This window comes from Streptomyces sp. NPDC044002, assembly GCF_056434525.1.
The window spans coordinates 1-112,239 of the sequence record NZ_JBWKEZ010000019.1 but is presented as its reverse complement, the minus strand read 5'-3'; the positions used below and the strand labels follow the sequence as shown (position 1 = coordinate 112,239).

107 protein-coding genes, 5 tRNA genes and 1 pseudogene (1 of these 113 only partly in view) are annotated in these 112,239 nt (G+C 72.0%); 35 read left to right on the top strand and 78 right to left on the bottom strand.

Annotated elements, in window-relative coordinates; genetic code table 11:
- Both gabT and AC07A6_RS17120 read left to right on the top strand, forming a co-directional pair.
- Positions 1–283, top strand: partial view of a 4-aminobutyrate--2-oxoglutarate transaminase gene (gene gabT / locus AC07A6_RS17125; RefSeq protein ID WP_362457755.1) — the 3' portion only. It extends 1,052 nt beyond the left edge of the window; only the last 283 of its 1,335 coding nucleotides appear in the window; its start codon lies off the left edge, out of view; it ends in the stop codon at positions 281–283.
- 407 nt (positions 284–690) lie between these two features.
- The gene (locus AC07A6_RS17120; protein WP_478777610.1) at positions 691–1,203 is read left to right on the top strand and encodes a phosphatase PAP2 family protein; all 513 of its coding nucleotides are present in this window, start codon (positions 691–693) and stop codon (positions 1,201–1,203) included.
- Here the strand turns inward: AC07A6_RS17120 and AC07A6_RS17115 are convergent.
- From AC07A6_RS17115 to AC07A6_RS17080, 8 genes are all read right to left on the bottom strand, one after another.
- On the bottom strand, positions 1,191–2,993 hold the full coding sequence (locus tag AC07A6_RS17115) for a chitinase (RefSeq protein WP_478777609.1): 1,803 nt from the start codon (positions 2,991–2,993) through the stop codon (positions 1,191–1,193). The two genes, AC07A6_RS17120 and AC07A6_RS17115, sit on opposite strands and share 13 nt — an antisense overlap.
- A 75-nt stretch (positions 2,994–3,068) precedes the next feature.
- A complete protein-coding gene (locus tag AC07A6_RS17110; RefSeq protein WP_478777608.1) occupies positions 3,069–3,545 on the bottom strand; it encodes a hypothetical protein in 477 nt (158 codons plus the stop codon).
- Between the two features lie 188 nt (positions 3,546–3,733).
- Positions 3,734–5,152, bottom strand: coding sequence for an NAD(P)/FAD-dependent oxidoreductase (locus AC07A6_RS17105; RefSeq protein WP_362457746.1), 1,419 nt, complete (start codon positions 5,150–5,152; stop codon positions 3,734–3,736).
- Between the two features lie 22 nt (positions 5,153–5,174).
- The gene (locus AC07A6_RS17100; RefSeq protein ID WP_478777607.1) at positions 5,175–5,969 is read right to left on the bottom strand and encodes an ABC transporter permease; all 795 of its coding nucleotides are present in this window, start codon (positions 5,967–5,969) and stop codon (positions 5,175–5,177) included.
- Positions 5,969–6,898 carry an ABC transporter permease gene (locus tag AC07A6_RS17095; protein ID WP_362457740.1) on the bottom strand — a complete coding sequence of 310 codons (930 nt, stop codon included), beginning with the start codon at positions 6,896–6,898 and terminating at the stop codon, positions 5,969–5,971. The genes AC07A6_RS17100 and AC07A6_RS17095 overlap by 1 nt, the downstream gene beginning before the upstream one ends.
- The gene (locus AC07A6_RS17090) at positions 6,895–8,043 is read right to left on the bottom strand and encodes an ABC transporter ATP-binding protein (RefSeq protein WP_362457737.1); all 1,149 of its coding nucleotides are present in this window, start codon (positions 8,041–8,043) and stop codon (positions 6,895–6,897) included. Before AC07A6_RS17090 ends, AC07A6_RS17095 begins: the two co-directional genes overlap by 4 nt.
- Before the next feature lie 81 nt (positions 8,044–8,124).
- Positions 8,125–9,372 (bottom strand): polyamine ABC transporter substrate-binding protein, encoded by a 1,248-nt coding sequence (locus tag AC07A6_RS17085; protein ID WP_362457734.1) that lies wholly within the window; start codon positions 9,370–9,372, stop codon positions 8,125–8,127.
- A gap of 45 nt (positions 9,373–9,417) precedes the next feature.
- Positions 9,418–10,932 (bottom strand): gamma-aminobutyraldehyde dehydrogenase, encoded by a 1,515-nt coding sequence (locus AC07A6_RS17080; protein ID WP_478777606.1) that lies wholly within the window; start codon positions 10,930–10,932, stop codon positions 9,418–9,420.
- Positions 10,933–11,112: 180 nt separating this feature from the next.
- On the opposite strand from AC07A6_RS17080, the gene AC07A6_RS17075 reads away from it, so the two are divergent.
- Together AC07A6_RS17075 and AC07A6_RS17070 are read left to right on the top strand one after the other, a co-directional pair.
- Positions 11,113–11,667, top strand: a complete 555-nt coding sequence (locus AC07A6_RS17075) for an NADAR family protein (RefSeq protein WP_386272615.1) — start codon at positions 11,113–11,115, stop codon at positions 11,665–11,667.
- On the top strand, positions 11,664–12,077 hold the full coding sequence (locus AC07A6_RS17070) for an NUDIX domain-containing protein (RefSeq protein WP_478777605.1): 414 nt from the start codon (positions 11,664–11,666) through the stop codon (positions 12,075–12,077). The genes AC07A6_RS17075 and AC07A6_RS17070 overlap by 4 nt, the downstream gene beginning before the upstream one ends.
- A gap of 44 nt (positions 12,078–12,121) precedes the next feature.
- On the opposite strand, the gene AC07A6_RS17065 is transcribed toward AC07A6_RS17070, so the two are convergent.
- Positions 12,122–12,850 (bottom strand): DUF4190 domain-containing protein, encoded by a 729-nt coding sequence (locus AC07A6_RS17065; RefSeq protein WP_478777604.1) that lies wholly within the window; start codon positions 12,848–12,850, stop codon positions 12,122–12,124.
- A 108-nt stretch (positions 12,851–12,958) separates the two neighbouring features.
- Between AC07A6_RS17065 and AC07A6_RS17060 the strand changes: the two genes are divergently transcribed.
- From AC07A6_RS17060 to AC07A6_RS17040, 5 genes are all read left to right on the top strand, one after another.
- Positions 12,959–13,984: an adenosine deaminase gene (locus tag AC07A6_RS17060; protein ID WP_478777603.1), complete on the top strand. Its 1,026-nt coding sequence runs from the start codon at positions 12,959–12,961 to the stop codon at positions 13,982–13,984.
- A gap of 28 nt (positions 13,985–14,012) precedes the next feature.
- A complete protein-coding gene (locus AC07A6_RS17055) occupies positions 14,013–14,711 on the top strand; it encodes a glycerophosphodiester phosphodiesterase (RefSeq protein WP_386272617.1) in 699 nt (232 codons plus the stop codon).
- Positions 14,708–15,892, top strand: a complete 1,185-nt coding sequence (locus tag AC07A6_RS17050) for a sensor histidine kinase (protein WP_478777602.1) — start codon at positions 14,708–14,710, stop codon at positions 15,890–15,892. The genes AC07A6_RS17055 and AC07A6_RS17050 overlap by 4 nt, the downstream gene beginning before the upstream one ends.
- Entirely contained in the window at positions 15,889–16,590 is a 702-nt protein-coding gene (locus AC07A6_RS17045; protein ID WP_362457710.1) for a response regulator transcription factor, read from the top strand. The genes AC07A6_RS17050 and AC07A6_RS17045 overlap by 4 nt, the downstream gene beginning before the upstream one ends.
- Before the next feature lie 148 nt (positions 16,591–16,738).
- On the top strand, positions 16,739–17,938 hold the full coding sequence (locus AC07A6_RS17040; protein ID WP_478777601.1) for a serine hydrolase domain-containing protein: 1,200 nt from the start codon (positions 16,739–16,741) through the stop codon (positions 17,936–17,938).
- Here the strand turns inward: AC07A6_RS17040 and AC07A6_RS17035 are convergent.
- The 3 genes from AC07A6_RS17035 to AC07A6_RS17025 all read right to left on the bottom strand — a co-directional run bounded on the left by AC07A6_RS17035 (position 17,905) and on the right by AC07A6_RS17025 (position 21,219).
- Positions 17,905–18,414: a hypothetical protein gene (locus AC07A6_RS17035; RefSeq protein WP_478777600.1), complete on the bottom strand. Its 510-nt coding sequence runs from the start codon at positions 18,412–18,414 to the stop codon at positions 17,905–17,907. The genes AC07A6_RS17040 and AC07A6_RS17035 overlap by 34 nt on opposite strands.
- A gap of 77 nt (positions 18,415–18,491) precedes the next feature.
- Positions 18,492–19,667, bottom strand: a complete 1,176-nt coding sequence (locus AC07A6_RS17030; RefSeq protein ID WP_478777599.1) for a polyamine ABC transporter substrate-binding protein — start codon at positions 19,665–19,667, stop codon at positions 18,492–18,494.
- A gap of 112 nt (positions 19,668–19,779) precedes the next feature.
- On the bottom strand, positions 19,780–21,219 hold the full coding sequence (locus AC07A6_RS17025) for a gamma-aminobutyraldehyde dehydrogenase (RefSeq protein ID WP_007266860.1): 1,440 nt from the start codon (positions 21,217–21,219) through the stop codon (positions 19,780–19,782).
- A gap of 170 nt (positions 21,220–21,389) precedes the next feature.
- Here AC07A6_RS17025 and AC07A6_RS17020 point away from each other — a divergent pair, with 170 nt between their 5' ends.
- The 10 genes from AC07A6_RS17020 (at position 21,390) to AC07A6_RS16975 (ending at position 31,111) form a co-directional block, all read left to right on the top strand.
- Positions 21,390–21,893, top strand: a complete 504-nt coding sequence (locus AC07A6_RS17020) for an Lrp/AsnC family transcriptional regulator (protein WP_007266859.1) — start codon at positions 21,390–21,392, stop codon at positions 21,891–21,893.
- Positions 21,894–21,896: 3 nt separating this feature from the next.
- Positions 21,897–23,258, top strand: coding sequence for an aspartate aminotransferase family protein (locus tag AC07A6_RS17015; RefSeq protein WP_362457697.1), 1,362 nt, complete (start codon positions 21,897–21,899; stop codon positions 23,256–23,258).
- A gap of 173 nt (positions 23,259–23,431) precedes the next feature.
- Positions 23,432–24,199, top strand: a complete 768-nt coding sequence (locus tag AC07A6_RS17010; protein ID WP_478777598.1) for an ABC transporter ATP-binding protein — start codon at positions 23,432–23,434, stop codon at positions 24,197–24,199.
- Positions 24,181–25,263: a hypothetical protein gene (locus tag AC07A6_RS17005; protein ID WP_478777597.1), complete on the top strand. Its 1,083-nt coding sequence runs from the start codon at positions 24,181–24,183 to the stop codon at positions 25,261–25,263. The genes AC07A6_RS17010 and AC07A6_RS17005 overlap by 19 nt, the downstream gene beginning before the upstream one ends.
- A 26-nt stretch (positions 25,264–25,289) precedes the next feature.
- Positions 25,290–26,381, top strand: a complete 1,092-nt coding sequence (locus AC07A6_RS17000) for an LOG family protein (RefSeq protein ID WP_478777596.1) — start codon at positions 25,290–25,292, stop codon at positions 26,379–26,381.
- A gap of 117 nt (positions 26,382–26,498) precedes the next feature.
- Positions 26,499–27,404, top strand: a complete 906-nt coding sequence (locus AC07A6_RS16995; protein WP_362457683.1) for a DMT family protein — start codon at positions 26,499–26,501, stop codon at positions 27,402–27,404.
- A gap of 95 nt (positions 27,405–27,499) precedes the next feature.
- Positions 27,500–28,117: a hypothetical protein gene (locus tag AC07A6_RS16990; protein ID WP_362457677.1), complete on the top strand. Its 618-nt coding sequence runs from the start codon at positions 27,500–27,502 to the stop codon at positions 28,115–28,117.
- Positions 28,118–28,230: 113 nt separating this feature from the next.
- Positions 28,231–28,461, top strand: a complete 231-nt coding sequence (locus tag AC07A6_RS16985) for a ferredoxin (protein ID WP_362457675.1) — start codon at positions 28,231–28,233, stop codon at positions 28,459–28,461.
- Positions 28,451–29,845 carry an NAD(P)/FAD-dependent oxidoreductase gene (locus AC07A6_RS16980; protein ID WP_478777595.1) on the top strand — a complete coding sequence of 465 codons (1,395 nt, stop codon included), beginning with the start codon at positions 28,451–28,453 and terminating at the stop codon, positions 29,843–29,845. Before AC07A6_RS16985 ends, AC07A6_RS16980 begins: the two co-directional genes overlap by 11 nt.
- Before the next feature lie 15 nt (positions 29,846–29,860).
- Positions 29,861–31,111, top strand: a complete 1,251-nt coding sequence (locus tag AC07A6_RS16975) for a cytochrome P450 (protein WP_386272627.1) — start codon at positions 29,861–29,863, stop codon at positions 31,109–31,111.
- On the opposite strand, the gene AC07A6_RS16970 is transcribed toward AC07A6_RS16975, so the two are convergent.
- The 9 genes from AC07A6_RS16970 to rpsB form a co-directional block, all read right to left on the bottom strand.
- A complete protein-coding gene (locus AC07A6_RS16970) occupies positions 31,108–32,142 on the bottom strand; it encodes an ABC transporter ATP-binding protein (RefSeq protein WP_478777594.1) in 1,035 nt (344 codons plus the stop codon). The genes AC07A6_RS16975 and AC07A6_RS16970 overlap by 4 nt on opposite strands.
- Positions 32,142–33,758: an ABC transporter permease gene (locus AC07A6_RS16965; protein WP_478777593.1), complete on the bottom strand. Its 1,617-nt coding sequence runs from the start codon at positions 33,756–33,758 to the stop codon at positions 32,142–32,144. The genes AC07A6_RS16970 and AC07A6_RS16965 overlap by 1 nt, the downstream gene beginning before the upstream one ends.
- A gap of 50 nt (positions 33,759–33,808) precedes the next feature.
- A complete protein-coding gene (locus AC07A6_RS16960) occupies positions 33,809–34,909 on the bottom strand; it encodes a thiamine ABC transporter substrate-binding protein (RefSeq protein ID WP_362457660.1) in 1,101 nt (366 codons plus the stop codon).
- A 253-nt stretch (positions 34,910–35,162) separates the two neighbouring features.
- Positions 35,163–36,278, bottom strand: a complete 1,116-nt coding sequence (gene rlmN, locus AC07A6_RS16955) for a dual-specificity RNA methyltransferase RlmN (protein ID WP_362457657.1) — start codon at positions 36,276–36,278, stop codon at positions 35,163–35,165.
- Positions 36,279–36,413: 135 nt separating this feature from the next.
- Positions 36,414–37,490, bottom strand: a complete 1,077-nt coding sequence (locus tag AC07A6_RS16950; RefSeq protein WP_478777592.1) for a phosphatidate cytidylyltransferase — start codon at positions 37,488–37,490, stop codon at positions 36,414–36,416.
- Complete coding sequence (gene frr, locus AC07A6_RS16945; protein WP_125599131.1) at positions 37,490–38,047, bottom strand: ribosome recycling factor; 558 nt, start codon at positions 38,045–38,047, stop codon at positions 37,490–37,492. Before frr ends, AC07A6_RS16950 begins: the two co-directional genes overlap by 1 nt.
- A 94-nt stretch (positions 38,048–38,141) precedes the next feature.
- On the bottom strand, positions 38,142–38,921 hold the full coding sequence (pyrH, locus tag AC07A6_RS16940) for a UMP kinase (RefSeq protein WP_007266845.1): 780 nt from the start codon (positions 38,919–38,921) through the stop codon (positions 38,142–38,144).
- 162 nt (positions 38,922–39,083) lie between these two features.
- Positions 39,084–39,920 carry a translation elongation factor Ts gene (gene tsf / locus AC07A6_RS16935; protein ID WP_362457651.1) on the bottom strand — a complete coding sequence of 279 codons (837 nt, stop codon included), beginning with the start codon at positions 39,918–39,920 and terminating at the stop codon, positions 39,084–39,086.
- 134 nt (positions 39,921–40,054) lie between these two features.
- Positions 40,055–40,912, bottom strand: a complete 858-nt coding sequence (gene rpsB, locus AC07A6_RS16930; RefSeq protein WP_386274768.1) for a 30S ribosomal protein S2 — start codon at positions 40,910–40,912, stop codon at positions 40,055–40,057.
- Between the two features lie 250 nt (positions 40,913–41,162).
- On the opposite strand from rpsB, the gene AC07A6_RS16925 reads away from it, so the two are divergent.
- Positions 41,163–41,756, top strand: coding sequence for a M23 family metallopeptidase (locus AC07A6_RS16925; RefSeq protein ID WP_478777591.1), 594 nt, complete (start codon positions 41,163–41,165; stop codon positions 41,754–41,756).
- Here the strand turns inward: AC07A6_RS16925 and AC07A6_RS16920 are convergent.
- The 18 genes from AC07A6_RS16920 to proS form a co-directional block, all read right to left on the bottom strand.
- The gene (locus AC07A6_RS16920; protein WP_362457935.1) at positions 41,746–42,303 is read right to left on the bottom strand and encodes a TetR/AcrR family transcriptional regulator; all 558 of its coding nucleotides are present in this window, start codon (positions 42,301–42,303) and stop codon (positions 41,746–41,748) included. The genes AC07A6_RS16925 and AC07A6_RS16920 overlap by 11 nt on opposite strands.
- An 82-nt stretch (positions 42,304–42,385) precedes the next feature.
- Complete coding sequence (gene whiG / locus AC07A6_RS16915) at positions 42,386–43,222, bottom strand: RNA polymerase sigma factor WhiG (protein WP_125594831.1); 837 nt, start codon at positions 43,220–43,222, stop codon at positions 42,386–42,388.
- Positions 43,223–43,431: 209 nt separating this feature from the next.
- Positions 43,432–44,613 carry a DNA-processing protein DprA gene (gene dprA / locus AC07A6_RS16910; protein WP_478777590.1) on the bottom strand — a complete coding sequence of 394 codons (1,182 nt, stop codon included), beginning with the start codon at positions 44,611–44,613 and terminating at the stop codon, positions 43,432–43,434.
- Positions 44,610–46,232, bottom strand: coding sequence for a YifB family Mg chelatase-like AAA ATPase (locus tag AC07A6_RS16905; protein WP_478777589.1), 1,623 nt, complete (start codon positions 46,230–46,232; stop codon positions 44,610–44,612). Before AC07A6_RS16905 ends, dprA begins: the two co-directional genes overlap by 4 nt.
- Positions 46,232–46,603: a YraN family protein gene (locus AC07A6_RS16900; protein ID WP_362457638.1), complete on the bottom strand. Its 372-nt coding sequence runs from the start codon at positions 46,601–46,603 to the stop codon at positions 46,232–46,234. The genes AC07A6_RS16905 and AC07A6_RS16900 overlap by 1 nt, the downstream gene beginning before the upstream one ends.
- Positions 46,604–46,719: 116 nt before the next feature.
- Positions 46,720–47,040: a DUF2469 domain-containing protein gene (locus AC07A6_RS16895; protein ID WP_007266836.1), complete on the bottom strand. Its 321-nt coding sequence runs from the start codon at positions 47,038–47,040 to the stop codon at positions 46,720–46,722.
- Positions 47,041–47,095: 55 nt separating this feature from the next.
- On the bottom strand, positions 47,096–47,596 hold the full coding sequence (locus tag AC07A6_RS16890; RefSeq protein ID WP_362457634.1) for an NUDIX hydrolase: 501 nt from the start codon (positions 47,594–47,596) through the stop codon (positions 47,096–47,098).
- Positions 47,586–48,356 (bottom strand): signal peptidase I, encoded by a 771-nt coding sequence (gene lepB / locus AC07A6_RS16885; protein ID WP_478777588.1) that lies wholly within the window; start codon positions 48,354–48,356, stop codon positions 47,586–47,588. The genes AC07A6_RS16890 and lepB (AC07A6_RS16885) overlap by 11 nt, the downstream gene beginning before the upstream one ends.
- A gap of 44 nt (positions 48,357–48,400) precedes the next feature.
- Positions 48,401–49,303, bottom strand: coding sequence for a signal peptidase I (gene lepB, locus AC07A6_RS16880; protein ID WP_386274763.1), 903 nt, complete (start codon positions 49,301–49,303; stop codon positions 48,401–48,403).
- A 114-nt stretch (positions 49,304–49,417) separates the two neighbouring features.
- A complete protein-coding gene (gene lepB / locus AC07A6_RS16875) occupies positions 49,418–50,413 on the bottom strand; it encodes a signal peptidase I (RefSeq protein ID WP_478777587.1) in 996 nt (331 codons plus the stop codon).
- On the bottom strand, positions 50,406–51,131 hold the full coding sequence (lepB, locus tag AC07A6_RS16870; RefSeq protein ID WP_362457624.1) for a signal peptidase I: 726 nt from the start codon (positions 51,129–51,131) through the stop codon (positions 50,406–50,408). Before lepB (AC07A6_RS16870) ends, lepB (AC07A6_RS16875) begins: the two co-directional genes overlap by 8 nt.
- A 44-nt stretch (positions 51,132–51,175) precedes the next feature.
- Positions 51,176–51,526 (bottom strand): 50S ribosomal protein L19, encoded by a 351-nt coding sequence (gene rplS / locus AC07A6_RS16865; protein WP_007266830.1) that lies wholly within the window; start codon positions 51,524–51,526, stop codon positions 51,176–51,178.
- A 133-nt stretch (positions 51,527–51,659) separates the two neighbouring features.
- Positions 51,660–52,481, bottom strand: a complete 822-nt coding sequence (gene trmD, locus AC07A6_RS16860; RefSeq protein ID WP_362457621.1) for a tRNA (guanosine(37)-N1)-methyltransferase TrmD — start codon at positions 52,479–52,481, stop codon at positions 51,660–51,662.
- Complete coding sequence (rimM, locus tag AC07A6_RS16855; RefSeq protein WP_478777586.1) at positions 52,481–53,074, bottom strand: ribosome maturation factor RimM; 594 nt, start codon at positions 53,072–53,074, stop codon at positions 52,481–52,483. The genes trmD and rimM overlap by 1 nt, the downstream gene beginning before the upstream one ends.
- A 77-nt stretch (positions 53,075–53,151) precedes the next feature.
- The gene (locus AC07A6_RS16850; protein WP_007266827.1) at positions 53,152–53,391 is read right to left on the bottom strand and encodes an RNA-binding protein; all 240 of its coding nucleotides are present in this window, start codon (positions 53,389–53,391) and stop codon (positions 53,152–53,154) included.
- Positions 53,392–53,393: 2 nt separating this feature from the next.
- The gene (rpsP, locus tag AC07A6_RS16845; protein ID WP_125817063.1) at positions 53,394–53,831 is read right to left on the bottom strand and encodes a 30S ribosomal protein S16; all 438 of its coding nucleotides are present in this window, start codon (positions 53,829–53,831) and stop codon (positions 53,394–53,396) included.
- Positions 53,832–54,127: 296 nt separating this feature from the next.
- Positions 54,128–54,724: a hypothetical protein gene (locus tag AC07A6_RS16840; RefSeq protein ID WP_125594841.1), complete on the bottom strand. Its 597-nt coding sequence runs from the start codon at positions 54,722–54,724 to the stop codon at positions 54,128–54,130.
- 202 nt (positions 54,725–54,926) lie between these two features.
- Positions 54,927–56,339 (bottom strand): proline--tRNA ligase, encoded by a 1,413-nt coding sequence (gene proS / locus AC07A6_RS16835; protein ID WP_478777585.1) that lies wholly within the window; start codon positions 56,337–56,339, stop codon positions 54,927–54,929.
- 131 nt (positions 56,340–56,470) lie between these two features.
- Here proS and AC07A6_RS16830 point away from each other — a divergent pair, with 131 nt between their 5' ends.
- Positions 56,471–57,151, top strand: a complete 681-nt coding sequence (locus AC07A6_RS16830) for a methyltransferase type 11 (RefSeq protein WP_362457611.1) — start codon at positions 56,471–56,473, stop codon at positions 57,149–57,151.
- A 9-nt stretch (positions 57,152–57,160) separates the two neighbouring features.
- Here the strand turns inward: AC07A6_RS16830 and ftsH are convergent, their stop codons facing one another.
- The 6 genes from ftsH to nsdA all read right to left on the bottom strand — a co-directional run bounded on the left by ftsH (position 57,161) and on the right by nsdA (position 67,016).
- A complete protein-coding gene (gene ftsH / locus AC07A6_RS16825; protein ID WP_478777584.1) occupies positions 57,161–59,083 on the bottom strand; it encodes an ATP-dependent zinc metalloprotease FtsH in 1,923 nt (640 codons plus the stop codon).
- A gap of 178 nt (positions 59,084–59,261) precedes the next feature.
- Entirely contained in the window at positions 59,262–60,836 is a 1,575-nt protein-coding gene (ffh, locus tag AC07A6_RS16820; protein ID WP_362457605.1) for a signal recognition particle protein, read from the bottom strand.
- 297 nt (positions 60,837–61,133) lie between these two features.
- Complete coding sequence (locus AC07A6_RS16815) at positions 61,134–63,566, bottom strand: [protein-PII] uridylyltransferase (RefSeq protein WP_478777583.1); 2,433 nt, start codon at positions 63,564–63,566, stop codon at positions 61,134–61,136.
- Positions 63,567–63,583: 17 nt separating this feature from the next.
- Entirely contained in the window at positions 63,584–63,922 is a 339-nt protein-coding gene (locus AC07A6_RS16810) for a P-II family nitrogen regulator (RefSeq protein WP_361610247.1), read from the bottom strand.
- A complete protein-coding gene (locus AC07A6_RS16805; RefSeq protein ID WP_362457599.1) occupies positions 63,919–65,259 on the bottom strand; it encodes an ammonium transporter in 1,341 nt (446 codons plus the stop codon). Before AC07A6_RS16805 ends, AC07A6_RS16810 begins: the two co-directional genes overlap by 4 nt.
- A gap of 263 nt (positions 65,260–65,522) precedes the next feature.
- Positions 65,523–67,016 carry a transcriptional repressor NsdA gene (gene nsdA, locus AC07A6_RS16800; protein ID WP_385768799.1) on the bottom strand — a complete coding sequence of 498 codons (1,494 nt, stop codon included), beginning with the start codon at positions 67,014–67,016 and terminating at the stop codon, positions 65,523–65,525.
- A 407-nt stretch (positions 67,017–67,423) separates the two neighbouring features.
- Here nsdA and AC07A6_RS16795 point away from each other — a divergent pair, with 407 nt between their 5' ends.
- Positions 67,424–68,092 (top strand): bifunctional DNA primase/polymerase, encoded by a 669-nt coding sequence (locus tag AC07A6_RS16795; RefSeq protein WP_125817072.1) that lies wholly within the window; start codon positions 67,424–67,426, stop codon positions 68,090–68,092.
- Positions 68,093–68,188: 96 nt separating this feature from the next.
- On the opposite strand, the gene ftsY is transcribed toward AC07A6_RS16795, so the two are convergent.
- Positions 68,189–69,409: a signal recognition particle-docking protein FtsY gene (gene ftsY / locus AC07A6_RS16790; RefSeq protein ID WP_362457592.1), complete on the bottom strand. Its 1,221-nt coding sequence runs from the start codon at positions 69,407–69,409 to the stop codon at positions 68,189–68,191.
- Positions 69,410–69,552: 143 nt separating this feature from the next.
- Here ftsY and AC07A6_RS16785 point away from each other — a divergent pair, with 143 nt between their 5' ends.
- Both AC07A6_RS16785 and AC07A6_RS16780 read left to right on the top strand, forming a co-directional pair.
- Entirely contained in the window at positions 69,553–71,064 is a 1,512-nt protein-coding gene (locus AC07A6_RS16785) for a cytosine permease (protein ID WP_386274389.1), read from the top strand.
- Positions 71,065–71,127: 63 nt separating this feature from the next.
- Positions 71,128–72,114 (top strand): LLM class flavin-dependent oxidoreductase, encoded by a 987-nt coding sequence (locus tag AC07A6_RS16780; RefSeq protein ID WP_478777582.1) that lies wholly within the window; start codon positions 71,128–71,130, stop codon positions 72,112–72,114.
- 44 nt (positions 72,115–72,158) lie between these two features.
- On the opposite strand, the gene AC07A6_RS16775 is transcribed toward AC07A6_RS16780, so the two are convergent.
- The 4 genes from AC07A6_RS16775 to AC07A6_RS16760 all read right to left on the bottom strand — a co-directional run bounded on the left by AC07A6_RS16775 (position 72,159) and on the right by AC07A6_RS16760 (position 78,612).
- On the bottom strand, positions 72,159–73,592 hold the full coding sequence (locus tag AC07A6_RS16775) for a sugar porter family MFS transporter (protein WP_385768807.1): 1,434 nt from the start codon (positions 73,590–73,592) through the stop codon (positions 72,159–72,161).
- Positions 73,593–73,774: 182 nt separating this feature from the next.
- Positions 73,775–77,584, bottom strand: a complete 3,810-nt coding sequence (locus AC07A6_RS16770; protein ID WP_478777581.1) for an AAA family ATPase — start codon at positions 77,582–77,584, stop codon at positions 73,775–73,777.
- A 181-nt stretch (positions 77,585–77,765) separates the two neighbouring features.
- Positions 77,766–77,981, bottom strand: a complete 216-nt coding sequence (locus AC07A6_RS16765) for a hypothetical protein (protein WP_362457577.1) — start codon at positions 77,979–77,981, stop codon at positions 77,766–77,768.
- 349 nt (positions 77,982–78,330) lie between these two features.
- On the bottom strand, positions 78,331–78,612 hold the full coding sequence (locus tag AC07A6_RS16760; RefSeq protein WP_007266807.1) for an acylphosphatase: 282 nt from the start codon (positions 78,610–78,612) through the stop codon (positions 78,331–78,333).
- Between the two features lie 132 nt (positions 78,613–78,744).
- On the opposite strand from AC07A6_RS16760, the gene AC07A6_RS16755 reads away from it, so the two are divergent.
- Complete coding sequence (locus AC07A6_RS16755) at positions 78,745–79,605, top strand: CAP domain-containing protein (RefSeq protein WP_362457575.1); 861 nt, start codon at positions 78,745–78,747, stop codon at positions 79,603–79,605.
- 96 nt (positions 79,606–79,701) lie between these two features.
- Here AC07A6_RS16755 and AC07A6_RS16750 read toward each other — a convergent pair whose 3' ends face one another.
- On the bottom strand, positions 79,702–80,313 hold the full coding sequence (locus AC07A6_RS16750) for a flavodoxin family protein (protein ID WP_362457572.1): 612 nt from the start codon (positions 80,311–80,313) through the stop codon (positions 79,702–79,704).
- 129 nt (positions 80,314–80,442) lie between these two features.
- Here AC07A6_RS16750 and AC07A6_RS16745 point away from each other — a divergent pair, with 129 nt between their 5' ends.
- Positions 80,443–80,847, top strand: a complete 405-nt coding sequence (locus AC07A6_RS16745; protein ID WP_362457569.1) for a winged helix-turn-helix transcriptional regulator — start codon at positions 80,443–80,445, stop codon at positions 80,845–80,847.
- On the opposite strand, the gene mutM is transcribed toward AC07A6_RS16745, so the two are convergent.
- The 9 genes from mutM to AC07A6_RS16700 all read right to left on the bottom strand — a co-directional run bounded on the left by mutM (position 80,820) and on the right by AC07A6_RS16700 (position 90,825).
- Positions 80,820–81,689, bottom strand: coding sequence for a bifunctional DNA-formamidopyrimidine glycosylase/DNA-(apurinic or apyrimidinic site) lyase (gene mutM / locus AC07A6_RS16740; RefSeq protein ID WP_478777580.1), 870 nt, complete (start codon positions 81,687–81,689; stop codon positions 80,820–80,822). The genes AC07A6_RS16745 and mutM overlap by 28 nt on opposite strands.
- An 84-nt stretch (positions 81,690–81,773) precedes the next feature.
- Positions 81,774–82,595 carry a ribonuclease III gene (gene rnc, locus AC07A6_RS16735; RefSeq protein WP_385767459.1) on the bottom strand — a complete coding sequence of 274 codons (822 nt, stop codon included), beginning with the start codon at positions 82,593–82,595 and terminating at the stop codon, positions 81,774–81,776.
- 19 nt (positions 82,596–82,614) lie between these two features.
- Positions 82,615–82,788 carry a 50S ribosomal protein L32 gene (gene rpmF, locus AC07A6_RS16730; protein WP_003965982.1) on the bottom strand — a complete coding sequence of 58 codons (174 nt, stop codon included), beginning with the start codon at positions 82,786–82,788 and terminating at the stop codon, positions 82,615–82,617.
- 2 nt (positions 82,789–82,790) lie between these two features.
- Positions 82,791–83,438, bottom strand: coding sequence for a YceD family protein (locus AC07A6_RS16725; protein ID WP_260618439.1), 648 nt, complete (start codon positions 83,436–83,438; stop codon positions 82,791–82,793).
- A 129-nt stretch (positions 83,439–83,567) separates the two neighbouring features.
- On the bottom strand, positions 83,568–84,599 hold the full coding sequence (locus AC07A6_RS16720) for a cell division initiation protein (RefSeq protein ID WP_478777579.1): 1,032 nt from the start codon (positions 84,597–84,599) through the stop codon (positions 83,568–83,570).
- A 105-nt stretch (positions 84,600–84,704) separates the two neighbouring features.
- Positions 84,705–85,184 (bottom strand): pantetheine-phosphate adenylyltransferase, encoded by a 480-nt coding sequence (gene coaD, locus AC07A6_RS16715; RefSeq protein WP_478777613.1) that lies wholly within the window; start codon positions 85,182–85,184, stop codon positions 84,705–84,707.
- Positions 85,185–85,198: 14 nt separating this feature from the next.
- Positions 85,199–85,777 (bottom strand): 16S rRNA (guanine(966)-N(2))-methyltransferase RsmD, encoded by a 579-nt coding sequence (gene rsmD, locus AC07A6_RS16710; RefSeq protein WP_362457559.1) that lies wholly within the window; start codon positions 85,775–85,777, stop codon positions 85,199–85,201.
- A 73-nt stretch (positions 85,778–85,850) separates the two neighbouring features.
- On the bottom strand, positions 85,851–89,075 hold the full coding sequence (locus AC07A6_RS16705; RefSeq protein WP_478777578.1) for a helicase-related protein: 3,225 nt from the start codon (positions 89,073–89,075) through the stop codon (positions 85,851–85,853).
- A gap of 70 nt (positions 89,076–89,145) precedes the next feature.
- The gene (locus AC07A6_RS16700) at positions 89,146–90,825 is read right to left on the bottom strand and encodes a DAK2 domain-containing protein (protein ID WP_478777577.1); all 1,680 of its coding nucleotides are present in this window, start codon (positions 90,823–90,825) and stop codon (positions 89,146–89,148) included.
- A 241-nt stretch (positions 90,826–91,066) separates the two neighbouring features.
- Here AC07A6_RS16700 and rpmB point away from each other — a divergent pair, with 241 nt between their 5' ends.
- A complete protein-coding gene (gene rpmB, locus AC07A6_RS16695; protein WP_007266795.1) occupies positions 91,067–91,252 on the top strand; it encodes a 50S ribosomal protein L28 in 186 nt (61 codons plus the stop codon).
- Between the two features lie 133 nt (positions 91,253–91,385).
- Here the strand turns inward: rpmB and thiD are convergent, their stop codons facing one another.
- The gene (thiD, locus tag AC07A6_RS16690; protein ID WP_362457552.1) at positions 91,386–92,195 is read right to left on the bottom strand and encodes a bifunctional hydroxymethylpyrimidine kinase/phosphomethylpyrimidine kinase; all 810 of its coding nucleotides are present in this window, start codon (positions 92,193–92,195) and stop codon (positions 91,386–91,388) included.
- Positions 92,192–93,172 (bottom strand): thiamine-phosphate kinase, encoded by a 981-nt coding sequence (locus tag AC07A6_RS16685; protein WP_042801879.1) that lies wholly within the window; start codon positions 93,170–93,172, stop codon positions 92,192–92,194. Before AC07A6_RS16685 ends, thiD begins: the two co-directional genes overlap by 4 nt.
- A 245-nt stretch (positions 93,173–93,417) precedes the next feature.
- Here AC07A6_RS16685 and AC07A6_RS16680 point away from each other — a divergent pair, with 245 nt between their 5' ends.
- Positions 93,418–93,651: an Lrp/AsnC ligand binding domain-containing protein gene (locus AC07A6_RS16680; protein ID WP_007266792.1), complete on the top strand. Its 234-nt coding sequence runs from the start codon at positions 93,418–93,420 to the stop codon at positions 93,649–93,651.
- A 23-nt stretch (positions 93,652–93,674) separates the two neighbouring features.
- Positions 93,675–94,166, top strand: a complete 492-nt coding sequence (locus tag AC07A6_RS16675; protein ID WP_362457548.1) for a DUF3515 family protein — start codon at positions 93,675–93,677, stop codon at positions 94,164–94,166.
- 129 nt (positions 94,167–94,295) lie between these two features.
- On the opposite strand, the gene AC07A6_RS16670 is transcribed toward AC07A6_RS16675, so the two are convergent.
- The 3 genes from AC07A6_RS16670 to AC07A6_RS16660 are packed head-to-tail and all read right to left on the bottom strand — an operon-like array spanning position 94,296 to position 97,252.
- On the bottom strand, positions 94,296–95,453 hold the full coding sequence (locus AC07A6_RS16670; protein ID WP_362457545.1) for a D-alanine--D-alanine ligase family protein: 1,158 nt from the start codon (positions 95,451–95,453) through the stop codon (positions 94,296–94,298).
- Between the two features lie 39 nt (positions 95,454–95,492).
- Positions 95,493–96,503, bottom strand: coding sequence for an NAD(P)H-dependent glycerol-3-phosphate dehydrogenase (locus AC07A6_RS16665; RefSeq protein WP_362457542.1), 1,011 nt, complete (start codon positions 96,501–96,503; stop codon positions 95,493–95,495).
- On the bottom strand, positions 96,500–97,252 hold the full coding sequence (locus AC07A6_RS16660) for a lysophospholipid acyltransferase family protein (protein WP_007266788.1): 753 nt from the start codon (positions 97,250–97,252) through the stop codon (positions 96,500–96,502). The genes AC07A6_RS16665 and AC07A6_RS16660 overlap by 4 nt, the downstream gene beginning before the upstream one ends.
- A 165-nt stretch (positions 97,253–97,417) precedes the next feature.
- Between AC07A6_RS16660 and cofC the strand changes: the two are divergent.
- Positions 97,418–98,090: pseudogene (cofC, locus tag AC07A6_RS16655) on the top strand (2-phospho-L-lactate guanylyltransferase); the annotation flags it as partial.
- A 311-nt stretch (positions 98,091–98,401) separates the two neighbouring features.
- Here cofC and AC07A6_RS16650 read toward each other — a convergent pair.
- From AC07A6_RS16650 to leuC, 4 genes are all read right to left on the bottom strand, one after another.
- Entirely contained in the window at positions 98,402–99,088 is a 687-nt protein-coding gene (locus tag AC07A6_RS16650; protein ID WP_362457538.1) for an HU family DNA-binding protein, read from the bottom strand.
- Between the two features lie 144 nt (positions 99,089–99,232).
- Complete coding sequence (locus tag AC07A6_RS16645) at positions 99,233–99,460, bottom strand: SCO5555 family protein (protein WP_478777576.1); 228 nt, start codon at positions 99,458–99,460, stop codon at positions 99,233–99,235.
- A 137-nt stretch (positions 99,461–99,597) separates the two neighbouring features.
- A complete protein-coding gene (gene leuD / locus AC07A6_RS16640; RefSeq protein ID WP_362457534.1) occupies positions 99,598–100,191 on the bottom strand; it encodes a 3-isopropylmalate dehydratase small subunit in 594 nt (197 codons plus the stop codon).
- A gap of 3 nt (positions 100,192–100,194) precedes the next feature.
- On the bottom strand, positions 100,195–101,619 hold the full coding sequence (gene leuC / locus AC07A6_RS16635) for a 3-isopropylmalate dehydratase large subunit (RefSeq protein ID WP_362457531.1): 1,425 nt from the start codon (positions 101,617–101,619) through the stop codon (positions 100,195–100,197).
- 186 nt (positions 101,620–101,805) lie between these two features.
- Between leuC and ndgR the strand changes: the two genes are divergently transcribed.
- Complete coding sequence (ndgR, locus tag AC07A6_RS16630) at positions 101,806–102,522, top strand: IclR family transcriptional regulator NdgR (RefSeq protein ID WP_007266782.1); 717 nt, start codon at positions 101,806–101,808, stop codon at positions 102,520–102,522.
- Positions 102,523–102,692: 170 nt separating this feature from the next.
- Here ndgR and AC07A6_RS16625 read toward each other — a convergent pair.
- The 9 genes from AC07A6_RS16625 to AC07A6_RS16585 form a co-directional block, all read right to left on the bottom strand.
- A tRNA-Glu gene (locus AC07A6_RS16625) sits at positions 102,693–102,765 on the bottom strand.
- Positions 102,766–102,786: 21 nt separating this feature from the next.
- A tRNA-Gln gene (locus tag AC07A6_RS16620) sits at positions 102,787–102,858 on the bottom strand.
- A gap of 22 nt (positions 102,859–102,880) precedes the next feature.
- Positions 102,881–102,956: transfer RNA gene (locus tag AC07A6_RS16615), tRNA-Glu, on the bottom strand.
- Positions 102,957–103,017: 61 nt separating this feature from the next.
- Positions 103,018–103,090: transfer RNA gene (locus tag AC07A6_RS16610), tRNA-Glu, on the bottom strand.
- A gap of 27 nt (positions 103,091–103,117) precedes the next feature.
- Positions 103,118–103,189 (bottom strand) — tRNA-Gln (locus AC07A6_RS16605).
- 89 nt (positions 103,190–103,278) lie between these two features.
- Positions 103,279–104,007 carry an HAD family hydrolase gene (locus AC07A6_RS16600; RefSeq protein WP_362457528.1) on the bottom strand — a complete coding sequence of 243 codons (729 nt, stop codon included), beginning with the start codon at positions 104,005–104,007 and terminating at the stop codon, positions 103,279–103,281.
- A 159-nt stretch (positions 104,008–104,166) separates the two neighbouring features.
- On the bottom strand, positions 104,167–105,642 hold the full coding sequence (gene gltX / locus AC07A6_RS16595; RefSeq protein WP_478777575.1) for a glutamate--tRNA ligase: 1,476 nt from the start codon (positions 105,640–105,642) through the stop codon (positions 104,167–104,169).
- Positions 105,635–106,423, bottom strand: a complete 789-nt coding sequence (locus AC07A6_RS16590; RefSeq protein ID WP_362457522.1) for a fumarylacetoacetate hydrolase family protein — start codon at positions 106,421–106,423, stop codon at positions 105,635–105,637. The genes gltX and AC07A6_RS16590 overlap by 8 nt, the downstream gene beginning before the upstream one ends.
- 111 nt (positions 106,424–106,534) lie before the next feature.
- Positions 106,535–106,720, bottom strand: coding sequence for a hypothetical protein (locus tag AC07A6_RS16585; RefSeq protein WP_362457519.1), 186 nt, complete (start codon positions 106,718–106,720; stop codon positions 106,535–106,537).
- Positions 106,721–107,304: 584 nt separating this feature from the next.
- On the opposite strand from AC07A6_RS16585, the gene AC07A6_RS16580 reads away from it, so the two are divergent.
- From AC07A6_RS16580 to AC07A6_RS16565, 4 genes are all read left to right on the top strand, one after another.
- Positions 107,305–111,003 carry a sensor histidine kinase gene (locus AC07A6_RS16580; RefSeq protein ID WP_478777574.1) on the top strand — a complete coding sequence of 1,233 codons (3,699 nt, stop codon included), beginning with the start codon at positions 107,305–107,307 and terminating at the stop codon, positions 111,001–111,003.
- Positions 111,004–111,012: 9 nt separating this feature from the next.
- Entirely contained in the window at positions 111,013–111,426 is a 414-nt protein-coding gene (locus tag AC07A6_RS16575; protein ID WP_007266776.1) for a roadblock/LC7 domain-containing protein, read from the top strand.
- A gap of 148 nt (positions 111,427–111,574) precedes the next feature.
- Positions 111,575–111,967 carry a DUF742 domain-containing protein gene (locus AC07A6_RS16570; RefSeq protein ID WP_266573763.1) on the top strand — a complete coding sequence of 131 codons (393 nt, stop codon included), beginning with the start codon at positions 111,575–111,577 and terminating at the stop codon, positions 111,965–111,967.
- Positions 111,948–112,239, top strand: a 292-nt coding sequence (locus AC07A6_RS16565; RefSeq protein ID WP_478777573.1) for a GTP-binding protein, incomplete at its 3' end; no start/stop codon positions are given. The genes AC07A6_RS16570 and AC07A6_RS16565, both read left to right, overlap by 20 nt.

The window sequence follows — 112,239 nt, the reverse complement described above, 5'->3', positions numbered from 1 at the left end:
GAAGTCGCGCCTGTCCGCGATGCAGGAGAAGTACGAGATCATCGGCGACATCCGCGGCCGCGGCGCCATGATCGCCATCGAGCTGGTCAAGGACCCGGAGTCGAAGACCCCGAACCCGGAGGCGGCCGGCGCCCTGGCCAAGGCCTGCCACGCCGAGGGCGTCATCGTCCTCACCTGCGGCACCTACGGCAACGTGCTCCGTTTCCTCCCGCCGATCGTCATCGGCGAGGACCTGCTGAACGAGGGCCTGGACGTCATCGAGGCCGCGTTCGCGGCCATCTGACCGAACGTTCAGTTCGAAGGACTGGAACGCTTGCTCGCGGCGCCCGCCCTCTACCACCGGTAACGGTCGGGCGCTGTGAAGAAGCTGTGGGGGGCCGATGGCGGGAGCGCGTTCCCGCTGTCGGTCCCCCTTTCGCTGGCGTACGGTTTCTGCAGATGAGTGAGACAGACCGTTCCCGGGCCACCGGGAGCGACACCGGTACCGGGCTTCCCCAGCGCCGTACTGGTCATGCGTTCGCGCACACTCCTCTCAGATCGGACGGCCGTCCGCCCCAAACCCCCCGGGGCGCACGGCAACCCGATCCGGGCGGCCGCCCCGGAACCATCCCCCCTGTTCCGGGGCGGCCGGCCATCCTCCCGACGGCCCTGTGCCTCGGCCTCTTCGCCCTGATCACCTGGCAGGTCCTGGTGTCGGGGCCGCTCCTGGTCCCGGACCACGCCCTCAGCCGCGCCCTGGTGCGCACCGTGCCCGACGCCGTCACCGAGCGCCTCGCGGACCTGGGCAACGTCCCGGTCGCCGTGCCCGTCCTCGCGCTGGCCATGGCGTACGCCGCCTGGCGCGGGCGGCGGCTCGCGGCGCTCGCGGCCGGCCTGGCGATGGCCCTGGTGCCGGCGCTGATCGTGCCCCTCAAGGCGTGGACCGCCCGCCCCGGCCCGCTGGAGCCCTGGGCGGCCGGCTACTTCCCCTCGGGCCACACGGCTACGGCCCTGACGGCGTACGTGGGCGCGGCCCTGCTGCTCTCCCCGTACACCCGGCGCCGCTGGCCGATGGCCGCCGCCCTGGTGCTGTCGGCGGCGACGGCCACGGGCCTGGTGCTGCGCGGCTTCCACTGGCCGCTCGACGTGCTGGCCAGCGTCCTGCTGTGCGTACCGCTGCTGCTGGGGGTGCGCCGGGTGGCCGGCGGCCGTCAGCGGCCGTAGTAGGCGTCGAAGTTCCGGCTGAACTCCCAGCCGCCGAAGCGGTCCCAGTTGACGGACCAGGTCATCAGGCCGCGCAGGGCGGGCCAGCTGCCGTGGGTCTGGTAGGTGCCGCAGTTCTGCTTCTTCGTCAGGCAGTCCAGGGCCTTGTTCACCTCGGCCGGCGGGGTGTGCCCGTTGCCCGCGTTGGTGGTGGCCGGGAGGCCGATGGCGACCTGGTCGGGGCGCAGCGCGGGGAAGAAGCGGGTGGCGTCGCCGGCGACGGGGAAGCCGGTGAGCAGCATGTCGGTCATGGCGATGTGGAAGTCGGCGCCGCCCATGGAGTGGTACTGGCCGTCGAGGCCCATGACCGGTCCGGAGTTGTAGTCCTGGACGTGGAGCAGGGTCAGGTCGTCGCGCAGGGCGTGGATGACGGGGAGGTAGGCGCCCGCGCGCGGGTCCTGGCCGCCCCAGGGACCTGGTCCGTAGAACTGGTGGCCCAGCTGGACGAAGAAGGTCTCGGGGGCCATGGTCAGCACGAATCCGGGGCCGTACCTGGCCTTGAGGGTCCTGATCGCGGAGATCAGGTTGGTGATCACCGGGGTGGTGGGGGTGCGGAAGTCGGTGTCCGCGGCGGCGAGGGAGAGGGAGTGGCCCTCGAAGTCGATGTCGAGGCCGTCGAGGCCGTACTCGTCGATGATCTTCGCGACGGAGGTGACGAAGGCGTCGCGGGCGGCGGTGGTGGCGAGCTGGACCTGGCCGTTCTGGCCGCCTATGGAGATCAGCACCTTCTTGCCGGCCGCCTGCCTGGCCTTGATGGCGGCCTTGAACTCGGCGGGGGTCTCGGCGCCCGGGCATTCGGTGACCGGGCAGAGCCGGAAGCGGATGTCGCCGGAGGTCACCGAGGTCGGTTCGCCGAAGGCGAGGTTGACGACGTCCCAGGAGGCGGGGACGTCGGCCATCCGGAGGTGGCCTGAGCCGTTGGCGAAGCTCGCATGGAGGTAGCCGACGAGGGCGTGGGCGGGCAGCCCGCCGCCGGGGTTCCCGCCGCCGGAGGTGGTGGTGGCGGGGACGGTGGCGCTCCTGGGCGACTCGCCCGCGGCGTTGGTCGCGCTGACCTGGAAGCCGTACGTGGTCGAGGGCGCGAGGCCGGTCACGGTGGCCGAGGTGCCGGTGACCGCGAGGGCGGGGGCGCCTTCGCGGTGGACGCGGTAGCCGGTGGCGCCTGCGGAGGCGGTCCAGGTGAGGGTGACGCTGTTCGCGGTGGCCTGGCCGGCGGTCAGGCCGGCGGGGGTCGCGGGCGGCTGGGTCTGGCCGCCGCCGGGGACGGGCCCGACGAGGGTGAGGTCGTCGGTGAGGTGGGCGCTCTGGCCGTACCAGCCGTGGGTCCAGACGGTGACGGAGGTGGTGGCGGGGCCGGTGCGGAAGGCCGTGGTGAGCTGCTTCCAGGCACCCGGGGCCTGGGTCCAGGTGGAGACGTCGGTGGTGCCGGTGCCGGTCGCGCCGAGGTAGACGTACGCGCCCTGCATCCAGGCGGAGAGGGTGTACGCCGAGTCGGGCTTGACGGTGACGGTCTGGGAGCAGCGGGCGTTGTCCTGGCCGGCGGGGGTGGCCTTGAGGGCGGACGTTCCGCTGTGGACGGGGGTGCTGACGGTGCTTCCGCTGCCGCCGGTGCAGGTCCAGCCGTCGAGGCCGGATTCGAAGCCGCCGTTGCGGACGAGGTCGGCGTCCGCGGCGGAGGCGGGCGGTCCCGCGGTGAGGAGGGCGGCCGCCGCGAGGGCGGCGGCCGTGAGGAGGGACAGGGCTCTGCGCACGACTGCCTCCGGAACATGGGGGGATGGAGGATCCGGGCACGACGGCGACCAAGATGGTCCAGACCAATCCCCTTGTCAAGGCTTCGCGCGGGCTCCCCGCCCCTCCCCCGTCAGGGCCCTCGCCGCCGCCTCGTGGAGTGCGAGCTCCAGCAGCGCCGGGTCGGTGAGGGTGCCCCGGCCGTCCGGGAGTTCGAGCCAGCGCGGGCCGTCCGCGGCCCTGCCGGGGTGCGGGACCGCGATCCAGCTCCCGCGCCCTGCTCCCCGTACGCCCGTGCCGATCCAGCGGGAGGCCGTGCCCGGGGGCACGAAGAAGCCCACCCGGGCGTCGCCGGAGTCCGCCAGCACCGGGCCGGGCGGGGCGGGCAGCAGCCGCAGTACGCCGTGGGCGGCCCGTCCCAGCTCCCCGGGCACGACGAGCACGTCCCAGTGCCGGCCGGCGGGCAGCAGGGCGACCCCGAGGGGGCTGCGCTCCCACTCCCACCGGCAGGCGTCCGGATCCGGCGCCGCCGTGACCAGCCATTCCACTGCGGTCCTCGCTCCCGGGAGCGTCATCGCCCGGCCTCCGTTCGTCTCGTCGCGGTGAGGGGTCCTCACCGGGAGAGAGCGGGGCCGGGCGGGGCTATGACGCGGGTTGCGCTGCTCCATGGGGGTGAACCGGGTCACGGGGCGAACCGCGGGCGCACGCCGGGGCGTACGGACTTACGGACTTACGGGCTTACGGGCTTACGGGCTTACGGGCGTCAGCTGTCGAAGCCGAGCCCGAGGCGGTCCAGCGTCTTGAGCCACAGGTTGCGGTGGCCGCCCCGGGCGTCGGCGCGGGCCAGCGACCACTTGGTCAGGGCGATCCCGGTCCAGGCGAACGGCTCGGGCGGGAACGGCATGGGCTTGGACTTCACCATCTCCAGCCGGGTGCGCTCGGTGGACAGGCCGTCGAGCAGGTCCAGCATCACCTCGGCGCCGAAGCGGGTGGCGCCCACGCCGAGCCCGGTGTACCCGGCGGCGTAGGCCACCCTGCCCCGGTGCGCGGTGCCGAAGAAGGCGGAGAACCGGGAGCAGGTGTCGATGGCCCCGCCCCAGGCGTGGCTGAAGCGCACCCCTTCCAGCTGCGGGAAGGCGGTGAAGAAGTGCTCGGCGAGCTTGAGGTAGGTCTCGGGGCGGTGGTCGTACTCCGAGTCGAGCTTGCCCCGGTAGGGGTAGATCGCGTCGTAGCCGCCCCACAGGATCCGGTTGTCCTTGGTGATCCGGAAGTAGTGGAACTGGTTGGCGCTGTCGCCGAGCCCCTGGCGGTTCTTCCAGCCGATCGAGGCGAGCTGCTCCTCGTCCAGCGGCTCCGTCATCAGCGCGTAGTCGTAGACGGGGACGGTGAAGGGCCGGATCCGGCGGACCAGCGACGGGAAGATGTTGGTGCCCAGGGCGACCCGGCGGGCGAGGATCGTCCCGTAGGGGGTCTCCACGGTCATCCCGGCGCCGGTCTGCGCCATCTTCAGGCCGCGCGTGTTCTCGTAGATCCGCACGCCCTGCTCCAGGCAGGCCCGCTTGAGGCCCCAGGCCAGCTTTGCGGGGTTGAGCATGGCGACGCCGTCGCGGTCCCACAGGCCCGCGAGGAAGGTCGGCGAGTTGACCTCCGCCCGCAGGGCCTCGCCCTCCAGCCACTCGGAGCCGTCGCCGAGGCCGAGCCCCACGGCCTCCTCGTGCAGTTCCCTCAGCTCCTCGACCTGGTGCGGTTCGGTGGCCACGTCGATCTCGCCGGTGCGTTCGAAGTCGCAGTCGATGCCGTAGCGGGCGACGGCCTCCTCGATGGCGTCGAGGTTGCGTGCGCCCAGCTCCTCCAGCTTGGCCAGCTCGCCCGGCCAGCGGGCGATGCCGTTGGCCAGGCCGTGCGTGAGGGAGGCCGCGCAGAATCCTCCGTTGCGGCCGGAGGCGGCCCAGCCCGCCTCCTTGCTCTCGATCAGTACGACGTCCCGGCCGGGGTCGCGCTCCTTGGCGATCAGCGCGGTCCACAGGCCGCTGTAGCCGCCGCCGACGACCAGCAGGTCGCAGCGCTCGTCGGAGGTGAGGGCCGGCTGTGGCGCCGGGCGGCCGGGGTCGTCCAGCCAGTACGAGACCGGCTTGGCCTCGGAAAGGGATTTCGCAACACTACGCATGGCGACTGGGGCCATGGCTTCCAACTCCCTACGGGGTCTACTTCGGTTGTGCCTTCTTGCGGCGGTTGCCGGCCCACTGGCCGGCGAGGACCACCAGCACCGCGATGACGAACATCGCCGTGCCGATGACGTTGATCTGGACGGGCGTACCGCGCTGGGCCGATCCCCACACGAACATGGGGAAGGTGACGGTGTTGCCCGAGTTGAAGTTGGTGATGATGAAGTCGTCGAAGGAGAGCGCGAAGGACAGCAGCGCGCCCGCCGCGATGCCGGGGGCCGCGATCGGCAGGGTGACCCTGAGGAAGGTCTGCACCGGTCCGGCGTAGAGGTCGCGGGCGGCCTCCTCCAGGCGCGGGTCCATGGACAGGACGCGTGCCTTGACGGCGGCGACGACGAAGCTGAGGCAGAACATCACGTGGGCGATGAGGATCGTCCAGAAGCCCAGCTGGATGCCCATGTTGAGGAAGAGGGCGAGCAGCGAGGCCGCCATCACGATCTCGGGCATGGCCATGGGCAGGAAGATCAGCGAGTTCACCGCGCCGCGCGCCCGGAACCGGTACCGGACCAGCGCGAAGGCTATGGCGGTGCCGAGGACCGTGGCGCCGATGGTGGCCCACAGGGCGATCTGGAGGGACAGGGCGAGGGAGCCGCACAGGTCGGCGACCCCGCAGGGATCCTTCCAGGCGTCGAGGGAGAACTCCTGCCAGGCGTAGTTGAACTTCCCGGTGGGGTTGTTGAAGGAGAACACCGTCACGACGACGTTCGGCAGGATCATGTACGCGAGCGTGGCGAGGCCCGCGATGACCACGAGATTGCGGCGGAGCCAACGCATCAGACCAGGTCCTCCGTCCCCGCTCGGCGGATGTAGATGGTGACCATGATCAGCACGATGGCCATGAGGATGAAGGACAGCGCGGCCGCCGTCGGGTAGTCGAGGATCCGCAGGTACTGCGACTGGATGACGTTGCCGATCATCCGGGTGTCCGTGGAGCCGAGCAGTTCGGCGTTGACGTAGTCGCCGCTCGCCGGGATGAAGGTGAGCAGGGTCCCGGAGACCACGCCCGGCATCGAGAGCGGGAAGGTCACCTTGCGGAACACGGTGGCGGGGGTGGCGTAGAGGTCGCCGGCGGCCTCGTGGAGGCGGGTGTCGATGCGCTCCAGCGAGGTGTAGAGCGGCAGGATCATGAAGGGGAGGAAGTTGTACGTCAGGCCGCAGACCACCGCGAGCGGTGTGGCCAGCACGCGGTCCCCCTCGGTCATGCCGAGCCAGCTGGTGACGTCGAGGAAGCCGACGGCGTTGAGGGCGCCGACCACCGGGCCGCCGTCGGCCAGGATCGTCTTCCAGGCCAGCGTGCGGATGAGGAAGCTGGTGAAGAAGGGGGCGATGACGAGGACCAGCAGGAGGTTGCGCCAGCGGCCCGCCTTGAAGGCGATCAGGTAGGCCAGCGGGTAGCCGAGCAGCAGGCACAGGGCGGTCGCGGTGCCCGCGTACAGCAGGGAGCGCAGGAACTGCGGGAAGTACTCGGTCAGGGCGTCCCAGTAGGTCTGGAAGTGCCAGGTGACCTCGAAGCCCTCTTCGAGCGAGCCGGTCTGCACCGAGGTGGAGGCCTGGTAGATCATCGGCAGCACGAAGAAGACGAGCAGCCAGACGATGCCGGGGAGCAGCAGCCAGTAGGGGACGAGGCGCTTCTTCAGGGACGCCTTGTGCACCGGGGGCTCGGCGGGGGCCGGGGCCTCGGGGGGCGCGGCGGTGGCGGTCACGCGCTCTCCTCGACGGTCTCGACGCCCGCGTCGATGTCCTGGTCCGCGTCGAGGCCGAAGGTGTGCTCCGGGTTCCAGTGCAGGACCACGTCGGCGCCCGGGACGAGGCGGGCGTCGCGCTCGATGTTCTGGACGTACACCTCCAGCTCCGGGCAGACCCGGCTGTCGATGACGAACTGGGTGGAGACGCCGATGAAGGAGGAGTCGGCGATCTTGCCGGCGATCTTGTTACGGCCGGCCGCGATGGTGTGCTCGTCGGCCGCCGGGACCAGGGAGATCTTCTCCGGGCGGACGCCGACGAGGAGCTTTCCGCCCGCGCGGGGCGTGGTCGAACATCGGGCGGCGGGCAGCCGCAGGGCGGTGCCGGAGGCGGAGACGGTCACGTCGGAGCCGGTGGACTCGACGGAGGCCTCGATGAGGTTCGAGGTGCCGAGGAAGTTGGCGACGAAGGTGGTGCGCGGGTTCTCGTACAGCTCGGCGGGGGCGCCCAGCTGCTCGACTCGGCCGCCGTTCATCACCGCGACCGTGTCGGCCATGGTCATGGCCTCCTCCTGGTCGTGGGTGACGTGGACGAAGGTGATGCCCACCTCGGTCTGGATCCGCTTGAGCTCCAGCTGCATCTGGCGGCGCAGCTTGAGGTCGAGGGCGCCGAGCGGCTCGTCGAGCAGCAGTACCTGGGGGTGGTTGATGAGGGCGCGGGCGACGGCCACGCGCTGCTGCTGGCCGCCGGAGAGCTGGTGGGGCTTCTTGCGGGCGTGCTCGCCGAGCTGCACCAGGTCGATCATCTCGTCGACCTGCTTCTTGACGGACTTGATGCCGCGGCGGCGCAGGCCGAAGGCGATGTTCTCGAAGATGTCCATGTGCGGGAACAGCGCGTAGCTCTGGAAGACGGTGTTCACCGGGCGCTTGTACGGCGGGAGGTGGGTGACCTCGCGGTCGCCGAGGCTGACCGTGCCGGTGGAGGGCTCCTCCAGGCCGGCGATCATGCGCAGGGTGGTGGTCTTCCCGCAGCCCGAGGCGCCGAGCAGGGCGAAGAAGGAGCCCTGGGGGATGGTGAGGTCCAGCGGGTGCACCGCGGTGAAGGAGCCGTAGTGCTTGCTGATCCCGGCGAGGCGGACGTCGCCGCTCGCGGTCTTGTCGGTCATGGGCCTGGGCCTTCGGTGGTGTGTCGTGGGAAGGGGACGGGGCGCGGAAGTGCCGGCGGGGCCGCCGGCGGGTGGGTCCGGTCAGGCGCCGATGAGCTTGGCGAACTTCTCCTCGTACTCCGTCTCTTCCTCGCTGGTGAGGGAGCGGAAGGCGTGGGCCTTGGCGGCCATCTCCTTGTCCGGGACGATCAGCGGGTTGTCCGCGAGCGCCGGGTCGATCTTGGCGAGTTCTTCCTTGACGCCTTCGACGGGGCAGACGTAGCTGATGAACGCGGCGAGCTGGGCCGCGACCTCGGGCTCGTAGTAGTAGTCGATGAGCTTCTCGGCGTTGGCCTTGTGCCGGGCCTTGACGGGGACGAGCAGGTTGTCGCTGGAGGTGATGTATCCGGCGGCCGGGATCGCGTACTTGATGTCCGGGTTGCCGGCCTGGAGCTGGATGACGTCGCCCGCCCAGGCGATGCAGGCCGCCAGGTCGCCCTTGTCGAGGTCGGCGGTGTAGTCGTTGCCGGTGAAGCGCCGGATCTGCTTGGTGTCCACGCCCTTCTGGAGCCGGCCGATCGCCGCGTCGTAGTCCGCCGTGGTGAAGTTCGCCGGGTCCTTGCCCTGGTCGAGGAGGGTCATGCCGACGGAGTCGCGCATCTCGGTGAGGAAGCCGACGCGGCCCTTGAGGGAGGGGTCGTCGAGGAGCTGCGTGACGGAGTCGACCTTCTTGCCGCCGGTGGCCTTGGAGTTGTAGGCGATGACGGTGTCGATGCCGGTCCACGGGTAGCTGTGGGCGCGGCCCGGGTCCCAGTCGGGGTTGCGGAACTGCGGGATCAGGTTGGTGTAGGCGTGCGGGAGGTGGGAGGGGTCGAGCTTCTGCGCCCAGCCGAGGCGGATGATGCGGGCGGCGAGCCAGTCGGTGACCACGATCAGGTCGCGGCCGGTGTCCTGGCCGGCGGCGAGCTGCGGGCGGATCTTGCCGAAGAACTCGACGTTGTCGTTGATGTCCTCGGTGTACTTGACCTGGATCCCGGTCCGCTTGGTGAACTCCTCCAGCGTGGGACGGGTCTTCTCGTCGTCGCTGGTGTCCATGTACTCGGTCCAGTTGGAGAAGTTGATCTCCTTCTCCCGGTCCGAGTGGTCGTCGGAGGCCACGGCCGCGCCCTCGCGCTTGGCGGGCGGGATGCCGCAGGCGGTGAGGGCGGAGAGGCCGCCCAGGGTGAGCGCCCCGACTCCGGAGGCGCGCAGCAGCGAGCGGCGGGTGAGGGCGCCGCGCCCGCTGGTGAGGCTGCGCCGCATCGCTGCGGTCTGCGCCGCCGAGAGGCGGTCGGGCTCGAACTGCTCCATGCGCGTTGCCCTTTCGGGAGGATGGCCGCTGGTCACGGCGTACTTCTATCGGTCCCCGAAGATCGTGCGGTGCCAGTCCTTCGCGGCCACCGCAGTATTGTCGAACATCACGTGCTTGACCTGCGTGTACTCCTCGAACGAGTAGGCGCTCATGTCCTTTCCGAAGCCGCTCGCCTTGTATCCGCCGTGCGGCATCTCGCTGATGATCGGAATGTGGTCGTTGACCCAGACGCAGCCCGCCTTGAGTTCGCGGGTGGCGCGGTTCGCCCGGTAGAGGTCGCGGGTCCAGGCGGAGGCCGCGAGCCCGTACGGGGTGTCGTTGGCGAGGGCGAGTCCCTCGTCGTCGGTGTCGAAGGGCAGCACGACCAGGACCGGGCCGAAGATCTCGGACTGGACGACCTCGCTGTCCTGCGCGGCGCCGGAGATCAGGGTGGGCCGGTAGTAGGCGCCCTCGGCGAGGTCCCCTCCGGGGATCTCGCCGCCGGTGACGACGGTGGCGTACGAGCGGGCGCGCTCGACGAACGCGGCGACCCGGTCGCGCTGGGCGTGCGAGACGAGCGGGCCGAGGTCGGTGGTGGGCGCGAAGGGGTCGCCCAGGCGGACGGTCTCCATCAGCTCCGCGACCCGGGCGGTGAACGCGTCGTGCAGCGGGCGCTGCACGTAGGCGCGGGTGGCGGCGGTGCAGTCCTGGCCGGTGTTGATGAGCGAGGCGGCGACCGCGCCGTGGGCGGCGGCCTCGACGTCGGCGTCGTCGAAGACGACGAAGGGCGCCTTGCCGCCGAGCTCCAGGTGGAGCCGCTTGACGGTGGCGGTCGCGATCTCGGCGACCCGCTTGCCGACGGCGGTGGAGCCGGTGAAGGAGGTCATGACCACGTCGGGGTGGCCGACCAGGTGCTCGCCGGCGTCCCGTCCGGCGCCCGTGACGATGTTGACCACGCCGTCGGGGATGCCCGCGTCCTTGGCCGCCTGGGCGAACATCAGGGAGGTCAGCGGGGTGAGCTCGGCGGGCTTGAGGACGATCGTGTTGCCCGCCGCGATGGCCGGGAGGATCTTCCAGGCGGCCATCTGGAGGGGGTAGTTCCAGGGTGCGATGGAGCCGACGACGCCGATGGCCTCGCGGCGTACGTAGGAGGTGTGGTCCCCCGAGTACTCTCCGGCCGCCTGGCCCTGGAGGTGGCGGGCCGCGCCGGCGAAGAACGCGGTGTTGTCGATGGTCCCCGGCACGTCGAACTCGGTCGACAGCTTGAGGGGCTTGCCGCACTGGAGTGACTCGGCGTACGCGAAGTCGGCGGCCTGCTCGGCCAGTACGGCGGCCAGCCGGTGCAGGGCGTCCGAGCGCTCGCCCGGAGTGGCGGCCGACCATGCGGGGAAGGCCCGCTTGGCGGCGGCCACGGCCTCGTCCACCTCCGCCGTTCCGGCCAGTTCGTAGGTGAGGACCTCCTCGCCGGTGGCGGGGTCGACGACGGTGTGCGACCGCCCCGAGGTGCCGGACCGGAGCCGGCCGTCGATGTACTGCGCGCCGTCTGCGAAGCGGTCCTTGACCTGGAAGCGGTTACCCATCGCTCTCACGCTCTCCGTAGCTACAGCTCGAATTGAGTGCCGATCCTGGCAGAGGCGTTCTCCCCCGCCAAGGGATTCCGTTGTTGCCTTTTGATTACGCGACGGAATCGGTCGACCATGTGTCGAGGCATCCCCGAAATCCCGTACGAAGTGTCAGTGGTGACTGCAAGACTCGCGTGCATGGAGATGATCGACAAGTTGATCGAGCAGGTCAGCCGTGGTGAGCGGGTGAAGTACCTGCCCTTCTGGGGACACCGGCCGCAGCCCGACGGGAGGCTCGGGCCCAGCTGTCTCAGCCAGTGGTGGCCCTCTCCCTTCACTGTGGGTGATGTCCGGTACGCCACCGCGGAGCACTGGATGATGGCCGGAAAGGCACGCCTGTTCGGGGACGCCGAGGCCGAGCGCGCCGCCCTGGAGGCCGGAAGTCCGGCGGCGGCCAAGAAGGCCGGGCGGCTGGTGCGCCGCTTCGACGAGGAGGTCTGGCGGCGGGAGCGGTTCGCGCTGGTCGTCGAGGGCAGCGTGCACAAGTTCGGCTCCGACCCGGCGCTGCGCTCCTACCTGCTGGGCACGGGGTCGCGGGTGCTGGTCGAGGCGAGCCCCGTGGACCGGATCTGGGGCATCGGCCTGGCCGCGGACGACGAGCGGGCGCTGCGGCCGGACCAGTGGCGCGGCCTGAACCTGCTGGGCTTCGCCCTGATGGAGGCCCGGGAGCGGCTGCGCGGGGAGGCGGCGTGACGGAGCGGCGCCGGGTGGCGGCCGTCATCGTGCGCGACGGCAGCGTCCTGATGGTGCGCGAGCGGCACCGGGGGCCGTCCGGGCGCCACGACGGGGAGGAGTACTGGACGCTGCCGGGCGGCGGCGTGGAGCCCGGGGAGGACCTGGAGGCGGCGGTCCGGCGGGAGGTCGCGGAGGAGACGGGGCTGCGGCCCCTGGAGGTGCGGTACTCCTACGAGGCGCCGTACCCCTCCGGGTGGACCACCTGCTTCCGGGTGGAGGTCGCACCCGGCGAGCCGGTCCTGGGGGTGGACGGGGACCTGGACTGCGCCTGCCCCCGGATGGTGGGGCTGACCTGGGTCCCGGTCCCCCGCGCCGACCCGGACGGGCCCTGGATGGTCCCCACCCTCCTGTCGGCCGCCCCGCTCTGACGGGGGGGGCCGGGAGGGCGGGGGCCGACGGGCCGGCGGGCCGCTCAGGCCCGCTCGCGCGGGCCGTCGACCTGGGACACGGAGGACGGGGAGTCCGAGCCGCCGTCCGGCTCGTCGAAGTCGGGGCCGACGAAGATGAGCAGGGTCATGCCTATGCCCAGCACCAGGCCGACCGCGCCGAGGATGATGCCGGACAGGGCCACACCGCCGTTGGTGGCCTCGCCCCGGGCGGCCTTGCCCCTGCCCAGCGCCCCGAAGACGACCGCGGCGATGCCGAGGGCGATGGCCCCGAACATGGTGGCGCAGGCGAACACCGACAGGATGCCGAGCACGAGGGCCGTGACCCCGAAGCCGTTGCTCGCGGGCGGCGTCGCGTACGGGTACGGATACCCCGGCTGGCCGGGGTATCCGGGGTAGCCCGGATAGCCGGGCTGACCGGGGTACCCGGGGTAGCCGGCCTGGGGCTGCCCCGGGGACACCGGCGGGCCGGGGTAGGCGTAAGCACCGGGAGCCGGCTGCGCCGGGTACCCGTACGCGGGCCCGGGGGCCTGGGGCTGCGGGTACGGAGCGGCGGCCGGCGGGGCCGGCTGCGGCGGCGGGTACCCGGGCGCCGCGGGCGCGGGGGGCACGCCGGGCATGCCCACCATCGTCGGCTGCTCGTGCACCGGCGGCACCGGCGGGGCCGGCTGCGCGCCCTGCGGCTTCGCCTGGTCGGGCGCCGGCCGCTCGGGCGGCGCCCACGGGTCCCTCGGTTCAGGGCTGTGGTCGGTCATGCGGCGCCCCCTCTCTCGTACGGCCATGCTAAGCGCTGCCACCGACACGGCCGGGGCCTGCCTACGATGAGGCCGACCGACCGCACCCGTGTCCTCCCGGAGGCCCCCATGCCCGACCTGCACCCCTTCATCGCGGGGCTGCCCAAGGCCGAACTGCACGTCCACCACGTCGGCTCGGCTTCCCCCCGCATCGTGGCCGAACTGGCCTCCCGCCACCCCGACTCGAAGGTCCCCACCGACCCCGAAGCGCTGGCCGACTACTTCACCTTCACCGACTTCGCCCACTTCATCGAGGTCTACCTGTCGGTCGTCGACCTGGTCCGCACCCCGGACGACGTGCGCACGCTCACCTTCGAAGTCGCCCGCGACATGGCCCGGCAGAACATCCGCTACGCCGAACTCACCATCACCCCCTACTCCTCCACCCGTCGCGGCATCGACGAGAACGCCTTCATGGAGGCCATCGAGGACGCCCGCAAGGCCGCCGAGACCGAGCTCGGCGTCATCCTGCGCTGGTGCTTCGACATCCCCGGCGAGGCCGGCCCCGACGCCGCGTCCGAGACCGCGCGCCTCGCCGTCGACCTGCGCCCCGAAGGCCTGGTCTCCTTCGGCCTGGGCGGCCCCGAGATCGGCGTGCCGCGGCCGCAGTTCAAGCCGTACTTCGACCGGGCCAGGGCCGCCGGCCTGCACAGCGTCCCGCACGCCGGCGAGAGCACCGGCCCGGAGACGATCTGGGACGCCATCCGCGAGCTGGGCGCCGTGCGCATCGGCCACGGCACCAGCGCCACCCAGGACCCGGAGCTGCTGAAGTACCTCGCGGAGCACCGGATCGCGCTGGAGGTCTGCCCCACCTCCAACATCGCCACCCGCGTGGTGACCGACCTCGACCTGCATCCCGTCAAGGAGATGGTCGCGGCGGGCGTGCTCGTCACCATCAACAGCGACGACCCGCCGATGTTCGGCACCGACCTCAACAACGAGTACGCGGTCGCCGCCCGGCTCCTCGACCTCGACGAGCAGGGCCTCGCGCAGCTCGCCAAGAACGCCGTCGAGGCCTCCTTCCTGGACGAGGCCGGCAAGGCGAAACTCACCGCCGAGATCGACGCGTACACCACCGAATGGCTCGCCCGCTGACTCCCCTTGATCGCCGGCGCCCCCGAGAATGGGGTGCATGAGCGATCTGACTGCCGTCGGCCACCGCGGCGATCCCTACCGTTTCCGTGAGAACACCCTCCCCTCCGTCCGCTCCGCCTTCGCGCGCGGAGCGGACGCGGTGGAGATCGACGTACGGCTGACCCGGGACGGAGTGCCGGTCCTGCTCCACGACGAGACGCTGGAGCGGCTGTGGGGCCACGACGTGCGGCTCGACGCCGTCACCGCACCACAGTTGAAGGAGCTGACGGACGGCCGGGTCCCGAGCCTGCGCGAGGCGCTGATGGAGGCCGGGGCCGGCCGGCTGATGATCGACCTGCCTGGTGCCTCCTACGAGGCCGTGAAGACCGTCGTCGACCTGGTGCGCGAGTGCGGGGCGCGCGACCGCGCGTACTACTGCGCCGGGCCGAACACCATGCTCGCGGTCCGCGCCGCCGACCCGGGCGCGGAGATCTCGCTGACCTGGACCACCCTCTCGCCGCCGCGCCGGGTGCTGATCGACGCGGTGAAGCCGCGCTGGCTCAACTACCGCTTCGGACTGGTCAGCCGGGAGCTGACGGACGCGCTGCACCGGGACGGGCTGCTGGTGTCGGCCTGGACGCCGGACACCAGGCGGTCGATGCGCGCCGTCGTCCGGGCCGGGGTGGACTCCGTCACCACCAACCGGCTGGACGCGCTGGCCGCGGTGAGGGCCGGGCTCGGGCGGTGACGAGCGGACCGGCCGGACGCCTGCGTGCGCTGGTCCTGCGGGCCGATCCGCGCTGGCGGGACGTGGGGCTGACGCTGCTGGTGCAGGTGGCGACGACCATCCCCTTCGTGGTGCCCCGCGACCCGGGGTACCCGCCGGCCACCTGGACGGCCTACCTGGTCACGACCCTGGGCAACGCACCGCTGGTGTGGCGGCGGCGGGCGCCCGTGACGGCGCTGCTCGGGGTGGTCGCGGCCGGTTCGGCCTACCAGCTGGCCCTGGACGGCCCCGGGCAGCCGCTGCCGTACGCCGCGCTGGTCTGCGTCTACTCGATCGCGCTCCTGGGGGCGTCGCGGGTGCGGCTGGCCGTCGGGACGGCCCTGGCCGGGCTGATCCCCGTGTCCGTGGCGCTCAACAGCGGTACGGCCAGGGAGCTGTTGTTCGCGCTGTTCGTGTTCGGGGCGGCGTTCGCCCTCGGCCGGCTGCAGGCCACGCGGCAGGCGTACACGGCGGCGGTGGAGGACCGGGCGGCTCAGCTGGAGCGGGCGAACCGGATCGAGGCGGAGCAGGCCGCGGCGCGTGAACGGGCGCGCATCGCGCGGGAGATGCACGACGTCCTCTCGCACGCCGTCAGCATCATGATCGTGCAGGCGGAGGCCGGTCCGGTGGCGGTGCGCCGGGCGCCGGAGCGTGCGGAGGCGGCCTTCGAGGCGATCGCCGAGACGGGCCGGGACGCGATGGCGCAGCTGCGGACGATGCTGGGGGTCCTGCGGGCGGAGGAGGCGGCGCCGCGCGCCCCCCAGCCGGGGATCGGGGGCCTGCCGGCGCTGGTGGACCGGGTGCGGGCGAGCGGGCTCGCGGTGTCGTACGAGCGGACGGGCGAGGTGCGCGAGCTGCCGGCGGCGCTGGAGGCGACGGTGCACCGGGTGGTGCAGGAGGCGCTGACCAACGTGGTGAAGCACGCGGGGGCCTCGGCGGTGGACGTGCGCCTGGAGTACGGGCCCCGGGAACTCGCGGTGCGGGTCACGGACGACGGGCGCGGACCCGGGCGGGGCGCGGCCGGCGGCGCCCCGGGCGGGCACGGGCTGATCGGGATCCGGGAGCGGGCGGCGGCGCACGGCGGGACGGCGTGGACCGGGCCGGGTGCGGACGGGCGCGGGTTCACGGTGCTTGTAACCTCGCCGCTGGAGGTGGGGAATTGACGATCCGTGTGGTGGTGGCCGACGACCAGGAGCTCGTGCGCAGCGGCTTCGCGATGATCCTGGACGCGCAGGAGGACATCGAGGTCGTGGCGGAGGCCGGGGACGGGGCGGAGGCCGTCTCGGCGGTCGAGCGGCTGTCCCCCGACGTGGCGCTGCTGGACATCCGGATGCCGGTGCTGGACGGGATCGAGGCCTGCCGGGCGATCTCGGCTCGGAGCGCGTGCCGGACGGTGATGCTGACGACCTTCGACTCGGACGAGTACGTCTACGAGGCGCTGCACGCGGGGGCGAGCGGGTTCCTGCTGAAGGACGTGCGGCGGGACGACCTGGTGCACGCGGTGCGGGTGGTGGCGGCGGGCGAGTCGCTGCTGGCGCCTTCGGTGGCGCGGCGGCTGATCGAGGAGTACACGGCGGCGACGGCCCGGCCTTCCGCGCCGGACCCGCTGGCGGCGGAGCGGCTGGGGGTGCTGACGGCCCGGGAGCGGGAGACGCTGCTGCACCTGGGCCGGGGGCTGTCGAACGCGGAGATCGCGGCGGCGCTGGTGGTGAGCGAGCACACGGTGAAGTCGCATGTGGGGAACGTGCTGTCGAAGCTGGGGCTGCGGGACCGGATCCAGGCGGTGATCTGCGCGTACGAGACGGGCCTGATCGCGGCGGGCTCGGCGGGTCCCTCCTGGGTTTCTCCCTCTGGAGGGTGAGGGGCGGCGTGTCGGCTCCCCCGCGCCGGTGAGTTGTCGTACCGCTGAAGACCCCTCTTGTTGGTGATCCGCAACCACCCCTGTGACCTGGAGCATTGAGGTCATCGGGGGGCAGCGGGCCCTCCGGGTCGCACACGGGGGAACCGTCATGAAGGCACGTACGCGCACGCTCATCGCCGCCGCTCTGGTCCTGGGGGTGGCCGCCGGTCCGGTGGCGGCCGCCGAGGCCGCTCCGGCGTCGGCGCCCGTCTCGGCGGGGGTGCCCGCGCCCGTCTTCAGCACGCCGCCGAACGCGGCGGCGCTGGCGAAGGCGATCGCGGGTGTAGGGGCGGGGAACGAGTTCGCGACCGCCGCGCTGGTCCGGGTGGGCGGTACGAGCGGCGCCTGGCGCGGCAGCGCGGGTGTCGCGGACGTCCGCAGCGGGCGCGCGGCGGTGGAGGAGGCCCGCTTCCGGGCCGGTTCGGTGACGAAGGCCTTCACGGCGGCGATGGTCCTCCAGTTGGCGGCCGAGGGGAAGGTGGACCTGGACCGGCCGGTGCAGGACTACCTGCCGGGGCTGCTGCCGGGCTTCGAGCCGGTGAAGGTGCGGCAGCTGCTGAACTACACGAGCGGCCTGCAGTCCGCCGACGGCCCCGGGGACACGTTCGCGGACGAGTACGCCCACCGTTTCGACGTGGTCGATCCGCGCGCGCTGATCGCCGACGCGGTCGCGAAGGGGCCGGAGTTCAGGCCGGGCGAGAAGCAGCGGTACAGCAACATCCACTACACCGTGCTGGGCGTGCTGATCGAGAAGGTGACGGGGACGGCGTACGAGAAGGCCGTCGGGGACCGGGTCATCAGGCCGCTGGGCCTGCGCCACACCTCGTTCCCGTCGCGTACCCAGAACCGCATACCGGGCCCGTTCAACCACGGCTACCAGGCGGTGGCGGGGGCCGACGGGAGCCGCTCGCTGGTGGACGTGTCGGAGTGGAACTCCTCGTCCAACTGGGCCGCGGGGGACCTGATATCGACCACGGCGGACCTGGAGCGCTTCACGGTGGCGCTGTTCGGCGGCAAGGTCGTCCCGAGGGCGCAGCTGGAGGAGATGTTCACGGTGCCCGACGTCCCGGACGCCGCGGGCGAGACCGGCGCGCACGCGGTGCAGACGGCCGGCCTGAAGGAGTTCGTGCTGCCGGACGGCACGAAGCTGTACGGCAAGACGGGCTCGCGGCACGGCTACAGCACGGTCATCGGCGGCACCCGCGACCTGTCCCGCACCCTGGTCTATTCGGTGAACGCCACCGACGCCAAGGGGCGGGACATGAACCCGGTGGCCTACGGCATCATCGGGGCGGCCTTCGCCAAGTAGCCGGCGCCCTCCGCGGCTTCGAGCGCCTCCAGGCGCTTGATCAGGCGGCGCAGCGCGATCAGGGGGAGGATGCCGAAGACCCCGAAGGAGATGTCGATGAGCGACCACCAGCCGGGGATCCCGCGGACCGGCGCGCTGAACAGGGCGAGGGGGACGATGCCGGCGCAGGCGACCATGCCGGCTTCGACGATCCAGACGTTGCGTACCGGGTCGCGGTGGACCCCGTAGAAGAAGACCGCGATGACCAGGTGGGCGAAGGCGAGCCAGTCGGTGCCGTAGAGGAGGAAGGGGTATTCGGAGTCGGCCCGGTCCAGTCCGTCGCCGACACGGCGCAGCCAGTCGTTGGAGACCAGCCCGTTGGCCCAGCGGAGTTCGGTGACCAGGGGGAAGGCGGTGAGTCCGCTGAGGACGAGGCAGATCAGGAACAGCACAAGCCAGGCACGGATCCGCCGCTGGAGGGCGCTTCTCTCGCTCATGGAAGGGAGCCTACACACAGAACTGAACACGTTCAGCCGATTTCCTGAACATGTTCAGTTCTGCCGCGAGATGGTGATCACAGTCCGACGATGGCGTTCCAGCGCTTGGCGAGCGCGGGGCGTTCGGCGGAGGAGATGTCCCGGGCCACCGCAAGGCGCCGGCGCATCGCGTCGTCGGGGAAGACCAGCGGGTTCTCCGCCAGTTGGGCGGTCTCCTTGTCCGGTGAGGCGGCCAGCACCTCGCGGGCGGCGGGCACCGGGCAGACGTAGTTGACCGCAGCCGCGAGCTCCGCCGCCACCTCCGGGTCGTAGTAGTGGTCGACGAGGGCCTCCGCATTGGCCTTGTGCCGCGCGAGGTTGGGGACGAGGAGGCTCTCGGCCCACAGCTCGCCGCCCTCCTCGGGGACCACGAACTCGATGTCGGGATTGTCGGCCCGGAGCTGGATGGCATCACCCGAGTAGGCCTGACAGGCGAGGACGTCGCCCTTGCCGAGATCGGAGGTGTAGTCGTTGCCGGTGAACCGGCGGACGTGCTTCTTGCGGACCATGTTCTCGACCTGGTCGCACATCCGGTGGAAGTCGGATTCGGTCCAGCGGGTGACGTCGGTGCCGTTGCCCTGCATCAGCAGGGAGAAGGACTCGTCCAGGCCCGAGAAAAGGGTCACCTTGCCCGCCAGATCCGGGTGCCAGAGGTCCTTGACGGACTTGATCTCGCGGCCCAGGGCCCTGCGGTTGTAGGCGATGCCGGTGATCCCCGACTGCCAGGGGACGGTGTACAGCCGGCCCTCGTCGAAGGCGGGCGAACGCAGCTGCGGGTCGAGGTACTCGGCGACGTTGGACTGCGCCGAGCGGTCCATCTTCTGGGCCCAGCCCAGGTGGACGAAGCGGGCGGCCATCCAGTCGCTGACCACGACCAGGTCGTGGCCGGTGGCCTGGCGGTTCATCAGGGCCGGGCTGACCTTGCCGAAGAACTCGTCGTTGTCGTTGATCTCCTCGGTGTAGCGGACCCGGATGCCGGTCTTGCGGGTGAAGGCCTCCAGGGTCGGGCGGCTCTCCTCGTCCTCGTCGTCGGTGTCGATGTAGAGCGGCCAGTTGGAGAAGGCGAGAGCGCGGTCGCGGTCCGAGCGGTCCGGGGCCTGGCGCCGGTCCTCCGGGACGTACGCGGCGGGCACGCCGCAGCCGGCGAGGGCGGCGAGCAGGCCCGCGGCACCGAGGCCGCGCAGCGCCGCGCGACGGGAGAGGAGTTCAGGCATGGCCAAAGCCTCGGACAACGCGAAGGGGCGGGCAATAGACAAGATGTCTACTGCCCGCCCCGTCAGGGCCCTTCGGTGATCAGTGCGCCGCCGCCCGGGCGGCGGCCGCGGATCAGGCGTCGAGCGAGGTCATCACGTGCTTGATGCGGGTGTAGTCCTCGAAGCCGTAGGCGGAGAGGTCCTTGCCGTAGCCGGACTTCTTGAAGCCGCCGTGCGGCATCTCGGCGACGAGCGGGATGTGGGTGTTGATCCACACGCAGCCGAAGTCGAGGTTCTTGGACATGCGCATCGCGCGGGCGTGGTCCTTGGTCCACACGGAGGACGCGAGGGCGAACTCGACGCCGTTCGCGAACTCCAGGGCCTGGGCCTCGTCGGTGAAGGACTGGACGGTGATGACGGGGCCGAAGACCTCGTTCTGGATGATCTCGTCGTCCTGCTTCAGGCCGGAGACGACGGTCGGGGCGTAGAAGTAGCCCTTCTCGCCGACCCGGTGGCCACCGGCCTCGACCTTGGCGTGGGCGGGGAGGCGGTCGACGAAGCCCGCGACCTGCGCCAGCTGGTTCGGGTTGTTCAGCGGGCCGTAGAGCACGTCCTCGTCGTCCGGCTGGCCGGTCTTGGTCTCCGCGGCGGCCTTGGCCAGCGCGGCCACGAACTCGTCGTGGATCGACTCGTGCACGAGCACGCGGGTGGCGGCCGTACAGTCCTGGCCGGCGTTGAAGTAGCCGGCGACCGCGATGTCCTCGACGGCCTTGGCCAGGTCGGCGTCCTCGAAGACCACGACGGGGGCCTTGCCGCCGAGCTCCAGGTGGACGCGCTTGACGTCCTTGGAGGCGCTCTCGGCGACCTGCATGCCGGCGCGCACCGAGCCGGTGATGGAGGCCATCGCCGGGGTGGAGTGCTCGACCATGGCCTTGCCGGTCTCGCGGTCGCCGCAGACGACGTTGAAGACGCCCTTGGGCAGGATCGAGTCGATGATCTCGGCCATCAGGACGGTCGAGGCCGGAGTGGTGTCCGAGGGCTTGAGGACGACGGTGTTGCCCGCGGCGATCGCCGGGGCGAACTTCCACACGGCCATCATCATCGGGTAGTTCCACGGCGCCACCTGGGCGCAGACGCCGACCGGCTCGCGGCGGATGATCGAGGTCATCCCGTCCATGTACTCGCCGGCCGAGCGGCCCTCCAGCAGGCGCGCGGCGCCCGCGAAGAAGCGGATCTGGTCCACCATCGGCGGGAGCTCCTCGCTGGCCGTCAGGCCCAGCGGCTTGCCGGTGTTCTCCGACTCCGCGGCGACGAGCTCCTCGGCGCGCGCCTCGAAGGCGTCCGCGATCTTCAGCAGGGCCTTCTGGCGCTCCGAGGGCGTGGTGTCACGCCAGCCCGGGAAGGCCGCCGCGGCAGCGGCCATGGCGGCGTCGACGTCGGCCTGGCCCGAGAGCGGGGCGGTGGCGTACACCTCGCCGGTCGCGGGGTTGACCACGTCGGTGGTCCGCCCGTCGGCGGCGTCCTTGAACTCCCCGCCGATGTAGTTGCGCAGACGACGCAGTTCGGTGGTCACTACAGCCACTCTCCTGATCACATGTCCAATGATTGAGACGACCTGCTAAGCCTAGCCCCTCCTCAGACGCTTTCGACAGAGCCAGACCCGGCCAACTACGAAATCCGTGCAATCGAAGACGCTCGACAACGAATTTCATCGATTACGGGTTGCGGAACAGACGACTCCTCGTGCACAGTGAGGTCGTGGTCAGTCGAAGCGCAGATTCCAGGAACAGACAACCGTCCCCTTCGGTCGATGCTGTGTCCCTGGCGATCATCGAGCAACTGCAAGAGGACGGTCGCCGTCCGTATGCATCGATCGGCAAGGCGGTGGGCCTGTCCGAAGCGGCGGTGCGCCAGCGCGTACAGAAGCTGCTCGACCAGGGCGTCATGCAGATCGTCGCCGTCACCGACCCGCTCACCGTGGGCCTGCGGCGCCAGGCGATGGTCGGCATCAACGTCGAGGGAGACCTCGACCCGGTGGCCGACGCACTGACCGCCATGGCCGAGTGCGAATACGTCGTGATGACCGCGGGGTCGTTCGACCTGATGGTGGAGATCGTCTGCGAGGACGACGACCACCTGCTCGAAACGATCAACAAGAAGATCCGCACGCTCCCCGGCGTGCGATCAACCGAAAGCTTCGTTTATCTGAAGCTGAAGAAGCAGACCTACATGTGGGGAACTCGATAGCCCGTGAGCCAGGACCTCTCCAAAACCGCGTACGACCACCTGTGGATGCACTTCACCCGCATGTCGTCGTACGAGAACGCGCCCGTCCCCACCATCGTGCGGGGTGAGGGCACCTACATCTTCGACGACAAGGGCAAGCGCTACCTGGACGGTCTCGCCGGACTGTTCGTGGTCAACGCCGGTCACGGCCGCAAGGAGCTGGCCGAGGTCGCGTACAAGCAGGCCCAGGAGCTCGCGTTCTTCCCCGTGTGGTCGTACGCGCACCCCAAGGCCGTCGAGCTCGCCGAGCGCCTCGCCGACTACGCCCCGGGCGACCTGAACAAGGTCTTCTTCACCACCGGTGGCGGCGAGGCCGTCGAGACCGCCTGGAAGCTGGCCAAGCAGTACTACAAGCTGCAGGGCAAGCACACCAAGTACAAGGTCATCTCGCGTGCGGTCGCCTACCACGGCACCCCGCAGGGCGCGCTGTCCATCACCGGCCTGCCGGCCCTGAAGGCCCCCTTCGAGCCGCTGGTCCCCGGCGCGCACAAGGTGCCGAACACCAACATCTACCGCGCCCCGATCCACGGCGACGACCCCGAGGCCTTCGGCCGCTGGGCCGCCGACCAGATCGAGCAGCAGATCCTCTTCGAGGGCCCCGACACCGTCGCGGCCGTCTTCCTGGAGCCCGTGCAGAACGCCGGCGGCTGCTTCCCGCCCCCGCCCGGCTACTTCCAGCGCGTCCGCGAGATCTGCGACACCTACGACGTGCTGCTCGTCTCCGACGAGACCATCTGCGCGTTCGGCCGCCTCGGCACGATGTTCGCCTGTGACAAGTTCGGCTACGTGCCGGACATGATCACCTGCGCCAAGGGCATGACCTCGGGCTACTCCCCGATCGGCGCCTGCATCGTCTCGGACCGCATCGCGGAGCCCTTCTACAAGGGCGACAACACCTTCCTGCACGGCTACACCTTCGGCGGACACCCCGTGTCCTCCGCGGTGGCCATCGCCAACCTCGACATCTTCGACAAGGAAGGCCTGAACCAGCACGTGCTGGACCAGGAGGGCAACTTCTTCAACACCCTGAAGAAGCTGCACGACCTTCCGATCGTCGGCGACGTCCGCGGCAACGGCTTCTTCTACGGCATCGAGCTCGTCAAGGACAAGGTCACCAAGGAGTCCTTCACGGACGAGGAGACCGAGCGCGTGCTCTACGGCTTCCTCTCCAAGGCGCTCTTCGACAACGGCCTGTACTGCCGCGCCGACGACCGTGGGGACCCGGTCATCCAGCTGGCCCCGCCGCTGATCGCCGACCAGGGCACCTTCGACGAGATCGAAGGCATCCTGCGCTCGGTGCTCACCGAGGCGTGGACCAAGCTGTAACCGGTCCGGGAACGCAGTAGCCCGAACACACGGCCCGGATCCCCCGTTCGAGTAGAACGCGGGGGTCCGGGCCGTGTGCTGTCAGCTTTCACGACGTTCATCTCTTTACATCTCCTTGCGGTGCCAGTGACCGAAAGGGCTCCGCTTCGTTCCCCCGGACGGAGGTGTACGTCATGGTGGCTCCCCCGGACAAGGCCCGGCCCGACCAGGCCCCACCGCAGGACGACCTGCTCTGGGCCCGGTCCCTGCACTACTCCCACGGAGGCACGCCCGGCCTGATCGGGGTCTCCGCCGGAGTCCGCCAGGGTGAGATCCTCGCCGTGACCGGCCCGCGCGGCTGCGGGAAGACCACCCTGCTGCGCTGTCTGGCCGGGCAGCTGCTGCCCGAGCAGGGCGAGGTCTGGTTCAACAGCGTCCCCGTCCACACCCTGGGCACCGCCGCCCGCGAACGCCTGCGCCGCGACCGGTTCGCCTGGATCGGCCCCGAACCGCAGCTGCTGCCCGAGCTCAAGGTCTGGGAGAACGCCGCCCTGCCCCTCCTGATCGGCGGCGCCCCGCACCGCGCCGCCCGCCGGGCCGCCCTCGAATGGCTGGAGCGCCTCGACCTCGACCGCTTCGCCGGCAAGCGCCCCGGCGCCCTCAACCGCGCCGAGGCCCAGCGGGTCGCCCTGGCCCGCGCCCTGGTCGCGGAGCCCGCGGTGCTCTTCGCCGACGAGCCGACCGCCCCGCTGCACCGCGCCGAACGCGCACTGCTGCTGCGCACCCTGACCACGGCCGCCCGCTCCCACGGCATCACGGTCCTGCTGGCCACCCACGACGAGGAGGCCGCGGCCGGCGCCGACCGCGCGCTGGCCCTGCTCGACGGCCGCCCGGCCGGCGCCGCGGCCGCCGCCTCCGCCCTCACCACGGAGGACCAGGCCGCGTGCTCGCTCTCCGCCTAGTCCGCGGCTCCCGCCCCCTGGTCCAGCTGCGCCGGCTGCTGGTCGCGGCCGCCTCCGCCGGCAGCGGGTTCCTCCTGCTGTACGTCCTCGCGGACGCGACCGCCCGGCCCGCCGGATCGTTCCCTCGCCTGCTGTGGGCGCTGGTCCCGCTCGCCGCCACCGCCCAGTTCGCGGTGGCCGTCGCCCGCACCGACCCCGCGACCCGCCCCCGAGACGGGCTCGACGCCGCCGGGCTCGGCCCCGTACGGCTCACCCTGGTCGCGGCCCTCTCCACCGCCGTCGCGTGCGCCCTCGGCAGCGCCCTCGCCCTGGCCGCCTTCCTCCACCTGAGGGGCGACCTGGCGGGACTGCCCTTCGACGGAGCCGGCGCCCGCCTGCTGCACGCCGGCCGGCCCCTGCCGGTGGCCGCCGCCCTCACCCTGCTGGCCCTGGTCCCGCTGACGGCCGCCGCGGCCACCGCCCTCGCCCTGCGCCCCCGCCCGCCGCACTCCGGACTGGCCCCGCAGACCGGTGTCCCCTGGGGGGTGGCGCTGGCCGCCTGCGGGCTCGCCGCGCTGGCGTACGCGCGGCCCGGCGGAGCCGCCGTACCGGCCGGCTGCGCGCTGATCGCGGTCGGGCTGGCCCTCGCCGGCCCGGGACTGGCCTACGCCTGCGGGACCCTGGTGCAGGCCGTCCGGCCCGGGCTGCTGCGGCTGCTGGCCGGGCGCGGCCTCCAGGAGGAGGCGCCCCGGCTGGGACGGCCCCTCGGCGTGCTCACCGCCGTCGGCGCCGCCGCCCTCACCGCCCTCCCCCCGCACGGCCAGGGCGGCCCCCTCACCCCGCTCGGGCCGCTGACCGGCCCCGCCGCCGCCCTGGTGGCCCTCTGCGCGGCCGGGACCCTGCTCACCTCGGCCGTCGAGTCCCGGCAGGCCCGCACCGCCGCCCGGGAGGCGCTGGCCGGCCTCGGGGCTCCGGGCACGGTGCTGCGTACGGCCGCGGCCCTGCGGGCGGCCGCACTGCTCGCGGCCGCGGCGGGGCTCGGCTGGGGTGTGGCGCAGCTGACGTCGCTGGCTCTGACCCGCTGAGCCGGCCAGCCCTTAGGGTGGGCCGAATGGTCAACGCAGACATCGAGATCGAGACGCTCGCGGAGTTCGACCGGGTCGTCGCCCGGGGGTCCCTGAGCGGCTACCGGATCCAGTCGGTCAACCTCCTGGAGCGGAGCTTCGCCCTGCTGTCCGCCGACACCTCCGCGGCCGTGTTCCTGGGCTGCGCCATGGAGCCCGACGCCTCGGTGAAGGTCCGCGCGGACGGCGCGCTCGTCTTCCCGCCGATACCGGACCTGCCGTTCAACCCGTACCGGGGTCTGCTGTACACGGCCGAGGAGCTGTTCACCGGTCTGGCCGACGGCTACGAGACCACCCCGGACGCCCAGGCGTACGCCTGGTTCCAGGAGACCAAGTCCGACGGCGACGTCTTCTCCTCGATGCTCCGCTCCATCCACGACGACGCCATCTCCGACGCCCTCGACGAACACCTCGCGGGCGCCCGCGTCATCGGCGTGATGGGCGGCCACGCCATGGCCCGCGGCGGTACGGACTACCGCGGCGCGGCGGAACTGGGCCGGACCCTGGCCCGGTCCGGGCTGACGGTCGCCACCGGCGGCGGCCCGGGCGCGATGGAGGCCGCCAACCTGGGCGCCTACCTGGCGCCCGCGCCGGACGAGGCCCTGCCCGAGGCGCTGGAGCTGCTGGCGAAGGTGCCCTCCTTCAGCCCGTCCGTCTCCGACTGGGCGCGCGCCGCCTTCTCCGTACGGGAGCGCTGGCCGCTGGGCGGGGACTCGGTCGGGATCCCCACCTGGTTCTACGGCCACGAGCCGCCGAACGCCTTCGCGGGGCAGATCGCCAAGTACTTCGCGAACGCCACCCGCGAGGACGGGCTGCTCGCCCGGTCCAACGCGGGCGTGGTCTTCCTGCCGGGCGCCGCGGGCACCGTGCAGGAGGTCTTCGACAACGCCACGCCGAACTACTACGAGTCGCGGTCCGCGCCGACCCCGATGGTCCTGGTCGGCCGCGCCCACTGGACGGAGCGGCTGCCGGTCTGGCCGCTGCTGCGGGCGCTGGCGTCGGGCCGGGCGATGGAGTCGCGGATCGCGCTGGTGGACTCGGTGGACGAGGTCCCGGACGCGCTCGCCGCCATGGCCTGAGCCGGTCCCAGGGCAAAGAACCGGTCAACGAACTCCCTTGCGGAGGCAACTTCCCGGCCCGATATGACGTCTGGCAGAGGTACCGCCTTACCTGCCAGACGTTGAACGGAGCCTTCTGTGCTCATAGGCCTGCTGACCGCTGTCGCGGCGTCCATCTGCTACGGCACGGGCTCTGTCCTGCAAGCCGTGGGCTCGCGCCGCGCCGCCCGGATGTCCCCGGCCGCCGCCGGCGTGACCGCCCACGGCGGACCGAACCTGACCTCCACCGCCAAGGCCGCGATGACCTGGGAGTTCATCGTCGGCACCATCCTCGACTTCGTGGGCTTCGGGCTGGGCGCGCTGGCGGCCCGCATGCTGCCCCTGTTCCTCTCCCAGACGGTCATCAGCGCCAACCTGGTGATCACCGCCGTCCTCAGCGTGAAGATGCTGGGCATCCGGCTGACCCGCAAGGAATGGACCTCGATCGGCGTCGTCTGCGCGGCGCTGGTGCTGCTGGCGACCGCCGCCGGCCACGAGGGCGACCACCACGCCCCGATGTCCACCCACTGGTGGCTGCTGGCCGTGACCCTGGTCATCATCGTCGGCGGCACGGTGGCCGTGCGCTTCCTCGGCGCCCGGGCCGCGATCCTGGCGGGTCTGCTGTCCGGCCTGGCCTTCGGCGCGCTGGGCGTCGGCGTGCGCATCCTCGACGGCGTGGACCCCTTCGACCTGGCCACCCTCGCCACCGACCCGGCGCTGTACGCCATCCTCATCGCGGGCTTCGGAGGCATGTACCTGCACACGGTCGCCCTCCAGATCGGCTCGGTCAACGGTGCCACCGCCGCCCTGGTCGTCGGCGAGACGGTGCTGCCGGGCGCGATCGGCGTCCTGTGGCTCGGCGACGCCTCCCGCCCGGGGCTGGCCTGGCTCGCGGTGACCGGCTTCGTGCTGGCCGTCGCCGGCGCCGTCGCGGTGGCCTGGTACGGCAACCACGACGGGGCCGAGGAGCCCGCCGAGGAACCGGTTCCGGCACCGGTCGCCTGACCCTCCCGGCCCGGCCCCCGGCGGGCCGGGCCGGTATTCACTCCCGTGGGGTCCCCCCGGTGGCGGGGGCCCGGCGGGTGCCGCCTGCTGGGGGCATGGAGTCCACCACCACGCGGATGCGCACGCCACGGGCCGCCGGGACGGCCGGGCTCGTCTTCGCCGTGCTGCTCGCGGTGGCGATCGTGCTGATGAGGCTCGCCATCCCCTCCGGGAGCCCCTCCGACGCCCCCGTCGCCGACGCCGACCGCTGGGCCGTCCGGCTGGCCCTGGAGATCGTCCCCTTCGCCGGGATCTTCTTCCTCTGGTTCATGGGAGCCCTGCGCGCGCACTCCGGCGGGGGCGAGGACCGGTTCGTCGCGGCGGTGTTCCTCGGCAGCGGCTACGTCTTCGTCGGGACCCTGTTCGTCGCCGCCGCCGCGGCCGGCACCGTGCTCCAGGAGACCGTCCCGCCGTCCGGATTCGGCCGCCCCTTCGCGTACACCGTGCTCACCACGTACGCGATGCGCATGGCGGCCGTCTTCGTCTTCGTGACCTCCACCATCGGGCGCCGCCTGGGCTTCTTCCCGCGCCCGCTGGTCGCGCTGGGCTTCGCCACCGGGCTGGTGCTGCTCCTCCTCGGCTCCGGGGTGCCCTGGGCCGAGATGGTCTTCCCGTTCTGGGTGCTCGTCGTCAGCCTGCACGTCCTGCGCACCAACCTGCGCCGGACCGCCTGAGGCCCGGCCCGTCCGTCCCGGCGGGCGGCGCACGGGTCTCGCGCGCATGCTGGAGAGCGGGAGGGTGTCGGGGGTCCGTGGGGGTCAACAGGTCACGGAAAGGCTGATGCCCCATGAGGCTTGTCGTGGACCTCAACCGGTGCCAGGGGTACGCGCAGTGCGCGTTCCTCGCACCGGACGTCTTCGCCATGCACGGCGACGAGTCCCTGCTCTACGACCCGCAGCCCGACGAGGAGCACCGCGAGGACGTCGTCCGCGCCGTCCACGCCTGCCCCGTCCGGGCCATCCTGCTGGACGCGGTGAACGGGTCCCTGTCGACCGCGGAGGCGCGTGGTGAGCGGTGACGCAGCCCTGGAGCGGCTCAAGCGCGAAGGCCGCATCGTCGTCGTGGGAGCCTCCCTGGCCGGCCTGCGGGCCGCCGAGACCCTGCGCGAGAAGGGGTTCGCCGGATCCCTGACGATGATCGGCGACGAACCCCACGAGCCGTACGACCGGCCCCCGCTGTCCAAGCAGGTCCTGCTCGGCAAGGCCACCGCGGACCGCACGGCCCTCCCCCGGCGCCTGGACATCGACGCCAAGTGGCGGCTCGGCGTACCGGCCGCCGGCCTGGACATGAAGGCCCGCCGGGTCCGCCTCGCCGACGGGGACGAGGTGGAGTACGACCGGCTCCTGATCGCCACCGGCGTCCGCGCCCGGCCGTGGCCCAAGCCCGAGGAGGGCGCCCTCGACGGGGTCTTCGTCCTGCGCACCCGGGACGACGGCGCGGCCCTGGAACGCGCGCTCGCGGCGGGGCCCGGCCGGGTCCTCGTCATCGGCGCCGGGTTCACCGGCTCCGAAATCGCCTCCGCCTGCCGGGAACGCGGCCTGGCCGTCACCGTGGCGGAACGCGGCGACGCGCCCCTGGTCGGCGCGCTCGGCGGGGTGGTCGGAGCGGTCGCGGCCGAGATGCACCGCGAGAACGGGGTGGACCTGCGCACCGGGATCATGGTGACGGCGCTGGAGGGCGACTCCTCCGGCAGGGTCCGCGCCGCGCACCTCTCCGACGGCACCACGCTGGAGGCGGAGGTGGTGGTCGTCTCGCTCGGCGCCCAGCGCAACACCGAGTGGCTGACCGGGTCCGGACTCGGCGCCGGCCCGCGCGGCATCGCCTGCGACGCGGGCTGCCGGGCCTTCGACATCTGGGGCATCGTCACCGACGACATCTACGTGGCCGGCGACGTGGCCCGCTCCCCGCACGCCCTCTTCGGCTACCAGTTCCTGTCCCTGGAGCACTGGGGCAACGCCGTCGCCCAGGCCGAGACTGCCGCGCACAACATGCTCAGCGAGAGCGCGGAGCGCCGCCCGCACGTATGGGTCCCGGCCTTCTGGTCGTCCCAGTTCGGGGTGAACATCAAGTCGGTCGGGGTCCCCTCGATGGGGACCGAGATCGTCATCACCCAGGGCTCGCGCGCCGAGCGCCGGTTCGTCGGCGTCTACGGCTACCAGGGGCGCGTCATCGGTGCCGTCACCTTCGACCAGTGCCGCTGGCTGGACTTCTACGAGCAGCAGATCGAGCAGACCGCGCCGTTCCCGCCGCCCTACTCGACGGTGGACCGCAGGCCCGAGGGGAACCGGCCGCTGGACGCGGACTTCCCCGACCCGTCGGTGCCCACGCACGGCCCGACGATCACCCTGAGCGGCTACTCACCGGCCGACCGGCGGATGACGTTCACGCCGGCGCACAACTGAGCACGAGGACCTCTCATGACTGAAGGCATCCTGCGGCAGATCCTCGACTACTCCAGCCGGGCCAATCCGTACCCCCTGTACGCGGAGCTCCGCAAGACCCCGGTGTTCCACGACGGGGACGGCCCGTACGTCCTCAGCACGTACCACGAGATCAAGGGCCTGCTGCACGATCCGCGGATCAGCTCCGACTCCCGCAACCTGACGGCGGTCCCCGGAGACCCGCTGAGCGAGGCCGGCGAGGACGAGGGGGAGGGCGTCCTGCCGCCCTCCTTCCTGAAGCTGGACCCGCCCGACCACGACCGGCTGCGCCGGATGACGAACCGCCCGTTCGGGCCGCCGCATTCTCCGCGCCGCGTCGAGCAGATGCGCGGTGAGCTGGGCGGCATCGTCAAGGGGCTGGTCGACGCGATCGCCAAGGAGGGCGACCCCGCGCGGATCGACCTGGTCGAGGAGTTCTCGTACCCGTTCCCGGTCACGGTGATCTGCCGGCTGCTGGGCATCCCGCCCGAGGACGAGGCGCGCTTCCACGTCTGGGCCGACACCCTCGCCGCGAGCCTGGACCCGGATCCGGACGCCGATCCCGCCGAGCGCGCGGACAAAACGAAGGGCGCCCGGATGGAGCTCGGCATGTACCTGGCCGGGCTGATCGAGGAGCGGCGCAAGAACCCCACCGGGGACATGCTGTCGGAGCTGGCGACCGGGCAGGGCCCGGACGGCACCATGACCACGATGGAGGTGCTCAGCACGGCGGCGCTGCTGCTGATCGCGGGGCACGAGACCACCGTCAACCTGATCACGAACGGCATGCTCACCCTGCTGAGACATCCGGAGCACCTGGCCCGGCTGCGTGCCGAGCCGGACCTCGGCGTGCCGATCGTGGAGGAGCTGCTGCGCTACGAGCCGCCGGTGCAGCTGCTGCCGCAGCGCAGCACCCTCTCCGACATCGAGGTGGCGGGGGTGACCATCCCCAAGGGCTCCTCGCTCTGGCTGATCCTGGCCTCCGGGAACCGCGACCCGAAGCGGTTCGAGGACCCGGACCGCTTCGACCCGGACCGCCAGGACGTCCAGCACCTCGGCCTCGGCAGCGGTATCCACAGCTGCTTCGGCGCGCCGCTGGCCCGGCTGGAGGCGGCGCTGGCGCTGAGCGAGCTGGCCCGCAGGCTGGAGAACCCCCGGCTGCTGGAGGACCCGCCGCCCTACCGGCAGAACGCGGTCCTGCGCGGCCCGCGCCACCTGCCGATCGCCGTCGACGGCATCCGGGACTAGCCCGAGACGGCCCGGCCCGGAAGGACGACGACCTCCGACGGGCTGAACGCCACCGCGACCCGGTCCCCCACGGCCGGCGCGGTGGCCAGCTCGCACTCGGCCTCCAGTACGGGCCCCGACGCGGGCCTCAGCCGCAGGGCCACGTGCGTGCCGCGGAAGGTCCGGGACTCCACCACGCAGCCCAGCCCGGCCTCGCACAGCACCACCCCGGCGGGGCGGACCAGCAGCCGGCACTCCCCCTCGGGCGTGCCGGCCGGGACCGGCAGCCTGCCCCACGCGGTCGCGGCGGCGGTACCGGCCACCGTGCCCGGGAGCACGTTCTCGAAGCCGAGGAAGCGGGCCACGAACTCCGACGCGGGCCGCTGCCACACCTCCAGCGGGGTCCCGGCCTGCGCGATCCGCCCGTCCCGCATCACCACCACCCGGTCGGCCAGCGCGAAGGCCTCGCCCTGGTCGTGGGTGACGGCCAGGACGGTGGTGCCCAGCCGGGAGAACAGCCCCTGGAGCTCGACCACCAGCCGCTCGCGCAGCCCCCGGTCCAGCTGGCCGAGCGGCTCGTCCAGCATCAGCAGCCGGGGCGAGGGGGCCAGTGCCCGGGCGAGGGCGACCCGCTGCTGCTCCCCGCCGGACAGCGAGGAGACCGCCCGGCCCTGGGCCCCCGGGAGCCCGACCAGCTCCAGCAGCTCCGCGACCCGGGCCCGGTACGAGCCCTTCGGGGTGCCCTGCACGCGCAGGCCGAAGGAGACGTTCCCGCCGACGTCCCGGTGCGGGAACAGCTGGTGGTCCTGGAACATCAGGCCCACCCCCCGCCGGTGGACCGGCACCCCGGCCTGGTCGGCGCCTCCGAGCAGCACCCGCCCCGCGGAGACCTGCTGGAGGCCGGCCACCACCCGCAGCAGGGTGGACTTGCCGCTGCCGCTGGGGCCCAGCACGCACACGGTCTCGTGCTCGGCGACCTCCAGGTCGACCGCGTCCACGACCGCCCGGTCGCCGAAGCGGACCGTCACCCCTTCGAGCCGGAGCAGGGTCATCAGAACTCTCCCGAGGTCTTGTCGGGTCGCAGTCGCTCCAGCACCAGCAGGGACACCGCGCACACCAGCATCAGAATCGTGCTCAGGGCCATGGCCTGCCCGTAGTTCATCTCCCCGGCCCTCCCCAGCAGCCGCGCCACGGCCACCGGCAGCGTCGGGTGGTCGGGCCGGGCGATGAAGACGGTCGCACCGAACTCGCCCAGCGAGACGGCGAAGGCGAATCCGGCCGCGATCAGCAGCGCCCGCCGCACCAGCGGCAGGTCCACCTCGCGCCAGGCCCGCAGCGGCGAGGCACCGAGCACGGCGGCCGCCTCCCGCAGCCGGCCGTCGACGGCCCGCAGCACCGGCAGCATGGTCCGTACGACGAACGGCACCCCGACCAGCGCCTGCGCGAGCGGCACCAGGATCCACGAGGTCCGCAGGTCCAGCGGCGGCTCGTCCAGGGTGATCAGGAACCCGAAGCCCACCGTCACGGCGGACACCCCGAGCGGCAGCATCAGCAGCGCGTCGAAGCCGCGTACGAATCGGCCCCCGCGCCGCGTCAGGGCCGCGGCGGCGAGCCCCCCGACGGCCAGGGCGATGGCGGTGGCGGCCAGCGCGTACTGGAGGGAGTTCCAGACCGCCTCCAGCGGCGGCACCAGAAACGTTCCGCCCCCGGAGCCCGCGTCCTGCAGCGCCCGGTAGAAGCCGAGGCCGTACCCGCCCGGGGCGTCGAAGGACCGCTCCACCAGCACCGCCAGCGGCGCCACCACCAGCAGCGCCACCGACAGCAGCACCCCGCCCAGCAGGCCCCGCTGCGCCCAGCCGCGCGGCGGACGGGCGGTGCGCGAGGGGTCGACGAGCCGCAGCGCGGTCTCCCGCCGGCGCACGGTCCACGCGTGCACGGCGAGGACGGCGGCGATGGCCGCGAACTGCACCATCGTCAGCACGGCGGCGGTCGGCAGGTCCAGCAGCTGCGCCGTCTGCCGGTAGACCTCCACCTCCAGGGTGGCGTACGCGGGCCCGCCCAGGATCTGCACGACGCCGAAGGAGCTGAACGTGAACAGGAAGACCATCAGCGAGGCCGCGGCCACCGCCGGCCCGAGCGCGGGCAGCACCACCCGCCGCCACGCCGCGAACCGCCCGGCGCCCAGCACCCGCGCGGCCTCCTCCTGGCGCGGGTCCAGCTGCGCCCAGAGCCCGCCGACGGTCCGCACCACGACGGCGTAGTTGAAGAAGACGTGGGCGAGCAGGATCGCCCACACGGTGGTGTCCAGCCGGACGCCCCACAGCTCGTCGAGCAGCCCTCCCCGCCCGACCAGCGCGAGGAAGGCACTGCCGACGACCACGGTCGGCAGCACGAAGGGGACGGTGACCAGCGCGCGCAGCAGCTGCTTGCCGGGGAACTCCAGGCGCGCGAAGACGTACGCGCCCGGCAGCGCGAGGAGCAGGGTGAGGGCGGTCGAGGCGAGCGCCTGCCAGGTGGTGAACCACAGCACGCCGCCGATGTCGGGCCGGGCGAGGACCTCGCCGATCCGGCCGAACTGCCAGCCCTCGTCCGTCTTGAGCCCGCGGCCGACGATCGCGGCGACGGGGTAGGCGAAGAACAGTCCGAAGAAGGCGAGCGGCACGGCCATCAGAGCGAGTCTGACGGCCGTGGCGCGCCCGCCCTCCGCGGGAAGGCGCTCTACTTCACGACGAGCGAGGACCACGTCTTGACCCACTGCTCACGGTTCTTGGCGATGGCCTCCGGAGCGACGTTCTCCGGCTTGTCGACCACGACACCGTGCTTCGTGAACAGCTCCGGCAGCTTCGCGTCCTTGACGACCGGGTTCACGAACATCTGGAGCGGCATGTCCTCCTGGAACTTCTTGGAGACCAGGAAGTCGATGAGGGCCTTGCCGCCCTCCTCGTTCTTCGCGCCCTTGAGCAGGCCCGCGAACTCGACCTGGCGGAAGCAGGTTCCGGTGGCCACGCCCGTGGGCGCCTCGGCCGGCTGCGGCTCGCCGTAGAGGACCTCGACCGGCGGGCTGGAGGCGTAGGAGACGACCAGCGGGCGGTCGCCCTTGGCCTTCTTGCCGCCGGCGGAGCCGGAGAAGCGCTCGTTGTAGGCCTGCTCCCAGCCGTCGACGACCTCGACGCCGTTGGCCTTGAGCTTGCTCCAGTAGTCCTTCCAGCCCTCCTCGCCGTACTTGCCGACGGAGGCGAGGAGGAAGCCGAGGCCGGGCGAGGAGGTCGCGGCGTTCTCGGTGACCAGCAGGTTCTTGTACTCCGGCTTGACCAGGTCGTCCAGCGTCTGCGGCGGGGCGATCTTCTTGTCGGCGAAGTACGCCTTGTCGTAGTTGACGCAGATGTCGCCGGAGTCGACCGGGGTGACGCGGTGCTGCTTGTCGAGCACGAACTCGGGCTTCACCGTGTCCAGGCCCTTGGCCTGGTAGGGGGTGAAGACGCCGTTGTCGAGGGCGCGCGAGAGCAGGGTGTTGTCGACGCCGAAGAAGACGTCGCCGCGCGGGGAGCCCTTGGTGAGGATCTCCTGGTTGAGGGCGGCGCCGGCGTCGCCGGACTTCAGCACCTTGACGGTGTAGCCGCTCTGCTGCTCGAACTCCTTGAGGACCGCCTCGGTCACGTTGAAGGAGTCGTGGGAGACGAGCGTGACCGTCTTGGACTTCGGGGCGTCGCTCGCGCCCGCGGACTTGTCCTTGGCGTCGCCGCCGCCGCAGGCGCTGAGCGTGGTCACGCCGAGCGCGGCCGCGAGCGCCGCGCCCGCGATCTTCTTGGTGGTGCTCACTGGTGATTCCTCCTGGGATGACCAGGAGAAGACGCGGCCCTGCCCGGCGCTCTGTGGGAGCGGACGCCGGGCAGGGCGCAACAGCTTGAGTGGTGACCGAACTTCCTACCCCGAATGACCGGGGCGAGGTTCAGAGGGTCTGCGGATGACGGATGCCGCACTCTCAGCGCTGTGGCGCTCCCCTGTCGGAATATGCAATTGGTTCGGCCACAGGGTACCCCGTGGCCGATTTACGCGGACCCGTGACCGGAATCTAGCGTTCCGAGGCGGCGAGCTGGCCGCAGGCGCCGTCGATCTCCTGGCCGCGGGTGTCGCGGACGGTCACGGGCACCCCGTGGCGGGCGATCGCCTCGACGAAGGCCTTCTCGTCCTCGGGGCGCGAGGCGGTCCACTTCGAGCCAGGCGTCGGGTTCAGCGGGATCAGGTTGACGTGCACGCGCTTGCCCTTGAGCAGGCGGCCGAGCAGGTCGCCGCGCCAGGCCTGGTCGTTGATGTCGCGGATCAGGGCGTACTCGATGGAGATCCGGCGGCCGGACTTCTCCGCGTACTCCCAGGCGGCGTCGAGGACCTCGCGGACCTTCCAGCGCGTGTTCACGGGGACGAGGGTGTCGCGCAGCTCGTCGTCCGGGGCGTGCAGGGAGACCGCGAGGCGGCACTTGAAGCCCTCGTCGGCGAACCGCAGCATCGCCGGGACCAGGCCGACGGTGGAGACGGTGATGCCGCGCTGCGACAGGCCCAGGCCGTCGGGCTCCGGGTCGGTGAGGCGGCGGATGGCGCCGACGACGCGCTTGTAGTTCGCGAGCGGCTCGCCCATGCCCATGAAGACGATGTTGGAGAGCCGGGCCGGGCCGCCGGGGACCTCGCCGTCGCGCAGGGCGCGCATGCCGTCGACGATCTGGTGCACGATCTCGGCGGTGGAGAGGTTGCGGTCCAGGCCGGCCTGGCCGGTGGCGCAGAACGGGCAGTTCATGCCACAGCCGGCCTGCGAGGAGATGCACATCGTCACCCGGTCGGGGTAGCGCATCAGCACGGACTCGACGAGCGTGCCGTCGTGCAGCTTCCACAGGGTCTTGCGGGTGGTGTCGTTGTCGCAGCTGATGTGCCGCACGACGTTCATGAGCTCCGGCAGCAGCTCCTGCTGGAGCTTCTCCCGCGCGGCGGCGGGGATGTCCGTCCACTCGGCCGGGTCGTGCGCGTAGCGGGCGAAGTAGTGCTGGGAGAGCTGCTTGGCCCGGAACGGCTTCTCGCCGATCGCGGCCACCGCCTCGCGGCGCTCGGCCGGCGTGAGGTCGGCGAGGTGCCGCGGGGGCTTCTTCGCTCCTCGGGGCGCGACGAAGGTGAGCTCGCCCGGAACGGGACGGGGGGCCATGCTGTACTCCTCGGTACGACGGGGTGGGGGTCACCCCGCGCGTGCAGGGCCGGTCCGCGGCGACTCGGCCGCCGGACGGAAAAGGCGCGCCACGTGCACGTGGCGCGCCCTCCAGGATAACCCGGCCCGGACCGGTCAGCCGGTGCCGACGAACGCCGCCAGCAGCAGCCAGACCACCGGAGCGGTCGGCAGCAGCGAGTCCAGCCGGTCCATGATGCCGCCGTGACCCGGGAGCAGCGTGCCCATGTCCTTGATGCCCAGGTCACGCTTGATCATCGACTCGCCGAGGTCGCCCAGGGTGGCGGAGACCGCCACCGCGAGGCCCAGCAGCAGGCCCTGCCACCAGGCGCCGTCGTCGATGAGGAACTCCATGCACAGGGCGCCGGCCGCCATCGCGAAGGCCACCGCCCCGAAGAGCCCCTCGCGGGTCTTGCCGGGGCTGATGCGCGGGGCCAGCTTGGTCTTGCCGAAGCGCCAGCCGACCGCGTACGCCCCGGTGTCGCTGACCACGGTCAGCAGCAGGAAGGTCACCACCCGCTGCGGACCGTCGTCGGGGGTCAGCAGCATCGCGACGAAGGTGGCCAGGAAGGGCACGTAGAACGCCGCGAAGACGCCGGCCGTGACGTCCTTGAGGTAGTCCTCGGGGGGCTCCGTCATCCGCCACACGAGGACGGCCAGCGCGGTGAGCGCCATCGCCACCCAGGCGCCCTCGGCCCCGCGGACGTACCCGGCGATGATCATCGCCGCGCCGCCGACCGCGAGCGGGACCAGCGGGGCCTTGATGCCCTTCTTCTCCTGGAGCCGGGAGGTGAGCTCCCACAGGCCGACCACGACCGCGACGACGATGACGCCGACGAAGACGGCCTTGACGATGAACAGCGAAGCGAAGATCACCGCACCGAGGCCGACGCCGACCCCTATGGCGGCACGCAGATCCCGCCCCGCGCGCTTCTTCTGCGGCGGGGGCGAGGCGTCCTGCGGGGCCTGCGGAGGCGGAGGCGGGGGGCTGGGCATGGGCTCCTGCAACGGCGTCTCGGCGCGGAACGGGGGGCCGCCGGCGAAGGCGGCCCCCCGATCGCGTGCTTCCCGGTCGTCGAAGGCACGGCCGGCGGCATCGGGCACGATGGGCATGGGCGCAGTCTGCGGGCCCACCAGCGCATCGTATGCGGGACCCGCCGGAACCGGCTCAGCGGCCCAGGGAGAGTCGTTCATCAGACCTCGAGGAGCTCGGCTTCCTTGTGCTTGAGCAGCTCGTCCACCTGCGCGACGTACTTCGCGGTGGTGTCGTCGAGCTCCTTCTCGGCGCGGCGCACCTCGTCCTCGCCGGCCTCCTTGTCCTTGACCAGCTTGTCGAGGGCGTCCTTGGCCTTGCGGCGCACGGAGCGGATGGAGACCCTGGAGTCCTCGGCCTTGGTCTTGGCGACCTTGATGAACTCCTTGCGGCGGTCCTGCGTCAGCTCCGGGAAGGTCACCCGGATGATGCGGCCGTCGTTGCTCGGGTTGACACCGAGGTCGGAGTCCCGGATCGCCTGCTCGATGTTGCGCAGCGCGGAGGCGTCGAACGGCGTCACGATCGCCATGCGCGGCTCGGGCACGGCGAAGGAGGCGAGCTGGTTGATGGGCGTGATGGCGCCGTAGTAGTCCGCCACGATCTTGTTGAACATCGCCGGGTGCGCACGGCCGGTGCGGATCGCGGCGAAGTCCTCCTTGGCGACGACGACGGCCTTCTCCATCTTCTCCTCGGCCTCGAGGAGGATTTCTTCGATCACCACGTGCTCCTGCATGTCAGATATGGATGGTTCAGGCGGGCGCGGGCGGTCCGGGCCGCCCGGACCGGACCCCTGCGGGTCCGGCTCGGTGGGCTCAGGCCCGGGTGCCCTGGTCGCTCACGAGCGTGCCGATCTTCTCACCCTTGACGGCGCGGGCGATATTGCCTTCGGCGAGCAGCTCGAAGACCAGGATCGGCAGCTGGTTGTCGCGGCACAGCGTGATGGCCGTGGCGTCGGCGACCTTGAGGTCCCGGGACAGCACCTCGCTGTACTCCAGCGCGTCGAACTTCACCGCGTCCGGGTTGGTCTTCGGGTCGGAGTCGTAGACCCCGTCGACACCGTTCTTGCCCATGAGGAGGGCTTCGGCGTCGATCTCCAGGGCGCGCTGGGCGGCCGTGGTGTCGGTGGAGAAGTAGGGCATGCCCATGCCCGCGCCGAAGATGACGACGCGGCCCTTCTCCAGGTGGCGCACGGCGCGCAGCGGGATGTACGGCTCCGCGACCTGCCCCATGGTGATGGCCGTCTGGACCCGGCTGTCGATGCCCTCCTTCTCCAGGAAGTCCTGGAGGGCGAGGCAGTTCATGACGGTTCCGAGCATGCCCATGTAGTCGGACCGGGCCCGGTCCATGCCGCGCTGCTGAAGCTCCGCGCCGCGGAAGAAGTTGCCGCCGCCGATGACGACCGCGATCTCGGCCCCGTCGCGGACCACGGCCGCGATCTCGCGGGCGATGGCGTGCACGACGTCGGGGTCGACACCCAGTCCGCCGCCGCCGGAGAAGGCTTCGCCGGACAGCTTCAGCATGAAGCGGCGACCCTTCTTCTCGTGGTCGCTCTTGTCGTCGGATGCGGTGTGGGGGTCCACGCCCTGATTCATGGAGATCTCCTCGTGCACATACGAAGAAGGCCATTGCCGGTGGGTCCTTGCGGTTCCCTCTGCGGCAATGGCCTCCTCGTCAGATCTGCGGTCGTCCTGCGCGAGCGCGGACGACTGCTTCAGACCCTATAGGGGTCCGGTGTCCGTCGTGTACGGACGGACTCAGATGCCGACCTTGATGCGGGTGAACGCCTTCAGGGTGACACCGGCCTCTTCCAGAACCTTCTGGACGGACTTCTTGTTGTCCAGGGCGTACGGCTGGCCGAGCAGCGTGGCGTCCTTGAAGAAGCCGTTGACGCGACCCTCGACGATCTTGGCGATCGCGGCCTCGGGCTTGCCCTCGGCGCGGGTGACCTCTTCGGCGACGCGGCGCTCGGACTCGACGACCTCGGCCGGGACGTCCTCGGCGGTCAGGTACTTCGGCGAGAACGCGGCGATGTGCTGGGCGATGCCCTTGGCCAGCTCGGCGTCGGCCTTGTCCAGCTCGACCAGGACACCGATCTGCGGGGGCAGGTCGGGCATGGTGCGGTGCATGTAGGAGGCCACGAAGGCACCCTCGTACGCCGCGAAGCGGTCCAGGACGATCTTCTCGCCGAGGTTGGCGTTGGCCTCGTCCACGAACGCCTGGACGGTCTTGCCGGCCTCGATCTCGGACGCCAGCAGCGCCTCGATGTCCGCCGGCTTGGTGGCGGCCACGTGGGCGGCGAGCTGGTCGGCGACGGCCAGGAACTTCGGGCTCTTGGCGACGAAGTCCGTCTCGCACTTGAGCTCGACGAGCACGCCGGAGGTGGCGTCCTCGGAGATCAGGGAGGTGACGGCACCGTTCTCGGCGGAACGGCCCTCGCGCTTGGCGACACCCTTCAGGCCCTTGATACGCAGGGCCTCGACGGCCTTGTCGACGTCGCCGTCGGACTCGACCAGGGCCTTCTTGCAGTCCATCATGCCGGCGCCGGTGAGCTCGCGGAGCTTCTTGACGTCAGCGGCGGTGTAGTTCGCCATGAGTCTGTGATTCTCTCTCGAAGTCGTAGATCTACGGGTGAACGGCGGAGGAGCGCGCTCGTGGCGCGGCTCCCCCGCCGTCATCGTCCGTGCTGTGAGTGCCCGGCGAGTGAACGCCGGGCGCTCTCAGTGGGTCAGGCCTGCTCGGCGTCCGCGGCCGGGGCGGCCTCGGCAGCCGGGGCCTCGGCGGCGGGGGCCTCGGCGTCAGCCTTCTTCTCACCCTCGAGCAGGTCGCGCTCCCACTCGGCGAGCGGCTCGGCGGCGGCCTTCTCGCCCGGCTTCGAGTCGCCGGTCGCGGCGCCGGAGCGGGCGATGAGGCCCTCGGCGACGGCGTCGGCGATCACGCGGGTGAGCAGGGTGACGGAGCGGATCGCGTCGTCGTTGCCCGGGATCTTGTAGTCGACCTCGTCGGGGTCGCAGTTGGTGTCGAGGATCGCGACGACCGGGATGTGCAGCTTGCGCGCCTCACCGACGGCGATGTGCTCCTTCTTGGTGTCGACGATCCAGACGGCGCTGGGAACCTTCGACATCTCGCGGATACCACCGAGGGTCTTCTCCAGCTTGGCCTTCTCGCGGGAGAGGACCAGGAGCTCCTTCTTGGTGAGACCCGAGGCGGCGACGTCCTCGAAGTCGATCGCCTCAAGCTCCTTCAGACGCTGGAGGCGCTTGTAGACGGTGGAGAAGTTGGTGAGCATGCCACCCAGCCAGCGCTGGTTGACGTACGGCATGCCGACGCGGGTCGCCTGCTCGGCGATGGCCTCCTGCGCCTGCTTCTTCGTACCGACGAACATGATGGAGCCACCGTGCGCGACGGTCTCCTTCACGAACTCGTAGGCGCGGTCGATGTACGACAGCGACTGGAGCAGGTCGATGATGTAGATGCCGTTGCGCTCGGTGAAGATGAAGCGCTTCATCTTCGGGTTCCAGCGACGGGTCTGGTGACCGAAGTGGACGCCGCTCTCCAGCAGCTCCCGCATCGTTACGACGGCCATGGCCATCTCCTTGGTTTCTCGGTTTTGGTTCCTGACGCCCCGCCGCGCCCTGCCCCTTGAGGGACCGAGAGACGCTTTCACCTGACCGGAACCGGTCGGCGCTGGGGCGTGCGAAGTCGACCCGGTGACCCGGATCGCCACAAGAAGTGTACGGGACCCGGCGGTATGCCGGGTGACGCCGTTGTCCACACCCCCTCGGCCGTCCACAGGCGCGGGCCGGGCGGGCCGCCCGCGCGGGATCCTGCCGTGCATGACGAAACTGCTGCTCATCCTGCTCCTGGCACTGCCCGGTCCACTGCCGGGGCCGCTTCCCGCACCCGGGCCGGCGGCTCCGGATCCCGCCGCGTCCGCGCCCGTCGCACCGGTGCGCGGCGGGGGCGCGGCGGGCGGGCCGCGGGGCGCGCGGCCGCTGCCCGCGCCGCTGTCCGTGGCGCGCTGGTGGGACCCGCCGCCGACCCCGTACGCGGCCGGCCACCGCGGTGTGGACCTGGCGGCGCCGGCCGGGTCGGAGGTACGGGCCGTGGGGCCGGGGCGGGTGCACTACGCGGGGCGGGTGGCGGGGCGCGGGGTGCTCTCGCTCACCCTGCCGGGCGGCCTGCGCACCACGTACGAGCCGGTGCGGCCGCTGGTGGCGCAGGGGGAGGCGGTCGAGGCGGGGCAGGTGGTGGCGGTGCTCACGGAGGGCTCCCACTGCCCGGGCCCCTGCCTGCACTGGGGCCTGCTGGCGGGCGAGGACGCCTATCTCAACCCGCTGGCCCTGCTGCCCGCCCCCACGCCCCGGCTGCTGCCGGGGGCTCCCCGGGGCGCGTCGCCGCGCCCGGGCCGGGGGCTCCTCAGGCCGTGACGCCCCGCAGGGCCATGGAGACGGCCGTCTCGGTGATCACGGCCGGGTCCTCGGCGGCGCCGAGCTCGATCCGGCGGGCCGCGGCGTCCACCACGCCCTGGAGCAGCATCGCGGACAGCCTCGGCTCCGGCAGCCCGAGGGCGCCCAGGGCCTCGACGATCATCGCCACCAGGCCGCCGTGGGCGGCGCGGATCTTCTCCCGCGCGCCGGCGTCCAGCTCGCCGGCGGAGATCGCCACCACCGCGCGGTGGCGCCGGTCCCCGACCAGCCCGAGCTGGGTGCGCACGTAGGCCTCGATCTTCGTCTCCGGCGTGGTCGCACGCTCCATCGCCGCCTCGATCTCGGCGGCCCAGACGGGGAAGTCCACCGCGCACAGCTCTTCGACGACGGCCGCGCGGGAGCGGAAGTACTCGTACACGGAGGACCGGGCGAGCCCGGTCCGCTCCGCGAGGGCGGGGAAGGTCAGGGCCTCCGTCCCGCCTTCGGACAACAGGGAACGAGCGGCGTCCAACAGGGCGCCGCGCTGCATCGACCGGTGCTCGGCCACGGAGGCCGCTCGAATCCTGGGCACGTCACCACTGTACGGAGGTCCCGCAAGGGGTGTCGGCCCCGCCGGCGGGGCCGGGGCCTCAGCGGCCGACGTCGGCGAGCTTGGCCCGCAGCTGGAGCACGGATTTGGTGTGGATCTGGCTGACCCGGCTCTCGGTGACGCCCAGCACGTTGCCGATCTCGGCGAGGGTCAGGCCCTCGTAGTAGTAGAGGGTCACCACGGTCTTCTCCCGGTCCGGGAGGGTGTTGATGGCCCGCGCGAGCAGCCGGCGCAGCTCCCGGTCCTCGGCCACCTCGACCGGGTTGTCGGCGGCGGTGTCCTCCAGGGTGTCCATCAGGGAGAGCCGGTCGCCGCCCTCCCCGCCCACGTGCAGCAGCTCTTCCAGGGCGACCACGTTGGCCAGGGACAACTGGCTGAAGACCGTGTGGAGTTCCTCCACCGCGATGCCCATCTCCCCGGCGACCTCACCCTCCGTCGGGGTGCGCCGCAGCTGGGCCTCCAGCGTCGCGTAGGCGCGCTCCACGGCCCGCGCCTTCTGCCGCACGGAGCGCGGGATCCAGTCCAGTGCGCGCAACTCGTCGATCATCGCGCCGCGGATGCGGGTGATGGCGTACGTCTCGAACTTGATGGAGCGTTCGATGTCGAACTTCTCGATCGCGTCGATCAGCCCGAAGACGCCGGAGGAGACGAAGTCGGCCTGCTCCACGTTGGGCGGCAGGCCCACGCTGACGCGGCCGGCGACGTATTTCACCAGGGGCGAGTAGTGCAGGATCAGCTGCTCCCGCAGCCGCTCGTCGCCCGAGTCCTTGTATGAGCGCCAGAGCACCTCCAGGGACGAGGGCGCGGTGGACCGCACACTGCCGCGGGCAGCGGGGGGCACCGCAGCGCGGTCGGACCCTGAGGTGTGCTGGGGCATGCTTCGCCTTTGCCGGAGCGGGATTCCTTGGGAGCGTAGCGTGACGGAAGTGTCGCGGTGCGCGAAGAGTACGGGATGGCGCAGGGGCCCAGGAGCGTCCGCCCTCGCGCGGGCGGCCCGGGACCGGCGCCTCGCGCACGGTCCCGGCGACTGCCACCGGGAGGACCGCGTCTGTCATCGCCGTCACTCTTTCACCGGAACGCCCCAGGTCAACGACCGCCTCGCCGGTCGGCTCCGGATTGCACCCCCTCTCGCGACGTCCGCGGGGTCAACCGCCAGCCGTCGCCCTGCCGTTCGACGAACCCCAGAGAGTGAAGTTCGTACAGTCTGCCGATGACTTCATCGGTCCCGGAGGCCGCGGCGAGGGCGATCTCGTCGAGGCCCGCCGCCCGTCCCGCGGGGAGCGCTTCCAGCACCCGCGCGGCGCCGGGGGCCAGCAGGTCACGGGGGTGGACCGGGCCGCGCCGGGCGGGGGCCAGTTCGCCGATGTCGCCGACGAGTTCGACGATCTCGTTGGCGTCGGTCACGAGCGCCGCCTCGCCGCGCAGCAGCTCGTGCACCCCGGCCGAGAGGCCGCTGGTGGCGGGGCCGGGTACGCCCATGGTGAGGCGGCCCAGCTCCTGGGCCCGGCGGGCGGTGACGAGGGAGCCGCTGCGCAGGGCGGCCTCCACGACCACGGTCCCCCGGGTGAGGGCGGCGATGACCCGGTTGCGGAGCACGAACCGGCTCGGGGTGGGGTGGGTGCCGGGCGGCAGTTCGCCCAGGACCAGCCCCTGACGGGTGATCCGGCCCAGGAGCCCGGCGTGCCCGCGCGGGTAGACCGTGTCCACCCCGCAGGCCAGTACCGCCGCGGTGGCTCCGCCCGAGGCGAGGGCCCCGCGGTGGGCGGCCCCGTCGATCCCGTACGCCGCGCCGGAGACGACCACCCAGCCGCGCTCGGTGAGTCCGGCGGCCAGGGTCTGCGCCATGTGGGCCCCGTACGGGGTGCACGCCCGGGCCCCGACCACGGCGACCGAGCGCAGGGCCCAGGTCCGCAGGTGGGGGCGGCCCCGCAGCCAGAGGCCGACGGGCCGGGCGTCGCCGAGGTCGTCCAGCTGGGTCGGCCACTCCGCCGAGCCGGGGCACACGAAGCGGATGCCCGAGCCGGCGGCGCTCTCCAGGTCCCGCAGGGGCTCCGCGACGGCGGCCCGCCTGCGGTACCCGGCGAGCCGCTCGGGCCCCACGCCGGTCAGCGGGCCGGGTTCCCGGCCGGGGCCGGTCAGGATCCGCATCACCGTGACGGCCCCCAGCTCCCGGATCCAGCGTCCGCCGTGCTCGTCGCCCGGCTCCAGCACCCGGGTCAGCGCGGCCCGGGCCAGGAGCTCCGGGCCGGGCCGCTCCCCGGCGCTCACGGTCCCGCCCCCACGGCCTGGGCGGCGCCCCGGGCGATCCCGGTGCGCAGTTCCAGCGCGACGGCCGCGTCCAGCGCGTCGGGGCGGTCCCGGCCCCGCAGGTCGGCGACGGTCCAGGCGACCCGCAGCACCCGGTCCAGCCCCCGCGCGGTGAGCAGTCCGCGCTCCATGTCCCGCTCGGCCAGGGCCAGGGCGCCGGGGCCGGCGGGCCAGCGGGTGCGCAGCTCGTGCCCGGGCACTTCGGAGTTGAGCCGCCACGGGGTGCCGGCGAGCCGGGCGGCGGCCCGGTCGCGGGCCTCGCGGACCCGGTCTGCGACGGCGGCGGTGGACTCCCCCCGGCCGCCGCGGCCGAGCAGGTCGGAGCGGGTGACCGGCTCCACCTCGACCCGCAGGTCGACCCGGTCGAGCAGCGGCCCGGACAGCCGGGCCTGGTAGCGCCGGATCACCGAGGCGGGGCATTCGCAGCCGGACCCGGTCAGGGTGTGGCGGCCGCAGGGGCAGGGGTTCGCCGCGAGGACCATCAGGAACCGGGCGGGCAGCCGTACCACCCCGGCGGCCCGGGCGATGACCACGTGCCCGGCTTCGAGGGGCTGCCGCAGGGCGTCCAGCACCTTGCCGCTGAACTCGGCGGCCTCGTCCAAAAAGAGCACCCCCTTGTGAGCCAGGGAGACCGCCCCGGGCCTGGGGATCCCGGCCCCGCCGCCGACCAGCGACTGCATGGTCGCGGAGTGGTGCGGGGCGCAGTACGGGGGCCTGCCGACCAGCGGTTCGCCGGGCGGCAGGATTCCCGCGACCGAGTGGACGGCCGTCACCTCCAGGGAGTCCTGTCGGGTGAGCGGCGGCAGCAGCCAGGGCAGCCGCTCGGCGAGCATCGTCTTGCCCGCGCCCGGGGGCCCGCTGAGGAAGAGGTGGTGGCCCCCCGAGGCCGCCACCTCCAGGGCCCGGCGGGCGCCGTGCTGCCCGGCGACGTCGGCGAGGTCGGGGTGATCCCCCGCGTCGCCCCGGCCCGAGAGGCCCGTCCCGAGCGCGGCGCCGGGTACGACCAGGCCGGCGAGCATCGGATCGGGGCGTCCCGCCTCCGGCGGGGGGTCCTCCTCGGGCACCTCCCCGTCGGTCAGCACCGCGATCAGCTGCCGCAGGCTGCGCACGCCCAGTACCGAGACGTCCGGCACCAGGGTGGCCTCGGCGGCGCACTGCTGCGGCACCACCACCTGCCGGTACCCGGCCTCGGCGGCGGCGAGCACGGCCGGCAGGATCCCCCGCACCGGGCGCACCCGGCCGTCGAGGCCCAGCTCCCCGATGAGCACGAGGTCGGCGATCCTGCCGGGGTCGACGACCTCGGCGGCCCCCAGCACGGCCGCGGCGACGGCCAGGTCGAAATGGGCGCCGGACTTCGGCACGGACGCCGGGCTGAGTCCGACCGTGAGCTTCTTCTGCGGCCAGGGGGCGCCCGAGTTCGCCACCGCCGCCCGTACCCGGTCGCGGCTCTCGACCAGGGTCTTGTCCGGCAGTCCCACCAGGGTGAAGGCCGCCACACCGGGCTCCAGGTCGGCCTGCACCTCCACCAGTACGCCCTCGACGCCCACCAGGGCCACCGAGCAGGCCCGCGCGAACCCCATCAGGCCACCCCCCTGACGTGCTCCACCACGGGCGCGCCGCGCCGGGGCAGCAGGACTCCGACGAGGTCGATCCGCACCCCGCCCGGCGGCGGGCCCCCGTGGTCGGCGAGCCACCGTCCGGCGAGCCTGCGCAGCCGGTCGGCCTTGCCCGCCCGGACGGCGGCCATGGGATGTTCGAACGCGCCCGCGCGGCGCGTCTTGACCTCGCACACGACGAGGGCGTCCCCGTCGCGGGCGACGATGTCGATCTCCCCGGCGCGGCACCGCCAGTTCCTGGCGATCACCGTCATCCCGGATTCGGTCAGTCTCCGCGCGGCGAGCTCTTCGCCGTACCGCCCCAGCGCCTGCCGTGCCACGTCCTTCGCGTTCATCCGGCACCACCTCCGCCCCCGACGGTCCCGGTTCCGGGCGCAGGAAGTGGATCTTGGTGGAAAACCAGGGCGTTGTGGACGACCGGCTCACCCCTGGGGGTGAACCGGTGCGCGGATCAGCCCGGCAGGTCGGCGCCCGGCAGTTCGAGGTCGCTCTTGTTGAGCTCCTCGATGTTCACGTCCTTGAAGGTCAGCACGCGGACCTGCTTGACGAAGCGGGCCGGCCGGTACATGTCCCAGACCCAGGCGTCGGCCATGGAGACCTCGAAGAAGACCTCGCCCTGGACCGAGTGCACCTGCATCTCGTAGTCGTTGGTGAGGTAGAAACGTCGTTCGGTCTCGATCACGTACTTGAACAGCCCGACGACGTCGCGGTACTCCCGATAGAGCTTCAGCTCCATCTCGGTCTCGTACTTCTCGAGGTCCTCGGCGCTCATGGCATGTTCCCCTTCAGCCGTGCGTCCCCCTATTGTGCGCCAGCGCCGTACGCCCCTAAACGATTTCCGGGGCGAGGACCACCGGAGCGCCCGGAGGACCGTCGTCGAGCAGCGTCCGGAGCAGCTCGGCCAGTCTGGTCGGGTACACCGTCTCACGGGCCGCGAGGAGTTCCTCGGAGGTCCACCACCTGGCCCCGGTGACGCTGCGCCGCTCCAGCTCCGTGAGGCCGCCCATCACGGTGTCGGTCTGGGCGGTACGCGCCAGGAAGTACCACTCGTCCTGCTCCCAGCGCCTGCCGTCGAAGGGGAAGGAGCAGTACCGGTGCCACAGCACCGGCCCCAGGTCCACCTCTGTGATCCCGGTCTCCTCGGCGAGTTCCCGCAGCGCGGCCTGCTCCCGGCTCTCGGTGCCCTCCAGGCCCCCGCCGGGGGTGAACCACCAGTCGTCGGCGGGATCGTCCGGCTCGAAGCCGTGCAGCAGCAGGATCCGGTCCTCGGGGTCGAGCAGGACCACCCGCGAGACCTTCCGCGGCGTCCCGGACGGCTCAGCGGCCATCGGAGCCCGCCTTGCCGCGCCCGCCCCCCAGGAGCCGCGCAAGCGGCCCGTAGGCGCCTCCGAGGACCACCAGGGCCGCGCCGGCCAGCACCGCCGTCACCTGGAGCCGCAGCGGGCCGGGGGCGGAGATCCCGCCGGGCAGGGCGGCGAAGACCTGCGGCCGCTCCAGCATCTTCATGGACGGCCACGCCAGGGCGTCGACCCGGGCCGCGACCGCCGACCGGGGCACGGTCCCCTGACCGGCGTCCTGGAGGTGCGCCCGGGAGTCCAGGGAGCCGCCGCGCCGGTCGCCCATCAGGAAGAGGTTGCCCTCGGGCACCTTCACCTCGAACGTGGTCGTTCCCGCGGCCGCCGCGCCGTCGCCCTCGCGGTCCACGTACGGCTCGTCGAGCGGCTGGCCGTTCACGGTCACCCGGCCGCCCTGGCCGCAGCAGGAGACGGTGTCCCCGCCGACGGCCACGACCCGCTTGACCATGGGCGAGTTGCTCCACACGGTGTCGGTGAAGACGACCACGTCACCGCGCCGCACCTCGCCGCCGTCGATGCGCTGCGCCAGCACCCGGTCGCCCGGCCGCACCGTCGGCACCATCGAGTCCGTCGGCACCGTGTACGGCTGGTACACCACGGCGCCCCACACGAAGCCCCCGAGGAACAGCACGAAGCCGATGGCCACGGCGATCCCCGACAACGTGTTGCCGAGGCCGCCGCGGCCATCCCTGCGCGCGCGTATTGCCTGCGTTCTTGCCTGCGTTCCGCCCATTGCAGCGCCCCCATGCCTCGGAGATCGTCGACCTGGGCGGCACCCTACCGGGCGGTACGCCCCTTGGTCAGCCTCCGCCTGCGCCACATGACCAGGGGAACCGCCCCGACGAGCCCCAGCGCGGCCGGGGTGACCCCCGCCGTGCCCGCCCCGCTCGCCTGCGGCGAGTGCAGCGGCGCCGGGGGCTGCTTGCCGATGCCCGGCTGGTCGAAGGTGTCCGGGACGGGCAGGGTGGCCCAGCGGGTGATCGGCCACGCCACCACCACGGCCCGCCCGACGACGTCCTTGACCGGGACGAAGCCCTGGGTGGAGTCCTGCTGGTGGTAGCGGGAGTCCTGGGAGTTCTGCCGGTGGTCGCCCATCACCCAGATCTTGCCCTTGGGCACGGTGATCGGGCCGAAGGGGAAGTCGTCGCAGGCGCTGTTGCCGGGGAAGATGTACGGCTCGTCCAGCGCCTTGCCGTTGACGACGACCGGGCCACCCTTCTTGCACTCCACGGTGTCCCCGCCGATGGCGATGGTCCGCTTGATCAGGTCCTTCTCGTCGGCGGACGGCATCAGGCCGATCTTGCTCAGGATCGTCTGCGCGATGTTGGGCTCCGGGGTGGGCTCCCCGGCCAGCCAGTTCGCCGGGTCGTGGAAGACCACGACCTCGCCGCGCTCGGGCTCGGAACCGAACCACGGGGTGAGCTTGTCCACCAGCACCCGGTCACCGCGCTGCAGGGTGTTCTGCATGGAGTCGGACGGGATCGAGAACGCCTGCACCAGGAAGGTCTTGATCAGCAGGGCCAGCAGCAGGGCGATACCGATGAGGAGCGGGAGCTCCTTCCAGAAGGAACGCTGCGGCTGCTCCTCCGCCTCGGCGCCCTCCTCCCCGGTGTCGTGCCCGACGGCGTCGTCCGGCCGCTCCTCGCCCTCATCGCGTCCGGATCGTGCGCCTACCGCCACGTCCCCCACATCCACTCCTCACTCGGAAAACCGCTGCCCGTGCCGGAACAGGAACGGGCCCTCCCCTCCCCTAACGAGCGGGAGTTCCCTAAGGCGCGGGAGACCAGGGCCACACTATGCGAAGGGCGTGCCCCGACGGCGCCGACGGGGCCCGCGCCGCCGTCCGCCCCGAACGGGATCCGGCACCTGCAGGAAGGTCGCCGGCTGGTCGAGTCCGCGCCAGTGGTCGAAGGGCCAGGCGATCACCACCGCCTGCCCGACCACGTTCTTCTCGTCGATGGTGCCCTCGAAGGCCTCGTCGAGGTGGTAGCGGGAATCGGCCGAGTTGGCGCGGTGGTCGCCCATCACGAAGATCCGCCCGGCCGGTACCCGCACCTCGAATCGGATTTCGGAGGGGGCGTTGCCGGGTGACACGTAAGGCTCATCGAGCGGCGTTCCGTTGACGGTCACCCGCCCCCGGGCGTCACAGCACTTGACCGTGTCGCCGCCGACGCCGATGACCCGCTTGATCAGGTCCTGCTCGTCCGCCGAGGGCAGCAGGCCGATGAAGGTCAGGGCCTGCTTGATCTGCCGGACGCCCGCCGGGTCCGGTTCGGGCCTCGCGGCCTCGCCCTTGAGCCAGCCGCCCGGGTCCTTGAACACGACGACCTCGCCCCGCTGGACCTTCGAGCCGAACCACGGGGTCAGCTTGTCCACCAGCACCCGGTCCCCGATCCGGATCGTCTGCTCCATGGAGCCGGAGGGGATGAAGAAGGCCTGCACCAGGAAGGTCTTGAGCACCAGGGCTATGCACAGCGCGACCGCCACCAGCAGCGGCAGCTCGCCCACGCGGCGGGTGCGCCTGCGCCGGCGGACCTTGCGCGCCAGCCGGCGCCGCTCCGCCCGCCCGCCGGGCTCCACGGCCTCCACGGCATCCGCGGGCTCCGCACCCTCGCCGCCTCCGGCGTCCCCGGCCGCCCGCTCCGGTACGGCGGGGCCGACGGGCTCCCGCGCGGGCCGGGATGCGGGTGCGGGTCCGGGGCCGCGCCGGGGCCGCTCGGCCCGTTCCGGCTCACCGCCCCGCCCCGGCTCCGGGCGGCCGGCACCCCGCGGGCGCCCGCGGCTACCCATGCGGGCCGTCCCCGGTCCCCGCCCCGGTCACCGAACCCCAGCGCGACACCGGCCAGCCGATCCAGTCGGCCCGCCCGATCACCTTCTCCACCGGCACCATGCCCCCGCCCGGCTCCCCCAGGTGGTCCCGGGAGTCCCGGGACTGGGAACGGTGATCGCCCATGACCCACAGGGTCCCCGGCGGAACGACGATCCGGAAGGGGACCTTCGAGGCCGAGTCTCCGGGGTAGAGATAGGGCTCTTCCACCGGGACTCCGTTGACCTGGATCCGGCCGCCCTGGTCGCAGCACACCACGTCGTCCCCGCCGACGCCCACGACCCGCTTCACGAAGTCGGTGTCGGCGGGCTCCACGAGCCCGAGCGCCGAGAGCGCGCCGTGCACGGCGTCACCCACCGGGTTGCCGCCCGCGGGCTCCCGCACGAAGGAACCGGCGCCGTCGAAGACCACCACGTCCCCCCGCCGGGGCTCGGCGCCGAAACGGTACGCCAGCTTGTTGACCAGGACCCGGTCCCCCACCTGCAGGGTCGGCTCCATGGAGCGGCTCGGGATCTGGAAGGGCTGGACCACGAAGTTGGCCAGCAGCAGCAGGAAGACGGCGCAGAGGACCCCGGTCAGCCCGGCCCGCCGCCAGGACCCGGAAAAAGCAGAACGCGGCCGCCCCTCCCCCTGTTCGGGGGAGGAGTGGCCGCGCTGTGTGAGCTCTGCTTCGGTGTCCATCGGGTGCGAGCCTATCCGCCCGTCCCCGGGACCCGGAGAGGAGATCAGCGGTCGCGCTTCTCCTTGATCTTCGCGGCCTTGCCGCGGAGCTCACGGAGGAAGTACAGCTTGGCGCGACGCACGTCACCGCGGGTGACGAGCTCGATCTTCTCGAAGATCGGGGAGTGGACCGGGAAGGTGCGCTCCACGCCGACGCTGAAGGAGACCTTGCGAACGGTGAAGGTCTCGGAGACGCCAGAGCCCTGGCGACGGATGACAACGCCCTTGAACTGCTGGATACGGGAGCGGTTGCCCTCGATCACGCGGACGTGCACGTTGATCGTGTCACCCGGGCGGAAGGCCGGGACGTCCGAGCGCAGGGAGGCGGCGTTGACGCCATCGAGCAGGTGAGACATGTTGTTCGTCTGCTTTCTTCGCACGACGCCACAGGTCGCCGGTGCGGGTTTCCGTAGAGAATTCGGGAGCCGTGCCACTCCCCGTACGGCGATCCCCCTGTGGCAGGAGCGTACGGAAGCACACAGCAGCCGCCTATTCTTCCACGGCCTGCGGCCTGCGCCAAAATCGGCCGTCTCCGGACGGCTTCCAGCCCAGGATGCTGAGGATCTCGCGGTCCTTCTTGTCGAAGGCGGAGGCCTCGCAGCGCTCGATCAGGTCCGGGCGGTTCTGCGCGGTGCGGCGGAAGGCCTCGTCGCGCCGCCAGCGGGCGATCTTCCCGTGGTGGCCGCTGAGCAGCACCTCGGGGATGCCCCGGCCGCGCCACTGCGGGGGCTTGGTGTAGACCGGGCCTTCCAGCAGGTTGGCCATCTCGCCGGGGGCGAAGGAGTCGTCGCGGTGCGATTCGGCGTTGCCGAGCACGCCGGGCAGCAGCCGGGCCACGGCCTCGGTGACGACCAGCACGGCCGCCTCCCCGCCCGCGAGGACGTAGTCGCCGATGGAGACCTCGTAGACCGGCATCCGCGTCGCGTACTCGTCCATGACGCGGCGGTCGATGCCCTCGTACCGGGCCGGGGTGAAGATCAGCCAGGGGCGTTCGGAGAGCTCGACGGCCAGTTCCTGGGTGAAGGGCCGGCCGCTGGGCGTGGGCACCACGATGACCGGGCCGTGCGCGCCGGACTCGTAGCCGTCAGCCAGCGCCGAGTCCAGGGCCTCGCCCCAGGGGTCGGTCTTCATGACCATGCCGGGGCCGCCGCCGTACGGGGTGTCGTCGACGGTGTTGTGCCGGTCGTACGTCCAGTCCCGCAGGTCGTGGACGTGCACGTCGAGCTGGCCGCGCGCCCGCGCCTTGCCGACGAGGGAGACGTTCAGCGGCTCCAGGTACTCGGGGAAGATCGTGACGACGTCGAGCCGCATCAGGCGTCGTCCCCGGAGTTCTCGTCCTCCGCCTTCTCGGCCTCCGCGGAGGCCTCGGCGTCACGCGCGGAGGCGATCTCGGCGCGGTCGTCGATCAGCCCGGGCGGCGGGGTGATGACGCAGCGCTGCTCCTCCAGGTCGATCTCGGCGACGATCTCCTCGACGAAGGGGATCATGACCTCGGTGCCGTCCGGGCGCTCGACGATGAAGAGGTCCTGCGAGGGCAGGTGCGAGATCTCGGTGATCCGGCCGATCTCGGTGCCGTCCTCGAGCACCACGTCCAGGTCCATGAGCTGGTGGTCGTAGTACTCGTCCTCCTCCTCGGGCAGCTCCGCGGGGTCGACGTCCGCGATCAGGAGGGTGTTGCGCAGCGCCTCGGCGGCAGTGCGGTCCTTGACTCCCTCGAAGCGGAGCAGCAGCCGGCTGCTGTGCACCCGGCCCGCCTCGATGGTCAGCGGACCCGCCGACGCCGGCTCGGTCCGCAGCACGGCGCCGGGCGAGAGCCGCAGCTCCGGCTCGTCGGTCCGCACCTCGACGGTGACCTCACCCTTGATCCCGTGGGCGCGGCCGATCCGCGCGACTACCAGCTCCACCTGTATCTCCTGTTCAGACGACAACGGGCCGGGGCGGGCACGTATGCCCTCCCCGGCCCGTGCCGGTGTTCAACTGCTCAGCGGACCTGGTCCACGTCGACGAGGTCGACGCGGATCCCCCGGCCGCCGATGGCGCCCACGACGGTGCGCAGGGCACGAGCGGTGCGGCCGTTGCGGCCGATCACCTTGCCGAGGTCGTCGGGGTGGACCCGGACCTCCAGCACCTGCCCGCGGCGCAGGTTGCGCGAGGCGACCTGCACGTCGTCGGGGTTGTCCACAATGCCCTTTACGAGGTGCTCAAGAGCCTCCTCGAGCATGCTCAGGCCTCGGTCGACTCGGCGGCGGCCTCAGCCTCGTCCGCCTTCTTGTCGGCCTTCTTCTTCTGGGTGATGGCCTCGCCCTTGCCCTCGCCGATGCCCTCGAGGGCCTTGGCGAACTCGTCGAAGGAACGACGCTTGTCTTCCTTCGTCGCCGGCTGCAGCAGCGGCGCCGGGGCCGGGAGGCCCTTGTGCGCCTGCCAGTCACCGGTGAGCTTCAGGATGGCGAGAACGGCCTCGGTGGGCTGGGCGCCCACGGACAGCCAGTACTGCGCGCGCTCGGCGTTGACCTCGATGCGCGAGGGGTTGTAGGTCGGCTGGTAGATGCCGATCTCCTCGATCGCGCGACCGTCCCGGCGGGTGCGGGCGTCGGCGACGACGATGCGGTAGTGCGGGGAGCGGATCTTACCGAGGCGCTTGAGCTTGATCTTGACTGCCACTGGAGTGGTGTCTCCTGAACTTGACGTGGTTGGGCACTTGAGATGCCACGTGGGGTTGCGGTACTCGGGTGCCCGATGGACGCGTCAGCCGGAGGAGAGAGGGGTCCTATGCGGCTGTCGAGTACAGCTGCCCATTGTGCCACACGCCTGCGGCCCTTCCACGCGCGAGGGATCACCCCGGCGCCCCTCGCGGGCCCGGCCCGGCGGCCCGTGCCGCGGCCGCACCACCGCCGGCCCCGCGGGCCCCTCCGCCCGCGGGCCGGCCGGGGCCCGGCGCGGGCCGGCCTCGGCCGTGCTCAGGATGCGGCCGCGGTGGCGACCTCGGGGATCCGGAAGGGCTTCATGCAGCCGCCGCAGACGATCGGCGCCTGCGCCAGCACGGAGGGGACCACCCGGACGTTGCGCCCGCAGTCGCAGACCGCCTTGACCCGTACGCCGCCGCCCGAGGAGCCGTGCCGGGCGGCCGGGCCGCGGAAGCTGCGCTTGGTGTCGGCCGCGGTGGCCGCCGTATGCGCCTTGAGGGCGCGCTGGAGCCGCTCGATGGTGGGGCGGTAGCGCTTCTTGGCCTCGGGATTGAGGGTGACCAGGGAGAACCCGCTGCTGGCGTGCGGCTCCTCGGAGTGGTCCAGCCCCATCTCCTCGGCGATCGCGAGGAATCTGCGGTTGTGGTAGCGGCCGGCGCGCGAGGTGTCACGCACTCCGCGGGCGGCGGCGATGCCGTGGACTGCCTCGTGCAGCAGTCGCTCGAAGGAGAGCTCGGCGCCACAGGCGGACGAGGACTCTCCGATCAGGGACTCGGGCGCGGCAAGGTCAGGCAGCTCGGGGTGGTACCGCTGAATGTCGGCCCACGCCTGCGCCAGCTCTGCGGCGAGAACAGGTGGTGTCGTGCTCACGTCGTGACAACGAGCCGGGGTGCCCCGGTGTTCCGATTCCGGGCCATTCCAAATTTTTTGCACGTACCAGTCAGTTCACTCTGATGCGTCCTGACGAGGACGGGTGCGCATATCCCAGGAGGAGTCGGTACGTAAGGAGGGCTATCGACACCGATGCCCCCGGCACGCGGCCGGAGCCGCACGCCAGGGGCGCCGGGGAAGATCAGTAGGAGCGCGCGACGATCGCGAGGGTACCGGGGGCGTCGTCGGCCACCGGGACCGACCCGTCCTCGGCCACCAGGCAGCGCACCGACACGGCCTGCTCGCCCAGCTTGGCCTCGCCCTCGGGACCGAGGTCGGCCCACGGGATGCGCGCCCAGCCGCCCGCGATGGCGGCCTCGGCGGCCTCCTCGATGGTGGCGACGTCGCTGGTACGGGCCTCGCGGCGCTCGCGGGACTCGCGCAGCAGCTGCGCCTGGTCCTCGTCGAGGACCTTGGGCAGCAGGTCGGCGAGGGCGTCGATCTGCACCGGGGTCTTCCCGCCGGGGATGCGGCGGGCCAGCATCGCGGTGCCGGCCTCCAGGTCGCGGGGGCCGATCTCGATGCGCACCGGTACGCCCTTGAGCTCCCAGTCCACGGCGCGGCGGCCGAAGGGGGTGTCGACGCGGTCGTCGACGTGGACGCGGATGCCCGCGGCCTTGAGCCGGTCGCCCAGCTCGCGGACCTTCGCCACGGCCTCGTCGCCCTTGATCGCCATGACGACGACCTGGACGTTGGCCAGGCGCGGCGGCACCCGCAGGCCGTTGTCGTCGCCGTGGGACATGATCAGACCGCCGACCATGCGGGTCGAGACGCCCCACGAGGTCTGCCAGACCAGCTCCTGCTGGCCCTCCTTCGACAGGTACTGGGTGTTGAAGGCCTTGGCGAAGTTGGTGCCGAGCTCGTGGCTCGTGCCCATCTGCAGGGCCTTGCCGTCGCCCATCATGCCCTCGAGGGTGAGGGTGTTGATGGCGCCGGCGAAGCGCTCCTTGGCGGTCTTGCGGCCGAGCACGACGTCGATGCCGAGCACGTTCGTCATGAAGTCGCCGTAGACGTCGCGGTGGATGCGGGCCGCGTAGTCGCGGGCGTCCTCGTACGTGGCGTGGGCGGTGTGGCCCTCCTGCCAGAGGAACTCGCTCGTACGGAGGAACACGCGGGGGCGCATCTCCCAGCGGACCACGTTGGCCCACTGGTTGATCAGCAGCGGCAGGTCCCGGTAGCTCTGGACCCACTTGGAGAAGTAGTCGTTGATGATCGTCTCGGACGTGGGCCGGACGACGACCGGCTCCTCCAGCTCCTTGCCGCCGCCGTGGGTGACGACCGCGAGCTCGGGGGCGAAGCCCTCGACGTGCTCGGCTTCCTTCGTCAGGTACGACTGCGGGATGAACAGCGGGAAGTACGCGTTCTGGGCGCCGGCGTCCTTGATGCGGGCGTCCATCTCCTGCTGCATCCGCTCCCACAGGCCGTAGCCGTACGGGCGGATGACCATGGTGCCGCGGACCGGACCGTTGTCGGCCAGCTCGGCCTTGTTGATCAGATCCTGGTACCAGCGGGGGAAATCCTCCGCCTGCGGGGTGAGAACGGGTGCCTTTGCCATGGCGCGAATGGTACGGCGCCGGGCGGGCCGAGCGTGAATCGGGTGGCGCGCTCCTCTGGACGCGGGGGCGAATGGGGAGTTCCCTGGCAACGGGGGCAAGGGGGCGAGACGGAATCAGGAGCGCTCTTTCGATGACACCGACGCCGACGGCCACGCTCGTCGCCCGGGACTGGGCGGAGATCCAGGAACGGATGCTGGTACCGCTGTACGAAGCGGTCTACGACCGGCTGGAGATCGGGCCGGGTGACCGGCTGCTGGGCCTCGACTGCGGGGCCGGGCTGGCCCTGCTGCTGGCCGGCGGGCGGGGTGCCGCCGCCACCGGCGTGGAGGCGGATCCGGCCCGCCGGGCGCTGGCCCGCGAACGGCTGCTGGAGGTGGTGGCGGCTCCCCCGGTGCCCGCCGCCCGGCCCTACGACGTGCTGCTCGCCTTCGCGCCCTCCCCGGGCGCCCTGGCCGCGGCCCTGCCGGCGGTCCGTCGGGGCGGCGCGGTGGTGCTGGCCGGCTGGGGCCCGCCGGAGCGCTGCACGGTGCCGGCGGTGCTGGGCGGCGGCCCGGCGGCGCTGGACCTGGACGCGCTGGCGGCGCGGGCGGGGCTGGTGCCCGACGGGTCGGGGCGGGTGTTCTGCCCGTTCGGGTACGCGGACGTGGACAGCGCGGTACGGGGCCTGCTGTCGACGGGGCTGTACCCGGCCGCGGCGGATCCCGCCCAGGCGGAGAAGGAGCTCTCGGAGGCGCTTCACCCGTACGAGCGGGCCGACGGCGCCGTCTGGCTGCCGAACATCTTCCGGTACGTCGTCGCCCGGGTGGCGTAACCGGGCGGCCTATTTCGCGAGCCGGGGGATGCCGGCCGCCGCGTACGCCGCCTGCTCGTCCAGGGTCTCGGCCTCCAGGAGGGCCTCGGCGAGGGCGTCGAGCTTCGGCCGGTGCTCGCGCAGCAGGCGGCAGGCCTCCTCGTAGCACTCGTCGACGATCCGCCGCATCTCGTGGTCCACGGTGTCGAGGGTGGTGGGGGCGGCGGCCAGCCCGTACGGGCCCTGTCCGTCGGAGGGGACGGCGGTGAGCTTGCCGACGCGGTCGCTCATGCCCCAGCGGGCGACCATGCCGCGGACGATGTTGGTGACCTGTTCGAGGTCGTTCTCGGCGCCGGTGGTGATCACGTCGTAGACGGTCTGCTCGGCCGCCATGCCGCCGAGCGCGCCGATGATGCGGCCCCGGAGGTACTCCTCCGTGTACGCGTACCGGTCCGCGTCGGGCGTGGAGAGGGTGACGCCGAGCGCCCGGCCGCGGGGCACGATGGTGATCTTGCGTACGGGGTCGGCGCCCGGCTGGAGCATGCCCAGCAGGGCGTGGCCGCTTTCGTGGTACGCGGTGCGGCGGCGTTCCTCCAGCGGCATCACCAGCGGGCGTTCCGCGCCGAGCTGGACCTTCTCCAGGGCGTCGGAGAGGTCCGTCTGGGTGACCTGGCGCTGCTTGCGCTTGACGGCGAGCAGCGCGGCCTCGTTGGCCAGGTTGGCGAGTTCGGCCCCGGTCATGCCGGGGGTGGTGCGGGCGACCTGGGCGAGGTCGACGCCGGCGGCGAGCGGGATGTCGCGGGTGTGGATGCGCAGGATGGCCTCGCGGCCGTCCCGGTCGGGCGGGGAGACCATGACCGTGCGGTCGAAGCGGCCGGGGCGGGTCAGGGCCGGGTCGAGGACGTCCGCCCGGTTGGTGGCGGCGAGGACGACGACGCCCTCGGAGCCGGAGAAGCCGTCCATCTCGGTGAGGATCTGGTTGAGGGTCTGCTCGCGCTCGTCGTGGCCGCCCAGGCCCCCGCCGCCGCCGCGCACCCGGCCGATGGTGTCGATCTCGTCGATGAACACGATCGCGGGGGCCACCTTGCGCGCCTCGGCGAAGAGCTCGCGGACCCTGGAGGCGCCGACGCCGACGATCATCTCGATGAACTCGGAGGCGGACGCGGAGAAGAACGGCACGCCGGCCTCGCCCGCGACGGCCCGCGCCAGCAGGGTCTTGCCGGTGCCGGGCGGGCCGGCCAGGAGGACGCCGCCGGGCATCCGGGCGCCCATGTCGCGGTACTGCTGGGGGTTCTTGAGGAAGTCGACGACGTCGTTCAGCTCGCCCTCGACCTCGTCGATGCCGGCGACGTCGTCGAAGGTGGTGCGCGGGGCGCCCGCCTCCAGTTCCACGGGCTTGGGCGGGCCCTTGCGGCCGAGTGCGCCCATCCCGCCCATGGCCGAGCCCATCCGGCGGGCGATGAGCAGCCACAGGCCGACGAGGAGCAGCATCGGGGCGAGGGAGATCAGCAGGTTGGCCAGGAAGCTGCGCTGCTCGACCACCGGCGAGGCGGTGACGGTGACGCCCTTGGCCGTGAGGTTGGACCACAGCTGGTCGTCGGCGAAGGCGGGGCGCTGGGTGACGAACTTGGTGTAGTCGCCCTTGCCGCCGGGGACGGGCTGCTCGGCCTTGAGCTGGCCCTGGATGGCGTCGCCCTTGGAGTAGATCTTGGAGACGTTCCCGTCGGAGACCTGCTTGCTGAACTCCGTGTAGGAGATCGTCGGCTCGTCGCCCTCGTTGAAGAAGGACAGCACGAGGTTGGTCACCAGGAAGACGATCAGGGCGGCGAGGACCAGTCCGCGCCAGCCCCCGCCGGGGAGCTTGCGCTTGGCGGGCGGGGCGGGCGGGGCGCCTTCCGAGCGCCAGGGGGTGTCGGCCCGGTCGCGCGGCGGTACGGGGGTGGGGCTGGGCACGTGGGCGCCTCCTTATGCCGGCATGCCGTTCTGCCGTTCTTGCCGTCTTGCCGTCTTGCCGTCTTGCCGTCCTCCCGGCCGACCATAAGCGACAAATCGACCCACTGCCCCCGCAGATGCGGAAGGGCCCCGGGTGCGTGACGCGCCCGGGGCCCTTCCGCGGTGGCTTCCCCACCCGCTACTTCATGAACTTCTTGAACTCGTCCGGCAGGTCGAAGTCCTGACCCGGCTGGCCGCCGCCGGCGGGGAGCCCGAACGGGTTGCCGCCCGCGGCCGGGGCGCCGGACTGCGCGCCCTGCTCGCGGCGGGCCGCGGCCGCGGCCTCCTCTTCCTTGCGCTTCATCGGGTTGCCGCTCTTGCGCTTGCCCTTGGCCTGCTTGACCTGCTTCTTCTGCCGGCCGGGGCCGCCGCCCATGCCCGGGATGCCGGGCATGCCGGGCATCCCGCCGCCCTGGGCCATGCGGGACATCATCTTGCGGGCCTCGAAGAACCGCTCCACGAGCGACTTCACGGCGCTGACCTCGACACCGGAACCCTTGGCGATACGGGCGCGGCGCGAGCCGTTGATGATGTGCGGGTCCTGGCGCTCAGCCGGGGTCATCGACTTGATGATCGCGGCGGTGCGGTCCACGTCGCGCTCGTCGATGTTGTTGATCTGGTCCTTGATCTGGCCCATGCCCGGCAGCATGCCGAGGAGCTTGGAGATGGAGCCCATCTTGCGGACCTGCTCCATCTGGGCCAGGAAGTCGTCGAGCGTGAACTCCTTCGGGCCCTTGGCGAGCTTGGCCGCCATCTTCTCGGCCTCGGCCTGCGAGAAGGTCTTCTCGGCCTGCTCGATGAGGGTGAGCATGTCACCCATGTCGAGGATCCGGCCCGCCATGCGGTCGGGGTGGAAGGCGTCGAAGTCGTCGAGCTTCTCGCCGTTCGAGGCGAACATGATCTGCTTGCCGGTGACGTGCGCGATGGAGAGCGCGGCACCACCGCGGGCGTCGCCGTCGAGCTTGGAGAGCACCACGCCGTCGAAGCCGACGCCGTCGCGGAAGGCCTCGGCGGTGTTGACCGCGTCCTGGCCGATCATGGCGTCGACGACGAAGAGGATCTCGTCGGGGCTGACGGCGTCGCGGATGTCCGCGGCCTGCTGCATCAGCTCCTGGTCGATGCCGAGGCGGCCGGCGGTGTCGACGATGACGATGTCGTGCTGCTTGGCACGGGCGTACTCGACGGAGTCCTTGGCCACCTGGACCGGGTCGCCGACGCCGTTGCCGGGCTGGGGCGCGTAGACCGCGACGCCGGCGCGATCGGCGACGACGCTGAGCTGGTTGACGGCGTTGGGGCGCTGGAGGTCACAGGCGACCAGGAGCGGGGTGTGGCCCTGCCCCTTCAGCCAGAAGCCGAGCTTTCCGGCGAGGGTGGTCTTACCGGCACCCTGGAGACCGGCCAGCATGATCACGGTGGGCGCGGTCTTGGCGAAGCGCAGCCGGCGGGTCTCGCCGCCGAGGATGGCGACGAGCTCGTCGTTGACGATCTTCAGGACCTGCTGGCCGGGGTTCAGCGCCTTGCTGACCTCCGCGCCGCGGGCGCGCTCCTTGACGTTCGAGATGAAGGAGCGGACGACGGGGAGGGCGACGTCGGCCTCGAGGAGGGCGATACGGATTTCCCGCGCCGCAGCGTCGATGTCCTGCTCGGAGAGGCGGCCTTTGCCCCGGAGGGACTTGAAGGTCGCGCTGAGGCGGTCGGAAAGCGTATCGAACACGGTGGTCGCGATTCCTCGGGTCGGGGGCGTGATGGTCGCCCCCCAGGGTATCCGCCCGTTCCCCCTCCCGGGGGCGGGGTCGCCGGGCCCGCCTCCCCGCCGGGTCCCGCTGCGCGGGGCGAGGTCCCCTACCCGCCCTTCGCCCGTTCCCTGGGGCTCCGCCCCAGACCCCGCGCCTCAAACGCCGGCGGGGCTGGATTCTCCAGCCCGCGCGGCGTTTGAGCGCACGGAACGGGTCCGGGCAGCGCCCGGGGAACGGTGGAAGGGCGGGTAGGGGACTCGCCCCGCGCAGCGGCCCTACGTCAGGGCGGCCTGGACCTGGGACGCGACCGCGGCGGCCGCCGTCGGCGGGAGGGGTTTGCCGTCGGGGTCCACGACGTAGACCGTGTCCACCGCGTTCGCCCCCAGGGTGGACACGTGCGCGCTGCGGACCCGCACCCCCGCCGACTCCAGCGCCCGCCCGATCCGGTGCAGCAGCCCCACCGCGTCGGGGGCGCGGACCTCCAGGACCGTGGCCAGCGGCGAGACGTCCGGGACCACGGTGACGCGCGGCGGCGGGGGGACGACCCCGCGCCTGCGCGGGTACGCCGCCTCGCGGCCGGCCAGCTTCGCCGGGACGTCCAGGGTGCCGTCCAGGGCCCGCACCAGGTCGGTGCGCAGCCGGGCGGCCTGCGGCAGGGCGCCGTACTCCGCGGCCACCCGCCAGCGCAGCACCAGCACCTCGCCCAGGTGGTCCGGCAGCTCCAGGAACCGCAGGTCCGCCGCCCGCACCGTCAGCCGGTGCAGGGCCAGCACCCCGGACACCGCCGGCAGCACCCCGGGCTGGTCGGGGACGGCCACGACCAGCTCGACGCCGACGGCCTCGTCCTCCTCCTCCCGCGCGTGCAGCGTGAGCACCGGCTCCCCGGTGCGCAGCGCCTCCAGCGCCAGCCGCTCCTGCTCCGCGGTGGGAAGGTCCGGTTCGGGGTCGGCCGGCGGGGCCCCGCTCAGCACGGCGGCGACCCGCCGCACCAGGTCGGCCACCAGGGAGCCCCGCCAGGTGCTCCAGGCGGCGGGTCCGGTCGCGAGGGCGTCGGCCTCGGTGAGGGCGTGCAGGATCTCCAGGGTGCCGGTCGACCCCACGGCCCGGGCCACCGCGGTGACGGTCGCCGGGTCGTCGAGGTCCCGCCGGGTCGCGGTGTCCACCAGCAGCAGGTGGTGGCGTACGAGCGTGCCCAGCACGGCGGTGTCCTCGGCGTCGAAGCCCACCCGCACGGCCATGTCCCGGGCGATGGTCTCGCCGACGACGGAGTGGTCGCCGGGCCAGCCCTTGCCGATGTCGTGCAGCAGGGCCGCCATCAGCAGCAGGTCGGGCCGGCCCACCCGGCGGGTCAGCGCCGAGGCCCGTACGGCCGTCTCGATCAGGTGCCGGTCCACCGTCCAGGTGTGCACGGGGTTGTGCTGGGGGCGGCAGCGCACCCGCTCCCAGTCGGGCAGCAGCCGGGTGATCAGCCCCTCGGCCTCCAGCGCCTCCCACACCCCCACCGTCGGCTCACCCGCGCCCAGCAGGGTCAGCAGCTGCTCCCGGGCCTCGGCGGGCCACGGCACGGGCAGCGGCCTGGCCTGCGCGGCGAGGCGGCGTACGGCGTGCAGCGAGACGGGCAGGCCCGCCTGTGCGGCGGCGGCGCCGAAGCGCAGGGGCAGTACGGGGTCCCGGTCGGGCCGGGCGGCCAGCGCGAGCACCGCCTCCCCGTCGGACTCCACGACCCCCTCGGCCAGCGGCGCCCGCTCGGGGGCCGTCGCGCCCCGGGTCCCGAGGAGTCCGCGCAGCCTCGGCCGGGCGGCCCGGGCGCGCAGCACCCGCCCGACCTCCCGCCAGGTGACGTCGCCGGCGTAGGCGACGACCCGCGCGGCCTCGTACACCTCGCGCAGCAGCGCGTCGGCGTCGAGGAGCCCCAGCCGGGCGGCGACCTGGGGCTGCTCCTGGAGCGAGAGCCGGTCGGTGGCCCGGCCGGTGACCAGGTGCAGCGCGTCGCGCGCGTCCAGCAGCCGCCGCCGGGCCTCGGCGAGCCCCTCGCGCGGGGCGTCGGCGAGCCAGGACGCGGCGACGGCCCGCAGGACGGTGACGTCGCGCAGGCCCCCGCGGGCCTCCTTGAGGTCGGGTTCCAGCAGGAAGCGCAGCTCTCCGGCCCGCTCGGCGCGCTCGCGGCACAGGGTGTGCAGCTGCGGGAGGCGTCGGGCGGCCTGGTTGCGCCAGTCGGCGAGCACGGAGGTGCGCAGGCCGGCGAGGAGTCCGGCGTCGCCGGAGACGAGCCGCGCGTCGAGCAGTCCGAGGTGGGCCTTGAGGTCCTCGGCGGCGGTCTTGCGGGCCTCGGCGGGGGTGCGTACGGAGTGGTCCAGGGCCAGGCCGAGGTCCCAGACGGGGTACCAGAGGCGGTCGGCGAGGGCGCTCAGTTCGGCGGGCCGGGCCTTGCCGTCGTGGAGGAGCAGCAGGTCGAGGTCGCTGCGCGGGGAGAGGTCGGCGCGGCCGTAGCCTCCGACGGCGACGAGGGCGGCGCCGCGCACGCCGGTCTCCCGCGCGGCCCGTGCGAACTGTGCGTTCAGCCATTGGTCGGTCAGCCCGGACAGGGCGGAACGCCGGGAGGGCCCGGACCGCGACTCCTCCTGGAGGAGTCGCAGCCGGGCCTCGGCGTAGCCGCCGGGTCCGGAGCCGGCCGGGTCGTCCTGCTTGGTCTCTTCGGCGCTCGTCACCCTGCGGCTCCCGTCGTCTAGAGCGCGTCGGCGCCGCGCTCGCCGGTGCGGACCCGGACGACCGAGTCCACGGGGACGCTCCACACCTTGCCGTCGCCGATCTTCTCGGTCCGGGCGGCGCTGACGATGACGGAGATGAGCTCTTCGGCCTCCTCGTCCTCGACGAGCACCTCGATGCGGATCTTCGGTACGAGGTCCACGGTGTACTCGGCGCCGCGGTAGACCTCGGTGTGGCCGCGCTGGCGGCCGTATCCGCTGGCCTCGGAGACGGTGAGGCCCTGGACCCCGAAGGCGTGGAGGGCTTCCTTGATCTCGTCCAGCTTGTAGGGCTTGACGATGGCGGTGATCAGCTTCATGCGTCGACCTTCTTGCTCGCGGCGGGGGCGGGTGCGGTGGTGGTCCGTGCGGAGATCCCGCCGCCGGCGCCGCTGAAGTCGTATGCGGTCTCGGCGTGCTCGACCTGGTCGATGCCGGAGACCTCGACGTCCTCCGCGACCCGCATCCCGATGGTCTTGTCGAGGAGGAAGGCCATGATCGCGGATACGACGAGGGAGTAGGCGAGGACGGAGAAGACCCCGACGGCCTGCTTGCCGAGCTGCTCCAGGCCGCCGCCGTAGAAGAGGCCCTTGGCCTCGGACTGGACGCCGCCGGTGGCGAAGAAGCCGACGAGCAGGGAGCCGGCGATGCCGCCGACGAGGTGGACGCCGACCACGTCGAGGGAGTCGTCGTAGCCGAACTTGTACTTCAGGCCGACGGCCATGGCGCACAGCACGCCGGCGATGGCGCCGACGGCGATCGCGCCGAGCGGGCTGACGGAGCCGCCCGCGGGGGTGATGGCGACGAGGCCCGCGACGGCGCCGGAGGCGGCTCCGAGGGTGGTGAAGGAGCCGTGGCGCAGCTTCTCGTAGGCGAGCCAGGCGAGCATGGCGGCGGCGGTGGCGACCTGGGTGTTGACGAACATGACGGCGCCGATGCCGTCGTCGTTGCCGAGCCAGGAGCCGGCGTTGAAGCCGAACCAGCCGAACCACAGCAGGCCCGCGCCGAGCATGACCAGCGGGAGGCTGTGCGGGCGCATCGGGTCCTTCTTGAAGCCGACGCGCTTGCCGATGACGAGGATGACGCCGAGGGCCGCGGCGCCCGCGTTGATGTGGACGGCGGTGCCGCCGGCGAAGTCGATGACGCCGAGCTCGAAGAGCCAGCCGCCGGCGCCCCACACCCAGTGGGCGACGGGGAAGTAGACGACGGTGACCCACAGGGCGGTGAAGAGCACCCAGGCGCTGAACTTGACGCGGTCGGCGAGGGCACCGCTGATCAGGGCGGGGGTGATGACGGCGAACATCAGCTGGAAGACGGCGAAGACGTAGACGGGGATGGTGTAGCCGTCCCACAGCTCGGTGAGGCCGATGCCGCTGAGGCCGACGTAGTCGGAGTTCCAGCCGATCACCGAGCCGGAGTCGGTGCCGAAGGCGAGGCTGAAGCCGTAGAGGACCCAGAGGATCGTGACGATCCCGAGGCTGATGAAGCTCATCATCAGCATGTTGAGGCTGCTCTTGACGCGGACCATGCCTCCGTAGAAGAAGGCGAGTCCCGGGGTCATCAGCATGACCAGGGCGGAGCAGATGAGCATGAACCCGGTGTTCGCGGCAGACAGGGTCGGGGCGTCTGCTGCGAGGGTCGTGATGGCTGATGCCATCGGCGTCTCCTCGTCGTCGGTACGTTCGCGTGCGGGCGATCGTGGGATACCTGAGCGGCGGCGTAAGGTCTGGCCGGTTATTGGCCCTGAGATTCGCGCAGGACGGTTTCCGGCGGCGCCGCTGGGTGTTTCGCTCCGATGACGAAGAGGTCGGGCGTGTTACGCCTCCATGAACCGGTGAGGTACGGGTCCGGTCCGGGTCATGTGAGGGTCAGGCGGGGGTCGGGCGCACGTCAGGCGCGCGCCGGGGGCCTCGGGGCGGCTCAGACGGCCTCGGCGGCCTCGGGCAGCCGGGAGGCGAGGAGGTCGGTCAGCCGGACCACCTCGGCCACGTCCCCGTATTCACGGGCGGCGGTGTCGACGGTCTTGCGGAGCCGGGTGTTCACCCGTTCGGACCGTACTTTTCTCGCCACGTCGAGGGCCTGGTCCACGAGGACGGTGGCCTGTTCCGGCTCGCGCTGGAGCAGGTGGACGGTGGCCATGCCGATGAGGTTCAGGGCGTACGAGCGCTGGTGCTCCCCGTCCTTGGCGAAGAGTTCCACGGCCCGTTCCATGACCGGTTCGGCGAGGGAGGCGTAGGTGGGGCTGCGGCCCGCGACGTAGGCGAGGTCGCGGTAGGAGTGCGAGTTCTCGCCGTTGAGCTCGGCCTCGGAGAAGAAGCGGATCCAGTCGGGTTCGGGCTCGGAGTCGAAGCCGACGTCGGAGAAGGTGTCCTCGGCCATCCGCACGGCCCGCTTGCAGCGGCTGGGCTGGCCCATGTTGGCGTAGGCCCGGGCCTCCATTGCGTACAGCATGGCCTGGGTGCGCGGTCCGGCGCAGTCGCGGCTGCCGTACTGGGCGAGGTGGATCAGTTCCAGGGCGTCCTCGGGGCGGCCCAAGTGGATCATCTGGCGGCTCATGCCGGACAGGATGTAGGAGCCCAGCGGCTTGTCGCCGGCTTCCTTCGCGGCGTGCAGTGCGAGGACGAAGTACTTCTGCGCGGTGGGGTGCAGGCCGATGTCGTAGCTCATCCAGCCGGCGAGTTCGGCGAGTTCGGCGGCGACCTTGAACAGCCGCTTCATGACCGGGGCCGGGTGGCTCTCCTGGAGCAGGTCGGTGACCTCGTGGAGCTGTCCGACGACGGCCTTGCGCCGCAGTCCGCCGCCGCACTGGGCGTCCCACTGGCGGAACATCACGGTGGTGGCTTCGAGGAGGTCGAGTTCCGGCTCGGACAGCCGGGGCGGCCGGTGTCCGCCGAGCGCGCCCGACGGGCCGGCGTCGGGGCGCGGTCCGAGGTCGGCGGCCGGGGAGGGGACGAGCCAGCGCTGCATGGGCTCGATGAGGGCGGGGCCGGCGGAGAGGGCGAGGGAGGTCCCGAGGAAGCCGCGGCGGGCGAGCATCAGGTCGCTGCGGGAGAACTCGCTGAGCAGTTCCACGGTCTGCGGGCCGGCCCAGGGCAGGTCGACGCCGGAGACGGAGGGGGTCTGGTGGGCGGTGCGCAGGCCGAGCTGTTCGATGGCGACGACGGAGCCGAAGCGTTCGGAGAAGAGCTCCGAGAGGATGCGCGGGACGGGTTCGCGGGGCTGTTCGCCGTCGAGCCAGCGGCGCACGCGGGAGGTGTCGGTGCTGATGTGGTGGGCGCCCATCTGACGCGCGCGGCGGTTGACCTGGCGGGCGAGTTCGCCCTTGGACCAGCCGCTGCGGACGAACCACGAGGTCAGCTGTTCGTTCCGGACAGCGGATTCGCCGCTCGTTCCGCTTGCGCCGTTGCCGCTCACTGGAACGCCCCCATCCGCATCGCCTCTTCACACGAACCCTGGCCGGGGCGGCCGACTCCGCCAGGGACCTTCACAAGTCCTCCACCGATTGCCTCCGGCATACCCACGGTTGGGGTCCGCCGTCCAGGTTCGTGCACCGAAAGTAATCCTACGATCACCCCGTCGGCGAGGTCGATTCCAGAAACGCCACCATTCGCCACCCCTTCGAATGAACTCGCCACCGGCCAGGCGCGATTCACTTGACACCAAGGCGAAACGACAGTGGTTGGACGGGAGTGCGCTCGGGGCGCGCGCGGCGAGGAGTGCGCCGGGCGGCTCCGGTGGACGTCGCGCTCCGCCCGGCCTCCGACAGGTCTCGCCGACGTCGTAACCACCGGCGCGTCCGACCCGTTGGAGGGGGCATGGGCATGGGCTTCACGATCGGCGGCAGCCGCAGCACCAAGGAGTTCCGTTCCGGCGTCCGGCGCCGCGGACGGACCTCGGAGTGCACGACGGTGGCGGAGTACACCGGGCTCTGGGGCTGGGACGCGGTCCCCGGTGCCCGCGCCGCGGGTCCGGGCCGCGACTGCTCCTGCGGTCATACGAACTGCGGCGCGCCGGGGGCGCACCCGCTGGACTTCGCTCCGACCGTCCCGGGGGGCGCCACCCTGGACGAGGTCTCCGAGATCTGGGGCGAGTACCCGGGCGCGGCGGTGCTGCTCCCCGTGGGCCGCTCCTTCGACGTCATCGAGGTCTCCGCCGAGGCCGGGCGGCGCGCCCTGGTCCGGCTGGAGCGGATGGGCCTGCCGCTGGGGCCCGTGACGGCCACCCCGGACGGCCGGGCGCAGTTCTTCGTCGCCCCGGGCGCCGCCGCCGAGCTGCCCGAGCTGCTGTACCGGATGGGCTGGGACGACGCCGACCTGGACCTGCGCGCCCTGGGCCGCGGCGCCTTCCTGACCGCCCCGCCCTGCGACCACGCGGGCCTGGGCCCAGCCACCTGGCTGCGCGGGCCCGCGCTGGACAGTGCGGGCGGCCCCCCGCAGGCCCGGCTGCTGCTCGGCACCCTCGCCTACACCTGTCACCGCTTCCGCCGCTGACGGCCCCCGCCCACGGCAGTGCCCCCGGGTCCTGGACGGACACGGGGGCACTGGTCTGCGTAAGCCCTTCGGCGCGGCGTCGGTGATGCCGGTGCCTCAGTCGCCGATGAGGGCGTCCACGAACGCCTCCGGCTCGAAGGGGGCCAGGTCGTCCGGGCCCTCGCCGAGGCCGACGAGCTTGACCGGGACGCCCAGCTCGCGCTGGACGGCGACGACGATGCCGCCCTTGGCGGTGCCGTCGAGCTTGGTGAGCACGATGCCGGTGATGTCCACGACCTCGGCGAAGACGCGCGCCTGGGTCAGGCCGTTCTGGCCGGTGGTGGCGTCCAGGACCAGCAGGATCTCGTCCAGCGGGCCGTGCTTCTCCACGACGCGCTTGACCTTGCCGAGCTCGTCCATGAGGCCGGTCTTGGTGTGCAGCCGGCCGGCGGTGTCGATGAGCACCACGTCGGCGCCCTCGGCGATGCCCTCCTTGACCGCGTCGTAGGCGATGGAGGCCGGGTCGCCGCCCTCGGGGCCGCGGACGGTACGGGCGCCCACGCGCTCGCCCCAGGTCTGGAGCTGGTCGGCGGCGGCGGCGCGGAAGGTGTCGGCGGCGCCGAGCACCACGCTGCGGCCGTCGGCGACGAGCACCCGGGCGAGCTTGCCGGTGGTGGTGGTCTTGCCGGTGCCGTTGACGCCGACGACCATCACGACGCCCGGGGCGTCGGCGGCGCTCTCGGTCTTCACGGCGCGGTCGAAGTCGGTGCCGACCAGGGTCAGCAGCTCCTCCTTCAGCAGGGTGCGCAGCTCGGCGGGGGTGCGGGTGCCGAGCACCTTGACCCGCTCGCGGAGCCGCTCGACCAGTTCCTGCGTCGGCGCGACACCGACGTCGGCGATGAGGAGGGTCTCCTCGATCTCCTCCCAGGTGTCCTCGTCGAGGTGCTCGCGCGAGAGCAGCGTGAGCAGCCCCTTGCCGAGCGAGTTCTGCGAACGGGCGAGCCGCGCGCGCAGCCGGACCAGGCGGCCGGCGGTGGGCTCGGGCACCTCGATCTCGGGCGCGGCCGGGGCCTCGGGCTCGGCGACGGGCGCCTCGGCCTCGGGGGCCGCGGCCTCCGCCTCGGGGAGCACGACCTCCTCGATGGTCCGGCGCGGCTCTTCGACCGTCGGGGCGGAGTCCTCCCCCACCTGCGGTTCGGCGGGCGGAGCAGTGATGGTCGGCGTGCTCGGCGGCGCCGTGGGGGGCAGCTGCTTCTTCTTGCGGCTGCTGACCACGAGCCCGCTGATCGCGCCGACCGCGACCAGGGCGATGACTACGGCAAGGATGAGGATTTCCATAACGCGTCCAGTATCCGCCACCGGCGCCCCGGAGCCCGGACCTCGGCACCCGTACCGGGCCCTAAGCCCCTATTTATGCAATTCGGCGCAAATCTACGATGATGGACGACTTCCCGTCCTCGCACGCCCCACGGAGCAACCGCATGCCCGCCGAGACCGCCGAGCCCGCCACCGGCGCCATACCGGCCGAGACCGCAGCCGGAACCGCAGCAGCCCAGGCCACCGGAAAGAACGCCGCCGAGACCCGCGGACTGGAGCCCGTGCCGGACGCCGAGCGCACCGGCCGGGTCCGCGAGCTGGTGCCGACCTGGGTCGCCGCGAACATCAGCGTGCTGCTGCTCACGATGGGCGCGGGCCTGGTGATCTTCAACAAGCTCAACATCTGGCAGGTGCTGGTCGTCGCCCTCGCCGCGCCCGTCGTCTCGTACGGGATCGTCGGCCTGATCTCCATCGCCGGCAAGCGCGGCGGCGCGCCGGGCATGGCGCTCTCGCGTGCCGTGTTCGGCCAGCGCGGCAACCTCTTCCCCGGCGCCCTGATCTGGGTGGCGCGCTGGGGCTGGGAGACCATCAACGCGGTCAGCGGCGCCTATGCCGTGCTGACCGTCCTGGACCTGCTCTTCGGCGTGAAGAGCAACACCGCGCTCATCGTGGTCACCCTGCTCTTCTTCGTGGGCTGCACCTTCGTGGTCTCGGGGCTGGGCATCAACGCGCTGCGCGTCTGCTCGAAGTGGTCGACGTACCTCTTCGGCGGCTTCAGCGTGCTCGTCCTCGGCTACCTGCTCTTCACCACCGACTGGTCGGCCGTCTTCGGCAAGCCGGCCGGCTCCACGGCGATGATGGTCGCGGGCATCGGCACCATCGCGGCGGGCGGCATCAGCTGGGTGCCGTCCGGTCCGGACTTCACCCGCTACCTGCCGCGCACCGCGTCCGCCAGGGGGATGGTCGGCGCGACGATCGGCGGCGCGGGCGTGGTGGTCCTGCCGATGGTGCTGATGGGTGCGGTGATGGCCGTCGGCACGCCGGACCTGGCGAGCGCGCAGGACCCGGTGTCCTTCATCGGCGAGCTGCTGCCGACCTGGATCGCGGTGCCCTACCTGTTGATCGCGCTGATCGGGATGCTGCTGATCAACTCGATGTCGATGTACTCGGCCGGGTTCACCGCGCAGACCCTGGGCATCAAGGTGCCGCGCGCCTGGGCGGTCAGCGTCAACGCCGTCATCAGCCTGGTCTTCGGCTTCCTGCTGATGGTGGTGGCGACCAGTTTCTTCGGTTCGTTCATCTCCTTCCTGACCCTGCTGGCCGTGGCCTTCTCCGCGTGGATCGGCGTCTTCGGCGTGGACATGCTGCGCCGCCCCTCCTACGACGGCGCCGCGCTGCTGGACACCACGCCGGGCAGCGCCTACTGGTACCGGGGCGGTTTCGCCTGGCAGGCGATGACGGCCTGGGGTGCGGCCCTGGTGGCGGGGCTGCTGTTCACCAAGGTGGACTGGTTCAGCGGGCCGCTGGCCTCCACCTGGATCGGCGAGAACGGCCTCGGCTGGGTGACCGGCATCCTGGTCTCCGCCGCGCTGTACGCCGTACTGCCTCGGACCCCCGCCCCGGCGGCGCCGGAGTCCGGTGCGGAGCACGTCCCGGCAGGAACCCTGTCCAACTGACGCTACGTCAGCTAACGTCCCCCCCTCGCCCGACCGTCCGCATCCGGCGAAGGGGGACTTCCCATGCCCATCACCGTGGCCCGGTTCAACCTGATCGACCCCGACGGCACCCCCGCGACGCTGGCCGCCCGCTACCAGGCCGCGGTGGAGATGGCCCGGTACGCCGACGAGCACGGGATCGACACGATCCAGACCGAGGAGCACCACGGCACCGACAACAACTGGCTGCCCTCCCCCTTCGCGTTCGCCGGGGCCGTCCTCGGCGCCACCCGGCGGATCGCGGTCACCGTCTCGGCGATCATCGGCCCGCTGCACGACCCGCTGAAGGTGGCCGAGGACATCGCCGTACTGGACCTGATCGGCGGCGGGCGGCTGGTGACCGTGGCGGGCATCGGCTACCGGCCCGAGGAGTACGAGCAGCACGGGGTGGAGTGGGGGCGGCGCGGCCGGCTCCAGGACGAGCTGCTGGAGACCCTGCTGAAGGCCTGGACCGGCGAGCCCTTCGAGTTCCGCGGCCGCACCGTGAAGGTGACCCCGGTTCCGTTCACCCGGCCGCACCCGATGCTGCTGGTGGGCGGGAGTTCGAAGGCGGCGGCGCGGCGGGCGGCCCGGCTGGGGCTGCCGTTCTTCCCGAGCGCGCACCTGCCGGAGCTGGAGGCGTACTACGCGGAGCGGCTCGCGGAGTACGGCACCGAGGGCTTCTGCATGATGCCGGCGCGGGAGACCCCGCTGCTGCACGTGTCGGAGGACCCGGAGCGGGCGTGGGCGCTGTACGGGAAGCACTTCCTGCACGAGGCGGGGATGTACGCCTCCTGGCAGTCCAAGGACATCCGCTCGGCGGTGCGGTCCGGCGCCCGCACGGTCGGTGAGCTGCGGGCGGAGGGGGTCTACCGGATCCTCGACCCGCAGGAGGCGGTGGCGTACGCGCGCGGAGCGGGCGAGGCGGGCAACCTCGTACTGCACCCGCTGTGCGGCGGGATGCCGCTGGAGGAGGGGTGGCGCAGCCTGCGGCTCCTGTGCGAACGGGTACTGCCCCGGCTCAAGGACTGAGCCGGGGCAGTACCGCGGAGGAGAGGGGTGGTGGCGGGGGTTGGTTACCCCATCTCCTCCAACGCCTTGCCCTTGGTCTCCGGCACCCACTTGAGGATGAACGGGATCGAGAGCAGGGCGAAGACGGTGTAGATGACGTACGCGCCGGACAGGTTCCAGTCCGACAGGGTCGGGAAGGTGACGGTGATGACCCAGTTGGCGACCCACTGGGCCGCGGCGGCGACGCCGAGCGCGGCGGCGCGGATCCGGTTGGGGAACATCTCGCCGAGCAGCACCCACACCACCACGCCCCAGGAGAGGGCGAAGAAGAGGACGAAGGCGTGCGCGGCGATCAGCGCGACGGTGCCCTGGGTGTCGGGCATGGAGATGTCGTCGCCGGTGCCGGTCTTGTACGAGAACGCCCAGGCGCAGAGGCCGAGGGAGACGGCCATGCCCGCCGAGCCGATCAGCGCGAGCGGCTTGCGGCCGATCCGGTCCACGAAGATCATCGCGATCACCGTGCCGACGATGTTGATGATCGACGTGGTGAAGGAGTACAGGAACGAGCTGGTCGGGTCGATGCCGACGGACTGCCACAGCGAGGAGCTGTAGTAGAAGATCACGTTGATGCCGACGAGCTGCTGGAAGACCGAGAGGCCGATGCCGATCCAGACGATGGGCATCAGGCCGAAGCGGCCGCCGAGCAGGTCCTTGAAGGTGGACTTGTGCTCGGAGCGCATGGCCGCCTCGATCTCGGCGACGCGCCCGTCGAGGTCGACCTTGCTCCCCTCGACCTCGGCCAGCACCTTGCGGGCCTCCTCGGTACGCCCGGCGGAGATCAGGAAGCGGGGCGATTCGGGGATGACGAAGGACATCAGCCCGTAGAGCACGGCCGGGACCACCATCACGCCGAGCATCCACTGCCAGGCTTCGAGCCCGCCGACCTTCCCGCGCTGGTCGCCGTCGGCGAGGTTCAGGATGCCCCAGTTGACCAGCTGCGAGATGGCGATGCCGATGACGATGGCGGCCTGCTGGAAGGAGGCCAGCCGGCCCCGGTAGGCGGGCGGGGACACCTCGGCGATGTAGGCGGGACCGATGACGGAGGCCATGCCGATGCCGAAGCCGCCGATGACGCGCCACACGGCGAGGTCCCAGAGCGCGAACGGGAGGGCCGAGCCGATGGCGCTGGCCGTGAAGAGCACGGCGGCGATCTGCATGCAGCGGATGCGGCCGATCCGGTCGGCGATGCGGCCGGCGGTGGCGGCGCCGAGGGCGCAGCCGATCAGGGCGGCGGCGATCACCTGGGCGAGTGCGGCCGAACCGATGTCGAAGCGGTCGCGGATGGCGACGACGGCGCCGTTGATGACGGAACTGTCGTAGCCGAAGAGGAATCCGCCCATGGCCGCGGCCGCGGTGATGAAGATGACGTGCCCGAGGTGGTCGGGCTGGGACGCGCGTCCGCCGCCGGGCGCCGGTGCCTGCGCAGTGCTGCTGGTCAAGGTGTGCTCCGTGGGGGGTTCTGTCCGTTCTCCTAGTGGCGCACAGGTCAAGATCGGGCACCACTGGAAGGCGGGAGGCAGCACAGAGCCTATGTGTTCATTTCCTGAAGTCAATAGGTGATGTGAAGGTCGGATTAAGTTCAGCAGTAGGGCTTTGATTTCACTTCTTGAAGCTGTAGGCCTCAGCGGAGCCGCTGGCTGATGACCTTCGAGACCCCGTCGCCCTGCATCGAGACGCCGTAGAGGGCGTCCGCGACCTCCATCGTCCGCTTCTGGTGCGTGATGACGATCAGCTGCGAGCTCTCCTGGAGCTCCTCCATGATGCGGATCAGCCGCTGGAGGTTGGTGTCGTCCAGCGCCGCCTCGACCTCGTCCATCACGTAGAACGGGCTGGGCCGCGCCTTGAAGATGGAGACCAGCAGCGCCACGGCCGTCAGCGACCGCTCGCCGCCCGACAGCAGCGACAGCCGCTTGACCTTCTTGCCCGGCGGCCGGGCCTCGACGTCCACCCCGGTGGCCAGCATGTCGTCCGGGTCGGTGAGCACCAGACGGCCCTCGCCGCCTGGGAACAGCCGCGAGAACACCCCCTCGAACTCCCGGGCGGTGTCCCGGTAGGCCTCGGTGAAGACCTGCTCGACCCGCTGGTCGACCTCCTTCACCACTTGAAGGAGGTCGGCACGGGTCTTCCGCAGGTCGCCCAGCTGCTCGCTGAGGAACTGGTGGCGCTCCTCCAGCGCCGCGAACTCCTCCAGCGCCAGCGGGTTGACCTTGCCCAGCTGCTGGTAGGCCCGCTCGGCCGCCTTGAGCCGCTTCTCCTGGCGGGCCCGGTCGAAGGGGCCCGGCAGATTGCGGGGGTGCTCCGGGTCCTCCGGGAGCACCTCGCCCTCGGCCGGCGGGGACGGGGGCACCGGCTGGTCGGGCCCGTACTCCGCCACCAGGGCGGCGGGCTCCACGCCCAGCTCCTCCAGCGCCCGCGCCTCCAGCTGCTCGATCCGCAGCCGCTTCTCGGCGCCGAGCACCTCGCCCCGGTGCACGGAGTCGGTCAGCTTGTCGAGCTCGCCCTTGAGGTCGCGGCCCCGGCCGCGGGCCTCGCCGAGCTCCTGCTCGCGCAGCCCCTTGGCGTGCTCGGCGGCCGAACGCTCCAGCTCCGCCCGGCCGATCGACACCTCCAGGTGCGCCAGCAGCTGCCGGGCCCCGTCGGCTACGGCCCCGCCCACCTCGGCCTCGTACCGCCGACGCTGCCGGCGCCGCTCCGCGCGGGCCCGGGCCTCGCGCTCGGCACGGGCGCCCCGGTCGAGCGCGTCGGCCCGGCCGGCCAGGCCCTTGACCCGCTCCTCGTGCGTACGCAGCTGGAGGCGGGCCTCCATCTCGGTCTGCCGGGCGTTCGCCCCGTCGGCGGAAAGCCGGTCCCGGGCCGACGTGTCGGGCTCCTCCGCCAGCGGCATCTCCTCGGCGACCGCGAGCCGCTCCGCGCACTCCTCCACGTCGAGCCGCGCGCGTTCGAGGGCCTCCTGGGCGGTGGCCGCCGCCCGGGCGCTGCGCTCGGCCTCGCCCTGGGCGCCCTTCGCCTGCCCGGCGAGCCGGCCCAGCTGCTGGGCGGCCCCGGCGCGGGCCTTCTCCCCGGCCCGGCGCAGCTCCGCCAGTTCCTCGGCGCGGGCCGCCGCGCCCTCGCGCCGGTGCCGGGCCGCCTCTTCGGCCCCGGCCAGCTCCCGGCACTCGCCGTCCAGCCGCTCCAGTTCCGCCGCCGCCTCGTCGACGGCGGCCTGCACCTCGATCAGGCTGGGCGCGCCCGCGGAGCCGCCGTGCGCGAGGTGGGCGCCGAGCACGTCCCCGTCGGCGGTGACCGCGACCAGGTCCGGCCGCGCGGCGACGACCGCCTCGGCCTCCTCCAGGCTCCCGACCACGACGTGCTCCCGCAGCACCCACGCCACGGCCCGCCGCACCTCGTCGTCCCCGCGCACGAGCGAAGCGGCCTCCAGGTACGCAGCCTGAGCCACGGCTCCGTGGTTCACCGCCGCCACCTCCAGCCCCGCCGGCGTTTGAGGCGCGGCGTCCAGGGCGGAGCCCCGCACTTCCAGCCCCGCCGGCGTTTGAGGCGCGGCGTCCGGGGCGGAGCCCCGCACTTCCAGCCCCGCCGGCGTTTGAGGCGCGGGGGCTGGGGCGGAGCCCCAGTTGCGGGAAGGGGCGGGGTGGGGGAAGTCTCCCGGGCCCTGGGCCTGCCCGGGCAGTGCGGCCCCGCCCGGGGTCGTGGGGCCCTGCCCCGGGATCCCGGCGCCGGCGGGACCCGCGATCAGGAACGTGGCCCGCCCCGCATCGGCATCCCGCAGGTGCCGGATGGCGCCGGCCGCCGCCCCCGCCGAGGCCACGGCCACCGCATCCGCGGCAGCCCCCAGCGCGGCGGCCACGGCGACCTCGTACCCCGGCACCACCGACACCCGCTCCGCCGCCGGCCCCAGCACCCCCGCCAGCCGCTCCCGCACCGCGAGCAGCGCCCCGGTCCCGTCCTTGCGCCGCAGCCCCAGCGCGAGCGCCTCCCGCCGCGCCGACACCGCCGCGCGGGACCGTTCCGCCGAGCCCAGCGCCTCCCGGGCGGCGCCGAGCGCGGCCTCCGCCCCGGTCAGCTCGGCCTTCGCCGCCTCGTACTCCCCCTCCACCGAAGGGTCTTCGAGCCCGCCGACCTCCGCGGCCAGTTCCTCGTACTCCTCCCGGGCCGCCACCGCCCGGGCCTCCGCCTCGTCCCGGGCCGCCACCAGCCGCTCGATCTCCGCCTGCGCCGCGCCCGCCCGCGACCGGGCCGCCCCCAGCTGGCCGGTCAGCCGGGCCAGCTCCTCACGCCGGTCGGCGATGGCCCGCGCGGCGTCCCGCAGCCGGCGCTCCTCCTCCGCGAGGGCCCGCTCCAGCTCGGCCCGGTGCGCGGCCGTGTCCTCCAGGGCCCGCTCCGCGGCCTCCAGCGCCGCGGTCAGCTCCGCCTCCTGCTCCCGGATCCGCGCGGCCTCCCGCTCCAGGTCCTCGGGGTCGCGGCCGCGCCGCTCCTCCTCCACCGGTGCGGACGCGCTCCTGACCCGGGCCTCGGCCAGCGAGGCGGTGCCGCGCACCCGTTCGGCGAGCTGCGACAGCTCGTACCAGGTCTGCTGGGCCCGCTGCAGCCGCGGCGCGAGGCGGCGTACCGATTCCTCCAGCTCGGCCTCCCGGCGCAGCGCGTCGGCGAGGTCCCGTTCCGCGGACTCCTTGCGCTCCTTGAGCGCGGCCTCGTCCGCGATCTCCGCGTCCAGCGCGCCCCGCAGCGCCACCAGGTCGTCGGCGAGCAGCCGCAGCTTCGCGTCGCGCAGGTCGGCCTGGATCACGGCGGCCCGGCGGGCCACCGCCGCCTGCCGGCCCAGGGGCTTGAGCTGGCGCCGGAGTTCGTCGGCCAGGTCCTGCACCCGTGCGAGGTTGGCCTGCATCGCGTCGAGTTTGCGCAGGGCCTTCTCCTTGCGCTTGCGGTGCTTCAGTACGCCCGCGGCCTCCTCGATGAAGGCGCGGCGGCCCGTCGGGTCGGCGTGCAGAACGGAGTCGAGCTGCCCCTGGCCGACGATGACGTGCATCTCGCGGCCGATGCCGGAGTCGGAGAGCAGCTCCTGGATGTCGAGGAGCCGGCAGGTGTCACCGTTGATCTGGTATTCGCTGCTGCCGCCGCGGAACATGATCCGCGTGATGGTGACCTCGGCGTAGTCGATGGGCAGGGCGCCGTCGGAGTTGTCGATGGTGAGGGAGACCTCGGCCCGTCCCAGCGGCGGGCGTCCCGTGGTGCCCGCGAAGATGACGTCTTCCATCTTCCCGCCGCGCAGGGACTTGGCTCCCTGTTCCCCCATGACCCAGGAGAGGGCGTCCACCACGTTGGACTTGCCGGATCCGTTCGGGCCGACGACGCAGGTGATCCCCGGTTCGAAGCGCAGGGTGGTGGCGGAGGCGAAGGATTTGAAGCCACGCAGGGTCAGGGACTTGAGGTGCACGCCGCCGGACTCTACCTTTCACGTTCGGTTTCACCCATGAAGGTGCAGGGCACATCAGACGTTAAAGGAATCAGCCCCCCACCTGGCCCAACGCATGATGCGCGGCGGAAAGAAAGAAGGGACGCCGGGGCGTCCCTTGCAGATCATTCGGGGCTGGAGTCGAACGACGAGTGAGCGCGGATCAGGTGAGCGCAGGCTCCGCCTGGGGTACGTCGATCTCGATGCTGTCGAGCAGCGAGTCTCCGTGCTGAGCGGCGGCCGCGGTCAGAGCGTCGTTCTCGGACTGGATCCGTCCGAGCTCGGACTCGAGGTCCTGGACGCGCTGCTGAAGCCGTCGCATCTCGGCGAGGAGTCGCGGGTCGGAACCGCCGACGTAACCGAGAAGCGCCTTTGCCATGATGGATGGTCCTCCACACTGAGTGACCGACCGAAGCGGTGTGGGTCGTGAGGGAATCGCACCCGCGGATGTCCGGCAACGACAGTCAGTCACTGCGCTTACTGGTGCCACCACTGCCAAACAGCTCAGGTGCGCGGGGCTTCCAGCGTCTCACCAAAAAGTTTGACGGTCAACACGATCACGCCCCGTATCGGCGGGCGGCCCGGTCCGCGCAAGGGGCGGAGGGATCATCCTCGTCTCCGAGCCTTCCACGGATCCACCGCCCCGGCAACGCCTCGGCGGCGAATGCGCAGATCCGACCGGGTGCGGGCGTTCCGGGGGTCTGATCAGTCCATGATCAGTCGATTGGTCACCGGATCTCGAAGCCGTCGTAGCCACCGCGCGGTGTGCCCCAGATCTCTGTCACCCCGTCCACCCGTCCGGGCGTGTCGGCGGAGCGGAGCCAGTCGAGCAGCCGGTGGCAATTCTCACGTTGACCTTCCGCCACGACCTGTACCCGGCCGTCGTCGAGGTTGAGCGCGAAGCCGGCCATACCTCCGATCTCCAGGGCATTGGCCCTGGTGAACCAGCGGAAGCCCACTCCCTGTACACGGCCGCGCACCCAGGCGGTCATGCGCACGTCTTCATCCATGCAAGAACGCTAACCGGGCAAACGGTTCCGGGACTCATCGCCCCCCTTGTCCCATGGGCTACAGTCCCCCACCAATGACTCACCCTTTCGGGTGAGCAAACGTTGATCTTGCAAAGGGAAGGCACGGCACCCATGGGACGCCACCGACTCCACGCCGCACCTCGGCGCGGCGCCAAGCGCACCGCCGTGCGCACCGGGCTGCTCGGCGCGTCCGTGGCCGTGGCCCTCGGCACCGCGGCCGTGACGACCGGCTTCGTCCCGGTCGGCAGCTCCTTCCCGTACGTCGGCACGGGTGCCGGGGAGAAGACGGAGGCCCGGGCCGAGCCCTCCGCCACCGCCTCCCGCGAGCCGGTGGGGCAGCCGAACGGCCTGGCCAACCTGTCGGGCCGGGCTTCCGCCGGCGCCACGCAGGCGGGTACCCCGTCCGCCCCGGCCTCCCCGTCGGCGTCGCCCTCCCCGTCCGGGTCGCCCTCGGCAACCCCGTCGCCCTCGGCCTCCACGAAGGCCCCGGAGAAGGCGCCGGAGAAGGCCCCGGAGACGAGCGCCGCGCCGAAGCCCGCCGCCCCCAAGCCGCCCGCGGCCCCCAAGCCCGCCGCCCCGACGGCCGACGGCGGGCAGTCCGCCGAGGAGGCCGAGGTGCTCGCGCTCGTGAACCAGGAGCGCGCCCAGGCCGGGTGCGTAGCGGTCCGGGCGAACCCGCCGCTGGCGGCGCTGGCCGGCGCCTTCAGCAAGGACATGGCCGTGCGGGGCTTCTTCGACCACACCGACCCGGACGGGAACTCGCCCTGGCAGCGGGCCCAGAACGCGGGCATCTCCGGCATGGGCGGCGAGAACATCGCGCGCGGCCAGGGCGACGCGAAGTCCGTGATGCAGGCCTGGATGAACAGCCCCGGCCACAAGGCGAACATCCTCAACTGCGAATTCCGCACCCTGGGCGTCGGCGTCTGGTTCGGCTCCGGCGGCCCCTGGTGGACCCAGGACTTCGGCTTCTGACCGGTCCGGACCCGGTGCACGTAACGCGGACGGGCGGACCACCCGAGGGTGGTCCGCCCGTCCGCGTATGCGCGGGTGGCGCGAGTGGCGCAGGTGTCAGGCGCCGGCCGCCGCCAGGGCCGCACGGCCCGCGACGATCACGCGGGTGTGCTCGGCGACGCGCCGGCCCAGGTGCTCGGCGGTGGCGATGTCGGACTTGTGGACGGCGTCCGGGCCCTCGTCGTTGTTGGTCTGGGCGGCCGCACCGGTGGAGAAGCCGAGGCGGTTGAGGTCGGACTCGGCGCCGCCGCTGTGGTTCCAGCCCGGCTTCAGGCCCAGGCTGACCCAGCTCATGCCGTGCTGCGCGGCCAGGACCTGGAAGAACTGCAGGGTGTTCAGCTTGTCGCCGGCCTTGGAGCCCGAGTTGGTGAAGCCCGCCGCGACCTTGTCCTGCCAGACGTCGCCGAACCAGCGCTTCGAGGAGGCCTCGGCGAAGACGTGGAAGGCACCCGACGCGGTGCCCATGTAGGTCGGCGAGCCGAAGATGATCGCGTCCGACTCGTCCAGCAGCGCCCATTCGGCGTCGGTGATCTCGTCGACCTTGATCAGGTGCACCGTGGCGCCCGCGTCGGCGGCGCCGGCCCGTACGGCCTCGGCGACCACGGCGGTGTGCCCGTAGCCGGAGTGGTAGGCGACGGAGACCACGGGGGTGTGGGTGTTCGCGGACATGGGTTCTCCTCGAAAACGTCGGGCGGCGCAGTGCGACCGGGGCGCAGGACTGCGCTGCGACCAGAGAAGCACTAACTTTTGGAAAGCGCAAGCAGACAGTTAGCGCACTCCAGGAGTACGCTAGTTTCCATGGAGAACCCCGCCTGTCCCGAAGCCGTCACGGCCGACCTGCCGTTCGACGTCTTCGCGCGCGCCTGCCCCTCGCGCGAAACCCTGGAACACGTCACCGGCCGATGGGGCAGCCTCACCGTGGGCGCACTGATCGAGGGCCCCTGCCGGTTCAACGAGCTGCGCCGCCGGATCGACGGTGTGAGCGAGAAGATGCTCTCCCAGACGCTGCACGCCCTGGAGCGCGACGGGCTCGTGCTGCGCGAGGCGCAGCCGACCAACCCGCCCCGCGTCGACTACGAGCTGACCCCCCTGGGGCGCGAGGTCGCCGACCGCCTGCACGGCCTGATCCAGCTGCTGGAGCGCAGCATGGACGAGGTGCTCGCCTCCCGGGAGGCCTACGACGCGGCGCGCGGCGGCCGCTGACAGCGCGGGCAGAAGTAGCTGGACCGGTTCATCCAGGCCCGGCGGCGCATCGGGGTGCCGCAGCGGCGGCAGGGCTCGCCCTCGCGCCCGTAGGCGTCGAGCGACCGGTCGAAGTAGCCGGACTCGCCGTTCACGTTGACGTACAGGCTGTCGAAGCTGGTCCCTCCGACGGCGAGTGCGGCGTTCATGACCTCCCGCACGTGCGTGAGGAGTTCCACGCTCCGGGGGCGGGTGAGGGTCGCGGTGGGGCGCTCGTAGTGCAGCTTCGCGCGCCACAGGGCCTCGTCGGCGTAGATGTTGCCGACCCCGCTGATCAGCGACTGGTCCAGCAGCGCCCGCTTGACGGTGGTGCGCTTGGCGCGCAGCGCCAGGTGGTAGGCCCCTTCGTCGAAGAGGGGGTCCAGCGGGTCGCGGGCGATGTGCGCGATCACGTCCGGCAGCCCCTCGGCGCTGCCGGGGACGGTCTCGTGCAGCGAGAGCCCGCCGAAGGTGCGCTGGTCGACGAAGCGCAGCTCGGTGCCCGTGTCGTCGGCGAAGCGCAGCCGGATCCGCAGGTGCTTCTCGTCGGGGGCTTCGGCCGGCTGCACCAGCAGCTGCCCGCTCATCCCGAGGTGCCCGAGGACGGACAGGTCCCGGCCCTCCAACGGCAGCCACAGGTACTTGCCGCGCCGCCGCGGCACCCCGATGGTCTGCCCCGCCAGGCGCGCCGCGAAGTCGGGGCCGCCCGCCAGGTGCCGGCGTACGGCCCGGGGGTGGAGCACCTCCACCGCCTCGACGGTCCGCCCGGCCACCCACCGCTCCAGGCCCCGGCGCACCACTTCCACCTCGGGCAGCTCGGGCATGGTGTTCCTCCTGGAGGGAGCGCGGCGTCGAACAGGAAACCCCGCCGCACCGGGGTGCGACGGGGTCACTGTAGAAGAAGGCGGTCAGGCGTCCGGCGCCGGGTCGGCGGGCGTCGGCGCCCCGTCGCCCTGTGCCGGAGCGGCGGCGGCAGCGGCTTCCGCCGCCTTGCGCTCGTCCGCCGCGGTGCGGATGCCGCGCCAGGCGGACTCCGCGGCCTGCTGCTCCGCCTCCTTCTTGCTGCGGCCGGTACCGGTGCCGTACGAGACACCACCGACGCGGGCGGCAGCTGTGAAGGTCTTCTCGTGGTCCGGGCCCGTCTCGGTGACCAGGTACTCCGGTACGCCGAGACCCTCGGCCGCCGTGAGCTCCTGGAGACTGGTCTTCCAGTCCAGGCCGGCACCGAGGTTGGAGGACTTCTCGATGAGCGGGTCGAAGAGCCGGTGGACCAGCTCCGAGGCCGCGTCGAGGCCCTTGTCGAGATAGACCGCGCCGATCACCGCTTCCAGGGTGTCGGCGAGGATGGAAGCCTTGTCCCGGCCGCCCGTGCCCTCTTCGCCCCGGCCGAGCCGGATGAAGGAGCCGAGTTCGAGGCCGCGCCCGACCTCCGCCAGCGCACGAGAGTTGACCACCGCGGCCCGCAGTTTGGCCAGCTGGCCTTCCGGCAGGTCGGGGTGGGTGGTGTACAGCGTGTCCGTGACCACCAGGCCGAGCACGGAGTCCCCGAGGAACTCCAGGCGTTCGTTGGTGGGCAGGCCGCCGTTCTCGTACGCGTACGAACGGTGGGTCAGCGCACGCACCAGAAGGGCGGACTCGAGTTGATACCCGAGCCGCCCTTCCAGAAGCGTGTGGGACGAGGCCGCGTTGTTACTGTCTGCCTGCTTCTCAGCGTTGGACAGCTCAGACATTGCGCCTCTCACCAGCCGCTCAGACCTCGAGGACCTGGCGCTTGTTGTAGGTGCCGCAGCTCGGGCACGCGATGTGCTGGAGCTTCGGCTCCTGGCAACGCTCACACGAAACCAGGGTGGGGACCGCAGCCTTCCACTGCGACCGGCGGTGGCGCGTGTTGCTGCGCGACATCTTCCGCTTCGGAACAGCCACGGCTACTTCTCCTGCTTCTCGGCGGCGCTCTGAACTCCGTCAGACGCAGTGCCGCTCATGTTGTCCTTCTCATCGCCCTGATCGGTGACGAGTCCCTGCAATGCCGCCCAACGGATGTCGACGGCGTCGTGGTGGTGCTCCGGGTCGTCGTTCAGGCTGAGCCCGCAATCGGGGCACAGTCCGAGACAGTCCTCCCGGCACACCGGCTGCATGGGCAGTGCGAGCACCACCACATCGCGCAGCACGGGTTCGAGGTCGAACAAGCCGTCCTCGAGGAAGAGCATGTCCTCGTCGTCCTCGGCGTCGTCGGCCGGCTCCGCCTTGGGGCGGCCCCGGTCGTCGGCGTCAGGGTACGAGAACATCTCCTGGAAGTCCGCCTTGAGCTCGCGCTCGACGGTCTCCAGACACCTTACGCACTCCCCCGTCGCCGATGCACGGACGGTGCCTGTGACAAGCACCCCTTCCATGACCGACTCGAGGCGGAGGTTGAGCTTCAGCGGCGCGCCTTCCGGCACTCCGATGACGTCGACGAGACCGAAGTCCGCCGGCGCCGGGATCTCGCGGGACAGCCGCTGCATGGCACCAGGACGCCGGCCCAGCTCGTGCGTGTCGAACACGAGGGGGTTGCGGTGGTCGAGGCGGGTGTTCAGGGCCGTTCCTGCTTTCACAGATCGCTGAAGATCAAAAATTCCGCCGCTCACGGGCAGCATGGATCGCGACGCATACGCGCGACCGAAGAGCCAGGATACCCGGCGCTTCGCTCTGAGCCCAATCCGGGCTCAGCGCCCCTGGCCGTACCGGTTCAGCTGCTCCAGGTTGATCATGCTCGTGTCGAAGAAGCTGGTCTCGTCGAGCGCCGGCTGCTGGGGGTGCTGCGGCTGCTGGGGCTGCTGGGGCTGCTGGTAGAAGGCGTACGGGTCGGGCTGCTGCTGGTAGCCGCCATACGGGTCCGGCTGCTGCTGCGGGTAGCCCGCGTAGGGGTCCTGGTACGCATAGGCGTCCTGCTGGGGGTGCGGGGCCGGGTACGCCGCCGCGTAGCCGTCGTACACCGGCTCCGGCTGGGCGGGCAGCGGCACGGGACCCGGGTCCGCGAGGCCTGCCAGGAACTCCGCGTCGCTCGTCGGGCGGGCCCCCTGGGCCCCGGCGGCGTCCTGGGCGGCCATGTGGGCGCCGAGGTCGTCCGTCGGCACCCGGCCCAGGAGCTTCTGGCGGCCCCGGCCGACGGCCTCCAGGGTCTTGGAGAGCACCGCCTCGAAGGTGGCGAGCTTCTGGTCCACGTACGCGTCCGCCTGCTCGCGCCGGGTCTCCGGGTCGTGGCTGGGCTCGGGGGCACCGCTGTCGTCGCGGCCGTGCCCGTCCGTGCCGGGTCCGCGGCCGAGCAGCTTCTCCCGGCCCCGGTCCACCGAGCCGATGGTCTTGCTCAGCACGACCTCGAAGTTGGCGAGCTTGCTGTCGACGTAGTCGTCGGCCTCGGCCCGGATCTCGGCGGCCTCCCGGCGCGCCTCGGCCAGGATCCGGTCCGCCTCGCCCTGCGAGCGGCGGGCGATCTCGGTGCCGGAGATCAGCGATCCCCGCTCGGCGTGGGCGGACTCGATGATGCGCTGCGCCTCCCGGCGGGCCTCCTCGACCATCTGTTCGCGGCCGCCGATGAGCTCCCGGGCCTGGGCGAGCGAGCCGGGCAGGGCCTCCCGTACCTCTTCGAGCCGGGCGAGGAGTTCCGCGCGGTTGATCACGCAGGAGGCGGACATCGGCATGGTGCGGGCGCCGCCCACGGCCGCGACGATCTCGTCCAGCTTCTTCTGTACGTCCATGGGGGGCTCGCGCTCTCTCGGCCTAGGACTGACGAGAGACGACTGTAGGGCCCCCGGGCGGACGCGCGGGACGGGCCGGGCAAGGCCGGCCCGTCCGGCGCCGGGTCACTTCGCGCGCAGCCGTTCGACCAGTGCCGCGTGGACGTGCGCGGGGAGCAGGTGGGCGACGTCGCCGCCCCAGGTGGCGACCTCCTTGACCAGGGAGGACGACAGGAAGCTGTAGGTCGGGATGGTCGGGACGAACAGCGTTTCGACGCCCGACAGTCCCATGTTCATCTGGGCCATCTGGAGCTCGTAGTCGAAGTCGCTGACCGCGCGCAGGCCCTTGACGATGGCCGGGATGTCGCGCTGCTTGCAGAAGTCGACGAGCAGCCCGTGGAAGGACTCGACCTGGACGTTGCCGTAGTCGGCGGTCGCCTCGCGGATCATGTCGATCCGCTCCTCGATGGTGAACAGGCCCTGCTTGGACTTGTTGATCATCACGGCGACGTGCACGACGTCGTACAGCCTGGCGGCGCGTCCGATGACGTCGAGGTGTCCGTTGTGGATGGGGTCGAAGGATCCCGGACAGACGGCGCGGCGCAACTGAGCTCCCTCGTTCATGAGTCTTCGCTGGTGAAGGCGGCGCGACCGTACCAAAGGGTGCCTTCGCCGTACTTGCGCGAACGCAGCGGCTCGAACCCCTCCGGCCACGGGAACGGGCCGCTCCTCGTGCTGCGCTCCACCGTGACGAGCGCGTCGTCCGTGAGCCAGCCATTGGCGCGGAGTGTGAGGAGGATCTCGCCGAGACCGGCGTGCTCGACGGCGTACGGGGGGTCCAGGAAGACGATGTCGTACGGGTCCCCGGATGCGGCGCCCGCCACGATCTGCTCGGCCTTGCCGGCCCGGAATTCGGCGCCGGGCAGGCCCAGGGCCTTGATGTTGTCCCGGATGGCCTTGGCGGCCTTGGCGTCGGCCTCGACCAGCAGGGTGTGGGCGGCGCCCCGGGAGAGGGCCTCCAGGCCGACGGCGCCGGAGCCGCCGTAGAGGTCGAGGACGCGGGAGCCGTCGACGCCGTGCAGGGACTCCCAGGTGGAGAAGAGCCCTTCGCGCATCCGGTCGGAGGTCGGGCGGGTGCCGGTGCCGGGCGGCACGGCCAGCCGCCGGCCGCCGGCGGTGCCGGCGATCACGCGCGTCATCTGGGGTCCTTCGCTGGGGCGGTCGGGGGAGGCCATGGCCTCCGTTCTGGCCTCCAACGATAGGTCGTGTGCCTCAGCCCTTCTCCAGGTACTGCTCCCGCTCGGCGTCCAGCAGGGCGTCCAGCGCGGTGCGCAGGCCGGGCAGGTGCTCCAGCTCGGGGTCGGCGGCGACGGCGCGGGTGGCCTCCTCCCGGGCCTGGGCGATGACCTCCTCGTCCTCGATGACGGCGAGCATGCGCAGCGAGGAGCGGACGCCGGACTGGGCCTGGCCGAGGACGTCGCCCTCGCGGCGCTGTTCCAGGTCGATCCGGGAGAGTTCGAAGCCGTCGAGGGTGGCGGCGACGGCGGCGAGCCGGGCGCGGGCGGGGCTGGCCTCGTGCATCTCGCTGACCAGCAGGCACAGGCCGGGGGCGGAGCCGCGGCCGACGCGGCCGCGCAGCTGGTGGAGCTGGGAGACGCCGAAGCGGTCCGCGTCCATGATCACCATGACGGTGGAGTTGGGGACGTTCACGCCGACCTCGATGACGGTGGTGGCGACCAGCACCTTGACCTCGCCGGCGGCGAAGCGGCGCATCACGTCGTCCTTGTCGGCGGGGTCCATCCGCCCGTGCAGGACCTCGACGGACAGTCCGGCGAGGGGGCCGCGGGTGAGCTGTTCGGCGATCTCCAGCACGGCCAGCGGGGGCCGCTTCTCGGCCTCGTCCTCGGCGGAGGCCTTCTTCTTGCCCTTCGGGTCGTCCTCACCGTCGCCGATCCGTGGACAGACCACATACGCCTGGTGGCCGTTCTCCACCTCCTCGCGGACCCGCTCCCAGGCCCGGGCGAGGAAGTGCGGCTTGTCCTTGGCGGGCACGACGTGGGTGGCGATCGGGGAGCGGCCGGCGGGCAGCTGGTCGAGGACGGAGGTCTCCAGGTCGCCGAAGACGGTCATGGCGACGGTGCGCGGGATCGGGGTGGCGGTCATGACCAGCAGGTGCGGGGGCTGCTTCCCCTTGGAGCGCAGGGCGTCGCGCTGTTCGACGCCGAAGCGGTGCTGTTCGTCGACGACGACCAGGCCGAGGTCGTGGAACTGCACCTTGTCCTCGATCAGTGCGTGGGTGCCGATGACGAGGCCGGCCTCGCCGGTGACCAGGTCGAGCAGGGCCTGGCGGCGGGCGGCGGTGCCCATGGAGCCGGTGAGCAGGACCACCTTGGTGCCCTGGTCGGAGCCGCCGAGCATGCCGCCCTCGGCGAGTTCGCCCATCATCTCGGTGATCGACCGGTGGTGCTGCTGGGCGAGCACCTCGGTGGGCGCGAGCATGGCGGCCTGTCCGCCGGAGTCGACGACGGCGAGCATGGCGCGCAGGGCCACCATGGTGTTGTGCGTCACGGTGAAGTGGTCGGTGACGTACGCCCGGCTCGGGTGCTTGACGCTGATGCACTGGACGGGCTTGCGACCCACGTACTCGACGTCCCTGATGCCGCGCCGGAAGTTGTCGTGCTTGGTCCGGGGCGCCATCCGCCCTGCCTTCCGCGACAACCGGAAGGGCACGAAATCCTTCGGCAGGGTGAGCTCCACTTCGAAGGCGTTCGTCTTCGGCCGGATCCGGGCTCGGCCGCCCAGGGACCGGGCGAGCCACGCCACGTCTCCGGCGAGTCGCTCGGATGCCGAGCAGAACGAGATCCCCAGGCCGCTCTTCCCGATCGTGCCGTCGGTGTCCATGAGCCCTTGCAGGATGGCCAGGCGCTCCTTGACCGTCGCGTTTCGGTAGGCGTCCGGAACGAATTTGTCGTGCGAGGTCAGTCCCCACAGGCCCATGGCACGCAGCGCCTGGATCACAGGGTTCCGTCGGGTGCCGCCCTTCGGCCGGCGCATGGCGACGGTGAAGTCGCACGAAGATCCCGGAACCGCGGCCAATTCACATTCGGGTGCCAAGGCCGCGCCCACCGCCGCCAGAATCTCGTCATCTGTCGTGGACAGTCTCAGATCGTGGCGGAACGACCCGTCTCCGATGAGCACTCCGAGCAGATAGGGGTCGAGCGGCCGGTCTCCACCCGCATCCAGATCCGCGGCCACGGCCGCCGGGAGGTACCACTTCGAGGAACCGTTGGCCTTGTACAGGTCATGGCGGATCTCCCTGGTCGTGAGGACCTTGGGTTGTTCGTCCCGGGCCCAGGCACAGCTCGTTGCCACGATCCACAGGTGCTCGTCGTCGCACTCGACCCGGCTTCCGTCGGAGAGGACCAAGCGCCATACGTCGCGAACACCTTGCGGGTAGACGCCGTCAATCACGGCGACCTCGCCGTTCGGTGCGATGACCTCGTCACCCGCCGCCATCTCTCCCATGGCGCGGAAGCCGGTCGGCGTCAGCACCTGGGCATCGAGCGGCTGCGCCTTGCCCGAACCGACCTCGCCCTGGAGGAGGCGGTGCATGGGGTGGCTGGTGGCGAGGTCGTCGAAGATCTCCTTCGAGACCTTCTGCTGGCCGTCGGTGAGGGTGAAGGGCAGCTTGGCGTCGAAGGCGTCGAGGAGGCCGCCGGGGGCGGCGCGGCGGGCGACGGCCGGCAGCTGGGAGTCGGCGTGTCGGCGGCGGGCCAGGGCGACCTGGAGGACGAAGGCCTCGTCCCACTTCAGGCGCTGGCGGGCGTCCTCGATGTCGGCCTTGGTGGCGGGGCGGTGGATCTTGAGGAGGGCCTCGGTGAGCGGGACGAGTCCGCGGCCCTCGCGCAGGGCGGGCGGGAGCGGGTCCACGGCCTCCTGGGCGCGGGGCAGTACCGCGTCCACGCACTTGGCGATCTTCCAGGACTCCAGCTTGGCGCAGGCCGGGTAGATCGGGATCAGCTGGTTGGCGAAGGCGGTGGCGGCGTCCCGGTCGGAGGCGTCGGCGCCGAGCGGTTCGTACGCCGGGTGCGCGAGCTGGAGCTTGTGGTTGAAGCGGGAGACCTTGCCGGCGAACATGGCGCGGCTGCCGGGCAGCAGCTCCTTGTGCGGCTTGTGGACGCCGGCGCCGAAGAAGACCAGCTGGAGGCGGCCGCTGCCGTCGGTGATGGTGACTTCGAGGCGCTTCCCGCCGCCCCGGCCGCCGTGGTAGGTCAGCAGGCGGGCGTCGGCGACCTGGGCGACGACGGTGACGTGCTCGTCGATCTGGTCCGCGAGGTCCGCCAGCGAGGTCAGCTCGCCGCGCTCGGCGTACCGCCGGGGGTAGTGGTGGAGCAGGTCCAGGGCCGTGTGCAGGCCGAGCTGTTCGGCCAGCACCTTGGCGGTGGCGGGGCCGAGCGTCTTCTTGAGGTCTTCGTCGAGCGCGGGCACGTGGTCCATCTTCCCCCCTGCCAGTGACAGCCGGGCTTGCGACGGCGCCGCTCGGCCGGGCCGGGCCGGGCCGTGCCGCCTACTCCACCCCGATGAGCAGCGGCGCCGACCAGCGGCCGCCGTGGTAGGTGACGGTGTCGACGGCCAGGTGCGCGTGCTGGACGTACGCCTCCAGGCGTGCGGCCAGGGTGTCCGGGACCTCGGGGCCCAGGACGAGGGTGACCAGTTCGCCGCCGGAGCCGAGCATGCGCTTCAGGACGGCCTCGGCGGTCTCGGGCAGGCCCGCGCCGATGACGGCGACGTCCCCGTCGATCAGCCCGAGGACGTCCCCGGCCTGGCAGATCCCGGCGGAGGTGAAGGACTGCCGTTCGGCGACGGCCAGTTCCCCGTAGCGGGTGGCTCCGGCGGCCGCGGTCATGGCGACGACGTCCTCGTCGAAGCTGCCGTCCGGGTCGTGGACGGCGAGGGCGGCCAGGTTCTGGACGGCGGAGCGGGTGGGGATCACGGCGACCCGGACCCCTTCGGCGCGGGCCTGTTCGGCGGCGGCCGCGGCGGCGGCGCGCAGCTCGGGGCCGCCGGGCAGCAGGACGACCTCGCGGGCGTGGGCCCGGCAGACGGCGTCGAGGAGTTCGGCGGGGGCGGGCTGCTCCCCGGGGCGGGCCAGCACGGTGGTGGCGCCGGCCTCCCCGCACAGGGCGGCCAGGCCCTCGCCCTGGACGACGGCGACGACGGCCCGCTGTGCGCGGGGGGCGGCCGCGCGGCGGCGCTGGTCGCCGAAGTGGGTGATGCGGATGCGGTGCGGCCGGCCGGCTTCGACGCCGGCCTCGACGGCCGCGCCGGGGTCGTCGACGTGCACGTGGACGTTCCACAGCCCGTCGCCGCCGACCACCACCAGGGAGTCGCCGAGCAGGTCGAGGCCGGAGCGGAGCCCGGCGACGGCCTCGTCGGAGGCCTCCAGCAGGTAGACCACCTCGTACGCGGGCCCGCCCTGCTCCTGCCCGCAGGGCTCCGGGTCCAGCGCCACGGGTACGGGCACGGCGGGGCGGCGCACCGGTTCGGCGGCGGGTTCCTGGCCGGACAGCGCCTGCCACAGGGCTCCGAGTACGGCGACCAGGCCGCAGCCCCCGGCGTCGACCACACCGGCCTTCCCGAGCGCGGCCAGCTGGTCCGGGGTCTCGGCGAGGGCGGCGCGGGCCCCGTCGTAGGCGGCGCGGGCGACCTCGGCGGCGGTGGCGGCCGCGGTCCCGGCGGCGGCACCGGCCCGGGCGGCGGCTCCGGCGACGGTGAGCATGGTGCCCTCGACCGGGTGCGCGACGGCCAGGTAGGCCTCCTCGGCGGCGCGGGTCAGGGCCTGTGCGAGCAGCGGGCCCGGGGCGCGTCCGGCGGGCCCGGCCGGGTCGGCGGGGTCGGCGGGGTCGGCACCGAGGACGTCGGCCACCCCGCGCAGCAGCTGGGCCAGGATGGTCCCGGAGTTGCCCCGGGCGCCTATGAGCGCGCCGTGCGCGTAGGCCCGTACGGCTGCGGCGAGGGAGGCGGGGGCGGCTGTGGGGTCCGTCACGCCCGCGAGGGACTCGTCGAGGGCGCGGTCGGCGGCCTCGGCGGTGAGGTAGAGGTTGGTTCCGGTGTCGGCGTCCGCGACCGGGTAGACGTTGATCGCGTCGATGTCCTCGCGGACCCGGCCCAGTGCGGCCAGGGCCAGCGAGCTCCAGGTGCGCACCGCTTCGGCGTCGAGGGTGTGCGGGCCAGGCTCGTGCGCCACCGGGCGTTCCTCCTTGTGCGGGCCAGGGTTCACCGCAGGGTAACGAAGGGAGCCCTCCGCTCGGGGGCCCCGGGGCGGAGCAGGGCCCCGCCATGGTAGTTTTCTCGGACCCAAGCAGTCGTTGTATGCTGCTCAGGTTGCCCGTCGAGAGTCGGGTCATTCGTCCGGCAAGCCACTTCAGATCTCTGATTCCGGTGCGCCGGATTCCACCGTAATTGCATCTGAAGTCTTGGAGTGACCTGTGGCTGCCAACTGCGACGTTTGCGCCAAGGGGCCGAGCTTCGGCAACAACATCTCCCACTCGCACCGCCGCACCTCGCGTCGCTGGAACCCGAACATCCAGCGCGTCCGTGCCGTGGTCAATGGGACGCCGAAGCGCCTCAACGCCTGCACCTCGTGCATCAAGGCCGGCAAGGTCTCGCGCTGACGCCTCCCGTCGTCGTAGCGCAGCCCTTTCCGGTTGCCAAGAAGGCCGGTTCACCTCTGGTGAACCGGCCTTTTGCCTTGTCCGGGAGCAGCTGAGGACCACCTCGCGACGTCGCGGGGTGGTCCTCAGCCGTTCAGCGGAAGCGCCAGGCGTGGTCCACCGGGCCGATGCCGCCGCCGAGGGCGAAGCCGGCGGCGATGGCGCCGGTGACGTACTCCTTGGCGGCGGTGACGGCCTCCGGCACGTCCAGGCCCTTGGCCAGGCCCGCGGCGATCGCGCTGGCGAGCGTGCAGCCGGTGCCGTGGGTGTGCCGGTTGTCGTGCCGGGGCGCCCGCAGCCACAGCTCGCGGGAGCCGTCGCTCAGCAGGTCCACGGCCCGGTCGCCGTGGGCCGCGAGGTGGCCGCCCTTGATCAGCGCCCAGCGGGGCCCGTAGCCGAGGACCGCGTCGGCGGCCCGCCGCATGTCGTCCTCGGTCTCGACGGCCAGCCCGGTGAGCTGGGCCACCTCGTCCAGGTTGGGGGTGGCGACCGTGGCCCTGGGCAGCAGCTCCCGGCGTACGGCGTCCAGCGCCGAGGCGGCGAGCAGCGCGTCCCCGTGCTTGGAGACCCCGACGGGATCCACCACGGCCGGGGCGGGGGTGCCGGCCAGCAGTTCGGCCACCGTCTCGACGAGTACGGCGGAGGAGAGCATCCCGGTCTTGACGGCGTGCACGCCGATGTCGTCGACCACGGCCCGGTACTGGGCCGTGACGGCCTCGGCGGGCAGCTCCCAGGCCCCCTGCACGCCGAGGGAGTTCTGGGCGGTCACCGCGGTGACCACGCTCATGCCGTGCACGCCGAGGGCGAGCATGGTCTTGAGGTCGGCCTGGATGCCCGCGCCGCCGCCGGAGTCGGATCCGGCGACGGTCAGGCACAGCGGCGGGGCGGCCCCGGCGACGCTCACGCGGTCTCCCCGTCGGCCGGGTCGGCTCCGAAGTGGTCCCAGCCGCCGGTGCTGGTCCACGGGGCGCCGTCCACGGTCACCTGGGGCAGGGCGGAGCGGTGCTGGACCGACCCGATGACCTTCCAGCGGGCCGGGAGCTTCACGTCGGGCGGGAAGGTGGCCACGATGGCGTGGTCCTCTCCCCCGGTGAGCACCCACTGGAGCGGGTCGACGCCGACGGCCTGGCCGATGTCGTGCATCTGGGTCGGGATGTCCACGGCGCCCGAGCGCAGGTCGATGCGGACCTTGCTGGCCTCGGCGATGTGCCCGAGGTCGGCGATCAGGCCGTCGCTGACGTCGGTCATGGCGGTGGCGCCGAGCCCGGCGGCCGCGGGGCCCGCGTGGTAGGGCGGCTCGGGGCGCCGGTGGGCCTCGACGAAGGCCCGGGGGGAGCGGAAGCCGCGCGAGAGCACCGCGAAGCCGGCCGCGGACCAGCCGAGCCAGCCGGTGACGGCGACGACGTCGCCGGGCTGGGCGCCGGAGCGCAGCACGGGCTCGTGGTTGCGCAGGTCCCCGAGGGCGGTGATGGAGACGGTGATGGTGTCGCCGCGCACGACGTCGCCGCCGACCACGGCGGCGCCCGCGACCTGGCATTCGTCGCGGATGCCGTCCATCAGTTCGGTGGGCCAGGTGACCGGCAGCTCGGCCGGGACGACGAGGCCGAGCAGCAGCGCGGTGGGCACGGCGCCCATGGCTGCGATGTCGGCCAGGTTCTGTGCGGCGGCCTTGCGGCCGACGTCGTAGGCGGTGGACCAGTCGCGGCGGAAGTGCCTGCCTTCGAGCAGGATGTCCGTGCTGGCCACGACCCGCCGGTCGGGGGCCGACACCACCGCGGCGTCGTCCCCGGGTCCGAGCCGGACCGCCGGGGTGGTGGTGAGCCGTGAGGTGAGCTCCCGAATGAGCCCGAACTCCCCCAGCTCGCCCACAGTGCCCTTCATCGCTGTGCCCCTTCTTGGCAAGTCCGCTTGCGGTCGCGAGCCGTCACAGCTCTGGGTACCGTCAACAGATACGTCAACTTCTGCTCTGCGTACGCCCCGCTGTGCGTGGCGCCGGGCCCCCGGGTCTCCCCGTGGCACGCGGCGACGCGGTACCGTGGCGTCCCTTCTTCCCCGGGCCCGCCCGATCTCCCCGGGCCCATCCGAAGGTTAGGGGAAATGATCCTCGTGGCCGCCCTGGAGGTTCCGTGGTACAGGCGTACATCCTCATCCAGACCGAGGTGGGCAAGGCGTCGGTCGTCGCCGAGTCCATCTCCAAGATCGCGGGGGTGATCCAGGCCGAGGACGTGACGGGGCCGTACGACGTGATCGTGCGCGCCCAGGCCGACACCGTCGACGATCTCGGCCGCATGGTGGTCGCCAAGGTCCAGCAGGTGGAGGGGATCACCCGCACCCTGACCTGCCCGGTGGTCCATCTGTAGCCCCCGTCTAGTCTTGGCCGGTGATGTCTTCGCACCACCGGCCCCTCCGTCTACTGGCCCTGCCCGCCCTGGTGGCGGTCGTGGCCCTGGCGGGTTGTGCCCCCGGGGCCTCCGAGGCCCGGGTGACTCCCCCGCCGGCTCCGCCCGCCGGTGTCGCGCAGCTCTGTGCGGCGCTGCACAGGGAGCTCCCGGAGACGGTGTCGGGGCTGGCCCGGTCCGTCACCGAACCGGAGACGGACCTGACCGCCGCGTGGGGCGGCTCGGCGATCGTACTGCGGTGCGGTATCCCCAAGCCCCCCAAGATGGCCGATCCCAAGGCGGACGGCGTCGAGGTCGACGGCGTCGGCTGGCTGGTGGAACAGCCCCCGGAGGGCGGCCTGCGGTTCACCACCACGGGCCGGCTGGCCTACACGGAGGTGTGGATCGACAAGGAGCATGCCACGGACGCGAGCATGCTCGTCGGTCTGTCCGCCGCCGTGGCCGCATCGGTCCCGGCCGGGATCTCCTCGTACTGATCCGTCCGCCCCGCGCACACCGCCGCCCGCTGGATCGTTCCAGCGGGCGGTCGGCTGTTCGGGGCGCCGGGTGCGCGGCCAGGGGGTGTCCGGCGGATCATGGCCGGGCCCTGATCCGCCGGACACCCCCTAGCGCAGTCCGGTGGAGCGGCGCAGGGCGGCCTGGATCAGCCGGTCCACGAGCTCCGGGTACTCGATGCCCGACTCCTGCCACATCCGCGGGTACATCGAGATCGGCGTGAAACCGGGCATGGTGTTGATCTCGTTGATGACGAAGGTGCCGTCTTCGGTGAGGAAGAAGTCGGCGCGCACCAGGCCCTCGCAGGAGGCGGCCTCGAAGGCGTCGATCGCGAGCCTCTGCACCTCGGCGGTCTGCTCCGGGGTGAGCGGGGCGGGGACGAGACCGGTGGCGGAGTCGATGTACTTCGCCTCGAAGTCGTAGAAGTCGTGGCTGGAGACCGGCGGGATCTCGGCGGGGGCGCTGGCGCGCGGCCCGTCCTCGAACTCCAGGACGCCGCACTCGATCTCGCGGCCGCGCAGCAGCGCCTCCACGATGACCTTCGGGTCGTGGCGGCGGGCCTCGCGGATGGCCGCGTCGAGCCCGGAGGCGTCGTCGACCTTGGTGATGCCGATGGAGGAGCCGGCGCGGGCGGGCTTCACGAACAGCGGCCAGCCGTGCTCGCCGGCGAAGTCCAGGACCTTCGCCGTGGCGGCGGCCTGGTCGGCTTCCCACTCGCGGGGGCGGATGGTCACGTACGGGCCGACGTTCAGCCCGTAGGAGGCGAACACCCGCTTCATGTAGTCCTTGTCCTGGCCGACGGCCGAGGAGAGGACGCCACAGCCGACGTAGGGGATCCCGGAGAGCTCCAGGAGGCCCTGGAGGGTGCCGTCCTCGCCGTAGGGGCCGTGCAGCACGGGGAAGACGACGTCGACCTCGCCCAGCGCCTTCGGGACGGCACCGGGCTCGGTGTAGACGACCTCGCGGCTGGCGGGGTCGACGGGGAGCACGACGGTGCCGTCCGGGGACTCCGCCAGCGCCTCGACGCTGGGGAGCTGCCGGTCCGCGATGGCCATGCGCTCGGGGGCGTCGGCCGTCAGGGCCCACCGGCCGTCCGTGGTGATGCCGATGGGCAGCACTTCGTACTTGGACCGGTCGATGGAGCGCAGCACGGCGCCCGCGGTGACGACCGAGATGGCGTGTTCCGAGCTGCGGCCGCCGAAGACGACGGCCACGCGGGGCTTGCGGCCCTGCTGCTCAGGGGTCTGGGGGAGGTTCTCGCTGCTCATATCGCCACGAGAGTACCCGCTCAAGCGTCCGGAAAGGTGTCAGTGACGTTCCGGTTTGGCGCTGCGGCCCATCAGTTCCTTCAGCGCGACCAGCGGGGGCTTGCCGTGGTGCACGATCTCGACGACGGTGTCGGTGATCGGCATGTCCACTCCGTACCGTCGTGCCAGATCCGCCACGGACTGGCAGGACTTGACCCCTTCCGCGGTCTGGCTGGTGACCGCGATGGTCTCCTCCAGGGTCATCCCGCGGCCCAGGTTGGTGCCGAAGGTGTGGTTGCGGGAGAGCGGCGAGGAGCAGGTCGCGACGAGGTCGCCGAGGCCGGCGAGGCCGGAGAAGGTGAGCGGGTCGGCGCCCATCGCCAGGCCCAGGCGGGTCGCTTCGGCGAGTCCGCGCGTGATGAGCGAGCCCTTGGTGTTGTCGCCCAGGCCCATGCCGTCCGCGATGCCGACGGCCAGGCCGATGACGTTCTTGACGGCGCCGCCGAGTTCGCAGCCGATGACGTCGGTGCTGGTGTAGGGGCGGAAGTACGGGGTGTGGCAGGCGGCCTGGAGGCGCTGGGCCACGGCCTCGTCCACGCAGGCGACGACGGAGGCGGCGGGCTGCCGGGCGACGATCTCGCGGGCCAGGTTGGGGCCGGTGACGACGGCGACGCGCTCGGCGGGGACCTTGGCGACCTCCTCGATGACCTCGCTCATCCGCTTGGCGGTGCCGAGTTCGATGCCCTTCATCAGGGAGACGAGGACGGTGTCGGGCGCCAGCAGCGGGGCCCACTCGGCGAGGTTGGCGCGCAGGGTCTGGGAGGGGATGGCCAGGACCGCGAAGTCGGCGCCGCGGGCGGCGTCGGCCGCGTCGGTGGTGGCGCGGATGTTCGCGGGGAGTTCGACGCCCGGGAAGTAGTCCGGGTTGGTCCGGCCGGTGTTGATGGCGTCGGCCAGCTCCTGGCGGCGGCCCCACAGGGTCACCTCACAGCCGGCGTCGGCGAGGACGACGGCGAAGGCCGTGCCCCAGGAGCCGGTTCCGAAGACGGCCGCCTTCACGGGACGTGTCACTTCTTGCCCTCCCCCGCGGCCTTGCGCCGCTGCTCCGCCCTGGCCTTGCGGTGGTCGTACGGTTCGGCGGGCGCCTGCTGGCCCCGCAGCTCCTCCAGGAGCTTGGTGATGTCGGCCATGATGGCCTCGGTGGCGCCCTTGAGGACGTCGGGCGTGGGCTCGCGGTCGTAGAAGGCCGAGAGGTCCACGGGCGGTCCGGCGAGCACCTGGAGGGTCTTGCGCGGGAACAGCCGGACCTTGTTCTCCTTGGCGTACGGCGGCATCGCGAGATTGGCGCCCCACTGGGCCACGGGAATGACGGGGGCCTTGGTGATCAGCGCCACGCGGGCGACGCCGGTCTTGCCGGCCATCGGCCACATCTCCGGGTCGCGGGTGAGGGTGCCTTCCGGGTAAAAGGCGACGCATTCACCGCGCTCGACCGCGTCCACGGCGGCCCGGAATGCGTCCAGGGCGTTGGTGGTCTCGCGGTAGACGGGGATCTGTCCGGATCCGCGCAGGATCATGCCGACGAATGGCACCTTGAAGAGGCCCGCCTTGGCGAGCAAACGCGGCACCCGGCCGGTGTTGTACTGGAAGTGCGCGTAGGAGAGCGGGTCCAGATACGAGTTGTGATTGACGGCGGTGATAAATCCGCCGTCGGCCGGAATGTGATCCATTCCCCGCCAGTCCCGCTTGAAGAGCACTACCAGCGGCGGTTTTGCGATGACCGCCGCCAGGCGGTACCAGAAGCCGATTCTGCGGCGGGACACTCGGACACCTTCCTCTAGGACCGGTGCGTGGCTTGGGCACCTTGTGGGCCGGACAAGTGTCACTGCGGGTCCGGCCTCTGTCGAGGACACCGTACGCCCCGCTCGCACCGCGAGGCCCCCCTGCGGCCGCTCGGGGGCGACAATGGGCCGAGTGATGACCGGGCCATGACCTGCCGATGGGTCGGGCGGGTGCCGCAGCGCACCGGAGGGAAGGGGGCCGCCACGAACGCCGCATGGAGCCTGGTGGTCCCGCTGAAGCCGTTGGCCCTGGCCAAGAGCCGGCTGGCTGCGGCCGTCGGCGGGTCCAGGCCCGGGCTGGCGCTGGCCTTCGCCCAGGACACCGTCGCGGGGGCGCTGGCCTGCGCTTCGGTCACGGATGTGGTGGTCGTCACGGACGACGCCGTGGCGGGCGCGGAGCTGGCGCGGCTGGGGGCGCGGATCCTGCCGGATGCCCCGGGCGGGGGGCTCAACGCCGCGCTGGACCACGGGGCGCGGGCGGTGCGGGCGGGGCGGCCCGGGGCCGCGGTGGCGGCGATGAACGCCGACCTGCCGGCCCTGCGGGCGGCGGAATTGCTACGTGTGCTCGATATTGCGGGGCATTTTCCCCGGGCATTTCTGGCGGATGCGGCCGGAATCGGCACGACCCTGCTTTCCGCGGCTCCCGACGTGGAATTGGCACCTTCGTTCGGCGGGCCCTCCCGGGCCCGGCATTCCGCCTCGGGGGCGGTGGAAATAGCGCTCCCGGACGTGGAGAGCGTGCGCCGCGACGTGGACACCGGGGCGGACCTGCGCACGGCCCTGGCCCTCGGGGTGGGGCGGCACACGGCCCGATACAGTTCCCGTATGCAGGCGACCGCGTACACGTACGACTCCCAGACCCGCAGCGGCAGTGTGCTGCTGGACGACGGCACCCCGGTGCCCTTCGAGACCGCGGCCTTCGACGCGGGCGGCCTGCGGCTGCTGCGGCCCGGGCAGCGGGTCCGCATCGAGACCGACGGCGAGGGCCCGGCCCTGCGCATCACGCTGGTGACCCTGCAGACCTTCTGACCCCCTACCGGGCCTGCCGACAGGCCCGTGACCTGCGAAGGAACGCACCGCGGGCCGGCCTCCCCCAGGGGGAAGCCGGCCCGGCGTGTGTAACCCGTGCCCTTACTTCTTGCGGGCGGTGGTCTTCTTCGCGGTGGCCTTGCGCGTCGCCGTCTTCTTGGCGGGCGCCTTCGTCGCGGTGGCCTTCTTGGCCGCCGGGGCGGTCTTCTTCGCGGTGGCGGTGGTCTTCTTGGCCGCCGTCGCCGTCTTCTTGGCCGGGGCCGCCTTCTTGGCGGTGGCCGTGGCCTTCTTCGCGACCGTGGTCTTCGCCGCGGTCTTCTTGACGGTCGTCGCGGCCTTCTTCGCGACGACCTTCTTCGCCACGGTCTTCTTCGCGGCCGTGGTCTTCGCGGCGGCCTTCTTCGCCGTGGTGGCCTTCTTCGCGGCGGCCTTCTTGACCGTGGCGGACGCGCCACCGGTCAGGCTGCCCTTCGGGGCCTTCTTCACGGCGACCTCGTCGCCCTTGGGGAGCTTCTTGGTGCCGCTGACCAGGTCCTTGAAGCCCTGACCCGCGCGGAAGCGGGGGACGGAGGTCTTCTTGACCCGGACGCGCTCACCCGTCTGCGGGTTGCGGGCGTAGCGGGCCGGACGGTCGACCTTCTCGAACGAGCCGAAGCCCGTGACCGAGACCCGGTCGCCCGCGACGACCGCGCGGACCATGGCGTCCAGTACCGCGTCGACGGCGTCCGCGGCCTGCTGGCGGCCGCCCAGCTTGTCGGCAATCGCTTCTACGAGCTGCGCCTTGTTCACGTCTTCCCCTTCGGAGACATCGCCAGAACGAATGTGTTCAAGCTTATTTCGCACGTTAGGCGGATATATACCGCAAATCAAACACGAAACGGGCTAATCACCCTAGTGCCGCAACGATGTAGGCCGTTACGGAGTTCCTTCGCATCAGTCGCCTTCAGGGAATCGACCCTCGTCGAGGTCCTTCATCAACCTGTCCAGGCGCCTTGCCGCGTCGGCGAGATCGTGCTTCGACGCGGCAGTGACGACCAACAGCTTCCGGGACAGCGTCATCCTTACGCCCTCCGGGACTTGCAGTGCGCGCACCCTTGCGTGTGCTTCTTTCAACCGGTCCGCGACGAGCTCGTAGAGCTCGAGTTGACTGTCGCGTTCCATGCACAGATTGTGCCATCTGGGGCGAGTTGTCGCCTCACGGGGCCTCAACATACGGCTGTGCCCCCCGCCGGAAGGCGGGGGGCACAGTGTTGCCGATGTGATCACCCAAGGGTGAATAAGCGCTGATCAGGCAGGAATCAGTGCTGAATGGTGCGCGGCTTGAAGGCCGGGCGGGCGCTTTCGTACGCGTCGATGTCGGCTTCGTTCTGAAGGGTGAGGGAGATGTCGTCCAGGCCCTCCAGCAGACGCCAGCGGGCGTTGTCGTCGAGCTCGAACTCCGCCTCGATCCCCTCGGCTCGGACCTTGCGGTCGACCAGGTCGACGGTGACCTCGGCGGTGGGGTCGGCCTCGGTCAGCTCCCACAGCCGGTCAACGGTCTCCTGCGGCAGGACGACGGTCAGCAGACCGTTCTTCAGCGAGTTGCCGCGGAAGATGTCGGCGAAGCGGGAGGAGATGACCGTCTTGAAGCCGAAGTTCTGCAGGGCCCAGACGGCGTGTTCGCGCGAGGAGCCGGTGCCGAAGTCGGGACCGGCGACCAGGACGGTCGCACCGGCCCGCTCGGGGCGGTTGGTGACGAACTCCGGGTCCTTGCGCCAGGCCTCGAAGAGCCCGTCCTCGAACCCGTCGCGGGTGATCTTCTTCAGCCAGTGGGCCGGGATGATCTGGTCGGTGTCGACGTTGCTGCGGCGCAGCGGAACGGCCCGGCCGGTGTGGGTGGTGAAGGCTTCCATGGTTCAGACTCCGGCGGTCGCGTCGGCGGCGGACAGGTCGGCGGGCGAGGCCAGATGGCCCAGTACCGCGGTGGCGGCGGCCACCTGCGGGGAGACCAGGTGGGTGCGCCCGCCCTTGCCCTGCCGGCCCTCGAAGTTGCGGTTGGAGGTGGACGCGGAACGCTCACCGGGGGCCAGTTGGTCGGGGTTCATGCCCAGGCACATCGAACAGCCCGCGTGCCGCCATTCGGCGCCGGCCTCCTTGAAGACCTTGTCCAGGCCCTCCTCCACGGCCTGCAGGGCGACCCGGACCGAGCCCGGAACGACCAGCATCCGTACGCCGTCGGCGACTTTGCGGCCCTCGATGATGCCGGCGACGGCGCGCAGGTCCTCGATGCGGCCGTTGGTGCAGGAACCTACGAAGACGGTGTCGACCTTGATCTCGCGCAGCGGCTGTCCGGCCGTCAACCCCATGTACTCCAGGGCCTTTTCGGCGGCCAGGCGCTCCGAAGCGTCCTCGTACGAAGCCGGGTCGGGGACGCTGGCCGACAGCGGCGCGCCCTGGCCCGGGTTGGTGCCCCAGGTGACGAACGGGGACAGGGAGGCGCCGTCGATGACGACCTCGGCGTCGAAGACGGCGTCGTCGTCGGTGCGCAGCGTCTTCCAGTAGGCGACCGCCGCGTCCCAGTCCTCGCCCGTCGGGGCGTGGTCGCGGCCCTCCAGGTAGTCGAAGGTGGTCTGGTCGGGGGCGATCATGCCCGCGCGGGCGCCGGCCTCGATCGACATGTTGCAGATGGTCATGCGGGCTTCCATCGAGAGCTTCTCGACGGCCTCGCCGCGGTACTCCAGGACGTAGCCCTGGCCGCCGCCGGTGCCGATCTTGGCGATGATCGCCAGGATCAGGTCCTTGGCGGTGACGCCCTCGGCCAGCTCGCCGGTGACGGTGATGGCCATCGTCTTCGGGCGGGCCAGCGGCAGCGTCTGGGTGGCCAGCACGTGCTCGACCTGGCTGGTGCCGATGCCGAAGGCCAGCGCGCCGAAGGCTCCGTGCGTAGACGTGTGCGAGTCGCCGCAGACCACGGTCGTGCCCGGCTGGGTCAGGCCCAGCTGGGGGCCCACGACGTGGACGACACCCTGCTCTACGTCACCCAGCGAGTGCAGGCGGACACCGAACTCGGCGCAGTTCTTGCGCAGGGTCTCCAGCTGGGCCCGGGAGACCGGGTCGGCGATCGGCTTGTCGATGTCGAGGGTGGGGGTGTTGTGGTCCTCGGTCGCGATGGTGAGGTCCAGACGGCGGACCTTGCGGCCGGCCTGGCGCAGGCCGTCGAAGGCCTGCGGGCTGGTCACCTCGTGCAGCAGGTGGAGATCAATGAAGAGGAGATCGGGCTCGCCCTCGGCACGCCGGACGACGTGGTCGTCCCAGACCTTCTCCGCGAGTGTCCTACCCATCGCTTTCCCTCCGGCCGGCCGGTCGGGCCGGCGCTTATGTAGAGATCTGGTGCGCCTGATCGCCCGCTACCCCACCCGCGGAACGACGGCTCGGACCCAGTGGTTCGTGGACCCGCACATACAGACTCGCTCGTTCTTGGAAAATTTGAACTTGCGTTTCACAGTGTGAGACGTGAATATCGTTTCATGGACAACTCTAGCGGCGTCGGCGTTCTCGACAAGGCAGCTCTGGTACTGAGCGCACTGGAGTCCGGTCCGGCCACCCTCGCCGGGCTGGTCGCGGCGACAGGGCTCGCACGACCCACGGCACACCGTCTGGCCGTGGCACTGGAACACCACCGGATGGTGGCGAGGGACATGCAGGGCCGGTTCATCCTCGGTCCGCGGCTGGCAGAGCTTGCCGCCGCGGCCGGCGAGGACCGCCTGCTGGCGACGGCCGGACCGGTGCTCACGCACCTCCGTGACGTGACGGGCGAGAGCGCGCAGCTCTACCGCCGTCAGGGAGACATGCGCATCTGCGTGGCGGCAGCCGAGCGGCTGTCGGGCCTGCGGGACACCGTCCCGGTGGGCTCCACGCTCCCCATGAAGGCGGGATCGGCCGCGCAGATCCTGATGGCCTGGGAGGAGCCCGAGCGGCTCCACCGCGGCCTGCAGGGCGCGCGCTTCACGGCCACGGCCCTGTCCGGCGTGCGCCGCCGCGGCTGGGCCCAGTCGATCGGCGAGCGGGAGCCCGGCGTGGCGTCCGTCTCGGCGCCCGTACGGGGCCCCTCGAACCGCGTGGTGGCCTCCGTGTCGGTCTCCGGGCCGATCGAGCGCCTGACCCGCCACCCGGGGCGCATGCACGCCCAGGCCGTCATCGACGCGGCCGCCCGCCTGACGGAGGCCCTGCGCCGCTCCGGCTGATTCCCGCCCTGCTCCACCAACCCCCCCGGGTCCGGGGGCGCGTACGACGCCGCACACGTCCGAACTCGCGCCTCCGGGCCCGTACTTGTATCCCGGGACGGCCGGCCCGGCCTGGCCCCGGACATACGGAAGAGGCCCTCCGCGATGATCGCGGAGGGCCTCTCCTCTTGTACCCCCGACCGGATTCGAACCGGCGCTACCGCCTTGAGAGGGCGGCGTGCTAGGCCGCTACACAACGGGGGCTAGCTTTACTGCGGTACTGCGCTGGGCTACCAGGACTCGAACCTAGAATAAGGGAACCAGAAACCCTCGTGTTGCCAATTACACTATAGCCCAATGGTCTAGACCTGCCAGACCTTGGTACCCCCGACCGGATTCGAACCGGCGCTACCGCCTTGAGAGGGCGGCGTGCTAGGCCGCTACACAACGGGGGCCCTAGCGATCCTGCATCAAGATCTCCGGGAGCGACCCTGGAGATCCCGCGGGAAGGATCTGTACCCCCGACCGGATTCGAACCGGCGCTACCGCCTTGAGAGGGCGGCGTGCTAGGCCGCTACACAACGGGGGCAAAGCACTGCGTTACTGCTGCACTGCGCTGGGCTACCAGGACTCGAACCTAGAATAAGGGAACCAGAAACCCTCGTGTTGCCAATTACACTATAGCCCACCGAACTTCAAGCCCCTGGGGGCCTTTCGTTTGGTTGGCGCCTGTGGTTTCCGGCCCTTTCGGCCCGTTTCCCCGGCGCAGAAAGAACATTACCGGATGCCTGACCGTGCTCCAAAACGGGTATCGGCAGCCAGCACCTCGGGCAGCCGATCGAGCCCCTCGATCCTGTGTACGCCCGCGGGACCGGGCCCCCTGCCGCCCTGCCGGTCGAGCCAGACGGCCGTTAGTCCGGCGTCCCGCGCGCCGCGCGCGTCGATCTCCGGCTGGTCCCCCACGTACGCGACCTGGGCCGGAGGCAGCGCCAGCGCCTCGCAGGCGGCCAGGAAGGCGGCGGCGTCGGGCTTGCTCACCCCCAGCTCGGCGGCGCAGACCAGCACCTCGAAGCGGTCGCGCAGGCCGAGGTGGCGCAGCTTGGGGTCCTGGTTGGCGGCGGAGGAGTTGGAGAGCACCCCGTGCCGGTGGGTGCCGGCGAGGGCGTCCAGGGCGGGCAGGACGTCCGGGAAGACCGCCCAGGCGGCCTTGTAGTGCTCCACGTAGCGGTCGAACCAGGCATCGGCCTGTGGCGCCGTCATGGCGGGCTTGCCGAGGAAGTCCCGCACCCTGTCCTGCCGCTGGCCCTGGAAGGTGACCTCGCCCGCGGCGAAGCGGGCCCAGTTGAGCTCCGTGATCCTGCGCCAGAGGGCCAGGGCCTCGTGCGGGGAGCCGTAGCGCTCGCCGAGCCCCTCGTCACGCAGGTGGGCGGCCAGGCCGGCCGCATCGGCCCCCGTGTAGTCGAACAGGGTGTCGTCGATGTCCCACAGCACTGCGCGGATCGGCATACGGGCGAGCCTACGCCGCCGGCACCTCCCGCGCGGGGTCCTCTGCGAAGTCCGCGTGAGGCGCGTCACGGTGCGGCCGGGGGCGGCGTCCGGGGGGCGGCCGGGAACGCCGTAGGGGCGGCAGCCGGGTCGGCTGCCGCCCCTACGGGGTGGTGCGGGTCAGGCGGAGAGCTTTGCCAGGGTCGCGTCGATGCGCGCGAGCGAGCGCTCCTTGCCCAGGATCTCCAGGGACTCGAAGAGCGGCAGGCCGACGGTACGGCCGGTGACGGCCACGCGGACCGGGGCCTGGGCCTTGCCGAGCTTGAGGCCGTGAGCCTCGCCGGCGGCCAGGACCGCGTTCTTCAGGGACTCGGGGTCGTTCCAGTCGGCCGCGTCGAGCTTCTCGCGGGCCGTGGTCAGCAGGGCCGCGGGCTCGCCCTTCATGGCCTTGTCCCAGGACGCCTGGTCCTCGACGGGCTCCTTCAGGAAGAGGAAGTCCACGTTCGCGGTGATGTCCGAGAGGACGGTCACCCGGGTCTGGGCGTGCGGCGCGATCCGGGCCCAGGCCTGGGCGTCGAAGTCCTCGGGCGCCCAGTTGGCGTGCGGGGCGCGCAGCCACGGCTCGCAGGCGTCCGCGAAGGCCTTGGGGTCCATCCGGCGGATGTGGTCGGCGTTGATCGCCTCGGCCTTCTTGAGGTCGAAGCGCGCCGGGTTGGCGTTGACGCCGTCGATGTCGAACTTCGCCACCATCTCCTCGATCGAGAAGATGTCCTGGTCCTTGGAGAAGGACCAGCCGAGGAGCGAGAGGTAGTTCAGCAGGCCCTCGGGCAGGAAGCCGCGCTGGCGGTAGAGGTTGAGCGAGGACTCGGGGTCGCGCTTGGAGAGCTTCTTGTTGCCCTCGCCCATCACGTACGGCAGGTGGCCGAACTGCGGGGTCGCCTTGGCGATGCCCAGCTCGGTCAGCGCCTTGTAGAGCGCGATCTGGCGGGGGGTGGAGGACAGCAAGTCCTCGCCGCGCAGGACGTGCGTGATCTCCATCAGCGCGTCGTCGACCGGGTTGACGAGCGTGTACAGCGGGGCGCCGTTCGCGCGGACGATGCCGAAGTCGGGCACGTTCTCCGGGGTGAAGGAGAGCTCGCCGCGGACCAGGTCCGTGAAGGTGATGGTCTCGTCGGGCATCCGGAAGCGGACGATCGAGGTGCGGCCCTCGGCCTCGTACGCGCTCTTCTGCCCGTCGGTGAGGTCGCGGCACTGGCCGTCGTAGCCGGAGGGCTTGCCGGCCGCGCGGGCGGCGTCGCGGCGCGCGTCGAGCTCCTCGGTGGTGCAGTAGCAGTGGTAGGCGTAGCCGCCGTCCTGGAGCTTGCGCGCGACGTCCTGGTAGATGTCCATGCGCTGGGACTGGCGGTACGGGGCGTGCGGGCCGCCGATCTCGGGGCCCTCGTCCCAGGTGAAGCCGAGCCACTTCAGCGAGTCGAGGAGCTGCTCGTACGACTCCTCGGAGTCGCGCGCCGCGTCGGTGTCCTCGATGCGGAAGACGAACGTACCGCCGTGGTGGCGGGCGAACGCCCAGTTGAAGAGGGCGGTGCGGACCAGGCCCACGTGGGGGTTGCCGGTCGGGGAGGGACAGAAACGTACGCGGACGTTCGCGTTAGCCACGCTTGATCACCTTGTTGGTGAGAGTGCCGATGCCTTCGATGGTGACGGCGACCTCGTCGCCGACGTTGAGGGGGCCGACTCCGGCCGGGGTCCCCGTGAGGATGACGTCGCCCGGGAGCAGCGTCATGGCCTCGCTGATGTGCACGACCAGGTCCTCGATGGAGCGGACCATGTCGCTGGTGCGGCCGAGCTGGCGCTGTTCGCCGTTGACGGTGCACTGGATGGTCAGGTCGGCCGGGTCCAGGTCGGTCTCGATCCAGGGGCCGAGGGGGCAGGCGCTGTCGAAGCCCTTGGCCCGGGCCCACTGCTTCTCGCGCTGCTGGACGTCGCGGGCGGTGACGTCGTTGGCGCAGGTGTAGCCGAGGATGACGTCCTTCACGCGCTCCTTCGGGACCTCGCGGCACATGCGGCCGATGACCACGGCGAGCTCCGCCTCGTGGTGCACGTCCTGGGAGAAGGAGGGGTAGACGATCGGGTCGCCCGGGCCGACCACGGAGGTGGAGGGCTTGAAGAAGGTGATCGGGGCGTCCGGGACCTCATTGCCCAGCTCCGCCGCGTGCTCCGCGTAGTTGCGGCCGATGGCCACGACCTTGTTCGGGAGCACGGGCGGCAGCAGCCGGACCTTGCTCAGCGGGACCTTCGTGCCGGAGAGCTCGAAGTCCGCGAACGGGATGCCCTTGATGATGTCGAGGACGAGCTCACCTTCGGCGCCGGGGGCAGTGCTGCCCTCGACCGCGCCGAACGCGACATTGCCGTCGATCGAGAACCTGGCGATGCGCACGTGTTGCGTCTGCCCCTCTGTATTTCCGCTGGCTGGAGTCTGCGGACTCCAGGCTAACGCGGTGGGCGGCGGCGCTTCGCGCTCCTTTACGGAGCCACTACTGCGGAGGGACTACTGTGCCGCGGCGGCCGGCGCGTTCATGAGGACGGTGCGGCGGGGGTTCGCGGTCTGCGTCGGCAGGTCGACGGAGTGCTCCGGGGTGGCCGGCGCCGCCTGCAGGTCCTCGGCGTCCTTCAGGTGCGCGAGGGTGGTGCGGCGGGGGTTGGCTATGTTGCGGAACAGCATCGTCGTCTTCATCGGAGTTTCGGGCCCTCGGGTCGCTTCGTGGGATGGGGGTCGTCGTATGCGCCGCGTGTGGCGCCAACCCTTTAACAGGCAAGGCTAAACATCCGAATCCCCGTCTGAACCGGTAAGTAATGGCCACAGTCGTGTGAGTTTGCTCACCAGCGACCGGGCAATACGGGCATAACAGGCGGTCAATTGGGCCCATGGAAACGGACATTGCGCCACTGAATGCGTCATTCCGCTCCTGATCATCTCGACTGGGACACCTTGCCGGACCGGAGCTTTGGTTGACGTAAGTCCGTTTCCTCCCGATAGTGCCTCCACGGCGCGTAGCCCTTCCGCCACGAGCCGTGACCGCCCCGCCGGGGCGACACGCGCACCTTGTTGGAGATCCCCCACTGTGCTGGAATTCGCGGGACCGCCGCGGGTATCAGCCGGCGCGCAGGTGGCGCAAGAGAGCGCCGCGCGCGGTGGCACATGGAGAGGGAGACGCGCCGGTCACCGACGACCACACCACGGGGCCGTCAGTGCCCCACGACTCGACACCGTTCCGCCGTTCACCCGGCGGGGCGCCTGGTCCAGAGGTTGCGACGCTAGTGCAGGGACGATTCAAGAGGGATGGCAGCGCTGCGGCGGAGCAGGAGCCGCGCGGCGGGATCGACCGTGGCTCCTCACCCCAGCACGCCCAGAACCGCGGGCCGGCTGCCGAAGGAGCCGGTCCCGACACCTCCTCGGTGAAGGCGAAGGGCCGCGGCAGGTCCGGCAAGGCCGGGAAGCCCGGCAAGGCCGTCAAGCCGGGCAGGGCCAAGGGCAAGGCCGAGTCTCCCGCGACCGACGAGGCGATACCGAAGGCCCCGCCCGGGCCCGGTTCCCGTCTGGCCATGCAGAACTGGCGCATCAGCACGCGACTCGTGTCGCTGCTGACCCTGCCCGTCGTCGCCGCCACCTCGCTCGGTGGCTTCCGTATCAACGACTCGCTCGAGGACATCCAGCAGCTGGAGCACATGCAGCTGCTGACGGTCATGACCCGCCAGGCGACCAGCCTCGCCGCCATGCTCCAGGAGGAGCGGGACAAGTCGGCCGGTCCGATGTCGCTCACCAAGGACGGCAAGGCCAACAGCCTCGTCGAGGGTGTCCGCGACCAGACCGACGCCGCCGCCAAGGCCTTCGCCGCCGCGACCGACAAGGTCGACAACGCGGAGGACAAGGACGAGACCCTCAAGTCGATCCGCAACAACATCCTCCAGATCGGCCGCCAGCTCACCGGCATCGAGGACATCCGCAAGAAGGCGTACCAGAACGGCGCCCAGCAGACCGTCACCGAGTACAACGCGCTGATCGTCTCGCTGCTCTCGCTCTCGCAGGACATGGCGCAGGCCACCTCGAACCCCGAGATGATCAAGCGCACCCGCGCCCTGGCGGCGTTCTCCTCCGCCAAGGAGTACGCGTCCATCCAGCGCGCGATCATCGCCGCCTCGCTCCCCGAGAGCAGCGACAAGCAGGGCAAGCTGGAGGAGAACGACCGCCTCTACGCCCTCTCCGCGCTCCGCGGTGAGAGCCAGGCGAAGAAGACCTTCGAGCTCGTCTACCAGGGCAAGCCCGAGGAGCTCCTCAGCTCCCTCGGCGACGGCAACTCCGAGATCGGCAGCGCCGACCACTACGCCCGCCGCGTGCTGAGCACCCAGGGACAGTTCGTCAAGGAGAAGAACCGCTCCTGGATGGACTGGTACGACGCCGACGACACCAAGCTCCGCGCGATGCAGCAGATCGAGCTCACGCTGCTGGAGGACATGGAGCAGAAGGCCCGCGAGCTCAAGAGCGAGTCGCAGCAGGACGCCATCATCAACGGTGCCCTGATCCTCCTCGTCCTCGGTGTCTCGCTCATCGGCGCCTTCGTCATGGCCCGGTCCATGATCCGCTCGCTGCGCCGCCTGCAGGACACCGCGACGCGTGTCGCCCAGGACCGCCTGCCCGAGCTCGTCAAGCAGCTCTCCGAGTCGGACCCGCAGGACGTGGACACCTCCGTGGAGTCCGTCGGCCTGCACACCCGCGACGAGATCGGCCAGGTGGCCGCGGCCTTCGACGACGTGCACCGCGAGGCCGTCCGCCTCGCCGCCGAGCAGGCCCTCCTCCGGGGCAACGTCAACGCGATGTTCACCAACCTCTCGCGCCGCTCCCAGGGCCTCATCCAGCGTCAGCTGTCGCTCATCTCCGAACTGGAGTCGCGCGAGGCCGACCCGGACCAGCTCTCCTCGCTCTTCAAGCTCGACCACCTCGCGACCCGCATGCGCCGTAACGGCGAAAACCTCCTCGTCCTCGCGGGCGAGGAGCCGGGCCGCCGGTGGACCCGCCCCGTCCCGCTCGTCGACGTGCTCCGTGCCGCCGCGTCCGAGGTGGAGCAGTACGAGCGCATCGAACTGGCGGCGGTGCCCGGCACCGATGTCGCCGGCCGCGTCGTCAACGACCTCGTGCACCTCCTCGCCGAGCTGCTGGAGAACGCCACCTCGTTCTCCTCCCCGCAGACCAAGGTCAAGGTCACCGGTCACGCGCTGCCCGACGGCCGCGTGCTCGTCGAGATCCACGACACCGGCATCGGCCTCTCCCCCGAGGACCTCGCCGCGATCAACGAGCGGCTCGCCTCTCCGCCCACCGTGGACGTCTCGGTGTCCCGTCGAATGGGTCTGTTCGTGGTCGGCCGCCTGTCCCTGCGACACGGCATCCGCATCCAGCTGCGCCCCTCCGACTCGGGCGGTACGACGGCCCTCGTCATGCTTCCGGTGGACGTCGCCCAGGGCGGCAAGAAGCCGGGTCCGATGCCGGGCCAGGGCGGCCAGGGCGGTCCCGGCGGCGCGCCGGGCGGTCCCGGCGGTCCGGGTGCCCCCGGCGGCCAGCAGGCGTCCATGCCCGGTGCGGGCGCGCGTCCCCCCGTGGGCGCCGGCCAGCAGCGCGGCCAGGTCGCCGGCGGCCAGCGCGCGGCCCTGCCGGGCCGTGACGGCGGCCCCGGCCAGCAGCAGCGCCCGCAGGGACAGGGCCCCCGTCCGCAGGGCGGTCCCTCCGCCCCGACGGGCCAGTCGCAGGGCCAGGGTGCCTTCGGCGGCGGTGCTCCGCTGCCGGCCCGCGGCCAGTCCGGCGGCCCGCAGGCGCGGCCGGCCGGCGGTCCGGGCGGTCCCGGCGGCTTCCCGCAGCAGGGCGGTGCCCAGGGCGGGTTCGCGCAGCAGGGCAACGGCTTCGAGCGGCCGCAGCCGCCGCAGGGTCCGGGTCAGGGCCCGGGTCAGGGCCAGCAGCCCCAGCAGGGCCGGCCCCAGCAGCAGCCCGGTGCCCCCGTCAAGCGCAGGCGGCCGCAGCTGCCGGCACGCGACGGCGGCGCCCCCCGTCCGGAGCTCCCGGGCGCCGGCGGTCCCGCGGCTCCGGCTCCGGCTCCGGCTCCGCAGGGCACCAGCTGGGGCGCCGCGGCCCAGGGCGGCCACGAGGTCCCGCGCGGCCACGACGAGCTGTCGGGCCCCGGCTCCACGGCCGAGTTCGCCCGCCCCGACTTCAGCGCCCCGTACCCGCAGGGCGGCAGCACGCCCCTCGGCGGCGGCACCGGCCAGTTCGAGCGGCCGCAGCCGGCGGCCCCGATGGACCCGGCCTCCACCGGCCAGTTCGCCCGCCCGGGCGGCCCCGGTGTCGGCGGCTACGCCGAGCAGCAGCAGGCTCAGCAGCCCGGCGGTTACGCTCAGGCTCCGGCCCCGCGCGCCGAGGCCCCGCGCCTCCCGCAGGCGTACCAGCCGGAGGCCCTGCCGCCGGCTCCGGCGCAGCCGCTGGACTCGCACTGGACCCACCAGGGCGGGCAGCAGCCCGTCGGGCAGGGACCGGCCGTACCCCAGCAGCCGCACCAGCCCCAGCACGCCCCGGTCCCCCCGGCTCCGCAGCAGCACCAGCCGCTGCCGCAGCGCGGCCAGGAGCTCCCGGCCGAGCCCGCCGCGGCGGTCACCGGCAGCACGCCGACGGTCAGCTGGAAGGCGTCCCCGAACGACGAGCTGATGCGGCAGGCCGAGCGCGTGCGCCAGCCCGCCGCCGGCGGAATCACCACCTCGGGTCTGCCTCGCCGGGTGCCTCGTGCGAACCTCGTGGCGGGTACCGCGCAGCAGCAGTCGGAGACCCAGGCCGGCCCGCAGGTGTCGCGCGCCCCGGACGACGTCCGCGGCCGTCTCACCAACCTCCGTCGCGGTATCCAGCAGGGCCGCCAGGCCGGCACCACCGGCCCCGCGACCGGCAGTTACCACATCGACCCCACTTACCAGCAGGAGCGATAGTTGAGTTCGATGAGCCAGGCGGCACAGAACCTGAACTGGTTGATCACCAACTTCGTGGACAACACCCCCGGGGTGTCCCACACCGTGGTGGTCTCCGCCGACGGACTCCTTCTGGCGATGTCCGAAGGATTCCCCCGTGACCGCGCCGACCAGCTGGCGGCCGTGGCCTCCGGCCTGACCTCGCTGACCGCCGGGGCTTCCCGGATCTTCGAGGGCGGCGCCGTCAACCAGACCGTCGTGGAGATGGACCGCGGGTTCCTCTTCCTGATGTCCGTCTCCGACGGATCCTCGCTGGCCGTGCTCGCGCACCCCGAGTGCGACATCGGCCTCGTCGGCTACGAGATGGCCCTCCTCGTTGACCGCGCCGGCAACGTCCTCACCCCGGACCTGCGCGCGGAGCTCCAGGGAAGCCTGCTCATCTGACACCCCCCTCCCCGGCCGGACGGTACTTCCGGCCGGGGAACCGGGTCCGCACACCCGGAATCCAGTACCCCCGACAGGCCGTCATGTCCCCCCACCGGCCGCCCTGTCAGACGGCACGCTGACCACTGCTGTCCAGCCCGGAGGATCAATGACCCCGCCCCCCGCCTACCCCGACGCGTACGGAGATGCGTACTCGGAAGGCGATCAGCCGCTCGTCCGCCCGTACGCGATGACCGGCGGCCGGACCCGTCCGCGCTACCAGCTCGCCATCGAGGCGCTGGTCAGCACGACGGCCGACCCGATGCACCTGTCCGGCCTGCTGCCGGAGCACCAGCGCATCTGCACCCTGTGCCGCGAGGTGAAGTCGGTCGCGGAGGTCTCCGCGCTGCTTTCGATGCCTCTCGGCGTCGCCCGCATCCTCGTCGCCGACCTGGCGGAAGCCGGCATGGTGGCCATCCACCAGCCGGGCAATGGAGAGGCCGGCGGAACGCCGGATGTAACGCTGCTCGAGAGGGTTCTCAGTGGACTTCGCAAGCTCTGACGGTGGGGCGGCTCCTCGCTCCACCACCTCCGCGAAGATCGTGGTGGCGGGCGGCTTCGGCGTGGGCAAGACCACGTTCGTCGGCGCCGTCTCCGAGATCAACCCGCTGAGAACCGAGGCCGTCATGACGTCCGCGAGCGCGGGCATCGACGACCTCACGCACACCGGCGACAAGAAGACCACCACGGTCGCCATGGACTTCGGCCGCATCACCCTGGACCAGGACCTGATCCTGTACCTCTTCGGTACCCCCGGACAGGACCGCTTCTGGT

Excerpts from the sequence above, each read along its gene's own strand:
- AC07A6_RS16990 (WP_362457677.1), top strand. The coding sequence starts at position 27,500 with ATGGAGTCCACCACCACGCGGATGCGCACGCCACGGGCCGCCGGGACG.
- AC07A6_RS16670 (WP_362457545.1), bottom strand. The coding sequence starts at position 95,453 with ATGAGCAGCGAGAACCTCCCCCAGACCCCTGAGCAGCAGGGCCGCAAG.
- AC07A6_RS17000 (WP_478777596.1), top strand. The coding sequence starts at position 25,290 with ATGGTCAACGCAGACATCGAGATCGAGACGCTCGCGGAGTTCGACCGG.
- AC07A6_RS16965 (WP_478777593.1), bottom strand. The coding sequence starts at position 33,758 with ATGGCCGTGCCGCTCGCCTTCTTCGGACTGTTCTTCGCCTACCCCGTC.
- rsmD (WP_362457559.1), bottom strand. The coding sequence starts at position 85,777 with ATGACGCGCGTGATCGCCGGCACCGCCGGCGGCCGGCGGCTGGCCGTG.
- mutM (WP_478777580.1), bottom strand. The coding sequence starts at position 81,689 with ATGCCCGAGCTGCCCGAGGTGGAAGTGGTGCGCCGGGGCCTGGAGCGG.
- AC07A6_RS17035 (WP_478777600.1), bottom strand. The coding sequence starts at position 18,414 with ATGAGCGAGAGAAGCGCCCTCCAGCGGCGGATCCGTGCCTGGCTTGTG.
- AC07A6_RS16600 (WP_362457528.1), bottom strand. The coding sequence starts at position 104,007 with ATGCCGATCCGCGCAGTGCTGTGGGACATCGACGACACCCTGTTCGAC.
- AC07A6_RS16795 (WP_125817072.1), top strand. The coding sequence starts at position 67,424 with ATGGGCTTCACGATCGGCGGCAGCCGCAGCACCAAGGAGTTCCGTTCC.
- rpsB (WP_386274768.1), bottom strand. The coding sequence starts at position 40,912 with ATGGCCGTCGTAACGATGCGGGAGCTGCTGGAGAGCGGCGTCCACTTC.
- AC07A6_RS17085 (WP_362457734.1), bottom strand. The coding sequence starts at position 9,372 with ATGGAGCAGTTCGAGCCCGACCGCCTCTCGGCGGCGCAGACCGCAGCG.
- AC07A6_RS16975 (WP_386272627.1), top strand. The coding sequence starts at position 29,861 with ATGACTGAAGGCATCCTGCGGCAGATCCTCGACTACTCCAGCCGGGCC.
- AC07A6_RS16830 (WP_362457611.1), top strand. The coding sequence starts at position 56,471 with ATGACACCGACGCCGACGGCCACGCTCGTCGCCCGGGACTGGGCGGAG.
- rnc (WP_385767459.1), bottom strand. The coding sequence starts at position 82,595 with ATGTCTGAGCTGTCCAACGCTGAGAAGCAGGCAGACAGTAACAACGCG.
- AC07A6_RS16925 (WP_478777591.1), top strand. The coding sequence starts at position 41,163 with ATGACGAAACTGCTGCTCATCCTGCTCCTGGCACTGCCCGGTCCACTG.
- AC07A6_RS16890 (WP_362457634.1), bottom strand. The coding sequence starts at position 47,596 with ATGGCCGCTGAGCCGTCCGGGACGCCGCGGAAGGTCTCGCGGGTGGTC.
- AC07A6_RS17010 (WP_478777598.1), top strand. The coding sequence starts at position 23,432 with ATGGTGGCTCCCCCGGACAAGGCCCGGCCCGACCAGGCCCCACCGCAG.
- AC07A6_RS16780 (WP_478777582.1), top strand. The coding sequence starts at position 71,128 with ATGCCCATCACCGTGGCCCGGTTCAACCTGATCGACCCCGACGGCACC.
- AC07A6_RS17060 (WP_478777603.1), top strand. The coding sequence starts at position 12,959 with ATGCCCGACCTGCACCCCTTCATCGCGGGGCTGCCCAAGGCCGAACTG.
- proS (WP_478777585.1), bottom strand. The coding sequence starts at position 56,339 with ATGGCAAAGGCACCCGTTCTCACCCCGCAGGCGGAGGATTTCCCCCGC.
- AC07A6_RS17110 (WP_478777608.1), bottom strand. The coding sequence starts at position 3,545 with ATGACGCTCCCGGGAGCGAGGACCGCAGTGGAATGGCTGGTCACGGCG.
- AC07A6_RS16765 (WP_362457577.1), bottom strand. The coding sequence starts at position 77,981 with ATGGCAAAGGCGCTTCTCGGTTACGTCGGCGGTTCCGACCCGCGACTC.
- AC07A6_RS16745 (WP_362457569.1), top strand. The coding sequence starts at position 80,443 with ATGGAGAACCCCGCCTGTCCCGAAGCCGTCACGGCCGACCTGCCGTTC.
- leuC (WP_362457531.1), bottom strand. The coding sequence starts at position 101,619 with ATGGGTAGGACACTCGCGGAGAAGGTCTGGGACGACCACGTCGTCCGG.
- AC07A6_RS17100 (WP_478777607.1), bottom strand. The coding sequence starts at position 5,969 with ATGCGTTGGCTCCGCCGCAATCTCGTGGTCATCGCGGGCCTCGCCACG.
- AC07A6_RS16785 (WP_386274389.1), top strand. The coding sequence starts at position 69,553 with ATGCCCGCCGAGACCGCCGAGCCCGCCACCGGCGCCATACCGGCCGAG.
- AC07A6_RS16950 (WP_478777592.1), bottom strand. The coding sequence starts at position 37,490 with ATGAACGACTCTCCCTGGGCCGCTGAGCCGGTTCCGGCGGGTCCCGCA.
- AC07A6_RS16905 (WP_478777589.1), bottom strand. The coding sequence starts at position 46,232 with ATGGGGTTCGCGCGGGCCTGCTCGGTGGCCCTGGTGGGCGTCGAGGGC.
- AC07A6_RS17040 (WP_478777601.1), top strand. The coding sequence starts at position 16,739 with ATGAAGGCACGTACGCGCACGCTCATCGCCGCCGCTCTGGTCCTGGGG.
- AC07A6_RS16705 (WP_478777578.1), bottom strand. The coding sequence starts at position 89,075 with ATGGACCACGTGCCCGCGCTCGACGAAGACCTCAAGAAGACGCTCGGC.
- AC07A6_RS16575 (WP_007266776.1), top strand. The coding sequence starts at position 111,013 with ATGAGCCAGGCGGCACAGAACCTGAACTGGTTGATCACCAACTTCGTG.
- lepB (WP_478777587.1), bottom strand. The coding sequence starts at position 50,413 with ATGGGTAGCCGCGGGCGCCCGCGGGGTGCCGGCCGCCCGGAGCCGGGG.
- AC07A6_RS16760 (WP_007266807.1), bottom strand. The coding sequence starts at position 78,612 with ATGGATGAAGACGTGCGCATGACCGCCTGGGTGCGCGGCCGTGTACAG.
- lepB (WP_478777588.1), bottom strand. The coding sequence starts at position 48,356 with ATGGGCGGAACGCAGGCAAGAACGCAGGCAATACGCGCGCGCAGGGAT.
- AC07A6_RS17065 (WP_478777604.1), bottom strand. The coding sequence starts at position 12,850 with ATGACCGACCACAGCCCTGAACCGAGGGACCCGTGGGCGCCGCCCGAG.
- rplS (WP_007266830.1), bottom strand. The coding sequence starts at position 51,526 with ATGTCTCACCTGCTCGATGGCGTCAACGCCGCCTCCCTGCGCTCGGAC.
- AC07A6_RS17055 (WP_386272617.1), top strand. The coding sequence starts at position 14,013 with ATGGGGTGCATGAGCGATCTGACTGCCGTCGGCCACCGCGGCGATCCC.
- AC07A6_RS16805 (WP_362457599.1), bottom strand. The coding sequence starts at position 65,259 with ATGGCATCAGCCATCACGACCCTCGCAGCAGACGCCCCGACCCTGTCT.
- AC07A6_RS16685 (WP_042801879.1), bottom strand. The coding sequence starts at position 93,172 with ATGAAGGGCACTGTGGGCGAGCTGGGGGAGTTCGGGCTCATTCGGGAG.
- whiG (WP_125594831.1), bottom strand. The coding sequence starts at position 43,222 with ATGCCCCAGCACACCTCAGGGTCCGACCGCGCTGCGGTGCCCCCCGCT.
- AC07A6_RS17080 (WP_478777606.1), bottom strand. The coding sequence starts at position 10,932 with ATGGGTAACCGCTTCCAGGTCAAGGACCGCTTCGCAGACGGCGCGCAG.
- AC07A6_RS16895 (WP_007266836.1), bottom strand. The coding sequence starts at position 47,040 with ATGAGCGCCGAGGACCTCGAGAAGTACGAGACCGAGATGGAGCTGAAG.
- AC07A6_RS16900 (WP_362457638.1), bottom strand. The coding sequence starts at position 46,603 with ATGAACGCGAAGGACGTGGCACGGCAGGCGCTGGGGCGGTACGGCGAA.
- ftsY (WP_362457592.1), bottom strand. The coding sequence starts at position 69,409 with ATGGAAATCCTCATCCTTGCCGTAGTCATCGCCCTGGTCGCGGTCGGC.
- AC07A6_RS16850 (WP_007266827.1), bottom strand. The coding sequence starts at position 53,391 with ATGCTCGAGGAGGCTCTTGAGCACCTCGTAAAGGGCATTGTGGACAAC.
- lepB (WP_362457624.1), bottom strand. The coding sequence starts at position 51,131 with ATGGACACCGAAGCAGAGCTCACACAGCGCGGCCACTCCTCCCCCGAA.
- AC07A6_RS16585 (WP_362457519.1), bottom strand. The coding sequence starts at position 106,720 with ATGAAGACGACGATGCTGTTCCGCAACATAGCCAACCCCCGCCGCACC.
- AC07A6_RS16810 (WP_361610247.1), bottom strand. The coding sequence starts at position 63,922 with ATGAAGCTGATCACCGCCATCGTCAAGCCCTACAAGCTGGACGAGATC.
- AC07A6_RS16720 (WP_478777579.1), bottom strand. The coding sequence starts at position 84,599 with ATGGACGTACAGAAGAAGCTGGACGAGATCGTCGCGGCCGTGGGCGGC.
- AC07A6_RS16985 (WP_362457675.1), top strand. The coding sequence starts at position 28,231 with ATGAGGCTTGTCGTGGACCTCAACCGGTGCCAGGGGTACGCGCAGTGC.
- AC07A6_RS16675 (WP_362457548.1), top strand. The coding sequence starts at position 93,675 with ATGTCTTCGCACCACCGGCCCCTCCGTCTACTGGCCCTGCCCGCCCTG.
- AC07A6_RS17090 (WP_362457737.1), bottom strand. The coding sequence starts at position 8,043 with ATGACCGACAAGACCGCGAGCGGCGACGTCCGCCTCGCCGGGATCAGC.
- AC07A6_RS17030 (WP_478777599.1), bottom strand. The coding sequence starts at position 19,667 with ATGCCTGAACTCCTCTCCCGTCGCGCGGCGCTGCGCGGCCTCGGTGCC.
- AC07A6_RS16970 (WP_478777594.1), bottom strand. The coding sequence starts at position 32,142 with ATGACCCTGCTCCGGCTCGAAGGGGTGACGGTCCGCTTCGGCGACCGG.
- AC07A6_RS17075 (WP_386272615.1), top strand. The coding sequence starts at position 11,113 with ATGGAGATGATCGACAAGTTGATCGAGCAGGTCAGCCGTGGTGAGCGG.
- leuD (WP_362457534.1), bottom strand. The coding sequence starts at position 100,191 with ATGGAAGCCTTCACCACCCACACCGGCCGGGCCGTTCCGCTGCGCCGC.
- AC07A6_RS16755 (WP_362457575.1), top strand. The coding sequence starts at position 78,745 with ATGGGACGCCACCGACTCCACGCCGCACCTCGGCGCGGCGCCAAGCGC.
- trmD (WP_362457621.1), bottom strand. The coding sequence starts at position 52,481 with ATGCGGCTCGACGTCGTCACGATCTTCCCCGAGTACCTGGAGCCGCTG.
- AC07A6_RS17105 (WP_362457746.1), bottom strand. The coding sequence starts at position 5,152 with ATGGCCCCAGTCGCCATGCGTAGTGTTGCGAAATCCCTTTCCGAGGCC.
- AC07A6_RS16570 (WP_266573763.1), top strand. The coding sequence starts at position 111,575 with ATGACCCCGCCCCCCGCCTACCCCGACGCGTACGGAGATGCGTACTCG.
- pyrH (WP_007266845.1), bottom strand. The coding sequence starts at position 38,921 with ATGAATCAGGGCGTGGACCCCCACACCGCATCCGACGACAAGAGCGAC.
- AC07A6_RS16645 (WP_478777576.1), bottom strand. The coding sequence starts at position 99,460 with ATGGAACGCGACAGTCAACTCGAGCTCTACGAGCTCGTCGCGGACCGG.
- tsf (WP_362457651.1), bottom strand. The coding sequence starts at position 39,920 with ATGGCGAACTACACCGCCGCTGACGTCAAGAAGCTCCGCGAGCTCACC.
- ndgR (WP_007266782.1), top strand. The coding sequence starts at position 101,806 with ATGGACAACTCTAGCGGCGTCGGCGTTCTCGACAAGGCAGCTCTGGTA.
- AC07A6_RS16750 (WP_362457572.1), bottom strand. The coding sequence starts at position 80,313 with ATGTCCGCGAACACCCACACCCCCGTGGTCTCCGTCGCCTACCACTCC.
- rlmN (WP_362457657.1), bottom strand. The coding sequence starts at position 36,278 with ATGGCCCCCCGTCCCGTTCCGGGCGAGCTCACCTTCGTCGCGCCCCGA.